Below are 115,343 nucleotides of genomic sequence, written 5' to 3'. Positions count from 1 at the left end.
GATCCGACGCTCCTTCCGCCAGGAGCGCGGCCGTACACCCCAGGGGACATGCAGTCTCAGGGCGCGTCGTCGTCTCCGCAGCCTTTTGAGCACCGAGGAAGGCGCTACCTCCCTGGGGCCTCGGCCCATTGGAAGGCAAACTACCCCGCGGGTATGGAAAGACTTGCCTGGGCGAACCGGATCCACGTTGCGTCAAACAGTATCCGCTATGTGCGTTACGCGGATGATTTCGGATATCAGCCCTACAACAACACATGGACCGACACCGCGACTGGTAATTTTACGGATGACAAGATCTATGTCGTTCAGACCGGCTCCAAAGTGATCGAACGATGCATGCTCCTCACGACAGACCCCGGCGATTTGGTCCTGGACCCTACATGTGGATCCGGTACCACCGCGTTCGTCGCTGAGCAGTGGGGGCGTCGTTGGATCACGATCGATACGTCGCGAGTGGCGCTCGCGCTCGCGCGGCAGCGAGTTGCCGCTGCTCGGTACCCGTTCTATTTGCTCGCGGATAGTGATGAGGGACGCAGGGCGGAGCAACTCACGCCGAAATATACAGCGGGTGACCTGCGACAGGGGTTCGTCTACGAGAAGATTCAACGGATCACCCTCGGGTCTATCGCAAACAACCCTGATATCCATGAAGGCATGGCTCGCGATGAGATCGAGGCGGCGGTCAAGAAACATGCTGACTTCGAGCTCCTTTACGACCGCCCGCTCGAGGACTCGCGCAAGGTGCGGGTCGCGGGACCGTTCACGGTTGAGTCGTTGTCACCGCATCGAAGTCTGTCCTTCGAGGATGCCGATGAACTTAGGCCGGGAGCGATGGACGCAGATTCGCCGCCGTTCGAGCAGTCAATCCTTGCAAACCTGCGGGTTGCGGGTATTCAGAACGGCCGCAAGGCCGAGCGTCTCGTGTTCTCCTCGCTTGAGGGCTTCCCCGGCGCCTACGTCCAGGCTCTCGGTGTTCAGGAGAATTCCGATGAGTCCATCGCGATCGCAATCGGCCCGCAGTATGGCACCGTTTCTGCTGGCTTCATCAAGCAAGCCGCACGTGAGGCCGTCGATGCGGGGGCGCCTGTTGTCGCCGTTCTTGGTTTTGCTTTCGATCCGCAGTTGGGTGTCGAGACGGACGAGGAGGGCTTCGCAGTTGTCGCCGGAGTGCGGGACCTGGGCCGCGTAAGAGTCCTCGTGGTGCGGATGAACGCCGACCTGCTAATGGGTGATGAACTCAGGAACACGGACAAAGCGAACCTCTTCACCGTGTTTGGGGAGCCCGATCTTGTCTTGCGTGCTTCCGGGCCTCAGTGGGAGGTAGAGGTGCGCGGCGTTGATGTCTACGACCCGACCTCAGGAGAAGTGCGCTCGAACTCAACAAGCGAGATCGCGCTCTGGATGATCGACACCGACTACGACGGCGAGAGTTTCTTCGTCCGCCACGCCTACTTCCTCGGCGACAATGATCCGTACAAGGCGCTGAAGACAGCGCTCAAGGCCGATATCGATCCCGATGCGTGGGCGACTCTATATCGCCCGGTGTCTGTGCCGTTCGACACGCCCTCGACTGGCAAGATCGCGATCAAAGTCATCAACGACTATGGCGACGAGGTCATGAAGGTCCTGGAGGTGTCGTGACCGTGGCAGAGGTCGAGGGCGGGGCGCCGTGGTTGAAGATCCTTGAAACGACGAGTTTCCAGGACGCACTCGCACCGACCGACACAGGCCTGACTGGTTTGGATAGCCGCCTCCGCTCGTTGGCAGGCTCGGAGGACGGCGACGATGAACGTTACCTCGCGAACCTCTTGGCGATGGTGGCGTCGTTCTGGCCGCGACCTGACGATTTTCAGACCCCGTATGGCCCGATGATCGTGCTTGCGGACGGTCAGAGAACGGCGATCCCGGGAGACCTCACGAAGCAGGACCTGCTCATCTTGGCTGCCGTGGTGGATGCGCTCCCAGAGCACGTGTTCCGCAGTCGAGTCCTCGACGTGCTCGCACTGCATGGAGACCGATCTCTACGTCCCCAGCGCCATGCGGCGCAGGTGCGGGCGCTCGTTGAGAACGGGCTGACGGCGGGTTCGATCATTCACGCCCATGACCAATGGGAGCGCGGCGTTGTTGTTGCGGTGCGATTCGGCTCAGCTACGCAGGTTGAACGGGATGCACTCGAGCAGATGCTTGTGGATGCGGCGCTCACGAGCCCCGATGGCCACCTCGTCGTCCTGGTCGCTCGGATGCTCCGGAAGCACAGTCTTGGAAGGCCTGCCGCGCACGACATAGCCGTTCGCCTGATGGCGGTCACCGACGCTCCCAATTCATTTGCCGCTCGCAACACCTTGGAAGAGGCAGCACAGTGGTTTAGCCGAGCTGGAGACGCTGTGGCGGCTGAAGATGCTACGTTCCGGGTCGTCGAGAGCCTGGTTTCGGACGCGGATGACGCAGCGCAGGTAGGCGGACGCGGCGGAATAGTCGCCGTTGCCCACCTTGAGGAAGCGCTATAGAAGCTGCGAACGATTCCGCGTTCCGCGCGGGATCGACTTGGAGCAGGTGAGCTTGCTGGCAACCTCGCGAGCCGAATCCGGGAGGCCGGAGCCTCTGCGATCAGTGAGATGCAGACTTTTCGGAGCGAGAGCGGCGACCTGTCAGAGCTGGTGCAAGGCCTTGTCGATCATCTATCCGGCCAGGAGGCACTTGAGGCACTCAGACGGTTCGCAGAGATTCAGTCGTTCGCTCGATACGAGGCCACCAGGGCCAGTGCAGAACACACTCTTGTGGAGCATCCTCTGACTGCGCTCTTCCCGGTTCGGCACTTCGACCGTGATGGCAGAACCGTGTTTCGGTCCGACGGCGATGACGATGACGAGGTGTTCGGCGAGAAGGGTCCAGTATGGCGCCACATGGTTCAGGACTATCAGTTTCGAATCGGCCTGCTTGGGGGATCACTGATTCCTCGCGCGTGGATGCAACTCACGAGTGAACACCACCTGAGACTTCAGGACTTCGAGGCAATCACGCACGGGAGTTCCCTCGTCCCGCCAGGTCAAGAAGCGCTGTATGCGCGTGGCCTTCTTCAGGGCTACGAGGGTGACTTCGCCTCTGCGGTCCATCTCCTTGCGCCGCGCGTTGAGGCGGTGGTGCGGTATCACCTCGCGAACTCGGGCGAACGGACGAGCGCAATCGACAGCGATGGCGTAGAGAACGAACTCGGTCTGTCAGCCCTCATGAAGAACGCCCGCACCGTCGACCTGTTTGGCCCCGACATCACCTTCGAGATCCGCGCACTCCTGTGCGGGCCGATCGGGCCGAACCTGCGTAATGATGTCGCCCACGGCTTGGTCGATGATTCGATTGTCCATAGCTCGGCGGGCGTCTATCTCTGGTGGTTCGCCCTCAAGCTCGCGTTCATCCCGTACTGGAACGCTCTCCACGATGCTGAAACGGCCGATGCGCGTGAAGCGGAGTCGCCGACGCTTGAAGATGAGCCGCAGGAATATGAGGACCCGCTTGATGACCAAGGATGAGCGAGCCACGAAGGACCCCGGGCAGGTGGCCGGCGTCGCTGGTCGACGGTAGCCTCCCGGTTATGCCCGCATATACACCGGCCCAACAAGCCGCCATCGATGAGCTCACCGTTCCGCTCCAGCTCATCGCCTGTGCAGGCTCAGGAAAGACGCAGGTGATCTCGCAGCGAATCTCGCGGATCCTTGGGCTCCCGGGTGCGCGGCCGGGGAACGTGATTGCGTTCACCTTCACGGAGAAGGCCGCGGCTGAGCTGAAAGAGCGTATCCACCGCATCGTTCACGACGAACACGGTGAGCTGGCGGGGATAGCAGAGATGTATGTCGGCACGATGCACGGGTTCGCTCTCAACCTGCTGCAGACCTACGTGCCTGAAGCGTTCAAGTACGGAGTCCTCACGGACATCACGCAGCGTCTGCTGATTGACCGCGAGTCGACGAAATCAGGGCTCACGACATGTCCCACGACCGCCCCGAGCCGACCTACGCTCTGGCGCTACGCAGACTCGAAACTGTACATGCAGGTGCTTTCAATCCTCCAGGAGGATGAGGTCGACTTCGACCTCGTGCCAGACGGGGTCGCCAGCAGCTTGTATTCGTATACAGACCTGCTGGCACGGCGGAAGTACTTCGACTACACGGCGATGATTGCTACCGCTGTCGCATTCCTCGAGTCAGATCCAGATGACCCCGACCTCTCCACCCCAGAGCGGGAGCTGCTTCGGCACATTCGTGAGGACATCAAGTACGTCGTCGTGGACGAGTACCAGGATGTGAACCCCCTCCAAGAGAAGCTCATCGCCGGGCTCATTCGGTGGGGCGCCAACCTCTGCGTCGTCGGCGATGATGACCAGACGATCTACCAGTGGCGTGGGTCCGAGGTCTCGAACATCCTCACCTTTGCCGACCGGCACGACGACGTGCGTACGATCGCTCTCGCCGACAACTTCCGTTCCTCGAAGGGCGTCGTTCGTCTGGGCCGTGCCGTCGCTGAGTGGCTCCCACCCAATGAGCGACTCCCGAAGGCGATGGAGTACGCATCGCACCAGACTTGGGAGCGCGGAGACATGCTCGCCCTCGAGTTCGCGAATCCCGAGGAAGAGGCCGCATGGATTGTCGATCGCGTCGAAGCCCTGCGGGGGATGCCGTTCACCGACACACCTGATGCGGCATCGCGAGGACTGTCCTGGTCGGACTGCGCCGTGCTCTATCGCACCGTCAAGGACGCCGAACCTCTGGTTGACGAGTTCCGACGCCGCGGAATCCCCTACATCATTAAGGGACTCGCGCGGCTGTTCGATGCGCCGGAGATCGAAGCACTCGTTGGAATGTTCCAGTTCATGGTCGGTGAGATCGATGAAGCCACGCTGGGGAGCCTGTTTGGACGGGCCGATATTCTTGGATCGCCCGAGCTGTTGGCGCGCGGTATCCGAATTCTCGAGGAAGGCTCTGACTTCAGTCGCGGCGACCGGTGGGGCACCTATAACGTGCAGCGTCTCTACCTGGACGTTCTCGAGGCAATGGATGTCCGCGAAGCGACGATCCCGGGCTCGCCCGCGCGAGCGGAGCTGGTGATGTATCAGCTCGGGAAGTTCTCACAGGTGATCTCGGACTTCGAGGCGATCAACTTTGCATCCGACCCGCAGCGCAAGTACGAGGGATTCGTCCGGTTCATCACAGACGATCGACAGGCGCCGGCGTACTACGAGGAGGCGGGCGAGGACGTGGGATTCGCCACCCCTGACGCGGTCACGATCACGACGGTCCATCGGGCAAAGGGAATGCAGTGGCCAGCCGTGTTCGTGCCCTGCCTGCGGAAGAACCGCTTCCCCATTCGCGCAAGCGGCGGCTTGAATGTCTTCCACGTCGTGCCGATCGAGGCCGTCCCGAACGGCCCTCGATACCGCGGTGGCTTGTCGGAAGAGACTCGGCTGTTCTATGTCGCAGTCACGCGCGCGCAGAAGTACCTCTACATGTCGTGGGCACCCATCGCGTCGAACCAGCAGGCGCGACGCCAGTCCGACTTCTTCCGCGATGCATCCGGCTCCGACTGGGTGCTCACGGCCGACCCGGGTTTGCCTGCGGTGGAACGGCTCACACCAGTGCCGAAGACGGAGACTCCGGCAATCGCCATCTCGTTCTCCGAGCTGAAGTACCTGCTGGAATGCCCGTACCAGTTCAAGTTGCGATTCATGTACGGGTTCAATCCGCCAATCCATGAGGCGCTGGGCTATGGCAAGGGGCTCCACGACGCACTCGCTGAGATGCACAAGCGCGCGCTTGCCGGAGACGTTCCCACCAAGGCAGAAGCCGAGGACCTCGTTGACCGCCACCTCCACACGCCGTACGCATACCCGGCGCTGCGCGAACAGTTGCGTCGGGCTGCCGTGAAGGCGCTGAACAACTACTTCGATGACCACGGGGAGGATCTCACGCGTACCGTTCACTCAGAGAAGCAGATCGAGGTGGTCGTCGCGCCGGGCGTCACGGTTGACGGGCGAGTGGACCTCATCAAGAGGCTCGAGACGGACGAAGTGTCAATCGTTGACTTCAAGTCCACAGAAGACGCGCAAAAGACAGCGACAACCCGCGATCAGCTAAGCGTGTATGCGCTCGGATACCAGGAGCTGACGGGGGAGTCCGCGGATCGGATCCAGGTGCTCAATCTTGACGAGAAGGGCGACCATCTAAATGAGGCGGTTGACGCTGAACTCCTTGATGCGATCCGCGCGAAGATCGAAGCAGTTGCCGTTAGCATCCGTGCCGACCACTTCGAGTGTGGCCACGATCACTCGAATGACACGGCGTACAACGACCTGGCCTGGCTCACGACGGGGGCGCCGGGGCCCACCGGCTAGGCGACTGCGCGCTCGCCGCCGCAGATCATCCTGACGGCAGGGTTGTCCGTCGGGCCCGAATGACCAGCCTTCCCACCCTCACCCGAGTACCGCCAGCGCATCCGCCGCTGCACTCCCCACCGCCGCCGTATGCGTGAGCAGCCGCTGGCCGTTGCTGTCGGGCAGGTGCAACACCTCGTAATGCAGGTCGAGGTCGCCCACCTGCGGGTGGTGCAACCGCTTCGTCCCGCTCGAACACAACCGCACGTCATGCTTTGCCCACAGGCGCGCGAACTCCCGACTATTCATCGACAACTCCCCCACGAGCTCGGCGAGCGCGCGATCGTCCGGATACTGCCCCGCCACAAACCGCAACGACGCCACCGCCGACGCCGCCTCGTCCGCCCAGTCACGGTGCAACTCACGCGTGTGCCGGTCGAGGAACAGCAGCCGCATCTGGTTCGGACGCGTCGCCGGATCATCCGGATCCGTGAACGCCAGATGCCCCGCCACCAGCGCATGCCCGAGCGGATTCCACGCCAACACGTCATTCCGCCGCCCCAGCAGCAACGCCGGCACCGACGGCATCGACGCCAGCAGCGCCAACGCCCCCGGCACCGCCACCTCCGCGCGCGACACCCGCTTCCGCCGCGCGGGAACCGGACGCGCCAGCTCGAACAGATGCCGTCGCTCGTCGTCGTCGAGGTCAAGCGCCCGCGCGAGCGCCTCGATGATCGCGTCACTCGCGTTCGACGACTGCCCCTGCTCGAGCCGCGTGTAGTAGTTCACCGATATCCCCGCGATCTGCGCCAACTCCTCGCGCCGCAGCCCCGGAACCCGCCGCTGCCCCCACGACGACACCCCCACCGCCTCGGGAGTCACGGCATCCCGCCGACTGCGCAGAAAGTCCCCCAACTCGCTCGACACCCGTCCCCGCTGCGGCATCCCCCCAGTCTGCTTCACCCCACCCACGCCGAGCCTGCCCCTGCGAGTGGTACCCCCACCCGAGTCCTGGCTCCCCCGAATCCCCCTTCGAAGAGTGGATGCCATGACCCCACTCACCACGTCCACCAGTGCCGCGCAGCCCGAGGCTCTTGGCATCCGTCAGCGCCTGGCGCTCTTCGTCCTGCTCACGGCGAGCTTCACGCTCGCGGTGGACTTCTCGATCCTCAACGTCGCCCTGCCACGGATCGGCGCGGAGGTCGGCTTCGGCCTCGCCGACCTGCAGTGGATCGCGACGTCGTTCGCGGTGTGCGCGGCCGGCTTCACGTTGTTCTTCGGACGCCTCGCCGACCTATTCGGTCGCCGACGCCAGTTCCTCGTCGGCATCGCGCTGCTCGGCGTCGCGTCGCTCGTCGGCGGGCTCGCCGGCGAACCGTGGGTGCTCATCGTGGCGCGCGTGGCGCAGGGCATCGCGACCGCGGCGGTCACTCCCGCGGCGCTGTCGCTGCTGACCACGTCGTTCCCCGAGGGGCGGCTGCGCGACTGCGCCCTCGGCCTCAACGGCGCCATCATGGCCGCCGGCTTCACGACCGGCGCGGTGCTCGGCGGACTGCTCACCGACCTCGTCAGCTGGCGGTGGGCGTTCTTCGTCAACGTCATCGTCGCGGTGGTCGTGCTGGCGATCGCCCCCGCGGTGCTGCGCGAAACCCGGGCCGACGAGCGGCCGCGCCTCGACCTCGTCGGCGCGATCACCGTCACGCTCGCCCTCGCGGCCGCGGTGTTCGGGCTCACGCAGGCGAGCGAGCACTCGTGGGCCGATGCCCGGAGTTGGGGCGCGCTGACGTTCGCCGCGGTCATGGTCGTCGCGTTCGTGCTCACCGAGCGGGTGGTGCGGGATCCGCTCGTGCCGCTGGCCGTGCTGCGCCGCCGGACGACCGCGTGGGGCAACCTCGCCGGCGTGATCGCCTTCGCGACCGAGACGTCGGTGGTGTTCCTGCTCACGTTGTACCTGCAGAACGTCCGGGGATTCAGCCCCCTGCAGGCCGGCCTCGTCTTCGCCGTGCTCGGCGCCGGCACCGTCATCGGCGGACTGGTCGCACCCCGCGCGATCGCCCGGATCGGCGCGACCCGCGCGATCGTCGCGGGACTCGTCGTGCAGGCCGCGGCGACCCTGTCCCTGGCCTTCCTCGACCAGTTTTCGGGCTGGCTCGTCGTCGTGCTCGTCGGAACGTTCATCGGCGGAGTCGCCAACCTCGTTGCGATCGTCGGCTTCATGGTCACCGCGACCACTGGCATCCGGGATCAAGAACAAGGCCTCGCGACCGGTATCGCGACGATGAGTCAGCAGATCGGCATCACCGTCGGCACACCGGTCATGTCGGCGATCGTCGCGGCGAGCGCGGCGGTGGCCGCGGGGGTGAGCGCGGCGCTCGTGGTGAATGCGGCGATCTGTGTGGGGGCGGCGGTGGCCGTCGGGTTGGCGCTGCGGATCCGTCAGTCGCCGCGGCGCTGAAGGTGCCGGCTCCCGCACCCGCGCGTACCGAGAGACGCGAGCTGCCCGCTGGCCATCCCGGGCGCTCGGCTCCGATTCAGACCGGCAGATTGAACGACCGGCAAAGAAGAGAGCCGGCTGCCCGTCCCGCGGTCACGACGAGAGGAATCACGACCCCGAGGATTCACTTCGGACCGTCAATGTCGTAGACCATCCCCGCTGCGTAGAAGCATGACTTCACACCCAGGTCGTGCACGTCGAACGGGTATTGGTTCTGGAGACTATCCGTGAGAAACACCGAGACTTGCTCAACCGTGACATCACTGGCGATCAGCGAATTGTCTTTCAAACACGTGTACGCGATCGTCGCCGCGTCCGCGTACAGGTTGGGGTTTCCTTGCTGCGTCTCGAACCCCGCCACCACATAGACCGACGTCTTTTCTCGACAGAATCGGTCCGACGCCATCAAAGCATCGACGTCTTCGACAACAGGTGGAGGCTGCAGGTTTACGACGCCCGTCGGGTATCGAGTCTGCTGGAGCTCGTATCCGGCTTCGGACATGCAATCCGTATACAGATCGAGCGCTTCTTGATACTGCGCCTGTGTAATGAAACCCGTCTCCGTAGCTTCTCGAAGAACGCGCGTATCATATTCGGTGGAATCCGGCGAAGTGAGCCATTGCGTGAACAGATCCTTCAGAGACGATGCAAGTTTCGCCGTCGAAGTCGCGCCTTGCGGATCTGTGTGTCCAGTCGTCGCCACACATGCTGTCGCAAGCACCGCGATGGCGAACAGCGGCGCGGAAAGTTTCACGGCCGCCACGGCGAAATGGCCTTCGCGTGAGGCCCGACCACGATCAACCATGATCGCCCCCCCCCAGATGATTTTGTAACTCATGCGCCGGATTCCGACTTCAGACGCACGCGGGCGAATGTATACGCCAAGCACGCGCAGCGGCCACTGGCTTCGCCTACCAGATCACCCCAGGAAGAGACCTTTCGCGGATCAGGTGCAGGGGGCGTCACACGTGGCGGATGCGACGATCTGTATGGGGGCGGCGGTGGACGTGGGGGTCGCGCTGCGTCAGCGGCGAGCGACGCTCAGCCCGCGAACGCCGGCGCGATGACCTCCTCCGCGAACTGCCGGAACGTCGTCGGGGTCGTGTTCTCGGGCGTACGGGGCACGACGAGGTCGAGACCGTTCTCTTTCGCGGCATCCATGTCGATCATCGCCTGGGCGACGGCATCCGAGAATCCGTAGCCGATCATGGTGTTCTTGGTCTCGTCGCGTGAGCCGCGCTCGTACCGGATCGGCGTGCCCAGCACCTCGCTCAGGGTCGCGGCCATCTCGGCGAGCGAGACGTCTGCGGCGCCGAGGAGGTCTACCGTGTCCTGCCCGACCCATCCGCGGTCGCGCAGCAGCCGTTCGGCGATGTCCGCGATGTCCCGCGTCGCGACCGCGGGAAGGGCGAGGTCTGCCGGGTGCGTGCCCGTCAGGACGCCCGCCCGCAGCGACGGCAGCTGGCGCAGCACGTTGTCCATGAACGACGGGTTCGCGAGCGCCCGCACGTGCACGCCGGTCGAACGGAACAGATCCTCCATCGCGAGCGAGGCCGACACGTGACCCGCGTATAGCCCCGAACCGCGCCCGAGCGCCGACACGATGACCACGCGCTCCACCCCGTGCCGATGCACGGCCTCCGCCCCCGGGATGCTCGCCGTCACATACGTGTCGAAGATGTCGGGCGCGGAGTGATCGGCCGGCATGAGCCAGAACAGCGCATCGGCACCGGGCAGAGCGGCATCCAGGACTCCCCGATCGCGATGCGAGCCGACCACCACCTCGACGCGTTCGCGCACGGCATCCGTCAGCTTCGACGGATCGCGGACGATGACCCGCACCGGCTCATCGTGCTCGAGCAGACGCGCGACGAGCTGGCGTCCGATGGTGCTGGTGGGGGCAGTCACGACGATCATGGTGGGGAGCTCCTTATGTTCGGCGAGTTCGTAAGTAAACTACACCGTACCGTTTACTTCGGGAAGGATCCCATGGCACGTCGCGGCGACGCCCTCCGCGCGCACATCCTCGATTCCGCGAAAGCCCTCTTTCTCGAGAACGGCTTCGAGCGGACGTCGATGGATGCCGTCGCCGCCCGCGCCGAGACCTCGAAGCGGTCGCTCTACGCCCACTTCCCCACCAAGGACGCCCTGTTCCTGGCCGTCATCGACCGGGTCGACGACCTCTTCCAGGGCCGCATGCGCACCCCCTCCGACTACGCCGACGAGCCCGTCGAGGCCGTCACCCTCTTCAGCGCGCGGTTCCTGCAGATGCTCGCGTGGGCGCCGATCCTCCAGACGTTCCGACTCGCGGTCACCGTCGCCGATCAATTCCCCGAGGCCGCGCGCCGCATCCACGCCGTCTTCTTCGAGAGCACCGCGTCGACGCTGAGCGCCTACATCACCGGCATCCTGGATCTCAGTGCGCCCGACGCGAAAGCGCACGCGACAGCGATCCTCGGAGCGTCCATCTCGCCGGCGTTCGAGGAGATGCTGCTCGGCGTCCGCCCGACGACGACCGAGATTCCGGATGCCGAGACCCTGGGCTCTGACGTCGGCCTCGCCGCGATCCGGCAGGTGGTCGAGGCGCGGCTCGCGTCCGTGGCGACGCGCTGACGCGTCAGCTCGTCAGGTGCCGGACGAAGAACCGCCCGGCATCCTCTCCCGCGAACGCCGGCACACCCGTGTGCCCGCCCATGTTGGCGACGAGCGTCTTCTCACGCGAGGCGAACGCGTCAAACAGGTCGAGGGCCGCCTGACGGTCGTTGCCCTCGTCGTCCCACTGCAGAAGGACATGGATCGGGATGCCGATCCCCCGCGCCTCCTCCATCGTCGAGCAGGGCACGTAACTCCCGGCGAAGAGCCCCGCGGCGGCGATGCGCGGATCGGTCGCGGCGAGCCGGACGCCGACGGCGATGACTCCGCCGGAGAAGCCGACCCCGCTGCCGATCTCGGGCAGCGTCTGGACGGCATCCAGCGTGGTCTGCCAGTCGGGGACAGCCTCGTCGACGAGCGGAAGGATGAGCCGGTCGATCACGTCGGCGCTCGGCTTCTCACCCGCGGCGAGCGCCGCGCGCAGGTCGGCGCGAGCCTCGTCCGCGCCGGGCAGCGGCGGGCGATCACCGGTGCCGGGGAGTTCGATCGTCACGCACGCGAAGCCCTCCGCCGCGGCGGCTTTCGCGCGGGCGACGAGCCGCGGATACATCCGGCGCGTGCCGAAGCCGCCGGGTTGGTTCAGGAGGAGCAGCGGCGCCGGGGATGACGGAGTGGCGGTCGGTGGCATCCACAGGATGCCGGTGAAGTCGGCGAGCGTGAATTCGCGCTCGAGGATGCCGTCGTCGAGCAGGGTGTGTGTGGTGAAAGCGCATGGTCTTGCCTTTCGGGAGCACGGGGTGGGGGTGCTCCCGGGCGACTTAGCGCCGGACCGTGACTCCGCGGAGGAGCACCCACGTCGATTGGTTCACGGGGACCACCTCCTTGAGTCTCAGCACGGCTGGATGAACTGTACTCCGCGGGTCTGGTCCGTGTCGGTGGCCGGGAGTACGGTCGGCGCCATGGAAACGGACGAGCTCTTCCTCCTCTCCGACGCCGCGCTGCGCGACGTCATCGACCGCATCGATCCCGCCGATTTCTCGGCCCCCGCGCCGCAGGAGTGGACGCAGTTGCCGTCGCCCACGCTCCGCGACATCATCGGGCGCCACGCGTACGACGAGGCGTGGATCCCGGACGTCATCGCCGGCCGCGCGTCCGCCAACGGCGACCCGTACGCCGACGCCGACCTCCTCGGCGACGACCCGATCGCGTCGTACGACGCTCTCAACGACGCGGCGACGGCCGCCGTGCGCGCGGGCGACTTCGCGGAGACGTTCCGATTCACGTACGGCGACTATCCCGCGACCGAAGGCTTCGCGCACATGGCGACCTACCGCGCGTTCCAGGCGTACTCGATCGCGAAGCACTTCGGCATCCCGTTCCACCTCTCCCCCGAGCTCATCGCCGGGCTCAACGAGCACGTCGTGCCGCACGCCGACGAGTGGCGCCAGTGGGGCGTGTTCCCGCCCGCGATCGAGCCGCCCACGGATGCCGACGACGAGACGCGGTTGTTGTGCGCGGTGGGGTTCTGGGTGGAGTGATTGTCGAGCGCCAGTCGCAGCTGGAACGACCTATCACCTCACGAGAACGCCACCCGAGGCACGCCCGTTCGCTAGGTTCGCCCAGATAGGACAGCCCTCCAGACCGTCGCGCGGCGCCGTCCGACAGTGATTCGACTGGCAGGAGCCGGCGCGCCCACGAGATACAAGAAGAGCGAGTCGAAGCCAGCGCAATCGCTGAATGTGGAGCAGAGTCATCCAGAAGGCATCGCTACGCAAACCGAATCTCTCCACGCCGCCGATCAGCCCGCATTCATGAAGGGTGTCAACCATGGACATCGTCGCGTACAACCCCGGCCATGACGGTGCGGTCGCCCATCTGCAAGACGGCAGGCTCGTTTCGTCGATCGAAGCTGAGAAGGACTCAAACTACCGTTACTCGCCGCTCTCGAGTTCCGACATGCTGGACGCATTATCTCGCCTGGAGCGCACACCCGACGTGCTCGCAGCGGGAGGATGGTGGCCTCGCGAGGCGCGCCCGGCTGGACGCACGAGGCACGTCGGATATCGCGGCCTCGAGAGAAGCGACATGATTATTGGCCGGGCCATTTTCATGGGGACGGACGTCGACTACTTTTCCTCATCCCACGAGCGATCACATCTACTCTGCGCCTACGGAATGTCTCCGATCCCTCAAGGTGAGCCATGCTATGCGCTCATTTGGGAGGGGGCCATAGGTGCATTTTACGCTATCGATAGCGGGGTGAACATCAAGCTTGTTTCCAATGTAATGAATCAGCCAGGAAACCGCTATGCATCCATCTACGGTCTTGCGGACCCCACCTTCCCAAAGGATGCGCCGTTCTCACGACTCTCGGATGCTGGCAAACTCATGGCGCTGGCCTCTTTCTCCCAGAGGTCCGATGCCACCGATGACGAAGAAGAACTCATGAGATTTCTTCTGGGATCCGACGACGTTCGGCTGGACCTATACTCTCAATTGGACTCTACACCCTACTTCAACGTCGGGGTCGAGGATGAAGAGTTCCGCAACTTTGCGGGCATCTATAGCGATCGCATATTCGACACCTTCGCGAACTTCGCCGAGGCAAACCTTCGCCACGGGCTGCCGCTCATCATCGCGGGTGGCTGCGGACTCAACTGCGACTGGAATGCCAAATGGCGAGCTACAGGACTGTTCTCCGATGTCTTCGTCCCTCCTGTCCCGAATGACTCCGGCTCAGCAATTGGTACGGCTATCGATGCCCAGTTCCACTTCACAAGGAACGCGAAGATTGACTGGGATGTTTACTCCGGCCTTCCGTTCGCGATGGATGGGGCTGTCGTGAACGGACGTTACGACGTCCAGGATGTCTCGGTGGCGGATGTGGCTGAACTTCTTAGTGGAGGACTCATTCTTGGCTGGGCGAATGGCCGATACGAAATCGGGCCAAGAGCACTCGGCAATCGATCGATTCTCGCCGCGCCGTTCAATGACGCGACAAGGATTCGTCTCAACGAGATCAAACAGCGGGAGCAATTCCGGCCGATTGCCCCCGTCTGCCTGGAGGACGATGCGGCACGCTGGTTCGGCATGGACCGTGAAAGTCCATTCATGCTCTACACATCACAGGCAACCACCGATGCGTTGCCTGCGGTGACGCACGTCAACGGATCGGCACGTCTGCAGACCGTCAGCCAGAGCTCAAACGCGGCCCTGTTCGACCTGCTCGTTGAGTTCAAGGCGCGCACGGGCTTCGGTGTCCTATGTAATACCTCACTAAACTTCAACGGCAAGGGCTGTATCAACAACCTCGTCGACATGGACACGTATGCGTGGGAACACGGTCTGGACGGATTCGTGGTGAACGACAAGGCCTTCCTGCGACGGGATTCACGTCCATACCTCGGTTTCCGCGAGCAGGTCCACAGATGAACTCTCCAACCGACGCTGATCAGAACGGGCCACAGCCGCAGCCGCCCCTTGGATTTGAGGAGGACGACCTCGTCCGTTCTGACTACATACGAGCAATTACAATCGATCAGATCTCGCGGAACGCCGCTCGGGGCGTTGTGGGCCCCGTCGCTGGGTCATCGACCATCCCTCGAACACTGGTCCGATATTGGCACGACCCCAGCGACATACCTCAGGACGTCGCCCACTGCCTTGCGACATGGCTGCCCCTGCACGACGAGGGTGTTGAGTTCAGGTTATTCGGCGACTCAGCGGCACGTGCCTACATCTCTGAGCACTTCGACGAGCGAGCCGTGGCTGCCTTCGACCGGTGCCACCACCCGGCGATGCGGAGTGACTTTTTCAGAATGTGCTTCATCCTTGCCGACGGCGGTCTCTACGTCGACGCGGACGACGTGCTCTTGGGGGACGGGTGGCGCCAGATCTTCGACGACCGCCGACTCCTCCTGCAGCCGCTCGCGTACGACCTGAATGTTCACTCGATGGTAGCGATGGAAGAATTGCTTAACGTCGACCTACCGACGAGCGACAAGATTTTCTACTTGAACAACAACCCCATTGCGGCGCCGCCAAATCACCGTGCAATAAAGCGTGCGCTCGATCGAGCGACCGACACTCTTCTTCGCAATAAATCTTACCTCGAGATCCAATCGACCACGGGACCGGGGAACCTCACAGCATCCCTTGCTGCGCACGCTCGAGTTCTTGCGATAGCCGGTGAACCAGCAGACTTCAATATTCTGCTCGAGTGGTACACAACCTCGGAGCCGTTTTGGGATCTCGAATATCGAAATGATGCCCGCAATTGGCGTAACATCGGCCCCAGCTAGACGAAAGGCTTCCCGGATCCATGAATCTAGCAAAGGCACTTCACCCTCTCTGGGCAGCCGCATTCGGAGCATGGCGGGCGACAGTCACCCTACTTCCGGGCGGACGCATCGACGCATTTGGGCGTGGCGGCCATCGGATAGAGGCAGTATTCGTGATCAATTTGGATCGACAATCGGAACGATGGCGGCGCGTCGTCCGTGAGCTCCGACGTTTCACGACGGCCGACGGCGATAACCTCACGTCCATTGTGCGCAGAGTTGCCGCAATCGACGCGCGCGACGGGCGCGCCGTCGCAGCAACGGCAGATGTTGACGCCCTGTACCACGTGGGTGATCAATTGTTTGTTCAACCTGACGAGCGATTGGCGCAGTCGTTCTCGGCAGACGAGCCGGTCCGCATGTCGCGACAGGAGGTCGCTGTCGCGAGATCCCATATCGAGGCCTGGAAGTCGATCGCGAGCGGCGCCGATTCACGTGTGCTGATCCTCGAGGATGACGCTTGGTTCAAGCCCGCGGCACGCGCCGCCATGAACGAGGCGTGGCGAGAGATTGATCAGCGCTCGGCCGCGGCTGGGAGGCCGGACATCCTGTTCGTTTCCTACGCCGACGCCGGAGGCACAGCGTTACGTGTCGATGAGGGCGGCGGGATCTTTCGGCCAGTTCGCGGGCTCTGGCATTTGTCCGGGTACGTGCTCACCCAAGCGGGTGCGAAAAAACTCCTGCGCTCGATGCCAGTGAAGGGTCCCGTTGATCTATGGATGAACTACCAGTTTGCAAACCTCCACGTGCTTGCGATGTCATCACCAGCGATCGCGCAGAGACTCGACGGAGGGTCCGACAACGCCTACTCAGTGATGCCCTACTTGGCTCGAGCAGGAGTCGTCGACGGAGGTCATGCGATCAAGCAGGCGGGCGTCCTCGGTGCCGAGCGAGTTCTGGCGTGGACTGGCCGTGGGGACCACGAGAGTCTCGCGATGGCCCTCTCGATGCTGGGGCTCAGGGTGCGTGTATTCGACTGGAACGAGCAGCCATTGTCGCCGGTGGCGCTCCAAGACGAACTAGGATTGTTCGACGCCCTCGTCGACCCTCCATTGCTGACTTCGACGATGACCGCCGCAATGGCCGCCGCCGAAACGCGATTCATTGTTGAGAGCTCCCACCTCGGGTCGGCCACGACCTTGCACACACGCGTAGCTCCGTCGCGGATTGCAGTCGTCGATCCAGACCGAGCTGAGACCAGTCTCTGGTCGACGCTGTGCGGGTTCCTGAAGCTCACCGCCCCCGCCGAGGCCTTTCCACTTGGAGCACCTCGCTCCGCTCGACTCTTTCGTCGGGTCGACGTCACGCCTCGCGTGACGGAGGATAAGGCACCGCGCGAGATGGTTCCTATGGATGATTCCCCGTGGGTATTGCCACCGTCCGCGCACTGGCGTCCGACGGAACCAACCGCTCGTCCCGTTCGCATAGAGGACGGGGCGCTGGTGATCTCCGCCTCCATGACCAGCCCATCCAAGTCGCTCCCTGGCGTTACGGAGACGTTTCCAGGAAATCTGGCATCGTTCTCGCCGGACCGTTTGTCGTACAGCGACGAGGGCGTTCGCATTGCTCTCGATGCCGGAACGGGGACCAGCCGACGGTTCACCTCGGGGGCCTTCACGTCGTCTCGGTCCTTTAGGCACGGCTGGTTCCGGGCGGAGATCCGCGCGGCGGCAGGACCGGGCCTGGTCACAGGCTTCTTCCTCCACCGTGCTTCACCTCGCCAGGAGATCGATATCGAGATCCTAGGAACAAATCCGACTCGCATGCTGACCAACGTCTACTTCAATCCCGGCGAAGAGGGGACGGCCATGGAATTCGGCTACCGCGGCGCGCCGCACTGGGTCGACCTTGGCTTCGATGCCACCCAGGACTTCCATCAATATGCCATTGGGTGGAGCGCTGACCGAATCGTGTGGCTGGTCGACGGGCGCCCCGTTCACGAACGAACGAGCTGGGATCCTACTCCTATCCCCCACCTCGCGATGCGGCTCCACGCGAACCTTTGGGCGCCTCGGTCTATGGAGCTCGCCGGGCGAATCAACACCCACGTGCTTCCAGCTCACGCCACCTTCCGGAATGTCGTAATTTCATGCGCGACGAGGGAAATACCTCCAACCACTAAGCCCCAAGCGGCGATCGAGCACTCCTCGGACACTGCCGATTGCGCTTGACATGGGCTCACGTGGCCGATGATAGGCCCCGACTGCGCGATACCTCTCACTCAGAAGCGGACGCTCGCTGTGAGTGAACTCGGACGCGTCGGTAGCTTCTGCGGCCGGTTCGCGACGACCGTCAACTAGCCGTGCAGACGACCGAGCTGCGCGCGCACATACGCGACATGAGCGGGCGCCAATGGATCCCACGACGTGCTGCCCCTGTGATCGGGGAACCCCTTTCGCAGAGCGCGACGAACCGCCCTGCCTCCGTCGTCAAGGCCCAGTTCGTCGGTCAGGCGAGCCACCGTGGTCAGATTGCTGACTCCAAGCCCCGCGGCGAGTTCAATGACGATGCCGACGGGTGTTGGTGCGCGGGTCGCTTTCACGGCTACGCGGTTCCAGATGCCGTGCACGAGCAGCAACTCGATCGCGGCGTTCTCCAACACCGATGTGGCCTTCCCGGTATCGCACTCGACCCAGCGCACCTCCACATCGAACCATCGGATCGCGTTCTGCGCCCAGACCGCGGTTCTCGCAGGTTGCCCCGTCCTCACGCGCGCGAGGTGTTCTTCGATGAAATCGGCATCGGCGAGCGCACGGTCAAGCGCAGCCTCGCCGAACCCACTCACCGCACCCTTGCCGCGCCGGTACATCGAGAGCCTCCCGCGGATACCCTGTCCCCGGCGCTCCCTTGCCATTCCGACATAGACGATGAGCCCATCTCGAAGACGCATTTGGTACACGCCAGGCATCAGGGGCGCGTCTAGCGCAGCATCGAAGAACGGCTGCCAGTCCGACCAGTCGGCCAGGTCGTTGACGATGGAATAGGCGGCATCCCGATCATCGGTCAGCATGGCGCTCACCAGGGCCACTGTCGAAGAACTCCCAGTTCCCCTCCGACACCACGCGAACGTCCTCGCCGTCGACCACGAGGGCCGTCTGGTCGTCCATCGCGTACGCCGGTCCGTCGATCTTCGCCGCCCACCGGCGGGCGCTCTCCGTCGTGTTCGACGACCAGCCCGGATAGTCCAGGTGCGGAAAGATCGAGAAGCTCACGACGCCGAGCGTCTCGTCGGTGCCGCCCGGCTGCCACTCGACGAACTCGGGTCCGATGCGCGGTGTCAGCACCATGCTCCCCGCGCTCACTCCGACCCACACCGTGTCGGACAGCGACGGGAGAAGCGCCGCCAACCCCGCCTCGCGCAACCAATGCGCGAGGTAGACCGCCTCGCCGCCATCCACGAGCAGGACGTCGGCTTCGCGCACCCACGGCTCCCAACGTTCCCGGTCGATGGTGGGCAACGCGGTGAGCTCGAGGACGCCGACCGACTTCCAGCCCAGGTCGGCGAAGCGCGCGTCGCCGCCCCACCGGCCCGCCACCGTGCGCCACACGCTCTCGGGCGTGCACATCGGGTGTCCCCACTGCGCGGACGGGATCACCAGCGCACGAGACTCCTCGACGGGCTTACCGAGCAGTCCAACGAGAGCGGCACGAATGCTGTCGTTCGTGATCCCGCCGGAGGTCAGGAGGAGCTTCACGATTCACCCGGTTCGGTCGACGAACCGACTACATCCCCGGCGCCATGTCGGCGAACCGGGAGTAGTGGCCCTGGAACGCGACCGTGATCGTGTCGGTCGGACCGTTACGGTGCTTCGCCACGATCAGGTCGGCCTCGCCGGCGCGGGGGCTGTCCTTCTCGTACGCGGCCTCGCGGTGCAGGAGCACCACCATGTCGGCATCCTGCTCGATCGATCCCGACTCACGCAGGTCGGAGAGTGCCGGCTTCTTGTCGGCGCGCTGCTCGGCACCACGGTTCAGCTGCGACAGCGCGATGACCGGAACCTGGAGCTCTTTCGCCATCAGCTTCAGCGCACGCGAGAACTCACTGACCTCCTGCTGACGCGACTCCACGCGCTTACCGCTCGTGAGCAGCTGCAGGTAGTCGATGACGACCATCTTCAGGCCCTCGCGCTGCTTCAGGCGACGGCACTTCGCCCGAATCTCGACCAGCGTCATGTTCGGGCTGTCGTCGATGTAGAGCGGAGCGTCGTTGATGCGACCGCGCGTGGCGGCGACCGTCGTCCAGTCGCGCGAATCGAGCGTGCCCTTACGCATGCTCTGCAGCGGGATCGCGCCCTCGGCGCTCAGCAGACGCATCGCGATCTCGCTGCGCCCCATCTCGAGCGAGAAGAAGATCGTCGGGGCGTTGCTACGGATCGCCGCGGCACGGGCGAAGTCGAGCGCGAGCGTCGACTTACCCATGGCGGGACGCGCGGCGAGCACGATCATCTGCCCCGGGTGCAGACCGTTCGTCAGCTGATCGAGGCCGGCGAAGCCGGTCGGGATGCCGGTCATCGACCCGTCGCGACCGCGAGCGGCCTCGATCTCGTCGACCGCGGCATCCACTGCCACCGTCAGGGGGATGTAGTCCTCGGCGCTGTCGTCGCCCGAGACGTTGTAGATCTCGGCCTGCGCGCTGTTGACGAGCTCGGTCGGGTCGCCCTCGCCCGCGTAGCCCATCTGCACGATGCGCGTGCCCGCCTCGACCAGGCGGCGCAGCAGCGCGCGCTCGGCGACGATCGACGCGTAGTACCCGGCGTTGGCCGCGGTCGGCACGATCGAGGTGAGCGTGTGCAGGTAGTCGGCGCCGCCGGCGCGCTGCAGCTCACCCGTCTTGATGAGCTCGTCGGTGACGGCGACGACGTCGGTCGGCTCGCCGTGCGAGTACAGCGTGAGGATCGCCTCGAAGATCAGCTCGTGCTTCGGGACGTAGAAGTCGGGCCCGCGCAGCGTCTCGATGACGTCGGCCACCGCGTCCTTCGAGAGCAGCATGCCGCCGAGGGCGCTCTGCTCGGCGAGCATGTCGTGGGGCGGGGTGCGCTCCGGCCGGGGCTTTGCTCCCCCGAGACGCTCGTCGGCGATGTCGGCAATCGACACAGGCACTCCTTCTCGCTATCGGACGCACTCCCCATCAGGACGATTCACGCACGCGAAGCGCAGTGAACCTTCGGGATGTCGACCTCGGGCAGCATCGAATCACGGACCCCCGACATGGACGCGGGGTACGACACGGGTGTGCCCGATGGGATGCACCCACGCTATGGACGACCCCTCCTCCACGCAAACAAGCCTGTGGATAACTCTGTGGAGAGTCTGCGAGAAACGCCGCGATTGCTGTGCACAACTCCTGTGGAGAACTCGGTGGATGATGTGGAATCTCCCGCGCAATACTGCCGCTGACCTGGCCTAAATCTCTCCACAGAAAACCTGTGGGAATCCTGGTTGAAGCAGCGGTTGAAGGTTGCTCGACTTGACAAAAGTGTGTGGACAACACGGGGGATAACTCAGCGAGACAGCTACTCAGAACCGCGCGCGGTGTCAAGTCATGTTCACGTGCGGCGTGTCGGTTGGTTACGCGGCATCCATCGCGTGATAACTGCGCGTTCGCTGAGACTCTGGCCTTCGCCGAGGCACGGGCGTAGAGTCCCCCGACATAGATCACCGTCGATCGACTTTGGGGAGTCAGACATGGATGCCGCGACCGGGCGAAGCGCATTCGGTGCGCTGCGTCTGCTCGGTCTGGCCTTCGTCGCGGCTCTTGCATGGGTCGTTCTGTCGCTCACCCTGTCGACCGCTTCCGCGTCCGCGAACGACGATTCGGGCTCCGGACTCCTCGGCGCCGTCTCGAACACCGTCAGCAGCACGACCGACACGGTGAACGGCGTCGTCGACACCGTGGCATCCGTGGTCCAGGCCGTCGAGCCCGCGGCGGCTCCGGTCGTGGCGGTCGTCCCGGCGCCCGTGAGCGAACCCGTGCAGACTGTCACCGACACCGTGAACACCGTGGTCGACACGGTCGATGACACCGCGGCGAGCGCCGTGGGCACCGTCACCGACACCGTCTCGGACATCGCCGACTCGGGCCTCGTCGGAGCGGTCGTGACCCCCGTCGTCGACACGGTGGTCTCGGTTCCGGTCGTCGGCGACGTCGTGTCGGGCATCGGCCTCGATGACGTCGTGACCGGCGTGGTCGACACCGTCGACGGGACGCTTCCCGTCGTCGTCGGCGAAACCCCCTCCACCGACCCGCTGCCGTCGGCCCTCCCCGGCGGCAGCGCTCAGCCCGTCGCCCCGGCTACGGGCGTCGATGCGGCAGCGCCCGTCGCGGTACCGCCTGAGGCGCCGGTTGCAGAACCCGCCGACGCCGTCCGCGCGACCGTCGCGTCCTTCGCCGGAGCCGCGGCCGCCGCCCCGAGCGCGACCTCCGGCGACAGCTCCGCCCACACCGCGGCACCTCCGGCCGACACGCCTCCCGCGTACGGCCTGGATGATGGCATCCCGGGTTCTGCTTCGGCATCCTTCGCGTCCGGCGGAAGCGGCCCCGCGGCCGCGCGCCTCGACGACCGTTCGGGATCGCCGACCTTCGTTCTTCTCTTCCGCAGCGCACTCGTCGACGACGATCTCCCCGGCGTTCCCACCTTCGCCACTGACGTCTCTCCTGACTGAGGCGGGCCGCGTCGTGCCACGGCACGACAGACGGTCCCGCGCGTTCCGCGCATCCTCATTCACAACCAGGAGAGAACTCTCATGCGCAAGATCTACTCGCGCGCCATCCTCGGCGCGCTGATCGGCGGCGGCTTGGCCGTCGTCGGAGCCGGCATGGCCCACGCCGCGGAGACGTCGGGCACCGACGGCCTCCTCTCGGGCGATCAGGCGATCGTCTCGGTCGACCTGCCCGTCACCATCGGCGGCAACGCCGTGTCCGTCATCGGCGACAGCCATTCCTCGGATGCCAGCACCTCGACGCCCGCGTCGGGTGGCTCCGGCGACGTGGCTTCGGACGGCGGCGACAGCCTCCTCGGCGGCAACCAGGGCGTCGTCTCGGTGGACGTGCCCGTGACCGTCGGCGGGAACGCCGTCTCGGTCATCGGGGACAGCTCGTCGACGGATGCCAGCACCTCGGGGCCCGCGTCGGGTGGCTCCGGCTCCGGCGCCGTGGTTTCGGACGGCGGCGACAGCGTCGGCGGCGGGAACCAGGCCGTGCTGCCCGTGTCGGTTCCGGTCACCGTCGGCGGCAACGCCGTGTCGGTGATCGGCGACAGCACCTCGACGGATGCCACCACCACCGGCGGCACCACCTCGGGCGGTTCCGGTGACGTGATCACCGACGGCACCGACAGCATCCTCGGCGGGAACCAGGCCGTGCTGCCCGTGTCGGTTCCGGTGACCATCGGCGGGAACGCCGTTTCGGTCATCGGGGACAGCCACACCGAGAACGCCGCCACCACCGGCGGCTCGGTCTCGGGTGGCTCGGGCGACGTCGAGACCGACGGCTCGGACAGCATCCTCGGCGGGAACCAGGCCGTCCTGCCGATCTCGCTGCCCGTCACCATCGGCGGCAACGCCGTCTCCGGCATCGGCGACAGCACTTCCGAGCACGCCATCACCACCGGCGGCTTGACCTCGGGTGGCTCGGGCGACGTCGCGACCGGCGGCACCGACAGCATCCTCGGGGGCAACCAGGCCGTGCTGCCCATCTCGCTGCCCGTCACCATCGGGGGCAACGCCGTCTCCGGCATCGGCGACAGCCACACCGAAGACGCCACCACCACCGGCGGCACCTCGGGCGGCCTGCTCGGTGGCATCACCACGGATGGCTCGGACAGCATCCTCGGCGGCAACCAGCTGATCATCCCGATCAGCCTCCCGATCACCATCGGTGGCAACGCGGTCTCGGTCATCGGCGACAGCACCACGGACGGCTCGGAGACGGGCACACCGGGCACTCCCGGAACCCCGGGAACCCCCGGCACCCCCGGCACCCCGGGAACCCCCGGCACCCCGGGAACCCCCGGAACCCCCGGCACCCCGGGAACCCCCGGCACCCCGGGAACGCCCGGAACCCCCGGCGTGACCGGCTCGGTCGCCTCGGTGTCGTCGGTTTCGGCGGTGTCGTCCATGGCCTCGGGTAGCGGTCAGCTGGCCGTGACCGGGGTCGAGAGCGGCATGCTCTGGATCCTGCTCAACGCCGCACTGGTGATGCTCGGCCTCGGAGGCGTCCTGCTCGCCCGCCGTCGCCGCGCGATCGCCTGACACCGACGTCGGGCGGGCTTCGGCACCTCCCGACTCCGGCACCGGATGCCACCCCATTGGGGGGCGTGGCATCCGGTGTCCGGTGTGTCCCGGGTCAACCCCACCTCCCCCGCGGGAGGTGAATCACGGAGCGGAGGATGCATGGCATCCCGCCCGTCCTCCCTCCGCCGAATCCCCTCCCGCGGCCCCGCCTAGGCCGGAACAGCCCCCGTGTGCGACTCGCGCTCCCGGCGACGGGAGGAGAATCACGGAACGGAGGATGCATGGCATCCCTCCCGTCCTCCCTCCGCCGAATCCCCTCCCCCGGTGCACCCCCGGCGCCCTGGCGCTTCGCGCAACGCGGACCCATGGCATCCGCCCTCGCGGCCGGGAACCTGGATGCCATCACCCCACCCCCGTGACGAAGGGAGGACCCGGGGCCGACGGAGGACCCCCGGCCCCGAAACCACCCTCCGCTCCTCCCGAACCCTCCGCCGCCCACACGAAACCACGGCTCAGCCGGTCGGGCGCCAGCACTCACGACGCAGCGGAGCCCCGTGGCGCCCATACCCCCGGTGACGAAGGGAGGACCCGGGACCAACGGAGGACCCCCGGCCCCGAAACCACCCTCCGCTCCTCCCGCACCCTCCGCCGCGCACACGCCAAGCGGCGGCTCAGTCCGCGAGGCGCCAGTCCTCGAAACTGAACCCGGGCGAGACGAGGCAGCTCACCACCGCCTCGGTGTCGTCGGCGAGGCGCGCGGACTGCCACACGCCCGCGGGCACCGTGGCCTGCAGCCGCTCCCCCGCCGCGAGGTCGGCGCCGAGCACCACCGACTCGGCGCCCGAAGGCGCTGAACCGGAGCCCCCGAACGACAGCTCGAGGCGGCCCGGACCGTGCCACAGCCACACCTCGTCGCTCGTCACGACGTGCCACGCGCTGTGCTCGCCGGGCGTCAGCAGGTAGTGGATGAGCGTCGCCGCGGGTCGTGCGCCCGCGGGGGTGTCGACCGCGTAGGTGCCGGTCCACATGCGGCGGAACCACCCGCCCTCGGGGTGGGCCTCCAGGTCGAGCAGGCGGGCGGTGGTGGGGCGGTCGTCAGTCACGGGACACTCCGGTCTCTCGGGCGAAGGCGGGGGATGCGAAGCGCACGTCGCCGTCGATGAACGTCGCGGCCGCGCGCCCGGCGCCGTCGACGACGAGGTGCTCGAGCATGTCATCCGCCGCGGCGACGTCGATGTCGAAGAACGCGAGGTCGGCCACGGCGCCGACGGCGAGGTAGCCCGTGCGCTGCGGGCCGGTGTCGAGGCCCATGGCGTGTGCTCCGCCGAGCGTCGCGGCGCGCAGCAGCAGCGCGGCCAGGTCGCGGTGCGCGTAACCCTGGCGCCGCGCGAGCCGGTGCAGCGCGGCCACATCTCCCAGCAGGTCGAGCGACGGCGACGACGACAGCGAGTCGGTCCCCACCGCGATCGCATTGCCCTCGACGAGGTACGCCGCGACGGGCGGCTCGTCGAGCCCGATCACGGCGTTCGACCGCGGGCACAGGGCCACCGTCGTCCCGCGCTGCCGCAGCACCGAACGGTCGCGGGCCGTCATGTAGACGCCGTGGGCGATGTGGCAGTCGGGTCCGAGGACGCCGAGCTCGTCGACGAACTCCGTCGCCCCCGTGCCGAAGCCCTCGTCGCGCAGCGCCTGGAAGCTCGCCGGACGCCGCTCGCGCCACGGCAGCGCCTCGCCGTGCTCACGCTCGAACGCGGCCTCGCCGAGGTGGATGTGCAGCCTGCTCCCCCGCTCGCGCACGATGTCGGGGATCTCCAGCAGCGGCTCGACGTCGAGCGAGTACGGCGCGTGCGGTGACAGGCCGGTTCCGGGCGGCGACGGCAGCGAGTCCAGCCGCGCCTCGACCTCGGCCCTTCCCCGCTCCGCCCAGGCCGCGTTGGTCCAGCTCATCACCTCCCAGTAGGTGATGCCGTGCAGCCCCGCGTCGTGCAGCGCGGAGGCCGCTTCGACGTCGGTGACGATGTCGGCCACGGCGGTCGTGCCGGCGGCGATCATCTGCGCGGCGCCGGTCCTGGCATCCGCCGCCCAATCCAAGCCCGACTCGTAGACCGGCTGGAAGGCCACGGCCCACTCCTCGAACCCCGCGTACGACCCCCGCCCGACCTCGGCCATGCCCGTGTACTGCAGGTGCGAGTGCGCATTGACGAGGCCGGGAGTCAGGATGCCAGGCCAATGCACCTCGTCGAACTCCACGCCGCGCTGGCGCAGTTCGTGCCGCACCCACTCGCGGTCACCGACGTGCCGGATGCGTCCGCCCGCGACGGCGATCGCCCCCTCGACGATGGGCGGGGCGGTGATCGGAAGGACGAGGGATGCCGAATACAGCACGACCCGCGGGCGCTCGGGTGCGCGATCGACGGTCATGCCGACCAGCCTAGGAGTCCCGGTGTGTCGGCCGCGTGTCGGGGGCCCGGGGACACCGCACGTGAGTACACAACGAAGGAGAATCGGGACGCCACATCGCCCCGGTCGCGGAATCTCGCGGTACGGCACGGAGGCCTCTGCGCGTTTCCTTCGCTGTGGATCGATCGTGACGGCGAAGCATCGCCACCCCAACGCAGAACGGCCCCGACCCGCCGAAGCGGGACCGGGGCCGTTCTCGAACGCGAACTACTTCGCGGCGACCACCTGGAGGGTGATCACGGCGGTGAGGTCGTCGCGGAGGCGAACGGTCGCCTCGTGCTCGCCCACCGACTTGATCGCCGAGGTGATCTGGATCTTGCGCTTGTCGAGCTCACCGAGACCGGCGGCCTTGACCGCGTCGGCGACGTCGCCCGTCTTGACGGAACCGAAGAGCCGACCCTCGGCACCGGCCTTGACGGCCAGCTTGACGGTGTTCGACTCGAGCGTGTTCTTCAGGGCCACGGCCTCTTCGTGGTCGTGGATCGCGCGGGACTCGCGAGCGGCGCGGATCGACGCGACCTGCTTCTCGCCACCGCGGCTCCAAGCCACGGCGAAGCCCTGCGGGATGAGGTAGTTGCGGGCGTACCCGCTCTTGACCTCGACAACGTCACCGGCGCTACCGAGCCCGGTGACCTCATTCGTGAGAATCAGCTTTGCCATCGGGTGCTCCTTAGCGGCCGGCGCCGGCGTAGGGCAGGAGAGCCATCTCGCGCGCGTTCTTGATGGCGCGGGCGATCAGGCGCTGCTCCTGCACGGAGACACCGGTGATACGACGGGCGCGGATCTTGCCGCGCTCCGAGATGAACTTGCGGAGGGTTGCGACGTCCTTGTAGTCGATGACGCCGACGCGGATCGCCTTCGCGGGGGCTGCGTTCTTCGCGCCCTTCCGCGGCTTGCGGCGGTCGCCAGTGGCCTTTCCAGCCATGCTTCCTTCTTTCGTGTGGATTCGGATGCCGGGGGCGCTTGCGGCGTCCGGACTCGGCATCCGGAATATCGGGGTTCGTCACGCCGTGGGGCGTAGCGAGATCAGAACGGGGTGTCGTCTCCGTAGGAACCGGGCGTGCTCCAGGCGTCGGCGCCGCCCTGGCTCGACCCGGGGGTCGACCACGGCTCGTCGGAGCCCTGCTGCACCTGCGGGCGCCCGCCGCCACCACCGCCGCCGCCCGAAGAGGCGGCGCGGGTGACCTGGGCGGTCGCGTAGCGGAGCGAGGGGCCGATCTCGTCGACCTCCAGCTCGATCGAGGTGCGGTTGTTGCCCTCGCGGTCCTGGTACGAGCGCTGCTTCAGGCGACCGGTCGCGATGACGCGGGACCCCTTCGTCAGCGATCCGGCGACGTGCTCGGCGAATTCGCGCCACACCGAGGCGCGCAGGAAGAGCGCCTCGCCGTCCTTCCACTCGTTCGCCTGACGGTCGAACGTGCGGGGGGTCGACGCGATGGTGAAGTTCGCCACCGGCAGCCCGTTCTGCGTGTAGCGCAGCTCGGGGTCGGCCGTGAGGTTCCCCACGACGGTGATGACGGTTTCGCCGGCCATCGTCGTTACTTCGCAGCCTTCTCGGCGGACTCGACCTTGCGGGGAGCGGCGGCCTTGCGGGCGGCCTTCTCCTCGGAGCGCTTCGCCTCGGCGGCGACCTGCGCGATGGCTTCCTCGGCACGGAGGACCTTGGTGCGCATGATCTGCTCGCTCAGCTTCAGCTGGCGGTCGAGCTCCTGCGTGGCCTCGCTCGTGGCGGTGAAGTCGACGACGGCGTAGATGCCCTCGTTCTTCTTCTTGATCTCGTAGGCCAGACGGCGGCGTCCCCAGACATCCACCTTCTCGATGGTTCCCCCATCGTTGGTGATGACCTTGAGGAACCCGTCGAGCTTCGGAGCGACCTGGCGCTCGTCGATCTCGGGGTCGAAGATGACCATGAGTTCGTACTGGTGCGTCACTAACCCACCTCCTTCGGACTAGAACGGCTGACGGGCATTTCCCGGCAGCAGGAGGGTGTGGTGCACGTCGTCTCGGGCTTACACGCGCATGGGCGTCGCCAGACAACCTTCATAGTCTAACGGATGCCACCCCGCAGCGGGAATCGAGCATCGTCACTGCGCTCGGTAGCGTGGGGACATGAGTGGTACGCCCCCGGACACCTCAGCCCTGACCGCCCCGGTCGATCGCGCCGCCGTCCGCGCGTTCACCGCGCAGCTGCGCCGCGAGGGGAAGCTGAACAGCGTCGTCGTCGCCACGATCGGGTTCGTGGTGGTGGGGGGCGTCCTGCTGGCGTCGGCGATCCTGCTGGCATCCATCGTGAGCTTCGCGCTCTTCGCCGACGACGGCAGGCCGAGCCCGGTCGGCATCGGCTTCCTGATCTTCTTCGCCGCGGTCATCGCCATGCTCGTGTTCGGATTGACGGCGATGTTCCGCGGCCGCGCGGAGCGCCGCTACCGACTCGCGCACTTCGCCGAGGCGAACGGACTGACGTGGTTCCCCGCCGTCCCGAACCCCGACCTGCCCGGCATGATCTTCGCCGAGGGCCATTCGCGCGAGGCCACCGACGTGATCCACGGCCCGCGCCCGCGCTGGGTCGAGGTCGGCAACTACACGTACAAGACCGGCTCGGGGAAGAGCGAACAGACGCACAAGTGGGCCTACGTCATGCTGCGGCTCGACACCCCGCTCCCCCATATCGTCCTGGATGCCGTGGGTAACAACGGCCTGTTCGGGGCGTCGAACCTGCCGGCGACGTTCTCGCGCGACCAGCGGCTGAGCCTCGAGGGCGACTTCGACCAGCACTTCGCGCTGTACTGCCCGACCGGATACGAGCGCGACGCGCTGTACCTCTTCACCCCCGACGTCATGGCGCGGTTCATCGACAATGCCGCGGCGCTGGACGTCGAGATCATCGACGACCGGCTCTTCCTCTACGCGCGGCGCGAGCTCTCGACCCTCGACCCGGCCGTGTGGCAGTGGATCTTCGGAACGGTGGATGCCATCGACGCCAAGCTCGACCAGTGGGCGCGGTGGCGCGACGAGCGGTTGGCTGCGGCGCCGACGCCCGTGGCATCCGGTGTTCCACTCCTCACTCCCCCGCCCGTCGGGGTCGCCCGCGAAGGACGCCGCCTGCGCCGCGGCTTCTCGTGGGTCGGCGGCGTGCTCGCGGTGCTGGCGATCGGCTGGTGGCTGTTCACCGTGCTCTCCGACACGTTCCTGCGCTGACCCCTCACGCGGGCTAGCGCGTGGAACGCCAGAGCTCACCGACGCTGCTCCTGCGCGACCGGGTCGGGCACCGGGAGGGATGCCAGCAGCCGCTTCGTGTAGTCGTCGGTGGGTTCCGTGAGCACCTGCACCGTCGTGCCCTGCTCGCGGATCACGCCCTGGCGGAGCACCACGATGCGGTCGGCCACCTCGTCGACGACCGCGAGGTCGTGGCTGATGAAGAGGCACGCGAAGCCGAACTCCTTCTGCAGCTGCGCGAACAGCTGCAGCACGCGGGCCTGCACCGACACGTCGAGCGCCGAGGTCGGCTCGTCCGCGATGAGCAGCTTCGGGTCGAGCGCGAGCGCCCGGGCCAGGGACGCGCGCTGACGCTGGCCGCCCGACAGCTCGTGCGGGTACCGGTCGCCGAACGCGGTCGGGAGCTGGACGGCATCCAGGAGTTCGTTCACGCGCGCACGCGCGGCGCGGGCCCCGGACGCGCGCCGGTGCACCAGGAGCGGCTCGGCGATGCACTCGGCGATCGTGAGGAGCGGGTTGAAGCTCGTCGCCGGGTCCTGGAAGACGAAGCCGATGTCGGGGCGGGTCTTCGCGAGCGTGCGGGACTTCGCGCCGCGCATCTCGGTGCCGAGCACCTTCAGCGACCCGCCGACGACGGAGGTGAGGCCCACCATCGCGCGGCCGATCGTCGTCTTGCCCGAGCCCGACTCGCCCACGAGACCGAGCACCTCGCCGGGGCCGATCCAGAAGTCGACGCCCTTCACGGCGATGACGCCGGTCGTGCCGAAGCGTCCCGGGTAGCCGATCTCGACCTTCTCGGCCACGACGAGGCTGCCCTCGGGCGGCGCGGTCGGGGCGGGAGTGTCGAGCGTCTGCTGCGCGCTCTTCCCGCGGCCGACGTGCGGCACGGCGGCGAGCAGCTCGCGCGTGTACTGCTGCTGGGGGGCGGCGAACAGCTCGCGCACGGGCGCCTGTTCGACGATGTCGCCGCGGTACATCACGATGACCCGGTCGGCGAGGTCGGCGACCACGCCCATGTTGTGGGTGATGAGCACGATCGTCGCGCCGAACTCGTCGCGGCACGTGCGCAGCAGGTCGAGGATCTCGGCCTGCACCGTGACGTCGAGCGCCGTGGTCGGCTCGTCGGCGATGATCAGGCCCGCGTTGAGCACGAGCGCCATCGCGATCACGACGCGCTGCTTCTGCCCGCCCGAGAACTGGTGCGGGTAGTCGTCGACGCGCTTCTCGGGATTCGGGATGCCGACCCGGCGCAGGATGTCGACGGCCTGGGTCTTCGCCTCGGCCCGCGACATCTTGCCGTGGGCGCGCAGGCCCTCGGCGATCTGCCATCCCACCGTGTAGACGGGGTTCAGCGCGGTCGACGGCTCCTGGAAGACCATCGCGGCATCGTGTCCGCGCATCGCGCGCAGCTGCGCGTGGGTCGCGTGGACGATGTCGGTCTCGTCGCCGTCGCGGCCGCGGACGATCACGGCGCCCGACAGCGTCGCCGTCTCGGGCAGCAGCCCCAACAGCGTGTTGGCCGTGACGGTCTTACCCGACCCGGACTCGCCGACGATCGCGAGCACCTCGCCGGCGTGCGCCTCGAGCGAGATGCCTTTGATGGCCGCGACGGGGTCGCCGTCGGTCGCGAAGGTGACCCGCAGGTCGTCGATGCGGGCGACGGGTGCAGTGGTGCCGGTCATGAGGGGCTCCCCTCGGAAGAAGTGGATGCCGGGGGCCCGGCGGGAGCGGCGGTCGCCGAGGTCGGAGCCGGGGCGGGGTCGACCGCGGTGACGGGCGCGGGAGCGCGTCCGGCGCGGCGGCGCGTGCGGAGCCGCGGGTCGCTGAGGTCGTTGAGGCTCTCGCCGACGAGCGTGATGCCGAGCACGGCGAGCACGATCGCGACGCCCGGCGGGATCGCCGTCCACCAGATGCCGCTGGTCACGTCGCTGACCGCGCGGTTGAGGTCGTAGCCCCACTCCGCCGCGGCCGTGGCCTCGATGCCGAAGCCGAGGAAGCCCAGGCCCGCGAGGGTCAGGAGCGCCTCCGAGGCGTTGAGCGTCACGACGACCGGCAGCGAGCGCGTGGAGTTGCGCAGTACGTGGCGGAGCAGGATGCGCGCGGTCGGCACGCCGATCACGCGGGCCGACTCGACGAACGGCTCCGCCTTGACGCGCACCACCTCGGCACGGATGACGCGGAAGTACTGCGGCACGAACACGACGGTGATCGAGATCGCGGTCGCGAGGATGCCGCCCCACAGCGTGGATTGGCCGCGCGTGATCGCGATGGACATCACGATCGCGAGGAGCAGCGACGGGAAGGCGTAGATCGCGTCGGCCAGCACCACGAGGATGCGGTCGATCCAGCCGCCGAAGTAGCCGCTGACCAGGCCCAGGAAGATGCCGAGGAAGATCGAGAACACGATCGCGCAGAGGATCACGAGGAGCGCGGTCTGCGCACCCCAGATCACGCGGGACAGCACGTCGTACCCGCCGACCGTGGTGCCGAGCAGGTTCATCGCGCTCGGCGCCTGCTGCGTGCCGAACTTCACCCCGTTCGCCTCCTGCTGCGCGAAGCCGTAGGGGGCGAGGACCGGCGCGAGCACGGCGACCAGCACGAAGACGATCGTGATGACGAGACCGATCACGAGCATCGTGCGCTGCAGCCCGACGCTGCGACGCAGGTGGGACACGATCGGCAGGCGGTCGCGCAGCGGGACCTTGCGCTCCGTCAGAGCGGCGGGGGTCGTGGCATCCGTCATGTCAGTACCTCACTCGCGGGTCGATGATCGCCGCGATGACGTCGACGAGGAAGTTCGTCACGGCGACGATCAGCGCGATCATCACGACGATGCCCTGCACCGCCACGAAGTCGCGCGCCTTCAGGTACTCGCTGAGCATGAAGCCCAGCCCCTTCCACTCGAACGTGGTCTCGGTGAGCACCGCGCCGCCGAGCAGCAGGGCGATCTGCAGGCCGATCACCGTGATGATCGGGATGAGCGCCGGGCGGTACGCGTGCTTGGTGACCAGGCGGAACTCCCCCACACCGCGCGACCGCGCCGACGTGACGTACTGCGCGCCGAGCGTGCCGATCACGTTGGTGCGCACGAGTCGCAGGAAGATGCCGGCGGTCAGGATGCCGAGCGCCAGACCCGGCAGGATCGCGTGGGTCAGCACGTCGCCGACCGCGGCTCCGTCGCCGAGGCGGATGGCATCCAGGAGGTATATGCCGCTGGGGTTATCGAGGCCTTGGAGCTTCAGCTCGGTGCGGGTGCTGGCGCGGCCGGCGACCGGCAGCACGCTCAGCCACACCGCGAAGACGAGCTTCAGCAGGAGGCCGACGAAGAAGATCGGGGTGGCGTAGCCGAGGATCGCGCCGATGCGCAGGACCGCGTCGGGCCAGCGGTCGCGGCGATAGGCGGCGAGCAGACCGAACGGGATGCCGACCAGCAGCGCCACGACGAGCGCGTAGATCGCGAGCTCGAGAGTGGCCGAGCCGTATTGGAGCAGGATGCCGAGGACCGGACGGTTGTCGGTCAGCGTAGTGCCGAAGTCGCCGCGCAGCACTCCCCAGATGTACTCGAAGTACTGCTCGTAGAGCGGGCGGTCGTAGCCGGCCTCGTGGATGCGCTCCGCGAGCTGGTCGGGTGGGAGGCGTCCTCCGAGCGCGGCGGTGATCGGGTCGCCCGTGACCCGCATGAGCAGGAACACCACGGTCACGAGGATGAAGACCGTGGGGATGATCAGCACGAGGCGGACGAGGATGTAGCGCCAGAGACCGCCGCCCTTGGGGGCGACGGGCGCGGCGATGACGGGGGCGTCGACGGCGGTGGCCATGGGAACCTAACGAGAGGAACGCAGCGGGTGCCCGGCCCCGCGAGGGACCGGGCACCCGGCGTCGATTACTTGTTCAGCGGGGCGTAGCGGAACTTGAAGGAACCGTCGAGGACGGCGCCCTTCACGCTCGAGCCGACGATCGCGACCTGCTTGCCCTGGAGCAGCGGGAGGGTCGAGAGGTCGGCCGCGACCGCGTCCTGGATCTTGCCGATCTCGTCCTCGCGCGTGGCCTTGTCGGTCTGCGTCGCCTGGTCGACGATCATCTTCTGGACGTCGGCGTTGTCGTAGTGGTTGCCGAGGAAGTTGTCCAGCGAGAAGAACGGGGTCAGGTAGTTGTCGGCATCCGAGTAGTCCGGGAACCAGCCGAGCTGGTAGGCGGGGTACACGTCGGCGACGCGGTCCTTGGTGTACTGCACCCACTCGGTCTGCGCGAGGTTGACGGTGAACAGGCCGTCCTTCTCGAGCTGCGCCTTGACCGCGGCGTACTCGTCACCCGACGAGGGGCCGTAGTGGTCGCCGTTGTACTGCAGGTTCAGCGTGACGGGCGTCGTGATGCCGGCCGCGGCGAGCGTGGCCTTGGCCTTCGCGGCATCCGGAGCGCCGTTCCCGTCGCCGTACAGACCCTTGAGTGCCTCGTTGGCGCCCGCGAGACCCTGCGGAACGTAGGAGTAGAGCGGCGAGTAGGTGTCCTTGTAGACGTCGGTCGCGATCGCCTGGCGGTCGATGAGGTCGGCCGCGGCCTGACGGACGGCGAGCGACTTGGCCGCGTCGGCCTCGGGGGTCTTCGCGCCGAAGGGCATGGTGTCGAAGTTGAAGACGATGTAGCGGATCTCGCCGCCGGGGCCGTCGACGACCTTGACCGCGTCGTTCTTCGACAGGTCGTCGATGTCGGTCGCGCTCAGGCTGCGGTACGCGACGTCGATCGCGCCCGACTGCACGTCCAGCTTCAGGTTCGAGGCGTCGGCGTAGTACTTGGCCGAGATGCCGCCGTTCTCCGGCTTCGGCAGCGAGCCCTGGTAGTCGGCGTAGGGCTTGTACGAGATGAGCTCGTTCAGCTTGTACGAGTCGATCGTGTACTGACCGGCGAAGGCCTTGCCCTGGACGATGGTGTCGTCCGGCGTGACGGCGTCGGCGGAGAAGACCTCTTCATCGACGATCGGCGCGGCCGGGCTCGACAGGATCTGCGGCCAGACCTGGTCGTTGCCGTTCTTCAGCGTGAAGACGACGGTGGTGTCGTCGGGCGTCGAGACGCTGTCGAGGTTGCCGAGCAGCGACGACGGGCCGTTGGGGTCGGCGATCTTGACCTGGCGGTCGAACGAGAACTTCACGTCGGACGACGTGAGGTCGTGGCCGTTCGCGAACTTCAGTCCCGACTTGAGCTTGACCGTGTACTCGGTCGGCGAGGTGAACTCGGCCGACTCGGCGATGTCGGGGGTGACCTCCGACGTGCCGTACTGGCTGTTAAGGAGGAACGGGTAGACCTGGGTCATCACGGCGAACGAACCGTTGTCGTACGAGCCGGCCGGGTCGATCGAGCTGATCTTGTCCGTCGTGCCGATGACGAGCGGGTCGGTCGAGCCGCTGTCCGAGCCGTTGTCTCCCCCACCGGCGGAGCAGCCCGCCAGGACGAGAGCCGAGACGCCGACGGCGCCGAGAGCGAGGCCGAGACGGCCTCGACCACTGTTGTGCAGTGTCATGGAGTTACCTCTGCTGTGAAGTGTCGATCGCGACAAGTGCCGCAGTCCTTCGGACATCTTTGTCGTCGGCAGGCCACACACCAACTATTGGCCTGTCTTTTTACGATAACGAAACCTCGAACATTCTCCGGTTCCCCGGATGCCGCGTCGGAGATGTTCCGGGCGAAAGCGCTCCCGGGACGCTCAACGCAACGGGTGGGTCAGCGCCGGCGCGATCGGGCTCCACGCCTCCGCGTGGCTTCAGGGCATCGGTCGGGCGAGCGCCGGCGCGATCGTGCTCAGCGCCTCCGCGGCGGCCTCGCGGGCCGACGGGGACTCGCCGATCGCCCAGGATTCCACGGCCACGGTCAAGGCCGCGATCGTCGCGGCGGCCAACCCGCGCACGGCGAGCGCGCCCAGATCGGGCCGCTCGCGTTGGAACAGCTCGACGAGGTCGTCCTGCGCCTGGCGGCCCGCTGCGAGCCAGGACGCGCGCAGCGCCGGCGTCTGCACGATGATGCGGGTCAGTCGCCGGCGCATCTCGGGCTCCACGGCGATCGACTCCACGAACCCGTCGACCACGGCCGCGAGCAGTGGCCCCGGCAAGTGCGCGGCGAGGTGACGGATGAACGTGGCGGGACCGTCGGCCAGCTCCCCCACCAGCGTGCCGTCCTTGCTCGCGCAGTGCCGGTAGAACGTGCGCATCGAGATTCCCGCGCGGTCGGCGATCTGCTCCACGGTCGTCTGCTCGTAACCCTGAGCCTCGAAGAGGTCGGCGGCGGCGGCTTCGATGAGGGCCATCGTCTCGACGCGGCGCCGCGCGCGCAGCGTCGAGACGGGGGGAACACGGCTCTCGGGCATGGGCCAAGTATGCCGTTCTCTCTGGTGGCACATATACGCAAAGTGGCAGACTGTGCCACGAGCGGATCGCTCAGTTTCGAAGGAGAACAACATGTCCGAAATCTCGTTCGTCGGCAGAGTGGCCATCGTCACCGGTGCCGGCGGAGGACTGGGGAAGGCCCACGCGCTCGAACTCGCTCGACGAGGCGCCAAGGTGGTCATCAACGACCTCGGCGGAGACATCACCGGCGCGAACGGCGGCACCGCGATGGCCGACGACGTGGTCGCCGAGATCCGGGCCGCCGGCGGCGAGGCAGTCGCCAACTACGACTCGGTCGCCACGCCCGAGGGGGGACGAGGGATCGTCGAGACCGCGCTCGACGCCTTCGGCGGGGTGGACATCCTCGTCAACAACGCGGGGAACATCCGCAACGCACCCTTCACGGATCTCACGCCGGAGTCCGTGGAGTCGCTGCTCGCCGTCCACGTCAAGGGCGCCTTCAACGTCACGCAGCCGGCGTTCGAGGTCATGCGGGACAACGGCTACGGACGCATCGTGTTCACGTCGTCGGCGGCCGGCCTCTTCGGCTCGATCCAGCAGGCGAACTACGCCGCCGCGAAGGGAGCCGTCTTCGGCCTGGCGAACGTCGTCGCGCTCGAGGGCAAGCCCCACGGCATCCTGGTCAACACCATCCTCCCCGCCGCGAACAGCCGCATGGCGGCCGACATGAACCCCGAACAGTTCGTCGGGATGCCGACGACCCCCGCGCACGGCGAGCCCGAGATGATCACGGCGATGGTCGCCTACCTCGCCAGCGAGCAGAACACCGCGACGCGCGAGCTGTACTCGATCGCGCGGGGCCGATACGCCCGCGTGTTCATGGGCGTCGCACCGGGGTGGCACGTCCCGCACGACGAACCGGTCGCCACCGCCGACGACGTCGCCGCCCACATCGACCGTATTCGCGACCTCGAGGGCTACGCGGTCCCCGAGTCCATGGTCGCCGAGTTCGCGCTCGTCCCGTGACCACGGCATCCGCGGGCACGACGCCCCGCACGTACGTCGTCACCGGTGCCGGATCCGGGATCGGCGCGGCCACCACCGCTCTCCTGCGGTCCCGCGGGCACCGCGTCGTGGGAGTCGACCTGCGCGGCAGCGACGTCGACGCCGACCTCTCGACCGGGGCGGGCCGCGGATCGTTGGCCGACGCGGTCCGCGCCGCGACCGGCGACACCATCGACGGCGTCATCGCCGTCGCGGGTGTGGCTCTTCCCACGTCTCTCACGGCACGCGTCAACTACTTCGGCGCGATCGCGACCCTCGAGGAGCTCCTACCGCTGCTGCGAAAGTCTCCCGCACCGCGCGCCGCGGTGGTCGCCTCCTTCTCCGCCCTCCAGCAGAACGACGCCGAACTGGTGTCGCTGCTCCGCTCGGGCGACGAGGATGCCGCGATCGCGCGCGCCGATCGGCTCGCTTCCGAAGGCCTGGGCGATCTCATCTACCCGTCGACGAAGCGCGCGATCGCCGAGTGGGTGCGCGAACGGGCGGTGACGCCCGAGTGGGCGGCATCCGGAATCCCGCTCAACGCGGTCGGACCGGGCATCATCCTCACGCCAATGACCGAACCCCTGCTGGCCACCCCTGAGGGACGCGACGCGCTCATGCAGGTCGTGCCGATGCCCCTGGCCGGACCGGCTCGCCCCGAGGCGATCGCCGAGGTGCTGGCCTGGCTCACGGACGCACCGAACGCGCATATGACGGGCCAGGTGGTGTTCGTCGACGGCGGTGCCGATGCGGTGATCCGCGGGCCGCGCGTGTTCGATTGACCGTGCGGGTGGGCGTCCGCGCGGGCGCCCACCCTCCACGTCAGTGCGCCGACCAGCCGCCGTCCATCACGTAGCTCGTGCCGGTGACCATCGCGGCATCCGGTCCGGCCAACCACAGCGCGAGTGACGCGACCTCGGACGGCTCGACGAGCCGCTTGATCGCGGCATCCTTCAGCAAGACCGTCTCGAGCACCTCGGACTCCGGGATGCCATGTGCCCGCGCCTGGTCCGCGAGCTGCTTCTCGACGAGCGGCGACCGCACGTATCCGGGGTCGATGCACACGCTCGTGACGCCGTGGCGTGCGCCCTCGAGGGCCGTGGTCTTGGAGAGTCCCTCCAGGCCGTGCTTGGCGGTGACGTACGCGGACTTGTATTCCGATGCGCGTATACCGTGCACGCTCGACACGTTCAGCACCCGGCCGAAGCCGCGCTCGTACATCCCGGGGAGGGCCGCGCGAATGAGGAGGAACGGGGCCTCGAGCATGAGCCGCAGCATGAACGAGAAGCGCTCGGGGGCGAAGTCCTCGATCGGGCTCACGTGCTGGATGCCGGCGTTGTTGACGAGGATGTCGACGTCGAGGCTCAGATCGGCCAGGGCCGCGGTGTCCGACAGGTCGACGGCCCACGCGCGGCCGCCGATCTCGGCGGCGAGGGCTTCAGCACCCTCGGCGTTGAGATCGGCGACCGTGACGGTGGCGCCGGCCTCGGCGAACGCGCGCGCGATCGCCGCTCCGATGCCGCTGGCACCGCCGGTGACGAGGGCGCGACGCCCGCTGAGGTCGATGCTCATGTGTCCTACTTTCCCCGCGCGGCGAGCTGGGCGTCCGCGGCGTCGATGTCGCGCAGCGAGATGCCCCGCGTCTCTTTCAGTGACAGTACGGCGATGGCGGTCAGCACGCAGGCCGCCACGATGTACAGAGCGATCGGCAGCCACGACCCGGTGTCCTTGAGCCACTGCGTCGCGAGGATCGGCGCGAGCGAACCGGCGAGGATCGCGGTGACCTGGGCGCCGAGCGAGACGCCCGAGTAGCGCATGCGGGTCGGGAACAGCTCGGCCATGACCGCCGGCTGCGGCGCGTACATGCCGGCGTGGAACACGAGTCCGAGCGCCACGGCGGCCACGATGACGACGGGGTTCAGCGTGTCGAACATCGGGAAGGCGAAGAACGCCCAGGCCGCGCTGAGGATCGCGCCGGTGAGGTACACGGGCTTGCGGCCGATGCGGTCGGCGAGGCGCCCGATCGGGGGGATCACGGCGAAATGGATGACGTGCGCGATCAGCAGCGCGAGGAGCAGTTGGCTCGTGTCGTACGAGTGCACGACCTTCAGGTAGACGATCGAGAAGCTCACGACGATGTAGTAGACGATGTTCTCCGCGAAGCGCACGCCCATCGCCTGGATGACGCCCTTCGGGTACCGGCGCAGCACCTCGACGACACCGAACGACGTCGCCTTCTCCTGCTCGACCTGCTTCTTCGCCTCGAGGAAGATCGGCGCCTCCTCGACGTGCGTGCGGATGTAGAAGCCGACCAGCACGATCACGGCCGAGAGCCAGAACGCGACGCGCCAGCCCCAGTCGAGGAACGCGGCGGGGGAGAGGGCGAACGACATAATCAGCAGGACCGTCGTCGCCAGCAGGTTGCCGACCGGAACCGCGGCCTGCGGCCAGCTCGCCCAGAACGCGCGCGAGCGGTTCGGGCTCTGCTCGGCGACCAGCAGGACGGCACCGCCCCACTCACCGCCGACCGCGAAGCCCTGGATGAAGCGCAGCGCGACGAGCATCGCGGGCGCCCAGTACCCGACGGTCGCGAAGCCGGGGAGGCATCCCATCAGGAAGGTGGCGGCGCCGACGATGATGATCGTCGCCTGCAGCGTCGGCTTGCGGCCGAACCGGTCGCCGATCTGCCCGAAGACGATGCCGCCGAGCGGGCGGGCGACGAAGCCGACCGCGTACGTGACGAAGGCGGCGATGATGCCGTCGAGCGGTGAGCCCGACGACGGGAAGAAGTACGTGCCGAAGACGAGGCTCGCGGCGGTGGCGTAGAGGAAGAACTCGTACCACTCGACGACCGTGCCGGCCATGGAGGCGGCGACGACGCGACGGATCTTGCTGGTCGAGATTTCGGGGGAGGCGCTGCGTTGCGCGGCGGCGGGGGATTCCATGCTGCTCCTTCGGTGTCGACGGTGACATCCGGGGATGAGTCTGCGCGGCGTCGGGTTTTGCGGCAATGCCCAGTGCTGCCGACCCGGTGTGCAGAATTGCACACATGGATGCCACGAACGTCCGCGCCGACGACCTCTTGATGCTGCTCGCGGTCGCCCGCACGGGTCGCTACACCGCCGCCGCGCAGGTCCGCGGCGTCGACCACACCACCGTCGCCCGGCGCATCGCGGCGCTCGAGGACGCGCTCGGCGGCCGGGTCGTCGCCGCCTCGGGCCGCGGGTGGGAGCTGACGGCGCTCGGAAAGCACGCGGTCGAGACAGCCGGACGCATCGAGGCCGCGATGTCGCGGCTGTCGGGCGGGGGAGAGGAGCCGGATCCCGTCTCGGGCGTCGTGCGGATGTCGGCGACCGACGGATTCAGCGCCTACGTCGCGGCTCCCGCGATCGCGGCCCTGCGTCAGCGGCATCCCGAGCTGACCGTCGAGATCGTAGCCACGCAGCGGAGGGCCGCGCTGCACCGGCCGGGCTTGGACCTCGAGGTCGTGGTGGGGGAGCCGCAGTCGTCGCGCGGGACCGCGACGCGTCTCGGCACCTACACGCTCGGCATGTACGCCTCCCGGGCGTATCTCGAACGCGAGGGGACGCCCCGCGACCTGGCCGAGCTCGAGCAGCACCGGCTCGTGTACTTCGTCGACTCGATGCTGCAGGTGGAGGCGCTCGACCTTCCGCGGCGGCTCGTGCCGCGCATGCGCGACGGCGTGACGTCGACCAACGTGTTCGTGCACGTGGAGGCGACACGCGTAGGTGCCGGAATCGGAATGCTTCCGTGCTTCGCCGCCGACCGGCATCCGGATCTGGTCCGACTCCTGCCGTCCGTTGTGGCGGAGAGGCTCTCGTACTGGATGATCGTGCGCGCGGATTCGCTGCGGATCCCCGCCGTCGCGGCCCTGGCCGACGCGCTCCGCGCCCAGACCGCCGCCGCGCAGTCCATGCTCGACGGGGCATAGACGGCTTCCCGCAGCTTCGCGCCGCGGTCAGGTGGCGGGTTCAGCGCGCGGCACCCCGTTCAGTGTCCAAGACACGCGGACCGGGCCTGGCGGCATCCGCGTGTCCTGGACACTCAATCGGGTTCTGGGCGGCGGGGATCCAGGCCGGTCTGACGGGCGCCGCATCGGTCGATGCGTCCAAGACACGCCGCATGGCGCGGTGCAGATGCGGCGTGTCCTGGACACTCGGCTTCCGAACGGCGGGTCAGCGCGCGGCGGCCGGCCCTCCCCGGCCGTTCAGTGTCCAAGACACGCGGACCGGGCCTGGCGGCATCCGCGTGTCTTGGACACTCGATCGGGTTCGTCGACGTGAACCTCAGCGCCGGGCGACGCCGATCGGATCGCCGGTGCGGGCGAGGTCCGCCTCGAGGTCGCGCACGATCGGGATCACCGTCTCGCCGAACCGCTCGAGTTCCTCCTGGAAGTGCAGGAACCCGAGGAGGAAGAGGTCGACACCGCGCTTCTTGTACTCGATGATGCGCTCCGCGATCTGCTCGGCATCACCGAACAGCTGCGTACGGAACCCGTCGTTGTACTGCACCAGGTCGTCGAACGTCGAGTCGGCCCACATGCCCTTCTTGTCGGCGGTGGAGTTCCCCGCCTCCTGCACGCTCTTGCGGAAGCCTTCGACGGCACCGCCGTCGGCATGCGCGATGATCTCGCGGAGCTGCTCCTCGGCCTCCGCGCGGCTGTCGCGCTGGATGACGAAGCCGTTCAGGCCGAAGCGCGTGCGGCGACCGTGTTCGGCCGCGATCCGGCTCACGTCGTCGTACTGCTCGGTGAAGCCGTCGAAGTCCTTGCCGTTCGAGAAGTACCAGTCGGCGTAAGCGCCGCCGTTGAACCGCGCCGCCGTGGAGTTGCCGCCCTGGAAGATGTCGGGGTGGGCGCGACCCGGCACGTCATAGGGGAACGGGCGCAGCGTGAAATCGGTGATGTCGTAGTACTTGCCGTGGAACGAGAACTTCTCCTGGGTCCAGAGTCCCCGCAGGACCTGGATGAACTCGGCCGCGCGCTCGTAGCGCTCGTCGTGCTCGAGCCATTCGAGGCCGAGGTCGGTGTACTCGTCCTTGAACCAGCCGCTGACGACGTTCACGGCGGCGCGGCCGTGCGAGAACTGGTCGGCGGTGTTGATGAACTTCGCCAGGACGGCCGGATGCCAGATCCCGGGGTGGATGGCCGAGATCACGTTCAACTTCTCGGTGGCCAGGAGCAGCGCGAGGCTGATCGACGTCGACTCGTGCTGCTGCGCGGCGCCGTAGCTCGAGGCGTACCGCACCTGGCTCAGCGCGTACTCGAAGCCGACGCGTTCGGCCGTGCGGGCGAGTTCGACGTTGTAGTCGAGGCCCCAGTCGGTGCGCTGCTCGATCGAGCTGATCACCAGGCCCCCGCTGACATTGGGGACCCAGTAGGCGAACTTCAGGAGCTCGTGCGTGGGGGCGATGTCGGTCATGGGGGTCTCCTCGGGGATCGGAACCCGGCTACGGTTGCACCCCCTCCGACGGGGGTCAACGGCGTGTGACGGCCCGTGTCCCCGCGTGACGACACACGCCGTCGGGCCGGGTGAGGATGGATGCCATGACCTCCCCCCAGCGCGTGCGTTTCGGCTACTGGACCCCGATCTTCGGCGGATGGCTCCGCAACGTCGATGACGAGCAGACGCCGGTGTCGTTCGCGCACATCGCGGAGATCGCGCGAGCGGCCGAGGAGGGTGGCTTCGACCTCACGCTCATCCCCGAGCTGAACCTCAACGACATCAAGGGCGTCGAGGCGCCGTCGCTCGATGCGTGGGCGGTGACCGCGGGGCTCGCCGCTTTGACCTCGAAGCTCGAACTGCTCGCGGCCGTGCGGCCGGGGTTCCACAACCCGTTCCACACGGCGAAGCAGGCGGCCACGATCGACGAGATCAGCGAAGGGCGGTTCACCCTCAACGTGGTGTCGGCGTGGTGGGCCGAGGAGGCGAAGCAGTACGACGGCCTGTTCAGCGCGCACGACGACCGCTACGCGCGCACGATCGAGTGGGTCGAGGTGCTCCGCGGACTGTGGACGGAGACGCCCTTCGCCTACGCGGGGGAGTACTACCGCACCGAGGGCACGTTCCTCGAGCCGAAGCCGCGCGTGATCCCGCGCCTGTACGCGGGCGGCGAGAGCGAGGCCGGACGCACCGCAATCACGCGCTTCGCCGACGCGTACCTCACGCACGGCGGCACCCTCGGCGAGCTCGAGGTGAAGGTCGCCGACATGCGACGCCGCCGCGCGGAAGCCGGCGCCGCGCCGTTCGAGGCGTTCGGCATGGCCGCGTACGGGATCGTGCGCGACACCGAGGAAGAGGCCCAGGCCGAGGTGGACCGCATCACCGACGTGCGCGGGGGAGCGGCCTACGGCTCGTACCAGGAGTTCGTGAGCAAGTCGAAGCTCGACACCCAGGTCGACCTCAAGGAGTACTCGGTCTCGAACCGGGGCCTGCGCCCGAACCTCGTCGGCACACCCGACCAGGTCGCCGAGCGCATCGTCGCCTTCGCGAACGTCGGCGTCTCGACGCTGCTGCTGCAGTTCTCGCCGCACCTGCCCGAGCTGCAGCGTTTCGCCGCCGAGGTCATCCCGCGCGTGCGCCGGCTCGAGGCGCTGCGCGACGCCTGAGCCGGGTGACTCCCGGGGGTTCGGCTGCCATCGGTGCCGCATCTGCAGGTTCAGTGTCCAAGACACGCGGACCGGATGCCACGGCATCCGCGTGTCCTGGACACTCAACGCCGGAGCGACGAAGCGCCGAAGCGCCGCGTCGCCACTCCGCCCGCCGCGCGGCCCCGCGCCCGCGCCGGTCGCGCGAAGCCCGCCCGCGCCCGCCGCGCGGCCCCGCGCCCTACGCCGCCGCGCGGAGCGCCTGCTCGAGGTCGGCGATGAGGTCGCCGGCATCCTCGAGTCCGATCGACAGGCGGATGAGCCCGTCGTGGATGCCGAGGCGGTCGCGGATTTCCTGCGTGAACCCGAGGTGCGTCGTGGTGGCGGGGTGCAGCGCCATCGAGCGCGTGTCGCCGATGTTGGTCATGCGGCTGAACAGGCGCAGCGCGTCGAAGAAGCGCTCGGCGCCCTCGCGGCCACCGCGCACGGTGAACGAGAACACCGAGCCGGTGAGTCCGCCGTAGTCGCGCACGGCGAGCGCGTGCTGCGGGTGCGACGGGAGCCCCGCGAAGTCGACGCTCTCGACGAGCTCGTGGCCGTCGAGCCACTCCGCGATCTCGCGAGCGGATGCCAGGTGCTGACGCATCCGCACCGACAGCGTCTCCATGCCTTGCTGCAGCAGGAAGCCGTTCAGCGGCGACAGCGCGGGTCCGGTGTCGTTGGCGATGCCGAACCGCAGGTACAGCTCGAAGGCCCGGGGGCCGAAGGCCTCGACGAACGACGGGTATCCCGCGGCGGGGGTCTCGGTGATACCCGGATACGGTCGCGATGACCCGGCCCAGTCGAACGTGCCACCGTCGACGACGGCACCGGCGAGGTTGGCGCCGTGACCCGACAGGAACTTCGTCGCGGAGTGCACGACGATGTGCGCACCCTGCTCGAGGGGACGCAGCAGGTACGGCGTCGCGATCGTGTTGTCGACGACGACCGGCAGGCCGTGGCGCGCGGCGATCCGTGCGACGTGCGAGATGTCGACGACGTCGTTCTTCGGGTTCGGGAGCGTCTCGGTGAAGATCGCCTTCGTCTCGGGGCGGATCAGGGCGTCCCACTCGGCGTCGTCCTCGGGGTCCCAGACGTACTCCACGGTGACGCCGAGGCGCGCGAACGTGCGGCCGAACAGCACCCGCGTGCCGCTGTAGATGCTCGCGGTCGACACGATGTGCTCGCCCGCGCCCGCGAGGCCGAGCAGCGTCGTGGTGATCGCGGCCTGCCCCGACCCGACGACGAGCGCACCCGTTCCCCCCTCGAGCGACGCGAGGCGCGCCTCGGCGACCTGGTTCGTTGGGTTGAGGTTGCGCGAGTACAGGTGCCCCAGGTCGGTGCCGGCGAAGCGATCGGTCGCCTCCTGGAACGACGCGAACCGATACGCCGCCGAGAGGTGCACGGGCGTCACACGCGAGCCGTGCGTGAGGTCTTCGACCTCGCCGGCGTGCACCTGTCGGGTCGCGAACCCGAAGCCGTCCCAGTCGCGATGGGGTTCAGCCACGCACACCCACCGCCTCGTGCGGCAGCAGGGCACCGAGCCAGCGCGCGATCTCGCGCGGACCGGAACGGGGAGCGGATGCCTCGACGTCGGGGTTGTAGTTCGTGTTGGTGTTCACGTCGTAGGTGACGACGCGGCCGTCACGGGTCTCGATGAACTCGATGCCGGCGACGCCGATGCCCTCGGCCGCGAGAAACGCGAGGTACCGGTCGATGAGCGCAGGATCGACGTCGTCGCGGAGACGGAACAGGGGCTCGGGCTCCACGCCGTCGGCACCGGGGATCGCGCACGCCTCGGCCGGGCACAGCTCGAAGCTGCCCGCGCTCGTGTCGACCCGGACGGCGTAGACGAACTCGCCCCCGACGAACTCGGCGCGCGTGATGAACGGCGATCGGGCGACCAGCAGCTCCTGCAGCAGGCTGATGCCGTCGGGTGAGGGCTCGAAGTCGGGGCTGTCGACCCACGCCGCGAACTCGGCGTGCGACTCCCACCGGCGTACGCCCAGGCCCTTGCCGCCCTGGTTGTGCTTGCTGATGAAGGGCGCCTCGAACTCCTCGGCCTTCGCCGCGAGCTGCGCGGTGCCGAACACGGCCGTCGTGCGCGGAACCTCGATGCCCGCGTGCCGGAGCGCGGCGTGCTGCGCCACCTTGCTGACCTCGAGCTCGAGGATGTCGGCGCCGTTCACGACCGTTCGGCCCCACGACGCGAGCCAGCGCAGCACGGCACGGCCGTACTCCTTGCTCGCCGCGTGGTCACGCGTGTGCGCGGACGCACTCAGCCGCGACCAGAACACGCCCTCCGGCGGCTCGACGGAGAGATCGATGGACCCGTCGGTCAGCAGCCACTCCTCGAGCGGCACCCCCTCCGCCTCGAAGGCCGCCTGGAACGGCGGAAGCCACTGGGGGTTCTCATGGATCACGTACACACTGCCCGACATGCCCGTCAGGCTAACCCGGGCCTCCGACACCGGCACAGGCCCTCGTCACGCGCGGTCACGACGGCCCCTCGATCCAAAGGCGCGGCCTGGCGCCCTGGCATCCACGTGTGTATCGTCGCAAGGCTGTGCCGTCGGAAGGGATGCCATGACCACCGAGTACCTCGATGCGAACCGCGCCAACTGGAACGAGCGCGCCACCCTGCACGCCGCCCGCGACGGGTCGGGCTACGGCGTGCTGCGCTACGTGGAGGACCGCGCCGTGCTGAGCGACGTCGTGCGCTTCGACCAGCCGCTGCTCGGCGACCTCACCGGCAAGCGGGCCGTGCACCTGCAGTGCCACATCGGCACCGACACGCTGTCGCTCGCGCGCCTCGGCGCCCGGGTGACGGGTCTGGACTTCTCGGAGAACGCCGTCGCGGAAGCCCGGCGTCTCGTGGCCGAGACCGGAGATGCCGTCGATTTCGTCCAATCGGACGTCGCGCACGCCCTCGACGTCCTCCCGACAGGCGCGTTCGACCTCGTCTACACGGGCATCGGGGCGCTGTGCTGGCTGCCGTCGATCACGGAATGGGCCGGTGTGGTCGCGGATCTGCTGGCTCCCGGCGGCACGTTGCACATCCGCGAGGGGCATCCGATCCTGTGGTCGATGAACGAGACGCTCCCGGGACTCACGCTGGCGTTCCCGTACTTCGAGCAGCCCGCGCCGCTCGAATGGGATGACGACAGCACCTACGTCGAGGTGTCGGCGCCCCTCCAGTCCACCCGGACGTACGAGTGGAACCGCGGCCTCGGCGAGATCGTCACGGCGCTGCTCGATCGCGGGCTGCGGCTCGACGCGCTCATCGAGCACGACAGCGCGGCGTGGGAGGCGCTTCCCGGGCGCATGACCCAGCGTCCGGACGGCGAGTGGGCGCTGACCGAACAGCCGTCGGTCATGCCGCTGAGCTACACGATCCGCGCGTCGAAGCCGGCCTGACGTCGCCGATGATCGGGCGAATCGTCCTGCCCCTCGTTGTGGCGACCGTGCTCGCCCTCTCGGGCTGCTCACCAAAGGAGGCCGCCATGAGTCCGGAAGACGCACGCGATCAGACGCTGACGATCCTGAATGGCACGATCGAGGCCGCGGGAGGAGGAGATTGGACTCTGGAACGAGAAGGTTTCGCCGCCCCGCAGGAATGCCGGGTCGACAATCAGGACGGCGTTTCGTTCGCACACGGCGCTTTCACGACGAATCTTGGGGCCGACCCCGCTGCAGACGTTCACCGTGTCGCGGACTACTGGACCTCGCTGGGTATCGAATCGCGCATCGAATCGAACCCCGTCCCCGCGGTCTTCGGCAGCGGAGGACCGGTCAAGGCCATCTCTTTCGCAACGGCACCCACCTACGCGATCAGCTTGGGCGGCGTCTGCGTGCCCGGCAATCCGTACGACTACTACGACCAGTCCCCGGCAGCCACCCCGGCGGGCTGAGTATCCGAACCGCATAGTCTGTGTCACTCGCGGCGGCGACCTCGCCGGGTCGATCACACGGCCGGTTCGGGGGCGTCGCGAGGCCAGTGGGGGAGGCGAAAGGTCACCGTGATTCGTGAATCGGTCGTCACATTCGCAATGGTCGGCGCACTGGTCTTGACGAGCTGTTCAGCCCCGAACGAAGCCGCAATGACACCGGAACAAGCTCGCGAGCAGACGCTCGAGATCCTTCAAGCGACAATCGCAGCCTCGGGTGCGTCGGATTGGGTTCTCGACCGAGACGACGTGCCCCTGCCGCAGCAGTGCGAGATCGATGGCGAGGAAGGAGTCGCCTTCAACCACGGCGGATACGCGGTAACCAAGGGATCCGATCCCGCCGCGGACGCTCAACGTGTCGCGGACTACTGGGCCTCCGTGGGCATCGACGCTCGAGTAGTCAGCGACCCGGTTCCTCGCGTTTTCGGTGAGGGCGGGTCCGTCGACGCGATCTCGTTCAGCACGTCTCCCGGCTAACACGATCAGTGTTGGCGGCACGTGCGTGCCTGGCAACGCGTTCGACTACTACGACGACACCCCCACGCCAGCACGGAGTTCCTGATGCCCCGCCTCGATCACTGCCCGAAGAATCGCCCGACCGCCCCGAAGCGAGTGAAGGCCACCCGACCCGCGCTCGCACTCCTCGCGACGGCCGCGCTCGCCCTCGCCGGCTGCGCACCGACCCCACTGCCGACCTACGAAACGGTGCGCGGAGAGTCGCAGTCTGCGTTGCAGCGCGTCGTCGACGAACTCCCGGCCGGCCTCAAGGTTGACAAGAATCCCTCCGACAAGCCGTTCGGATGCTCGGGAGACGGGGTCTTCTACACGGGTCAGTGGACCATCGAGACGCCGGAGGGCTTCGACGGTCAGGCGTTCGTCGACAGACTCCCCGAAGCCCTCGGTGAGGACTTCCTCGTCGAGGAGACACGCCTCGAGCTGAGCTACCCGGCGGTCAGCTTCATCGCCACCGGCTACGCCAACAGCACTGTCGACGTCTCGTTGCTCACACGCGACGAGGGAGTCGTCGTCGACCTCCTCTCGACCTCCCGGTGCGCGCAGCCGCCCGCCTCGCCCAGCCCGTAACACCCATGACGAACGTCACCCCCACAAGGTGACCCCCGCCCCAGGTACGGGGCACGGCGCCGCGCCAGCATGAGGACATGACCTCCTCCACCACCGGCCCCGCCGCGATCGACGCGCGGGGCGTCGTCAAGAGCTTCGGCTCCGTCCACGCCGTCCGCGGCGTCGATCTGCGGGTGCAGCCCGGCGAGATCGTGGCGTTCCTCGGCCCGAACGGCGCCGGCAAGACCACGACGATCGACATGATCCTCGGCCTCACCAGCCCCGACTCGGGCTCCATCAGCGTCTTCGGGCACACCCCGCGCGGCGCGGTGTCGCGCGGCCTCGTCTCCGCCGTCCTGCAGACGGGGGGTCTGCTGAAAGACCTCACGGTGCGCGAGACGGTCGAGCTCACGGCAAGCCTGTTCGCCGAGAAGCGTCCCGTGGACGAGGCGCTCGAGCGGGCTGGCATCCGGGATCTGGCGAACCGCCGCGTCGGGCTCTGCTCGGGCGGCGAGCAGCAGCGGCTGCGCTTCGCGATGGCGCTCGTGAGCGACCCGGCGCTGCTGATCCTCGACGAGCCGACCACCGGCATGGACGTCGAGGCCCGCCGCTCGTTCTGGAACGCGATCCGGACGGATGCCGCCCGCGGCCGCACCGTGATGTTCGCGACGCACTACCTCGACGAGGCCGACGAGTACGCCGACCGCATCGTGCTGATGCGCAGCGGCCAGATCGTCGCCGACGGCACCACGGCCGAGATCAAGAACCTCGTTTCGGGTCGGGTGGTGCAGGCGACCATTCCGGATGCCGACATCACGGCGCTCGCATCCCTCCCGGGCGTCGATTCGGTCGAGGCCGCCGGCGAGCGCGTGACGTTGCACACGCGCGACTCCGACGCCCTCGCGCGCCACCTCCTGGCGGAAACCCCCGCGCGGGATCTCGAGATCACCGCGCAGAACCTCGAGAGCGTGTTCGTCGCGCTCACCATCGACTCCCCGGCATCCGCCGACGTCTCGAACGGAGCATCCCGATGACCGCCATCAGCCTCGACCGTCCCGCCCCCGTTCTGGGCGGCTTCACGCTCACGTATCTGCGGATCGAGCTGGTCCGCAAGCTCCGCAACCCGCGGGCGCTGTTCTTCACCGTGGCGTTCCCCGTGCTGATGTTCTTCATCATCGGCTACCAGATGCTCGACGAGCCGCTGACCCAGGTGCCGGTGGCCGATGGGGGAGTGTCGGTGGCCGCGTACATCATGGTGTCGATGGCGATGTACGGAGCGATGATGTCGGCGACCCAGACGGGTGCCGCGGTCGCGGTCGAGCGCGCGCAGGGGTGGACGCGGCAGCTGCGCCTCACACCCCTCAACCCGCTCGTCAACGTGATCGTGAAGCTCCTGGCGGGCATGCTGTTCGGACTCATCGCGGTGATCGCGACGTATGTCGTGGCATCCATTGTCGGGGTTCAGCTGTCGGCGGTGCAGTGGATCGTCACGGGCCTGGCCGCGTGGCTGCTGGCCGGAGCGGTGTTCACGACCCTCGGACTCATGGTCGGGTACATGGTGCCGGGCGAGAACGTCGCGCAGATCACGAGCCTGGCGGTGGTGCTGCTGTCGTTCCTCGGCGGGCTGTTCTACCCGCTGTCGTCGATGCCCGACTTCCTGCAGACGGTCGGCAAGCTGACGCCCGTGTACGGCATCGCCGAGCTGGCGCGTGCGCCGTTGACGGGGGATGCCTTCGACCTCGGCGCCCTCATCAACGCGATCGTGTGGCTCACGGTGTTCGTCGCCGGCACGGTGTACTTCTTCCGGCGGGACACGCGGCGTTCGTGAGCCGCTCTATCGTGAACGGCATGGACGAGACGACCAGCCCGGGGCGCTTCGGTGCCCCGGGCCGGCGTTCGTTCGCGCGGGGCTGGTTCATCGGCGGGGGCATCTCGCTGATCTGGACTTTCCCGACGCTGCTGTCGGTGTGGGAAGTGCCCGATCTCGCGGCGAATCTCATCGGGACGCTCATCGTCGCGGTGTTCGCCGCCGTTTTCCTCCTGAGCGTCCCGTTCGCGCGCCGCACGACCTCCGGGTGGCGCCGGCTGATCCCGGCCGCCGTGATGTTCGCCCTGAGCCTGAGCCTGGCGCCATGGATCGGCGGGGACGTGCGGTGGATGTGGACGTTCGTCGGTGTCGCCGTCGCGGTGTCGAGCGTCGCGCGGCGCCCGACGTGGATCCTCGTGCTGCTGCTGAGCGCTTCGTCGTTCATCGTCGGAGTGTGGAGCGGCGCCGACACCTTCACGAACGTCCTGAGCTCGGCGATCATCCTGTCGATCTCGATCATGATGCTGAGCTTCGTGCAGAACATCACGACCCTCGAACGCCTGCGGGCCACGCAGGAGCAGGTCGCCGAACTCGCCGCCGAGCGCGAGCGCAGCCGCGTCGCGCGCGACGTTCACGACATCCTCGGCCACTCGCTGACCGTGATCACGGTGAAGGCCGAGCTCGCCGGAAGACTCATGGATGCCGGCTCCCCGGCCGCCCGCGACGAGGTGGCGCAGATCGAGCAGCTGTCGCGCGGTGCGCTGGCCGACGTCCGCGCGACCGTGCACGGGTACAGAGGAGTGAGTATCAGCGGCGAGCTCGCCGCGGCCCGCGCGGCGCTGGAGAGCGCCGGCGTCCAGCCCGAGCTGCCCGGGTCGACGGATCAGGTGCCGTCGGACCGGCGCGAGCTCGCGGGGTGGGTGGTGCGCGAAGCGGTGACGAACGTGGTGCGGCACGCCGAGGCATCCGTGTGCCGGGTGTCGCTGGATGCGCGCTCGGTGGAGGTCGCCGACGACGGGCGCGGGCCGTCGGGCGCATCGTCCGGCTCGGGGTTGTCGGGACTGCGCGAGCGCGTCGAGACCGCCGGCGGCCGCATGTCCGTGGGCCGCAGCGACCTCGGCGGATTCCGTGTGAAGGTGACGTGGTGATCGCGGGGCGCGGCGACCTGGGCCCGTTCCGGGTGAGGGGGGCGTGGTGATCCGACTTCTCATTGCCGACGATCAGGCGCTCGTGCGCGGGGCCCTCGCCGCGCTGCTCGGTCTGGAGCCCGACATCGAGGTCGTCGCCCAGGTCGGCCGCGGCGACGAGGTGGTCGAGGCCGCCCGCGCGTCCGAGGCGACCGTGGCGCTGCTCGACATCGAGATGCCCGGCATCGACGGCATCGCCGCCGCGTCTCTTCTGCGCACGCAGGTTCCCGGATGCCGCGCCCTCATCGTCACGACCTTCGGCCGGCCCGGTTACCTCGCGCGTGCCATGCAGGCCGGGGCGTCGGGCTTCGTCGTGAAGGACACCCCCGCCGCGGAGTTGGCGGATGCGGTGCGGCGGGTGTCTCAGGGGCTGCGGGTCGTCGACCCTGTTCTGGCGGCGGAGTCGCTGGCGCAGGGGGATTCTCCCTTGACCGAGCGTGAGACGGACGTGCTCGCCGCGGCCCGCGCCGGCGGATCGATCGCCGACATCGCGCGCATGGTCCACCTGTCGGAAGGGACGGTGAAGAATCACCTGTCCAGCGCGATGGGCAAGACCGGCGGACGGAACCGGGCGGATGCCGTGCGGGTGGCGGTTGAGCGGGGGTGGCTGTGAGCGCGTCCTTGAGTAGCGGCGATCCGCCATCCACTGTGACCGGAGACACACGACCGCCGTTGTCGTCGTCCTTTCGGGGGACAGACGATCGAACGCCGTCGCCGTAGGTTGGTGGGATGCGGTATTCGATCGACGTCGCGGGAGTCGCCAGAGTAGGGACGGAATTCTCCACGTCGATGGGAGGTGTGCAAGTCGGGGCTCGGGCAGCGCTCACGGCCGTGGACAGTGCAGTCGACGCTTTCCACCCGTCCGGCTCTCGCGTAGCCGACGCGCTGCGAGACGTCTTCGCCCACCGACGCACGGCTGAAGCGGACTTCAGTGCGTGTGCTGCGGACATCGTCGCGACTGTTCAAGCTGCCACAGTCGCGTACATCGCCGCCGACGATCAAATGGCGGCCGAAACTTCCACTCAATCCGACGTGAGCGCGTCTGCGGTGATACGGCGTGGCTTCGGCGCGGGAGTGCCATGAGCACCCTCATCACCCACGACGCCTTGCCACCGATGCCAGCTGACCCCACGGCCCTGGTCGCAGCGGCGGACGCGCTGTCCCCCGCCGGACAGGCAGTCGGCGACGGCATGCGTAGCGCGGAGGTGGCCTGGCGGAGCCTCCCCAATGTTTACGACGCCCCGGAGACGTCCACAGCCGTCGCAGCAATCGCACCTGTCATCGCCAGCGCCGAAGATCTCGAACAGGCGGCAGTCGCGGCCGCGGCGGCCCTCAGAACCCTAGCCGAGGAACTCCACACGCTCGGGTGGACTCACAAGCGGCTTGAGGGCGACATCGAGGCTCATCGGTCGCAAGTACTCGCGTATCGCGACCAACACGGTGCCGGACTTGAGGATTCGACCGACCCCCTCCGCGGCTGGGGGCCGTACGGGTTGTCTCGAAACTTACAGCTCGAACAGGAATGCGCTGCGCTGCAGACCCAGATCGAGGCAGCGATAGATGAGTGCGTTCGAAGCCTGGCTCGTATCGCCATTCCTCCTGGCGACATCGCGTTCACATCTGCCGTGAGCCCATCGTCAGACACCGACTGGCACGCGAGCGGCGAGGAGTTTCGCACCACCCTCGCATCGGCAATCCTGAGCCGGTTGACCGCCGTTGACGCGAGGGGGATCGAACAACTTCTCCGCGAACACCCGGAGTGGTCCATACTTCTCCGCGACACGCCTCCTGATCCTCGGGTGATAGCCGTGTGGTGGGCCCAGCTCGGCCCTGATAGCAGTGCTGCCCTCATGACGGCAGCCCCGGCCCTTGTTGGAGCGCTCGGCGGCGTTCCAGCCGCTGTTCGCGTCGTCGCGAATCGGACGGTCGCCGAGGAGCGCAGAGAGGAACTCGGAAGACTCATCGATAGCCGCGGATACACCCTGCAGCCCGGAACCTACGAGCGCGTACGTATCCAAGTTCCGGAAGCGTGGCAGTCCGAGTACGACTACCTGAGCCGTGTCATTAGTGGGGATGTCCAGCTCTATCTTTACGACCGGGGGCGCGCCCAGATTATAGAGATGATTGGGAACCCGGAACGCGCTGACGTGATTATGACATTCATGCCGGGAACGAACACCACCATGGAGTCGTTCTACACGTCGACGCCTCGGCAAGGTATAACCGCCCTGACGAACTGGCAAGTGGACAACGCTCAATTCGGGACCGATGTAGCGGGATTTGTAGTCAAGCAGGGAGACTTTCCGCAGCTAAGTGCAGATATCTTCGCTACCGGACCACAGAACAACGACATGATGGAAAAACTCGGCCGATCGTATGCGCAGTTCTCCTTCGAGTTGGACGCGCTCACTCCTCACACTCCGATTGTGAGCATCGAACATTCCGCCGGGTCCGATGCGGGAGGTGCGGCAGAGATGGCTGGGGCACATTTTGCCGCCCGCGTTGCACTGGCCGGAATCGGAATGACATACGACTGGCGAAGTCAGCCCGGGACCGAATACTACGCCATGCAGGCACCAAACGACATCAACAAGAACTTCGACGGAATTCAGGCGTGGAACTGGGGCTACGCGATCAAGGCCACCGAGCAGAACGGCTTCACAGAGTTGGATTCCGGCATAGACGGCACCTCACCCGCGGTATGGGGTGTGGGCGCAGTCAGCCCTCCGATCGCGCTAGCGATGGAAGCGTCAAGTCAGCTCGACCACCACAACCGAATCATCAGTGGTGACGTGACTGAGAACGGAACGGTGCTCTATGAGATTCGTCGGATCCTCGAAAGCGAGGCAGGGACGCATGGGTGAAAGGATCGGGCGATCGATTGTGCTGACGGTCGCTCTGACGCTGACGATGACGGGGTGCACGGTGCCAGAACTGCCGACCTACGAGACAGTGACCGAAGAGGCGAACGCCGCGATGCAACGGGTTGTCGACGAGATGCCGCCTGGCAGCCGTGTGGGGCTGCGACCTGAGACCGACCCGTACGGTTGTGACGGCGATAGCGTCCTCTACACGGGGCATTGGGGCGTTTACCCGGGGGGCGGTTTCGACGGTCAAGCCTTTGTCGACCAATTGCCGACTGCACTTGGCGACGGGTTCGTCGTGAGGGACAGCGCCGTGAAGCTCAACAAGCCCTCCGTCGGATTCACCGCGACCGCCTACGGCAACGCCAGCCTGGATGTATCAGTCGTCGATGTCGATGGAACCACCCTCGTTGACATTCTTGCGATATCGAGATGCGCCCAGCCCCCGTCTAGCCCGACTCCCTGACCACACAGGTCTTCCGAAAAAGTGGGGTGGTCCGACAGGAACAGGTCCTCGCACGTCAGACGCGAGACCATGCTCGGCTGACCCGAAAAATCCACTCCTACCGATGAGGAATCATTGGCGCAGGGCCAGCCACATGCTCGTTGTCATCGGCGACCCGCCACGTCGCCCCGGCAACATCAAAAGTGTTCATGTCGTTCGATCCAGCTGGGGTAAGACGGACGCTCACCATTTCGCCGGGCTCCGGCACAGGGATCCCGAGCTGGAATGCGGCGGACCGGTGAAACGCGTAGTCTCCCCCGAGAATGACGTAACCCTCAGCGCGGAGCGCGCTGCGCGCACCGCCGTTCTCACGGACTCGCTTCATGAAGTCGTCCTGCTGGGCTACCGTAGCCACCGCGTTGCGGCCGATGCGTTGACGCGTGACCCGTCGGAAAAGCTCGTTCACGCGAGCTTGGCCCGACAGCCCTGGCGCGAAGATGGCCTCGATGTCAGAGGGATCGGCCTGAAGTAGGACGTTAGAAGGCAGCGCCCCGGGGCGATGCAGCCACCGAATGGCGTCTCGTCCGGAGGCGTTCAACCCGACCTTCGCGTCGCGGTTGGCCCCAGGCCGCAGGTGCGTCGGGGATGCCCGAACGATCCCCACGGCGAACTCACTGGCCGCGTCGTTCACGTAGCCCAAGAAGAGCAGGTGACCGATTGCTTCGGGCGGGATCATCCAGCCACCGACGCGCTGTGAGAACTTACAGTCGACGTCGTGCTGGCGGATTCGATAATCGAGGTGTACACCTTCATCGATTACGTCGTCGAACTCGCGACGAAGGTTGATTTCAAAGAGTGTGCCGAAGTGGGTCCGCTCGGTCTTATGCAGTTGTGCCCATGAATATCTGCCTGTCCTCTGCCCATCGTAGAGTTGATCAAGCGTGCGCCGCATCATTCGAGCGGTCCGAGTTCCCGCAGGGTCGGCCTCCTGAAATGCTCGGAAAACCTCAACGAGCGCCTGGTCCGCTTCAACTGCTACCGGGTCGAATGCCTCGCCGTCGAAAAGGGAATCCACTGTCAGCTCACGCGATTGCGGTGCTGCGATACGAAATTATGACGCATGTGCTCTTGCTGGCCCGTGAAGCCCTTGAAGGCGCCAAGGCGATAGCGCGTTTCACCGGTTGCGTCCGTCGTGACCTCCAACTCAAAGTCGTGGGCCAAGGCAGTGATCTTTCTCTCAACGGTCGCAAGGCTTCCTTCGTTGTGGGCGCGGACCAAGTCAGCCATTGACAGCGCATGGGATGAACCTGACAGCGCACGATAAACCGGGTCATGCAGGTCTACGGATTGGCCAATATCCTGCCGTGGAGAGCCTTCCCGATCCAGCGCAGCTCTAATCTGTGAACCCACTGCCTCAGCAACAGGGGGCGGGAATGCGTTCCCGATCTGGCGGTACTGAGAGGTCTTTCGTCCGTTGAAGATCCAGTTGTCTTCGATCCTCCAGCCTTGCAATCGAGCGGCCATCTCGATCGTTAGACGCGGGTGCCAATCGACCGGGGACGGCGCCTCCGGTCCTGGGGCAGCATCAGCGATACCTCGACCGTCCACGTGCAGCTTCGCCCAAGCCTGCTTGGCCCTTGTCGGACCCAAATCTGCGCCACCGTGCTTCTTGCTGCCACCCACAAGAGTCGGACCGATGCCGTTTGCCAATTGGCGCCACTGCAACGCTCCCTCCCATCCGCGGGCAGCCATGAGGTCGAAGAGCGCATCCCCCACGGTGTTGTTGTCGTGGAGAATTGGATCCGGAAAACGAAAGTATGCGTGGTCATCGGGACGCATTGCGACCAAAACAAAACGGGGGCGAAGCTGTGGAACACCAAAGTCTGATGCGTGCAGCAGTTTCCATTCGCCGACGTACCCGTACTCATCGAGCTTGTCAATGACATGCTGCCGATAGGCAGCGAACCGAGGCGAAGAAAGGCCACGAACATTTTCGAGCATCACGGCACGGGGTTGAATGACAGACACCTGCTCGATAGCCCACGCGAATAGGTCTCGCTCGTCTGAGGTGCCTAGTTGCTTGCCCGCGATCGAGAAGGGTGGGCACGGAACACCCCCCGCGAAGAGAGTGGCCCCGACATGATCGCGTGGGTCCCAGACCTGGAGATCGGCGACGTCTCCAACGGCAACGGGCGCAGCAAGATTCGAGGCCAGCGTCGAAGCGGCCGTCGGATCGATCTCGACGGCCATGGAATGCGTGAAGCCTGCCCTATGTAGGCCGAGCGACTGGCCACCAGCGCCGGCGCATACCTCGACCACGGTGTAGTTGGCAGGGTTCGTCTCGCTCACCTCTCGATAGTACGAGCGGGCTCCGACACTGGGCCCTTCGACACCGCGGTCTGAGGCACCCGGACACCACATCGAGACTTGAAGTCGCTCGCAGCTGGACGCCGGAGCGGCTCTCCAACCTCCACCTCCCCCCTCCGTGGGGTGTACTGCACTCACAATCCGCGAGTGACGTGTGGCAGCGGTACCCACGGCAAGCCGTCCGCCGATCCCCCGCGACCGGCATCGTCTGGGGTGCCCATCGGCAGGAGGCTCCCCTGTCAAGGGTTGGGCGCGGTGCGGGCTCTTAGCGAGACGTCGACTTTGCACGGTACGGTCGCAAGCATTGCAAGAGGCGCCGTCAGTACCAACACTGTGACCCACGCTCCGAGCCAAGACCCCCGCACCGTCATCGCATGCGAGCCGCACCGTTCTACGTACCCGTGGAACGTCGCAACGAGGGGTAGTTCGACCGTTACCGCCTGACTGAACGACCACGCCGCTAGGCCCATCGCCACGATCGAGACAAGGCAAAGCGCGATCACGAACGAGCTAACGATAAGGAAGAGCCGATCGAGCTTGCGGGTCATCATCATCGGACGCGCTGAACGAAGTGTCGGTTGAGGACATCCATGTCGTGCTCCAACTGCCCGTAAGAGTGATGAACGGGCCGCACGATATCGGGAAGCGCATGCAACATGCCATATCGGTTTGGAAGTTCACCCGCCCCGCGTGGAATTCGGATCGCACGCTGCACCGGCGGCCCCGGAGCCACCCAAGCGGCCCACCCCTGACTCGCGCTCTCCAGCCTTTGTCGGCAGGATCTCGCTTGATGTCTTCAACTAATGACGTGGTCGGGCCGATCAGTGAGGTCGGCGCCTTTCAGCGTCGGCGCGTGCGTCTCACCGGGTTGGCGATTGCCGCCATGGCACTCGTCAGCTTGGCCCTCGTGCTGTGGTCAGCGGCCATGGTGGGGATTTCGACAATATTCGGCGCCGCAACCCCGGTTCGTTTGCCGATCGTTGCGTTCATCGCGGCAATCGTTCTCAGCCCCGTGCTCTGGTCGGCAATCTTTCGCTCACACCGATACGGACTGACGATCACCGAGGACGAACTCGTCATTGAATCCTGGTGGCGGAGACGAACGTTCCGTCGTGCCGAGCTGTCGGCGGCGGAGCCGCTCCCCGCGGTCATGCGCATGCGAGACGGCTACTTTTCCGCACGCGGCAGCAACTCCGCACTGTTCGCAGTATGGCTGTGGCCCGGCAGCCCCGAACAGGATGAGATCCAGCTCGGAGTAACGACCGGCACATGGGAGGCGACTTCCATTGCGGCGAAGAGAATCAATGCGTGGCTCGGAGCCGAGGTCGAATTCGATGAGGAGCGGGCGTACCGGCTACTCGACGAGGACTAGCGGCACGCGAGGCACTATCGACCCACCTACACCCCCACCCCGAACGCCACCGCCTCCTCCTCGGTGAGCATCCGCGACCGGATCAGGAACCGCATTCCGGTGGGTCCCTCGACCGAGAACCCGGCGCCGCGACCCGGCACGACGTCGATCGTCAAGTGCGTGAACTTCCAGTACTCGAACTGCGACTCCGACATGTAAACCTCGATCGGATCGTCGAGACCGACGTCGATGTTGCCGAGGTGCACGTCGCTGGGGCCGGTGAGGAACATCCCCACCGGGTAGCACATGGGGGAGCTGCCGTCGCAGCAGCCGCCCGACTGGTGGAACATCAGCGGGCCGTGCTTCGCTGTCAGGTCGCGCAGCAGCGCGGCCGCAGCCTCCGTCACGTCCACGCGGGAGAGTTCTGGCATCCGTTCTTCTCCATTCCTCGAGAGCGCGTCCCACTATGTGCAGGAAATCGACGCTCGATCTGCACCAGGTGGGACACGCCACCGACGCCGCCCACAGGCCTGTCCCACAAAGTGCAGCTTCAGCCGGTGCGACTCGCACGAAGTGGGACACGCCACCACCGAAACCACACGCGCGTCCCACAAAGTGCAGATTCAGCCCGCCGAACCCGCACAAAGTGGGACACGCACAGCCTCAACACCGAACAAAAGGGTGTGGCCCCCGGGGAGAGCATCCCGGGGGTCACCGAGCGTCGGCGACCCGCCGCCCCGACGCTCCGTCCACGACGGCGCCGAGACGCTGCCGGCCGCAGCGCCCCGGCCCCACGCCGTCGGCTCAGAAGAAGCCCATCGCCCCTTCGGCGTACGACACGAGCAGGTTCTTCGTCTGCTGGTAGTGGTCGAGCATCTTGAGGTGGTTCTCGCGGCCGATGCCCGACTGCTTGTACCCGCCGAACGCGGCGTGCGCCGGGTACTGGTGGTACGTGTTGGTCCAGACGCGTCCGGCCTCGATGGCGCGACCGGCGCGGTAGGCGGTGTCGCCGTTGCGGCTCCACACGCCTGCGCCGAGGCCGTAGAGGGTGTCGTTCGCGATCGAGATCGCGTCGTCGAACGAATCGAACGACGTGACCGAGAGCACGGGGCCGAAGATCTCCTCCTGGAAGATCCGCATGTCGTTCGTGCCCTCGAACACCGTCGGCTGCACGTAGTAGCCGCCCGACAGCTCGCCGCCGAGGTCGACGCGCTCGCCACCGGTGAGCAGCTTCGCGCCGCCGGCCTTCCCGATCTCGATGTACGACAGGATCTTCTCGAGCTGGTCGTTCGAGGCCTGCGCGCCGATCATCGTCTCGGGGTCGAGCGGGTTGCCCTGCTTCACCTTGCCCACGCGGGCGAGGCCGTCGCCGAGGAACTGGTCGTAGATCGACCGCTGGATCAGCGCCCGCGAGGGGCACGTGCACACTTCACCCTGGTTCAGCGCGAAGAGCGTGAAGCCCTCGAGCGCCTTGTCGTAGTACGCGTCGTCGGTCGCGCGGGCCACGTCCTCGAAGAAGAGGTTCGGGCTCTTGCCCCCGAGCTCCAGCGTCACCGGGATGAGGTTCTGCGACGCGTACTGCATGATCAGGCGCCCCGTGGTGGTCTCACCCGTGAAGGCGACCTTGCGGATCCGCTTGTGCTGCGCCAGCGGCGCCCCCGCCTCGATGCCGAAGCCGTTGACGATGTTCACGACACCGGCCGGCAGGAGGTCGCCGATGATGTCGAACAGGAAGAGCAGGGATGCCGGGGTCTGCTCGGCCGGCTTGATCACGACGCAGTTTCCCGCGGCGAGCGCGGGGGCGAGCTTCCACGCGGCCATGAGGATCGGGAAGTTCCACGGGATGATCTGCCCGACGACACCGAGCGGTTCGTTGAAGTGATACGCGACGGTGTTCTCGTCGAGCTGGCTGAGCGACCCCTCCTGCGCCCGCAGCACGCCGGCGAAGTAGCGGAAGTGGTCGACCGTCAGGGGAATGTCCGCGGCGAGCGTCTCGCGCACCGGCTTGCCGTTCTCCCACGTCTCGGCGACGGCGATCTGCTCGAGGTTCTGCTCGATGCGGTCGGCGATCTTGTTCAGGATGACGCTGCGCTCGGCGGGCGTGGTCTTCTTCCAGGACGCGAACGCCTTCCAGGCGGCATCCACTGCTCGATCGATGTCGGCGGCGTCGCCGCGGGCGACCTCGCAGAACGGCTTGCCGGTGACGGGGGTGATGTCTTCGAAGTACTCGCCGCTGTGCGGCTCGACCCACTCCCCGCCGATGTAGTGCCCATACCGCTCGCGATACTGGGCGACGGCCCCGCGCGAACCGGGGGCGGCGTAGACGCTGGAAACGCCTTCTTCGACGATGGTCATGCGTGTCTCCTTCGACGGTCATGAGACGCCGCGACGGCTTCGGGCGGCGATGCGCCGAACGTACGCCGGGGCACGTTGCATCGGGTTGCAACGTCCGCGGAGGTGCGCGAAGCGAAGCTCGCAGAATCCCCCGTACTTCGCAGAATCCGGCGCAAATCCTGCGAGATCCGCACGATTCTGCGAGCTTCGGCCAGCTCACGGCGCCTGCACGGCGCGGCTAGGCAGAGCCGATGGATGCCAGCACCCCGATGCCCCAGCGAGCGGCGAAGTTCGCAGAATCCCCCGTACTTCGCAGATTCCGGCGTGAATCCTGCGAGATTCGCACGATTCTGCGAACTTCAGCCAGCGGGCCTCACCACGCGGGAGCAGAACACCGGATGCCGCTACCCCGGGGCCGTGGCATCCCCTCACGCCCTACGCGTCGGCGTCGACGAGCACCGACCGCAGCGGCGGGACGTTGACCTCGTGCAGGTCGACGTCGTCGAGGCGCTCGATGCTCACCACGCGGGGGGCGATCGCGCGGTCGTCGGCCACGATCCAACTGCCGACGAGGAGGAAACGGTCGTTGCCCGCGGTGATCGGCCCGGTCACGGCGAACGTCGCGGCGGTCGGCGTGACGAACGTCACGCGGACGGGCGTGCCGTGGGGGAGGGTCGAGGGATCGACGACGTCGGCGGACAGCGCCGGCTCGGGGGCCGGGATGCCGAGGTCGATGCGCTGGATCTCGGCGCTGGGCGCGAGGATCACGTCACCGACGAGCGGCTGCCCGCCCACACCGATGCGGACGGTGCCCTCGATCGCGTACAGGCCGTAGCGCGGCGACCGCACCAGGACGCGGGCGATGTCACCCGCCTTCACCTCGGCTACGGCCTCACGAATACGCCCCACATCGCGTCGGGCGCGAGCTGCCGAGAAGATGTCGAGCGTCGATTCGTCCATGGATTCAGCGTAACCAGGGCCTCCGACATCAGTCCCGTTCGAGGCGCTCGATCCGCGAGACGAGCCCGGCGCGCTTCGGCGACCGGGCGGGCAGCATCGCGAGGCACAGCCGCAGCACCTCAGCATCATCGCGCCCGTCGGACGTGTCGGCGTACGCGAGCAGCACGTCGAGCCCCGCTTCTTCGATGAGCGCTTCGCGCAGCGTCGAGCGCACCGACTCCCGCACCTCGGCCACCCCGGGCGCCACCGAATCCGGCAGCACGGGCCCGCGGTATGCGGCGAGCGCGACGCGGTGCGCCCCGCGATCGAGCAGCGACACCACCTGCTGGGCGTCGGTTTCGAGGCCGTCGGGCAGCCGGTACGGGCGGGATGCCGGGACCAGGGCCGGGGCGAGAGGCTCGAGCACCTTCCGCAGCCGCACCATCTCGGGGCGCAGCGTTTCGGTCGCCGGGTGGCCGTACACGGCCTCGCTCAAGGCCTCTGCCGACATGCCCTCGCGGTGAACGGCGAGCAGCAGCAGGATCTCGGCGTGCCGCGCGCCGAGCTCGACCACCGTCTCGCCGGACTCGCCGGTCACCTCCAGCAGCGCGCGATCCCGCCCGAGGATCCGCAGCAGCGCGCGCGTCCCGGGGGAGCGGCGCGGTCGACGCGGCGGGGGATCCTGCTGCGCCCGGAGCCGCCCGACGAGGATCTCGCTCTCGATCGCGCGGGCCGTGGCATCCACCAGCAATTGGGCCTGCGGGGTCACGGCCTCGGGTCCGCCCGTGACGTCGATCATGCCGAGCAGCCGCCGCGTCTCGGGATCGTGCACGGGCGCCGCGGTGCACGACCAGGGCTGCACGAAGCGGTTGAAGTGCTCGGCGCCGCGGATCTGCACCGACCGGTCGAGAGTCAGCGCCGTTCCGGGGGCGGAGGTGCCGACGACCTCCTCGGACCAGTTCGCGCCCGCGACGAAACCCATGTCGCCGGTTCGGGTGCGAAGGTGCCGATCGCCCTCGACCCACAGCAGGCGCCCCGCCGCATCGCCCACGGCGACGACGACGCCGGAATCCTCCGCCGACCCCGGCAGCAGCAGCGCCCGGACCATGTCCATCACCCCGGCGAGCGGGTGCGCGCGGCGATACGCCTCGAGCTCCTCCGACACGAGGTCGACCGTCGGCAGCCCTTCGGGACCGACGAGGGATGCCAGCGACCTCCGCCACGAATCCCGCACCAGCGGCCGCACGTCGCCGAGCCGGCGATCCTCGTTGCCGGCGAGCAGCTCGTCGTGGGCGCGCGCAATGATCAGCCCCGAGGTTTCGGGGGACACGGTCGGACGCGACCACGGAGAAGGCACCGGACTCCCATCGACGGTGACGGAGGTGCGTCCAGTGTAGGTGCGCGCACGCGCGGGTGGGAGGGTTCCCAGCGGGATGCCAGGACCCCGCGTACACAACGAAGGAGAATGCCGGACGCAGGTGCGGAGAACCGGCATCCCTCCGGCCGCGGGGCCCGAATCTCCTTCGTTGTGTCCAGAGCGCAAGCCGCGCCGCAATGCGGGGCGACCGCACGGCGTGTCGGTCGCGGCATCCGGAACTCTATTCACACGCATTAATGAGAGCGATTCCCAACGGCGGAAAACGCCGTCGAGCCCCTCGACACCCGCCGGCGACGGGCGCACGGTGGAGGCATCCCCCGTCGCTCCGAAGAAAGGAATGCCATGAAGGCAGTGCAGTACCGCGAGATCGGCAAGGGCCCCGAGGTCGTCGAGATCGAGGAGCCCCACCCCGGCCCGGGGCAGATCCGACTCAAGGTCATGGCCGCGGGCCTCTGCCACTCGGACTGGTTCGTGATGGACCTTCCGGAGGAGCAGTACACGTACGGACTCCCCCTGACGCTCGGCCACGAGGGCGCTGGCATCGTCGACGAGCTCGGCGAAGGCGTCGAGGGCGTCAACATCGGCGAGGCCTACGCCATCTACGGACCGTGGGGCTGCGGCCGCTGCCACGCGTGCGCGCAGGGCGCCGAGAACTACTGCCCCTACGCCGCCGAGCTCGGCATCACCCCGCCCGGACTCGGTGCCCCCGGCGCGATGGCCGAGTACGTCATCGTCGACGACCCCCGCCACCTCGTGCCGCTCGGCGACCTCGACCCCGTCGAAACCGTATCGCTGACCGACGCGGGCCTCACGCCGTACCACGCGATCGTGTCGGCGAAGCAGAAGCTGTACCCCGGCGCCACCGCCGTGGTGATCGGCGTCGGCGGACTCGGGCACGTGGGCGTGCAGATCCTTCGCGCGATCACGCAGGCCACCGTCATCGCGGTCGACCTCGGCGAGGACAAGCTCGCCCTCGCCCGCGAGGTCGGCGCGCACCACACGGTGACCTCCGACGAGCACGCCGCCGAGCGCATCCGCGAGCTGACGAACGGCCTCGGCGCCACCGCCGTGTTCGACTTCGTCGGCGTGCAGCCCACGATCGACCTGGCCCGTCAGGTCGCCGGGATCGACAGCTTCATCCACATCGTCGGCATCGGGGGCGGCATCCTGCCCACCGGCTTCTTCTCGACCCCCATGGGTGCGGCCGTCCGCGCGCCCTACTGGGGCACGCGCAGCGAACTCATCGAGGTGCTCGACCTCGCCCGCAGCGGCGCCGTCGGCGTCCACGTCGAGCGCTACGGCTTCGACACGGCCGTCGAGGCCTACCAGCGTCTGCACCACGGCGAGGTACGGGGGCGCGCGGTCGTCGTTCCGTAAATGCGGCATCGCGGGGGTGGCATCCGGATCCTGGATGCCACCCCCTCGGCGTTCGTGCGGTCAACCGAGAGCCGCGGATACACGGAATCTGCACTGCGCACTACCGCGCATCGCGTGGTACTGTCCCTCACAGATGAGCGAGAGGGGGCGCGCGTGGATACGACGCAGCTACTGAAAGGGGTGTTGGATGCCGCGGTGCTCGCGGTCGTCCAGCACGACGACGGGTACGGCTACGACATCGTGCGGCGTCTGCGCGATGCGGGGCTCGGAGAGGTGGGGGACGCCTCGGTCTACGGCACCCTCCGTCGGCTCTACTCCGCGGGGGCGCTGTCGAGCTACGTGGTGCCGTCGGACGGCGGACCGCACCGCAAGTACTACGCGATCAACCCGCAGGGACGCGAGCTCCTCGACGCGCAGCGCGCGAGCTGGGCCCACTTCTCGTCGGCCATGACGAGTCTTCTCGACGACACGAACACCCCGAAGAAGCTGCGCACGATCGGAGACGCCCGATGATCACGACCTCCGTCCACGACGACATCCACGCGTTCGCCACCGCCGTGCGTGCGCACCTCGACGACCTCCCCGCCGACGACGTCGATGACCTGCTCGACGGCCTCGAGGCCGATCTGTCCGACCAGGCCGCCGAAGCCGGCGACGATTTCACGCTCCCGGATGCCACGACCTACGCCGCCGAGCTGCGCTCCGCCGCGGGACTCCCGGAGCGCACCGACACCGGCGCGACGAAGCGAGCACCGCTCTCCGAGCGCCTCGCGCGGATGCGGGAGGCGACCAGCGCCCAGATCCGGCGCAACCCCGCGGCCGCGTGGACCCTCGACCTGCTGGCATCCTTCGCTCCGATCTGGTGGATCCTGCGCGCGGTGGTGCTGTACCTCTTCATCGCGCCGTTCTTCTGGTCGGGATACGGCTGGCGGTCCGGGTCGTTCGCCTACCTGATCGGCGCGACGCAGCTCCCGGGGCTCGTGCTGATGGCGGCGTTGCTGCTCGTGAGCGTGCAATGGGGGCGCGGCCACTGGGCGCCGAACCGCATCCTGCGGGGCATCCGTACGGCAGTAACGGTCGTGACCCTGGTCCTCACTCCCTTCACGCTGATCGCTCTCACTTCGAGCCTGCAGTCGATGCTCTGGGACTCCTCTGTCGGCGCCTCGGCGGCGGCGAACTTCACCCCCGGTCTCTCGGTCGACGGCCAGCGAGTGCGGAACATCTTCGCGTTCGACGCCGAGGGCAACGCGATCCCCACGGTCCAGCTCTTCGATCAGGACGGCAACCCGCTCACGACCGTCGGACGCGACCATGGTTCGGATCCGTTCGACGCCTACTTCTACGGCGGGGGAGGGCCGGTGCCGGTGGCGTTCACCGCACCCGGTGCGGCCGACGCGTGGAACATCTATCCGCTGCGCGAGATCCCGTCGGAGATGCTGACATGGAACGCCACGGACGACCTCGCGAACGCGAAGCCGACGAACTTCCCCTTCCTGCGGGTGCAGCCCGTGCCGACGGAGGTCGCCCCGGCTCCGACGCCGACCGCCGGTACGGACGCCGCGCCCGCGACGCCCGAGCCGACCCCGACCACGCCGACGCCATGAGCGAAGAGCCGCGGATCGTGAGCATCGACCTCACCCACCTCGTCCTCGCGGCGCTCGCGCAGGAGCGCGACGAGGAGGACTGAGCGGAAAGCCCCGACCGGGCGGCGTTCGTGACGTGTTTGGGGGACGAACGCCGCCCTGCCGTTGCCGGGATTCCCGGTGCACTAGCGTGGCGATCGTGGACAGCCTGGACCGATCCATCGTCGAACTCCTCACCCGTGACGCCCGGATGCCGTTCTCCGAGATCTCGCGCGTCATCGGGCGATCCACGTCGCTCGTGAAGCGCCGCGTGGAGTCGATGCTCGCGTCGGGCGAGATCCCCGGATTCACGATCGCCGACCACGACGGTTCCACCTTCGAGGGCACCGAGGCCGTGGTCGAGATCTTCTGCCGCGGCAACGTGAGCACCACGGAGTTGCGCACGCTCCTCCGGGGCCTGAACGGGATCGTCACCGCAGTGACGGTGGCCGGAGCCGCGGACGCGGTGGTCATCCTGCGCGCCGCCAACAACGAGGAGCTCGGCGCCGTCGTCGAGACGCTGCGATCCTCGAGCCGGGTGGAGCGCACCCGGACTTCGATCGTGCTCGACCGCCTCACCGGGGGGCGCTGAGGAACGCGAGAGCGGCCCCGACCGTGGTCGGGGCCGCCCTGTCGATGCGACTCAGTCGGCCCGGCGGCGACGGGAGATCGCGTAGACCACACCCCCGGCGCCGAGCAAGAACCCCGCAGCGGCGACTACCGGCCACGCGGACGGTACACCCGTCGTCGCCAGCGTGGACCCGCTCGGAGCGGTGGATGCCACTGGGGCCGGCGTCGGGGTGGGCGTCGAGGTCGGCGTGGCCGTCGGGGTCGGCGTCGGGGTCGGGGTCGGGGTCGGGGTCGGGGTCGGGGTCGGGGTCGGGGTCGGAGTCGGAGTCGGGGTCGGAGTCGGCGTCGGAGTCGGCGTCGGAGTCGGCGTCGGAGTCGGCGTCGGCGTCGGCGTCGGCGTCGGCGTCGGGGTGGGAGTGGGCGTCGGAGCCGCCGCGATCTTCACGCTGACGGATGCCGACGTGAAGGGCGCCCCGAAGAAGTCGGTCCCCGAACCGGTGAGGGTCACCTCTCCCGGCTTCGACCAGTCCGCACCCGAGGTGTCCCACGTGACGTCCGCCGCGGGTCCGAAGATATCGACGGGCGGCTCGTCACCCGAGGAGTACACCGGAACAACGGTCTTCGGCAGAACGGGCACGGTGCCCGCCGTGGTCTCCACGGCCTTCGACGGCTCGATCCGAACGATGTCCCGCGGGAGGAGCGGCACGGTGTCCCCGACGATCCACTGGTCGAGCGTGCGGCTGAGGTCGCGGCCCGAGGTCTCGCTCGCGAGCCGGATGAAGTCGGCCGTGACCACCGACGACGTCCGATACTTCGTGGCCCAGGCCTTCACCACGGCGTCGAACCCGTCCGGCCCGAGGGCGTTCATCAGAGCGCTGTAGACGTACGACCCGCGGGTGTAGCTCTGCCATCCGTACAGATCCGCGGGGTCCGTCCATCCCACCGAGGGCGTCTCCCACTTCTCGGCCTTCTCGTTCTTGATGCCGTCCTGGGCGACCGTGCGGGGATCGTCGCCCTCCTTCAGCACGTCGAAGGCGTAGTAATGCTCGAAGAACGTCGCGGCACCCTCGCTGAGCCAGATCTCGGACCACGTCTTCGGGCTCACCGAATTGCCGAACCACATGTGCGAGAACTCGTGCAGCAGAGTGCTCTCGTTGATCCAGCCGTCGAAGAACGGTCGGTCCTGCGTCTCGAGGGCATACCCGACGTCGGCGTGATCCCAGATGATTCCGGTGCTCTCGCCCGGGTAGGGCCCGAGCTTCGTCTCGAGCCAGTCGAGCATGAGCTTGATACGGCCGCGCAGGTAGTCGATGTACTGCCGGTCGTCGCTCGATGCGCTCTTCGCCACGAACGACCGCTCCGTCAGGGTGCGGCCGCTGGCGAGAGTGATGTCCGACTGGAGGACGTCGAACTGCCCGACCGAGAGGACCAGCATCGAGGTCGACAGCGGCGTCTCGATGTCCCACGACCACCGGGTGCGGTCACCGTCGACGGGGGTCTGGCCGACGAGGTTGCCACTGCTGGCGACGGAGACGTCCTGGCCGTCGGTCTGCGTCGGAGCGGTCACGTCGATGTCGTACGTCGCCTTGTCGCCGACGGTGTTGTTGCTGGGGAGCCACGTCATGGTGCCGACCGGTTGACCCAGCGCGGCCACGCCCGTGGCGGTCGGCATCCATCCCTCGGACGACCCGTCCGGATCCTCGTGTCGGACCGGGGCACCGTGGTAGCTCACCACGACCGTGAACTCCCCATCGACCGTCTCGGGAGCAGCCACGACGAGCTTGTGCAGGGTCGTGGCGTCGTCGTCTTCGCGGGTGAAGGTGGCATCCTTCCCGTCGACGGTGACCGCGTCGACGGTGAGCCCCTCGAGGTCGAGGCGGATCGTGTCGAGCGGCTTGGCCGCGACGGCCGTGATGGTCGTCACCGCGGAGATGTCGGCGTTCGTCCGGTAGTCCATCTGGACGTCGTAGTGCTGGACGTCGAAGTCCGCGGTACCGACATTCGGGAAGATGTCGGCCGCCGGCGGCGGAAGCTCGACATCCGCGGTCGCCGAACTCGGGAGGGTGACACCCGCGGCGACCAGAGCCGCCGCTGCTGCGGCCGCCCCCAGTCCCCGGGAGGCGGATCGAGTGAAGTGCATCATGGTCCTGTTCTTTTCGGGGTCAGTCGTGGGACGAGGTCGCCGATTCGTGCCGGCGGCGGATTCGGACGGCCACCAGAGCCGCCGTTCCCAGCGCGAGGAGCAGCACCGCGACACCGATCACGTTCCCGCTGTCGGGGGTGCCGGTCGCGCTGAGGCGAGCGGACGTCGATCCCGCCGGAGCGGCAGCGGCCGAGGTGGAGGCCGTCGGAGCCGGGGTCGCCGTCGGGCCATCCGTCGGGCTGGGCGTCGGAGTCGGTGCGGTCCCGCCACCGCCACCACCACCCGGCACCTCATAGGCGTGGATCTTCACGGTCTCCGACACCGTCTCACCCGACAGGAAGCCCGCTCGCTCCGCGGTGACGCGGGCCGTGAGCGACGTTCCGACGTCAGCCGCCGCGAGCGCGTAGGTCGTGCCGGTGCCGGGCTGAGCCACACCGTCGCGCAGCCAGACCACGCGAAGTTCCGCATCGGCCGGATCGACAGCCGCCGCGAGGCGCACCTCGCCGACCTCGACGATAAGCCGCGGTTCCCACGTGAAGGTCGCACGACGGCTGACGATCAGCTCGTACGTGCGGGTCGTCTTCCCGTCGGCGGCGGCGACCTCGATCGCCACCCGTCCCGTGGCCGGATCGACGGCGCCCACCGAGACGGTCGCCGCGCTGTCGGATGCCACGGCCGAGACGGTCGGCCACCGAGAACCATCCACGGTCGCCTCGTAGTGCGTGGTCGCGGGGTCGAAGCCCGTGAGCGGCACCCCGTTCACGTTCAGGCGTCCGAGCGAGGCGGACGATGCACGACTGGCCGTCCGAGAGAAGGCCTCCACCTCCGAGATCGTCAGGTAGGAATCCTCCTTCGCCGTCAACTCGACGTCGATCGACGAGGTCCAGGCCGGACGCCCGTCGACCCTCAGATCGACCGTGGCCTGCGGCAGGTCGCCGTCCGTGTCCACGGGTACAGGCGCCGTCGTCACGCGCTCGCCCGACCGGTCATCGGTGTACGAAACGCGCACCTCGGCGGGCAGCGAGTGGTCGCCCCCGTCGCGGAAGCCCGTCAGCACGACCGTGTCGAGCAGCTGGGAGGACGACCACGTGTAGGTCAACGTATCGGTCGGGTTCGAGCCGCCCCACCGCCAGTCCGACCACGCCTTGTCGCGCAGGTCGCCGTTCACCGTCCGGTCGATCGAGTAACCGGGCTCGGTGTACGAAGCCGTCCGGGTCTCGCTGTTCGGCGCGACGTTGACCGCGTTCCCCTCCGTCACGAACACCGTGAGGACGGCCGGGAGGCCCGGATTCCCGGCGATCGCCGAGTCGGCGGTTCCGTCGATGCGGACCGAGCCGGCGGCATCCAGGTCCGCCTGCGTCACTGTCGCCGTGTCCCACGTCACTCCGGTGTCGAACCGCGCCTCGCCGTCGCCAATCTGTGCCGGCACGGTGGCGGGCAGCAGATCCGCGAGCGATGACACCGGCTGGCCCGTCGGCACGGTCACCGAGACCGGATCGGTGCGGCTGAAGTCGCCGATCTCGACGGTGAGCACCGCGTCCGAGAACGTGTTGCCGTAGTCATCCACGCCCGTCCCGATCACCCGGTAGCTGCCGGCTTCGGCCCAGTCCACGCCGGAGGCGTCCCACGTCACCGGGACGGGCGTGCGCGCTCCGTCGGAGTAGACCGGGACGACCGTCGTCGGAAGCTCGACCGGGACACCGGGGATGGTCCGTACCGCCTGCGGCTCGATCGACGCCAGCGCCGTGTCGACGATGGAGAAGTCCGCCTGGTTGACGGCGAAGAAGTAGTTGTCGACCGCCTCGATCTTGATGCGGGCATTCGCGGTCGAGACGTTCGGGAACGTCACGGTCTCGGATCCGTCGTTCGCGGTGCGCTCCGCGAGCACGTGGTCGAAGGTCTTCCCGCCGTCGGTCGACAGCGTGATCCGCACCTCGGGAGCGAGCTCCGGGGCGTCGGTGCCGTTGACCGCCCAGGTGATCTCGGTGCCGCGTCCACCGATCACCGACTGCCCGGCATCCGCCTGGCTCGTGACCTCGAACGGACCGGCATCCCGGTCGATGCCGAGGTGAACGGCGGCCATGGCCACGCCGCCCCCGTCGACGCGCTGGTCCCGCGCGGTGACCCGGAAGTCGAATCCGCCGTCGCCGTTGCCCTCGTACGCCGCGGTCGGCAAGAACTCGGAGTAGCAGTCGCGGGCGATCTTGGAGTCGGCCATATCGCAGAGGCCGGTGTGCGCGTTCGTCTCACCGCGGAGGATCTGCTCCATGTCGGGGAACACCCGCGTCGGCACGGGGCCGGCCGCGTTCTGCGCGCCGGAGTAGTAGGAGTGGGCCTGTTCGTACGTCAGGTCCGCCGCCTTCGAGAAGACGCGGAACAGCGGTCCGTCGACCTTGTTCGGGTCGCGGAGGGCACGCCCGAAGTCCCCGAGGTTCGCCTGCTCCCACACGTAGGTGAGCGGGTCGCCGTCGGCGTCGCTCCCCGAAGCGGTCAGCGCGAAGGGGGTCCGGATGGGGATCGTTCGACTCTCGGGCGCGGTCACCACCGGAACGGTGTTGGTGGATGCCACGTGTTCACCGGCCCACCCCGTCCAGTAGTGCATCTGGTCGATGGTGAAGGCCGAGAAGTACGGGTCGGAGTTCGACTGCAGGTCGTTCTCACCGCACAGCCCCGCGTAGCCCATGATCGTCGACGACGAGCCCGGCTCCATGGCCGAGTCGCCCTGCGAGTTGTAGCAGGCGTTCATGGTGTGCGTGCCCCCGAACTGGTGCCCGATCTCGTGCGCCAGGTAGTCGGTCGCGAAGATGTCGCCGACCGGAGCCGAGAGGCCGGTGCAGCCGCCTCCCTTCCAGTAGTCCTTGCCCACGACGTTCCAATAGGCCATGCCCCCGTCGCCCGATCCGAGGGAGATGTGACCGACGTCGTACGCGCCGTCGCCGAGGATGCGCTGCAGGACACCGGCGTTCGCCGACAGCAGCCCGTCACTGCACTCGCGCATCGCGTCACGCCAGTAGCAGGCATCGTTCCCGCAGGCGCCGCCCGGATCGTACGCGGCCGCGTCGGTGTCGAAGTTCAGCTGCTCGGTGCCGTCGACGAGCTTCAGCTGCACACCCACGTCGTCGTTGTAGATCTGCGCGACGCGGTTGACCATCACGACCTTGGCGGCCAGCACGTTCTCGGTTCCGTAGAACTGTGCGAACGCGGGGTCGCTCGCGAGCGCGAGACGGATGACCTGCCGCGTCGCCTTCGGAGCATCGCCGGGAGCCTCCTCGGGCACCGGCGCCTCCTCCCGCGGTTCGAGGAACTGCGCCTCCCCCTTGCCCTCGCGGGCGGCATCGCGTCCGTACGAGATGTGCTGCGGCTTGGCGCTGCCCGCGTCCGAGGGGATGGGGTCGATGTACCACGGCACCGAGCGGTTGTCGCCGCTGCGCACCGACGCGGAGACGCCGAGCGGAGTGATGCTCAGGCGGATCGACGTCGTGGGGTCGGAGGTCGCGTGACCGGCGTAGGTCTTCAGCTCCGGATGCCGTGCCGCGAGTTCGTCCTCCATGACACTGACCGGCTGCACGTCGAAGTCCACGAATGCACCGGTGGGGTCGGGGAGCTTCACGTGTTGCGTCCCGGGCACGACCGATCGCGCCATGGTTCGGAGCCCGGTCGACCCGCCGAGCACGGAATCCACGTCCACGTCGAAGGCGGCGACCGGCGCGTCGGCCTTCAAGCCGAGTTCGGTCTGCGTCCCCGTCGTTTCGACGGGAGTCCAGACCGGCTCATCGGCACGCGCCGATGCCGGTGTCGCGGACAGGAGCGCGGCTGCCAGGGCCGCGACGAGCGCGGCTGCGGCTGCCGCGACGAATCGCCGATGTGGGCGAGGGGCGGAAGGGGTCACGAGGGCTCCAATGCGAACGGACAGCGGGACGCCGAATGGCCCTCCGGACGCTAGAACGCGCTCGTTTCGGTCGCGTTTCGTTGGCTGAATCGTCCGCGCTGACGACAGATATTTGCAAGATGGCGCCATCCGTGCACCATATGCATCACGTTAGCGCTCACAATTTGCCACGTACAGGGCAATTTGTGAGATCGCTCCCACGTTTGCAGAAACGGTTTTCGGAATTCCGCTACGCCGTCGGCGAGGTATCAGCCCCGCGCGGCCCACCACTCGCGCAGGCGCTTCTCGGCCTCGTCTTCGCCGAGCACACCCTCGTCGAGGCGCAGATCGAGCAGGAAGCGGTACGCCTCGCCGACCTCGCGGCCAGGCTTCAACCCCAGGACCTCCTGGATGCGGTTGCCGTCGAGCTCGGGGCGGATGGAGTCGATCTCCTCCTGCTCGCGCAGCGCGACGATCCGGGCCTCGATGTCGTCGTAGGCGGATGCCAGTCGCTGGGCCTTCCGCTTGTTGCGCGTGGTCACGTCCGCCCGCGTGAGGATGTGCAGGCGTTCGAGTTCATCGCCCGCGTCGCGGACGTAGCGGCGGACCGCGGCATCCGTCCACGCCCCCTCGGCGTAGCCGAAGAAACGCAGGTGCAGCTCGACGAGGCGCGACACCACGGTCGTCGTCGCCGCGTCGAAGCGCAGGGCCTGGAGGCGCTTGCGCGCCATGCGGGCACCCTTGACGTCGTGATGGTGGAACGTCACGCCGCCCCCGGGCTCGAGGCGTCGCGTCGCGGGCTTGCCGATGTCGTGCAGCAGCGCGGCCAGGCGCAGCGGCACGTCGGGAGCGTCACCGGGATGCCGCCGGTGCTCGAGCTCGATCGCCTGGCGCAGGACCGTGAGCGAGTGCTCGTAGACGTCCTTGTGGTGGTGATGCTCGTCGACCTCCAGCCGCAGCGCGGGGATCTCGGGCAGGAACTCCTCCATGAGGCCCGTCTCGACCAGGACCCGGATGCCACGCACCGGGTCATCGGTCTGGAGCAGCCGCACGAGCTCGGCCTGCACGCGCTCGGGACTCACGATCTCGAGCGTGCCGCGGAGTTCGGCGATGGCATCCAGGGTCTCGGGGTCGACCGTGAACTCGAGCTGCGACGCGAACCGGGCCGCACGGAGCATGCGCAGCGGGTCGTCGCCGAAGCTGACCGCGGGGTCGATGGGGGTGCGAAGGCGCTGCGCCAGGAGGTCCTCGACGCCACCGGTCGGGTCGACGAGCGTGCGCGCGGGGACCCGCAGCGCCATCGCGTTCACCGTGAAGTCGCGGCGCGTGAGGTCGGCCTCGAGCGTGTCGCCGAACTCGACGGTGGGCTTGCGGGTCACGCCGTCGTAGCTGTCGGCGCGGTACGTGGTGATCTCGACCTGCTCGCCCTGCACCTTCGCGCCGATCGTGCCGAAGGCGCGGCCGACGTCCCACTGCACCGACGACACGGGCTTCACCAGCGCGAGGATCTCGTCGGGGCGCGCGTCGGTCGTGAAGTCGAAATCGTGGGTCGTGCGACCCAGCAGAGCGTCGCGCACCGGACCGCCGACGATCGCGAGATCGCGGCCCGCGTCGGCGAAGACGCGCGCGAGCGTCGCGACCACGGGATGCTCGGCGAGCTCGCCGAGGCGCGCGACACCGTCGGCCATGTTCAGCATGCTTCGAGCCTAACCGGGGCCACCGACGCGCCGGGGGTCGGGGTGCCGCGTCTCGGTGCCGCCCCGCTTCAGTGTCCAAGACATGCGGACGGCCCGCGCCCGGATCCGCGTGTCGTGGACACTCAACCCGCCGCCCCGCCCCTCACGCGTCCGCGAACGCGAGGAACCCCGTCACGATGAGCTCGCGCACGCGCGGGAGGACGTCGGCGCGGAGCTCTTCGGCATCCACGTCCAGAAGCTGGGCGATCGCGTCGATCAGCGCGCCGACGGGGAGGTCGCCGTCCGAGGCGCCCACGAGCGCGGCGACCGCGGAGTCGACCTCGATCGTGCGCGCGAAGCCGCCGCCCTGCCGCAGCTCGATCACCGACGGCGACTCCTCGCCGGGCCGGTGGTGCCGGGCCTCGGTCACGTCGGGCGCGACCCGCAGGACCGCGGATGCCAGCCCCTCGTCGTCCAGGAGGGCGGCGCGATCGTGGTTCTCGAGGCATGCCGCGAGGTGCGGGCCGAAGCCCGACTCGCCCCCGCCCGCCACGCGTTCGTACCGCGCGAGCGTCGGCGCCCCCGCGAGCGGACGCCGGAGCAGCACGTACCCGAATCCGACGCCGGTCACCCCGCGCTGCGCGAAGTCGTCGAGCCACGCGTCGATGAGCCGGGAATACGCGGGGGTGCCAGGTACGGTCCCGCCGTCGCGCACCCACAGCTCGGCGTACGCGAGCGGGTCGAGGACCTCACGCTCGACGACCCAGGCGTCCAGCGACGGATCCACCCACGCGCGCACGCGGTCGAGTCCCGATTCGCCCTCGCGGTACTCCCAGTTGCCGAGAGACTGCGCGACGCCGCCCGGCTCGAGGTGCGCCCCGACACCGGCGATCACGGAGGCCACCAGCGCGTCGCCCTCGAGCCCGCCGTCGCGGTATTCGTACGCCGGAACCCCCGCGACGCGCGGCGTGATCACGAACGGGGGATTGGATGCCACACGGTCGAACGTCTCTCCGGCCACCGGCTCGAACAGCGACCCGAGCCGCGTCTCGATCCCGTCGACGCCGTTCAGCAGCGCGTTGAGCCGCGTGAAGCGCAGCGCGCGTTCCGAGATGTCGGTCGCCACGACGCGCGAGACGAGCCGCCGGAGCCGGAGGGCCTGGATGCCGCACCCCGTGCCGAGATCGAGCGCCGTCCCGCCGCGCCAGGTGAGCTGCAGCTTCGCGAGGGTCTGCGAGGCGCCGCCGACGCCGAGCACGTGATCCTCGGGGAGGGGACCGCCGAGCGCGGCCTCGTCGAGGTCGCTCGCGATCCACCACTCGACCTCGCCGTCGGCGTCGGCGAACGGCTGCGGCCGGAGGAGCACCGCCGGCGCGACCCGGTCGCCCGCGACCGTCACGAGGCCCAGCCGCTCGGCCCCGTCGAGCCCGAGTCGCGGCAGGGCCGCCGCCGCGTCCTCGCGCGCCACCGCGGCACCGAGGACCCACAGCCGCCCGAGCACCGCGAGCGGGTCGCGACGGTCGCCGAGCGCACGCTCCGCCGGACGCCGCAGCCCGCGCGGTACGGCATCGTCGGCCTGGACGCCCCAGGCATCGCGCAGGGCCGCACCCGAGAACCCCGCGGAACGGAGGTCGTCGGCGAGCGCGCGGCACAGGATCGGGTCGGGTTCGGGGAGCACCTGTCCATTCAATCGTTCGCGCGAGGCTATCGGGGGGCTCCGAGGTGTGCGGGCCTAGACTCCTAGCGGTGCGAGGCCGCCTGGCCCGACCGATGCTCGTATGACCGTGACCTCACTGCCCTCGGGCTCACCCGTGCCGCGGCGCCCCCTCACGCGCCGGTTGCTGGCGACCCTCGCCGCGGTCGCTCTCGCGATCGGACTCGCCGCGCCGGCCGCCGCGGTCGCGGAAACGCCGAGCCCGAGCCCCTCCGCCGGCGCGGCGCCGCCGACGCTCGCCGCGGCCCCGGCTGCCAATGGCATCCTGCGTCCGGGCGAGACGTTCGCGGTGCTCGCGACCCTCACGAACCCCGGAACGTCGTCGATTCCCTCCGCCTCGGCGACCCTGTCGATCGGTTCGACGCCCCTCGCCGACGACGCCAGCCTCACGAGATGGCTGAGTGGCGACGCGTCCGGCGTGACGCTCCAGCAGATCGCGACCGGGACCCTGGATGCCACGGCCCCCTCGGCACAGACGTCGGTGTCGTTCACGGTGCCGGGCACCGATCCCGGCCTCGCCGGCCGCGCCCCCGGGGTGTACCCGGTGCTGGCGCAGACCGCCGGGGGAGTCTCACTCAAGGCCCCGACGGTCGTCGTGATTCCCGCCGATGGTGCCCTCACCCCCCTCGCGGTCGTCGTCCCCATCACCGCGGCCCCGCGCACGAAGGGCCTGCTGACGGCGAGCGAACTGGCCGAACTGACGGCGGTCGACGGACCGCTGTCCGCCCAGTTGGATGCCGTCGACGGTTCCGCCGCGACGCTCGCGGTCGACCCGGCCATCCCCGCCGCGATCCGCGCCTTGGGCTCCTCGGCGCCCCCGACGGCGGTCGCGTGGCTGCAGCGTCTGCTCGCGCTGCCGAACGACCGGTTCGCGCTGCAGTTCGGCGACGCCGACCTGGCGGCGCAGATCCGGTCCGGCCTGACCACCCCGCTGGCCCCGACGTCGCTGCAGACCTACCTGTCGGCCGCGGACTTCACCAAGCCCGGGCCGGCCGCCCTGAGCACCCCGAGCCCCAGCCCGACCGCCGCCCCCGGCCAGCCGACCTACCCCGACCTGGCGACCCTGCTCGACATCGGACCCGCCGACCAGAACGTCTTCTGGCCCGCCACCGGCTCGGTGGACGGTGCGGTCGTGGCGAGCCTGGGCGCGCTCGGAACGGCGGAAGCCCCCGCCCGCGTGCTCGTGGCATCCAGCAATCTCTCCGCTCGCCCCTCGACCGCGAGCTTCGCCGTCGACGGGGTCTCGACGCCCGTCTACGACGCCGAGGTCTCGAGCGCCCTCACCGCCGCGGCAGGAGAGAACGACACGGCCCGTCGGGGCGCATCCCTCGCCGCCGCCTCGGGGCACCTCGCTCTCGCCCGGACCGGGTCCTCCGACCGTCCCGTCCTCGCCGTGCTCGACCGCGGCACGGATCGCTCGCGCGTCAGCCTTCGCGCGGTCCTGGGCGCCGTGGCATCCGCTCCCGGATACATCTCCTCGACGCTGGCCGCGGTCGCCAACACCCCCGCCGCCGCGGTCACGCTCGGCGATCCGACCGCGGATGCGTCGCGCGCCGCCGACGTGTCGGCCCTCACGTCGGACGAAGGCGAGATCGACCGCTTCGCGACGATCCTCGCCCAGCCCGAACTGCTGACAGGACGCGAGCGCGCCGAAGTGCTGCAGGTGCTCAACGTCGCCTGGACCGGGGATGCCGCCCGCACGGCCGTCGCCGACCATCGCGCCGCGACGCAGAAGACGCTCGACTCCGTCGGCATCCTGTCATCCGACTTCCGTCTCGTGAGCTCGAGCGCGCCGCTACGCCCGTGGGTGCGGAACGACCTGCCCTGGCCGATCAGCGTGGTCCTGCGCGCACAGACGAACGACGTGCGGCTCCGCGTGCAGGCGAACACCTCAGTGGAGGCCCAGGCGTCGGCCAACACGCGTCTCGAGGTGCCGGTCCAGGCGCGTGTCGCGAACGGCGAGGTCGTCGTCGCGATGCAGCTCTTCAGCCCCACGGGCGAGCCGATCGGTGCCCGCCAGAGCGTGCAGGTCGAGGTGCGCGCCGAGTGGGAGAGCATCGGGCTCATCGCGATCATCGTGCTCGTCGTGGTGTTCCTGGGCGTCGGAGTGCTGCGGACGATCGCGCGACGCCGGCGCACCCGCGCGGCGGCCTCTCCACTGGAAGTGTCCGAACCCCCGACACCCGACCCGCACGACGATCAGGAGAACCCCGCGTGAGCAGTATCGGCCGGGCCAGCGTGCTCATCGGCGCGGGGACCATCGTCTCCCGCGTGAGCGGTCTCGTCCGCACGATCGTGCTGGTCGCGGCGATCGGATCCATCAGCGAGGCGGGGGACGCGTTCGCCGTCGCCAACCAGCTGCCGAACAACATCTACGCGATCATCTCCACCGGTCTCCTCACCGCGGTCGTGGTCCCGCAGATCGTCAAGGCCGCCGCGCACGCCGACGGCGGCCAGGCGTTCATCTCGAAGCTCTTCACGCTCGGCGCCGTCGGGCTCCTCGGTGCGACGGCGCTCGCGATCATCTGCGCACCCCTGCTGGTCCAGGTCTACGCGAGCAAGTTCACCCCTGATCAGCTCGCCCTTTCGACGGCATTCGCGTACTGGTGCCTGCCGCAGATCTTCTTCTACGGCCTCTACGCGCTCCTCGGCGAGATCCTCAACGCCCGCCGTGTCTTCGGTCCGTACACGTGGGCGCCGATCGTCAACAACGTCGTGTCGATCCTCGGATTCGGCGCGTTCATCCTGATCTTCGGGGGTCCTCAGACCGAAGTGGATGCCTGGACCCCGGGCATGATCGCGATCCTCGCCGGCACCGCGACCCTGGGCATCGTCGTCCAGACCGTCGTCCTGCTCTTCTTCTGGCGCCGCGCGGGCCTGGCCCTGCGCCCCGACTTCCAGTGGAAGGGCGTGGGCCTGCGCCACATCGGCCGTCTCGCCGGCTGGACGTTCCTCATGGTCGTCGCCGGGCAGCTCGCCGGCATCGTGCAGTCGAATGTGCTCTCGGGCGCGTCGGGGGAGGACCCGGCGATCTTCGCGTCACAGAACGCCTGGCTGCTGTTCATGCTGCCGTACTCGATCATCGTGCTGTCGATCGGAACGCCCTACTTCACGCAGCTCAGCGAGCACGCGGCCGCAGGACGACACGACGAGGTCAAGGGCGACATCTCGCGCAGCATCCGTACCCTCGGGTTCTTCATCGTCGCGTCCACCGCCGCCCTGGCCGTGGCCTCGGTGCCCGCGACCCGGATCTTCACGAACGGCCCGGCGGAAGCCGTCGCCGCCGCCCCCGTGCTGCTCTGCTTCCTCCTGTGCCTGGTGCCCCTCGCCGTGCTGTTCGTCGTGCAGCGGACGTTCTACGCCTACAACGACACCCGGACGCCGTTCTTCTTCACGCTCCTGCAGTGCGTCCTGGTCGCCGGGGGAGCGATCGTCGCGGGTGCGGTCCTCCCGCGGGAGGACCTCGCCGCCGGCGTCGCCCTGACGCAGTCGATCGCGAGCATCGTGCAGGTCCTCGTCGCCACCGTGCTGCTGCACCGGCGCCTGTCCGGGATCGGCACGACCGCGTGGCTCCTCGCGCTCGGGAAGTTCGCCCTCGCCGCGCTGCCGGCCGCCGCCGCGGGGTTCGGCGTCCTACTGCTCCTGGGCGGCTTCGACGGGTGGACCACGACCAGCGCCGTGGCCGGCGCCGCGGGAGCCGCGATCGTGGGACTCGTCGTGCTCGCGGTGTACATCGGCATCCTGGCGGTCTTCCGAGCCCCCGAACTCGCGCCGGCGCTCGCTCTCGGCCGGCGCTTCCTGCCCCGGCGCTAGCCCCCGACCCGCGGAATATTGCGGGGCTACCATGGGTTTCATACGACGGAATCAACGAAGGGAACGCGCTACCGTGCGTCACGTCATCATCATCGGGTCGGGCCCGGCCGGTTACACGGCCGCGATCTACGCCGCCCGAGCCAACCTCGAACCCCTCGTCGTCGCGAGCTCCGTCGAAGCCGGTGGCGATCTCATGACCACCACCGATGTCGAGAACTTCCCGGGCTTCCCCGATGGCATCCTCGGACCCGACCTCATGGCCAAGATGCAGGCCCAGGCAGAGCGCTTCGGCGCCGAGGTCCTCTACGACGATGTCGTCTCGCTCGACCTCGACGGTCCCGTCAAGAAGGTCACGCTCGGCAGCGGCAAGGTCCACGAGGCCGCCTCGATCATCTACGCGACCGGCTCGGCCTACCGCAAGCTCGGCCTCGAGGGCGAAGAGCGGCTCTCCGGACGCGGCGTCTCGTGGTGCGCCACGTGTGACGGTTTCTTCTTCCGCGAGCGGACCATCGCCGTCGTCGGCGGCGGCGACTCGGCCATGGAGGAAGCCAACTTCCTGACGAAGTTCGCCTCGAAGGTCTACATCGTCCACCGCAAGGACACCCTCCGCGCGTCGAAGATCATGCAGGAGCGCGCCTTCGCGAACCCCAAGATCGAGTTCGTGTGGAACAGCGAGGTCGCCGAGATCCTCGGTGAGGACGCCGTCAACGGCATCCGCCTCCGCTCCACGGTCGACGGCAGCGAGCGCGACCTCCCCATCGACGGTCTGTTCGTCGCGATCGGCAACGACCCGCGCACGCACCTCGTGCACGACAAGCTGCAGCTCACCGCCGAGGGCACGATCTGGGTCGACGGTCGCTCGTCGCGCACGTCGGTCGAGGGTGTCTTCGCCGCCGGTGACGTCATCGACCCGACGTACCGCCAGGCGGTCACGGCAGCCGGCAGCGGCACCGTGGCCGCGCTCGACGTGGAGCACTTCCTCGCCGCGCGCGGGGAGGCGGGCGAGCCCGCCGTCGCCGAGAGCCCCATCGACGGGCTCCCCGACCCCGCTGTCGTCTGAGGAATAAACCCGCGCTCACCGGGGTTTCCACCGGTAACGCTTCCATCTAAGGAGAAATGCACATGACCGCCAAGGTGACGACCAGCGCGACCTTCGAGCAGGACGTCCTGCAGGCCGAGGGCCCCGTTCTCGTGGACTTCTGGGCCGAGTGGTGCGGACCGTGTCGTATGGTCAGCCCCGTTCTCGACGAGATCCAGTCCGAGAACGCCGACAAGATCACCATCGTGAAGCTCAACGTCGATGAGAACCCCGACCTCGCGATGAAGTACCAGATCACCTCCATCCCCGCGATGAAGGTGTTCGAGGGTGGCGAGGTCAAGACGACCATCATCGGCGCCAAGCCCAAGTTCGCTCTCGAGAAGGACCTCCAGGCCTACCTCGGCTGAGCCCGCTCGCAGCGAAAGCCCCCGACATCCTCGTGATGTCGGGGGCTTCTTCGTCGATGGATGCCACTGACCAACGCGCACGAAGCGCGTGTCAGGAGGGGCTCAGGAGACGTCGAGACGCGCCGAGGCGTCCCAACGCCGGTGCGGCTCGTCCTCGCCCAGGATGCGCCACACAGCGCGCGTGAGCGGGGGATAGTCGAGCGCGATCTGCCGCAGCACGCGGTAGTTGCGTGAGCGGTTCGGACGCAGGCCGCCGTTCTCCGCGATGTTCTCGGCCCGAAGGGTCAGAACGACGAGCTCATCGACGCTGGGGAGGTCTTCCATGAACTCCCACGGATCTTCGCCGCCGCGCAGTCGCTCGTGGATGAGGACCGCGAGTTCGTCCGAGGCCTCGGCGCGCAGCAGCTCGAGGCTGGCGCGGCGGCGAGGGCTCTGGTCTTTCGCGGTCACCCTTCCAGCCTACGTCGGCGTCCCGACAGGGGAGCCGCGAAGCCGGTCATCTCAGCGTATGCCGAGGAAGGAATGCCCCGGGGGCTCAGCCGGTATAACCCTCTTCACCCAGGACGGAGAGGATGCGATTCAGATCCTGAATCGTGGCGAAATCAATGCTGATCTGGCCTTTTCTAGCCGTCAGAGAGACGCGGACCTTGGTGTCGAACTTGTCGCCGAGACGATCGGCGATGCTGTCGAGGCCCGACCGGCGGCTCCCGGCCTTCGGCTTCTGTCGGACGGGTGCCACTCCGGGCATCTTCGCCGCCGCCTCGGCCGCGCGCACGGACAGGTCTTCGTTGACGATCTTGTCGGCGAGCTTCTGCATCTCGCGAGGGTCCTCGAGCGACAGGATCGCGCGCGCGTGGCCCGCGCTCAGGACGCCGGCCGCCACGCGCTGCTGCACCGGCACGGGGAGCTTCAGCAGACGGATCGTGTTGCTGATCTGCGGCCGCGACCGGCCGATCCGGGTCGCGAGCTCTTCCTGCGTGATGCCGAAGTCGTCGAGGAGCTGCTGGTAGGCCGACGCCTCTTCCAGGGGGTTGAGCTGCGAGCGGTGCAGGTTCTCGAGGAGGGCGTCGCGAAGGAGGTACTCGTCCTCCGTCTCGCGGACCACAGCCGGGATCGAGGTCAGCCCCGCCTCGCGCGATGCGCGCGTGCGACGCTCACCCATGATGAGCTCGTACGTCCCGTCACCCTTGTCGCGGACGACGACCGGCTGCAGGACACCGAACTCACGGACCGAGTGGATCAGCTCGGCGAGGTCCTCGGGGTCGAAGTGCGTGCGCGGTTGGCGCGGGTTCGGGACGATGGACTGCGGGTCGATGTGCACGAGACGTGCGCCGGGGACGCTGACGAGCTCGGCTTCGGCCGCGTCGTCCTTCGCCTCCGCCGCGGGCGCCGGCTCCGGTGCTGCGCTCGCGCCGGGGAAGAAGACGTCGACGGGGCGCGCCTCCGACGATTCCGCCGTGGGGATGAGGGCACCGATGCCGCGGCCCAGTCCGGTTCTCTTGGCCATCAGTCTTCCTTCGTGGTGGTGTCGCGTGCGACGATCTCGACCGCTGCCTCGCGATAGGCGATCGCGCCCGCTGATTGGCCATCGTAAGCGATGACCGTCTGACCGAAACTCGGCGCCTCCGAGACACGCACCGAGCGGGGGATCACGGTGTTGAGGACCTCGTCGGAGAAGTGCTCGCGGACCTCGTCGGCAACCTGCTGCGCGAGACGGGTCCGACCGTCGTACATCGTGAGCAGGATCGTCGAGACGTGCAGGCCGGGATTCAGGTGCTTCTGGATCATCTGGACGCTGCCGAGGAGCTGGCTCAGACCTTCGAGCGCGTAGTACTCGCACTGGATCGGGATGAGGACTTCATCCGCCGCGGTGAAGGCGTTGATCGTGAGGAGGCCCAGCGACGGCGGGCAGTCGATGATGACGAAGTCGAGGTGGTTGTCGGCGTTCGCGAGGTAGTCGCGGAGTGCCCCGCGGAGTCGGTGCTCTCGCGCAACCTGTGACACGAGTTCGATCTCGGCACCGGCGAGGTGGATGGTGCTCGGCGCACAGAGCAGATTCGGGGATTCCGGGCTCGTCTGGATGATGTCAGCAAGGGGGAACTCGTCGATCAGGACGTCGTAGATGCTCGCCGTGTCCGCGTTGTGCGGGACGCCTAGAGCGGTGGACGCGTTGCCCTGCGGGTCGAGATCGATGACCAGCACCTTGGCGCCGAGCGTGGCGAGAGCGGCAGAGATGTTCACTGCCGTCGTCGTCTTGCCGACGCCACCCTTCTGGTTCGACACCGTGAACACGCGGGTGCGTCCCGACAACTTCACCTCGACAGCCTCCAGCGCTCGGCGTCGAGCCGAAAGATCCGCGAGCTCACGTGCAATGGGGGAGTCCTCGAAGGAGGTCGAGCCGGACGACTCGCCGGATTGTTTCACGTGAAACGCGCTCCTTCATCTCCGGGGACAACGTTCTCAGTCTACGTGGGGCGGCGGTGCCCGCGTAGGGACGGTGCGCATTCGGTGGGGTGGTTTTGCGCTCTGTTGCGTCGGGGCGTGCCGGCTGCAGTCCTGGTGTTCCCGCGGTTGGGGCTCGCGCCTGCTCGTGCATGAGCGGCGTGGGAGTGCGTGTGCATCCGCGCTTTGCCCGCACTCGGGGAGGTCGACAGGGGAAGACGCCGAGAAGTTCTTCACCCTTCAATGCAGCCCCACCGCGGGTGTTGGACCCTGTGCCCGCACAGGCGGCGGCGGGATGTTTCACGTGAAACGGTCCGCGCGTAAGGTAGCGCTGCCACTGTGCGGGTGCGCGTGGCCCGCGATGCCGCCGGCGTAGGTGCAAGGATGGGCGCCGTGTTGTGAGGGAGGACGCGCCGGCGTTCCCGTGCTGCGTGAGGGGCCACACTTGCATCGACGGTACGGGGCCCGCGTGGACCACCGCCGTCGATGGCGTGCACCACCACGCAGCTCCGCGCGCCCCCATCGCGGTGAATGTTTCACGTGAAACAGCTCGCGCGGGAGAGAGAGCCCGCCCTCCCTGCGCGGGTGGCCGCAATCGGGCCGAAGGTGGGCGAGGGCGCTAGGCGTGGCTCGGGGGGGGTGAATCTCCCGCTGTTCAGTTCACGCACCCCGACCACGCCACACTCCGCAACGGGTGTTTCTAGTGGCACAGCCCGCGCGTCAGGTAGCTCTGGCACCGGTGCGGGATGCGAGCGAGTTTCGAGGACACCGATGTGCACGACCGCACGTGAACTGCGGTGTGGGACGGACGCTCGAATCCAGCGAGCGTGTCCGCGGGTGACTGCCATCCGGGGATGAACACGCGATGGGTCCGTCGCCGGACGATGGGTTCTCCGCTGTCCAGCCCCACGCGCCCCGACCACGCCACGCCCGGTGGCGGATGCTTCGCGTGAAGCGGCCAGCGCGTGATGGATAGTTGACGCCGATGCGATGTTCGCGTGAGTGAGTTCGGAGGGCGCCGGTGCGCGTGCAGCGGCGCACGTTGCCGGTTCACCGTCGGTGTCGTTGGGCGCCAACTGCCGCTGTTTACCGCCGCCCGCGATCCCCTTTGGATGGCACTCCGGCCAGATGTCCTGCATTCCGCTCCTCACACCATGCGGCTGACGGATGGTCGACCGACTCTGTAAGCCATCCGTCCGGAGTCATCTTCGTGAGCCTGGGTCGACCGCACCGGCATGCATCGGGCCGGGCGCGCCGGGCGCAGGTGAATGAACCCTTCGGCCGGAGACGCGCACGGTAGTCGACCCGGCGCCAAGCCGCCGGAGCATCACGAGGAGCCACCCCGCGCGGGCAAGCTCGATACCTCCGACGCGCGCAACTGGTCAGCTGTTTCACGTGAAACGGTTGGCGGATCGGCGGACTCACGTGTACGTCACCTGCTCCGAATCGGGCGGGGATTCAGAACATCGAAGCGTGTGCGCCGCGCTCCACAAACCGCAGTGCTCTTGCCGGTCGGGCCCGATCGCTCCAGCGCACGGCGAGCGACACCCGCACGCTAACGCATATGGCTGTCTTTCCCTCCAAGTCAGCAAGCACGCGAAGCTGGCGACAGCCTCGCGTCGACAGGCGTCGGCGTCGGAGTTGCGAATCGCACTGTTCCCCCCCACAACCTCACGCGCGACACGTGCGGCACTCCGGCCGGCGGGGCGCCACCCCGGCGCGATCTCGCGTCGTCCTTCAATGCGAGGCCCGTGCGAGGCTGCGCACGGGTCTGCGCGCCAGATCCGTTGGCGCCCCGCCCCCGGTATAGAAAGCACTCCATGGGACAGGTGTCCGGGTGGAGACGCACGCGAGTATTGCCGCAGTGAGGACCGTCCCAAGGACTGAGAGGTGCGAGCCGGCCAGGGCCGCACACCGAAGCCGACGCATGCCCGTCGACGTTTCACGTGAAACATCCCACCCCTCAGCACCGCGGAATTGCGTTACCGGTCGGCATCCCGGGGGAGGACCCGATCGACTGGCGACCAACCCGGACGCGAGCGATTTCAGCGGCTCGACGGGCTCCCATACGAGTTGTCGCCCCCAAAACGCTTCAGCTCCGGCCCCGCGGGCTCGCTCATCGCGAGCATCCCCGACCCCCACTTGATGGTGTGCACAACTCCGCGTCGCGTGAGGACGCCGCGTGCAGTGCCACCCCCCATTCCGTATGCCAGGGGGGGACTCGGGCTGCCTCCACCTCCGCAAGTGGACCTGTCGCGGAGCGTTCACCGGCTTCTGTGATCTGGCGGAGACGCCACAGTCAGTGGTCACCGTTGCAGTCGGCAGATCCGTCGGGACCCTGCACCGCCCGGACGTGGTGGGCCTGTCGACCCACGACGAGAGCGCAGCTACCAAACCGGTTCGCACGATCCCGCACTCGGCGGGTGTCCCACCCCGACCGTCATGCTCAGACGTGTCCGCCTGGATGTCGTCCGTTCGAAGGTTCGCGTCGCCATCGGAACCCCGCGACGCGGTTCCCTGGGTACGGAGACCGCGCCCGCGGTCAATGTTGCGCACCGTGTTTCACGTGAAACATCTCCGGCGTTCAGGAGTATGCGGGTTCGATGTCAACCGCGGACTCGGCTGTGGCTGTCAATCCTCGTACACGCAGGGCACACTCGCACGATGACCGGCGTCAGGTGCAGTCGGCGGCACAGGGCCGAGCACCGGAGGGTCGTCCGACCCACGCCCCCGTGCGCCTCCACGTTTGAGTACGCGCAATCCCGGCTCACATGCTGCGGACGTAGATCAACACGGCGTCACCAGTGCGCGCGACGTCCGACTTCCAGATTCGAATAGGGCTGTGCGCATGTTCACTGGCCTACACCCACGGCCACACACCCGGTGCGGCGGCTGGACGCCCACCCGGGGCCGGGCCGGACCCTGCGGACCGTACCCAAGCGACACCCAAGCTGCACAGCATCTCGTATGCGCCAGCGCGCCACCACGAGGCAAAACACCCACCTACGGCGCACTTTGCTGGTCTGCCTTTCGATCCCCGTGGACGACTCCACGGACCAACTGCAGGCTCCCGCTCAACCGAGCACCGCGAGCCCCTCACCGCGGCACGGAAGGCGTCGGCGTCGCGACCTACAGTGAACGGGTCACGTAGACAGAGACGGGGGAGTGGGGCACGGGCTCCAGCTCCCTCCTTCCGCTCCAACGGAATGCGGGCCAGCTCGCGTGCGCCCGGCCGCCGGAAGGTGGCTGCATACGGAAAGCCTACGCACCACTCCATGAGCTGGATCATCGGCAGCTGCCAGGGGTATTCGTAGACCTTCGGCCTGGCAACGCAGGCACCGAACCGCGCTCTCGCCGTCGTCCTCGCCTAGCGACGCACCGGCGGACATCTGCCCGGGCCATCATGTTTCACGTGAAACATGGCCCCCCAGCAATGCGGGGCGACTCGCGAGACTGTCGACCACCGTGGACGGCCGCGAGATCACCATGCAGCGGTGCGATCAGGGCATTCTCGAGGCTGCATTCAGCTCATACAGGCCTCGGCCTCCGATCGCGAATCGAACCGTTGTGCGCCACTACCCCATCTGAGAGCACCAGAGCCCACGCGTGCGATCCGCCATGTGCCCCCGAAGCGTATGAAACCCCAGCGCGTATTCCGTCACGCCGTGCAGCGGGGCAGCATCACCACACGCACTCGATGTTTCACGTGAAACGGTGATGCCTCAACGCCCCTACGCGCTGCCCGGGCCCGTGTCACGCGCCGAGCTCCGTAAGCCTGCCGGGTTCGGAGTCACCCGCGGCGAGGAGTGAGTTCCGCGGCCTCGCACGGCGCGCGAGTCGAGACACCCCAAGAGCTCCGAAGGGCGCTGTGCCGCGACGCGGAACCGATCATCATCTTGTCGCGGTCGACGACGAGCACGCGTAACTCTCGCCAGAGATCGCCGCTCTGCACACCAGACTTGATACGTGACGGGGCGCGTGTTCGGTCGGCCCGATCGCGCGCACCCTCGCGCGCCCACAGTCCACCATTCACCGGGCGACTTGAACAGGCCGCAGCATCGGCTTCCCTGAAGCGACTGCGGTTCGCTTGCAGTGAAGCCTGCGGTCACCCACGCCCACTGGGGGCCACATTCGCGAGGAGCGATCCGACGAGCGCCCCGACAACCCACTGCGGATGATTGACCGCGACGGGCCTGGCTGCCATGGTCGAGCACCCCCGCGGGCAGCAGCAGGACGACCCCGGAACCGAGGAGGCCCCCGTCGTCGAGCCCTTCCGTATCGCAGCCCGCGCCCAAGAGCTCACGCCCCACCTCAGAATTCGCGGCATGGAGGACACGACGCACCGAGACGGCTCGGCCATGTCGCGCACCAGGTGCCCCCGTGAAGCGGGGGAGCGCGGACGACGACGGCCGCACCACTGACGGGCAGGCCCGAAACACCGAACCGCGACCCGTACCCGGCACACATCCGACGGACACCGGCATCGACGACACGGCACAAGCCAGATCTTCATCGGCATGTCGGACCCCCACGGCAGACTCTCCCTTATGGCCCTCCAGCCCGGCGACCCGCTCCCGCCCGCACCCCACGTCGCTCCCGACATCGACGATGATTTCTCGCGCGGAGTCCTCAGCGACGTCTGGGTCCCGCACTACCTGCCGCACTGGACGACTCCCGGACGCTCAGGAGCCCGATGGGGATTCACGCCGACCGGACTCGAGTTGCGCATCGACGAAGACCAGCTCGACTGGCGCCCCGAGGACGCACCCCTCCGCGTCTCCAACCTGCAGACCGCGACGTTCTCCGGCCCCGTCGGCTCAGCGGTCGGCACCCATCGCCACCGTCCCGACGGGCTCGTCGTGCGAACGCCGACACCGACTCACCTCCGCTACGCGCCGCGAGCCGGCCGCGTCGACGTCACGCTCCGCGCGAGCGCGGACCCTGACTGCATGACCGCCATCTGGCTCGTGGGCACGGAGCACGACGATGCGCGCGACTCGGGGGAGATCTGCGTCGCGGAGATCGACGCCGACGCACTCGGAGCGCGCACGAGCATCAGGTGCGGGATCAAAGCCCATCACGACGATCGTCTGACGACCGACATGATGACGACGACGATTCCGTACGACGCGGGGGAGTTCCTCACGTGGACGGTCGTGTGGGGTGGGGGAGTGACGACAGTCGGATGCGAGGGAATCATCATCGCCGAGTTCGACCAGTCGCCGAACTACGCGCAGATGCTGCTCATCGACATCTTCGAGATGTCGCGGGGCACCGGAAACTACCCCAAGTCGACGACGCTGCGGAGAGTGAAGGCTTGGTCCACAGATTCCCAATGAATGGGAGTGCGCTACCGAGAGACCGTCGCCGTCAGCACCCGCGTCGGCTCATCGACGACACCCTCGCCGACGACGTGGATCTCGATGTCGGTGACACCGAACCGGCGGATCTGCTTCTCCGCGGCATCCACTTCCGCCGTGACGTTCGCACCCTTCAGATACGCCAGCCGACCGCCCACGCGCGCGAGCGGGGCCGTCCATGGGATGAGGGTGCGCAACGCGCTCACCGCACGTGCGGTCACGACGTCGAAGACGCGTCCCTTCGCCCACTCCTCGGCGCGCAGACGCTCGACGACGACGTCGTTATCGAGACCGAGTGCGTCGACCTGCTCCGTCAGCCAGACGGTGCGGCGCTCCATCGGCTCGATGAGCGTGAACTCCACGTCGGGGCGGGCGATCGCCAGCACGATGCCCGGGAGGCCCGCGCCCGAGCCCACGTCCGCGACCCGACCGGTGAAGAAGGGGGCGGCCACCGCGCTGTTCAGGATGTGCCGCGACCAGAGCCGAGGCACCTCCAGCGGGCCGATCAGACCGCGCTGCTCACCGTGCTCGGCCAGCGCTTGCGTGAACCGACGAGCCAGGTCGATCCGGTCGCCGAACACCGCGGCCGCGGCATCCGGTTCCGCTTCCAGTTCGTTCGTCACGTCGAACGGGTCAGCCGCGACGCAGCACGGTGTGCCGGTCGGCGCCCTCACCGAACGACTCGGACGCGTAGCCGCGGTCGGCCGCGATGTCGTGCACGAGCTTCCGCTCGTAGCTCGACATAGCCGGGAGAGACGCCTGCGAGGCACCCTCCTCGAGACGCTGGATCGCGCGATCCACCAGGTGCTCGAGCTGACGCTGACGTGCGTCGCGCGAGCCTCCGATGTCGAGGATCAGCCGCGAAAACCGCCCGGTCGCGTTCTGCACGGCGAGGCGGGTGAGCTCCTGCAGCGCTTGGACGGTGTCGGGGTGAGAGAGCGTGGAGAGCGCCGAGGCGTCCTCCGCCTCCACCGAGACGTACGCGCGGCCGGCGCGCACATCGAGAGCGAGATCACCGTCGATGTCGGCGATGTCGAGCAGCCCCTCCAGGAAGTCGGCGGCGACGTCGCCTTCCTGCTCGAGCTGCTCTTCCGTGGCGGCGGTGGGTTCGGTCGCGATCTGCTCGGACGTCGTCATCATGGGCTCCGGGTGCTCAGGAGGGGGTGTCGGTGCCGGGCTTGGCGGTCGTCCGCGGTGCCGTTCCGGGCGCCTTGGTCGACTGCTGCTGCTTCTTGGCGCGCTGCTTGCTCACGGGCTGCTGACGCTTCGGCTGGGCCGCGCGCGCACGCTCGGCCTCCTCGAAGAGACGCTGCTGTTCGGCCTCGTACTTCTCGATCGGGACGACCTTGCCGTTCGCATCGATTGCCTTGCCCTTGCGAGCCAGACGCTCTTCGCGAGCCTTGGCGGCGTCGGATCCGGGGGTCGGCATCTCGCGGATGACGATGAACTGCTGCACCATCGTCCAGATGTTGCTGACGAACCAGTAGATGACGACACCGAGCGGGAAGAAGATACCCGAGAAGATGAAGGCCAGCGGGAGGATGAAGAGCATGATCCGCTGCATCTGGTACGCCTGACCGGTCTTGGCCTCGGGCGACAGGTTCTTCGAGATGATCTGCAGCTGGGTGAAGAACTGCGACGCGATCATCAGGACGACGAGGGTCAGCAGGATCGCGACGGTGAACTGCCCGTCGGGCTGGCCCCACGCGGTGACGAGGTTGACGTGCATGGATGCCACGTCGAACAAGCGGGCGTCGTAGAACTCGCGAGTGAGTTCAGGCGTGAGCAGACCCACACCACCCAGACCGCTCGTGGCATGCTTCGCGACATCGTTCAGCACGCTGAACAAGGCGAAGAAGATCGGCATCTGCACCAACAGTGGCAGGCAGCTGGAGACCGGAGTCGTCCCGTGCTTCTTGTACAGGGCCATCGTCTCGCGGCTCATCGCCTCGCGGGAGAGCTGGTCGCGCTTGCCCTTGTACTTCTCCTGCACCTTGCGGAGCTCGGGAGCGATCTCCATCATCTTGCGCTGGCTCTTGATCTGCCGCACGAAGAGCGGGATGAGCGCGGCACGCACGACGAGCACGAGCCCGACGATCGACAGCACCCAGGTGAGACCGGCCGCGGGGGCCATGCCCAGCGACGTGAAGAGGGCATGCCAACCGACCAGCACGAGCTCGACGGCCCATTTCAAGGGCCAGAGGACGATTCCAATGAGATCCGGCACGGATCAGTCCTTTCGGGAGGGCACGACGAAGCCGTGCGGAGTGAGTTCGTGGCGGAAGGCGCGGTGCGGACGGACATCGTCGATGCCTCCCTGAGCCCAGGGGTGGCAGCGGGCGAGGCGGGCCGCGGTCAGAGCGGCTCCCTTGACGAGTCCGTGCTGCTGCACGGCGCCCACCGAATAGGCGGAGCAGGACGGGTAGTACTTGCACACATCGCCGTAGACGTGCGAGATCGTCGCCCGGTACGCGTGCAGAAGGGCGAGGCCGGCGTTACGGGGGAGGAGGGGAATGGATGCCGCGACCGTCGACCATTCCAGGTGTCCGACACCGGTGGATGAGGTGGGGAGCGTCGAGGTGCTCACGCGGCGGCCTTGCGTTCCAGGCACCGAACGACGTCGGCGCGGAGATCGGCATAGTCGGCCGTGGCGGCCGACGGAAGTGCTCGGATGACGACCGAGGCGCCCCCGCGAACGAACGGGAGCGCCTCGGCGCACACCGCCTTCAAACGGCGGCGAACGGTGTTGCGAATGACGGCCGAGCCGACCTGACGGCTCACGATGAAGCCGAAGCGCGCCGGACTTTCGTCCGGAGCGCCGCCGACATAGGTCACGGTGTGCGTTCCGGCACAGCGAGCCCCCCGACGGACGGTGGCTTTGTAGTCCGATCCGCGGGTGAGTCGGTTCGGCTTCGCGAGCACTGGGTGGGTCAGGCCGAGAGCTCGGTGCGGCCCTTGGCGCGACGCGCCGACAGGATCGCGCGACCGGCGCGGGTGCGCATGCGGGCGCGGAAGCCGTGCTTCTTGGCGCGGCGGCGGTTGTTGGGCTGGAAGGTGCGCTTGCTCATGGGGTCACTCCGGAGGTGATGTCACCCGATGCTCTTCTGCCGGGGGACGTGGTCGGGACTGCCGTGTAGGCATAAGTCAACCGACTAAGGCTACGTCGCGCGCGACGTTAACTCAAACCGGGAGGCCGACCGCTCATTATCCCCAAGCGTCATCCACACCCGTGGCAAAGACACGCGAGAGCGTTCTACAGTTGATTTTGCTCCGTGCGGACCGCGAACTAGCGTGTCCCCGGAAGTTATCCACAGGTTCGGCGCGATGCACGTCGACAGTCGCGCGCCGAGTTCCCGGAGGGGATATGTCTTTGCACCAGGTACCGGATGTCCCTGTCTGGTCCGCCGTGCTCGACCACCTTCTCACCGACGACCGCGTCACGCCGCAGCTCCACGGCTTCCTGAACCTGGCCGTTCCGCAGGGCGTGATGGGCGGCACCCTCTACCTCGACGTGCCCAACGACCTCACCGCCGCGCAGATGAACAAGCGCATGCGCGCGCCCATCCTCGAGGCCCTCACCCAGGTGCAGGGCGTCGACCCCGAGGTCAGCAACTTCCGCGTCGTCGTGAACCCCGATCTCATCGAGTCGCACCGGCCCTCCGCCGCGGCCGACGACCGTCCGGCATCCGCGTCGACGACCTCGATCGCCCCGTCGCCGCTGCCGGAGCAGGCTCCCGACCCGATCGTCCCGGCATCCCGGAACGACACGCGACTGAACCCGAAGTACACCTTCGACAACTTCGTCATCGGTCAGTCCAACCGCTTCGCGCACGCGGCCGCCGTCGCGGTCGCCGAAGCGCCGGCGAAGGCCTACAACCCGCTCTTCATCTACGGCGACTCGGGGCTCGGCAAGACGCACCTGCTCCACGCCATCGGCGACTACGCCGCGAGCATGTACGCCGGCATCCGCGTGCGGTACGTCTCGAGCGAAGAGTTCACGAACGACTTCATCAACTCGATCGCGAACAACCGCGGCTCCGCCTTCCAGGCGCGGTACCGCGACGTCGACATCCTCCTGATCGACGACATCCAGTTCCTGCAGGGTCGCGCCGAGACGCAAGAGGCGTTCTTCCACACCTTCAACACGCTCCACGACCACGACAAGCAGGTCGTGATCACGAGCGACCTGCCGCCCAAGCAGCTCACCGGGTTCGAAGACCGCATGCGCAGCCGGTTCGAGTGGGGTCTCATCACGGACGTGCAGGCGCCCGACCTCGAGACGCGTATCGCGATCCTCCGCAAGAAGGCGCAGAGCGAGCGGCTCCTCATCCCCGACGACGTCCTCGAGTACATCGCCACCGTGGTCTCGTCGAACATCCGCGAACTCGAGGGGGCGCTCATCCGCGTCTCGGCGTTCGCGAGCCTCAACCGCTCGACGCTCGACATGTCGCTCGCGCAGACGGTGCTCCGCGACATCATCGACCAGGACGACGCGAACGTCGTCTCGCCGACGGACATCATCACGGCGACCGCGCAGTACTTCAAGCTGTCCGTCGACGACCTGTACGGATCGAGCCGTTCTCAGGCCGTAGCGACCGCGCGCCAGATCGCGATGTACCTGTGCCGCGAGCGCACGAGCCTGTCGCTGCCGAAGATCGGTCAGCTGTTCGGCAACCGCGATCACACCACCGTGATGTACGCCTACAAGAAGATCAGCGACCTCATGAAGGAGCGGCGCTCCATCTACAACCAGGTGTCGGAGATCACGACGCAGCTCGGGCGCATGCGCTGAGCGCCCGCCTGAACCGAGGGGTTCGTCCGCATCCGCGGGCGAACCCCTTTGTCGTTTTCGCCCCGGAACGGAGCTGAGACGGCCTCCCACGGGGATGTTTCAGTCGGTTCTACACAGTGTGGAAAACCTGTGGATAACTCGAAATCTCTGCGGAAGACCTGTGAACGACACGCGGACGCCTGTGGAGGACGGCTCGAACCGGCGTCGACCCGATCGTGTTAACTGCGCAGGCTCTCCGCAGGGCGTCCACAGGTCACAGCCGTGTAGTTCCCCGCTGTTAACACGCATCGCGCGAGTTATCCACACTCTCCACAGCTGTTAACAAGATGAAGAATCCATTGATGAGTTAACAGAGATCCGATGACCTCGTGGTGCGAAAGCGGGTCGACGTGTGCCGACGCGGTCGGGCACTAGCATGGGTAAGCCATACCGCCGTCAAGGGAGCGCCCGTGAAGTTTCACGTCAATCGCGATGTCTTCAGCGAAGCCGTTTCGTTCGTGGTCAAGCTCCTGCCACAGCGGAACCCGCAGCCGATCCTCGCGGGTGTGCTGATCGAAGCGAACGAGCAGGGTCTGACCCTCGCGGCCTTCGACTACGAGGCATCCGCGCGCACGACCATCGAGGCCACGGTCGACGAGCCGGGCACGATCCTCGTCCACGGCCGTCTGCTCTCCGACATCGCCAGCCGGCTCCCGAACGCCCCTATCCAGATCGCGGTCGACGACGACGGCGGCATCCTGCTCACGTGCGGCTCGGCGCGGTTCACGCTGGCATCCATGCCCGTCCAGGAGTACCCGGCGATCCCCGAGGTCACCGGCGAATCCGGCCTGGTCCCGGCCGACGACTTCGCGACGGCGATCGCGCAGGTGGCCTTCGCCGCGTCGCGCGACGATGTCACGCCCGTCCTCACCGGAGTGCAGCTCGAGGTCACGGGAACGCAGCTCAGCCTCGTCGCCACAGACCGCTACCGCGTCGCGCTGCGCGAGATCCCCTGGGACGGCGGGTCCGCGGCATCCGATGAGCCCACCACCGCCCTCGTGCCGGCGCGCACCCTGCAGGAGGTCGGTAAGACCTTCGCGCACGGCGGCGACATCTCCATCGCGTTCTCCGGCTCGGGCGACCGCGAGATCATCGCGTTCTCGTCGGGCAACAAGACCGTGACGTCGCTGCTCATCAAGGGCAACTTCCCGCCCGTACGCCGGCTCTTCCCCGCGCAGACCGAGCACCACAGCGTCGTCAACACCGCCGAGCTCGCCGAGGCCGTGCGCCGTGTCGCGCTCGTGCTCGACCGTTCCGCGCCGCTGCGGTTCACGTTCGGCCCCGACGGGGTGTCGATGGATGCCTCGGGCACCGAGCAGGCACGCGCGACGGAGTCCGTCGACGCGACGCTCGTCGGCGACGAGGTCACCCTCGGACTCAACCCGCAGTACCTGCTCGAGTCGCTCGGCGCCGTGCGCAGCGAGTTCGCGCGGATCACGTTCACCTCGAGCGACAACGCGAACAAGCTCAGCCCCGTGCTGATCACCCCGCAGACCTCGGTCGACAAGGGCGGCGAAGGCTCGTTCAAGTACCTGCTGCAGCCGAACCTCCTGTTGCGCTGAGTCGTCCCCGCCCCGGCGGATGTCGGGGCCGACGGGTAGTCTGACCCGGTGATCGTGGAGCAACTCGGACTAACGGATTTCCGCAATTACGCGGCCGCCGACGTCTCGCTCTCCGCGGGGGCCAACCTCTTCGTCGGCCGCAACGGCCAGGGCAAGACCAATCTCGTCGAAGCCGTGGCCTACCTCGCCACCCTCGGCTCGCATCGCGTCTCGAGCGACGCCCCGATGGTGCGCGACGGGGCGGATGCCGCGATCGTGCGCGCGCGTCTCGGGCACGGCGAACGCAGTGTGCTGCTCGAGCTGCAGCTCAACCGCCAGGGGTCGAACAAGGCCCGGGTCAACGGCGTGAACGTCCGCACGGCCGAGCTTCCCCGCTACGCGCAGGTCGTGCTGTTCGCGCCGGAGGACCTGCAGATCGTGCGCGGCGACCCCTCGGCCCGCCGGCGTTTCGCCGACCAGCTCATCGTGCAGCGCGCCCCTCGACTTGCCGGCGTCCTCGCCGACTACGACCGCGTCCTCCGCCAGCGCACCGCCCTCCTCAAGTCGGCACGTGCACGCGGCGTCCGCGGCGACGCCCTCGGCACGCTCGATGTCTGGGACGACAAGCTCGTCTCCCTCGGCACCGAGGTGATCGAGGCGCGGCTGGCGTTGGCATCCGATCTGTCCACTCCCGTGGCCGAGGCCTACACGGCGATCGCGGGCGCCGACCACGATCCGCGTCTGCGCTGGGCGTTGTCGGTCGTCGGCGGCGACCCGGAGGAAGGCGACGCGGCGGCCGACACCGGCACGACCGGTTCGCTCGCCGATCAGTTCCGCGCGGCGCTGGCGGCCCGTCGACCCCAGGAGCTCGAGCGCGGACTGACGCTCGTGGGTCCCCATCGCGACGACCTCGTCCTCGAGGTCCGCGGGCTGCCGGTGAAGGGATACGCGTCGCACGGCGAATCGTGGTCGGTCGCGCTCGCTCTGCGCCTGGCATCCGCCGAACTCCTCCGCGCCGAGTCGCGCCTGGGCGACCCGGTGCTGATCCTCGACGACGTGTTCGCCGAGCTCGACGCGGGTCGTCGCACACGTCTCGCCGAGCTGGCTGCCGGGTACGAGCAGGTCATCGTGACCTCGGCGGTGGAGGAAGACGTGCCCGACGGTCTGCGCGCGCACGTCGTCCGGGTCGAGGCCGGTCGGATCAAGGATGCCGATGACTGACGAGCCCGAACTTCCCGAGACCCTGGCGACGTATCTGCGTCTGCGCGGTCTCGAGCCGTCGCCGTACCGCAAGAAGAAGCGCCGTCGGCGGGCCGACGACGGCGAGAACGCCCCGTTCACGCCCGGGCGCGACCCGCGCGGACTCGGCGACGTGCTCTCGACGCTGACGAAATCCGCCGGGTGGGAGCCGCAGCTCGCGCGCGAGGACCTGGTCCGCACGTGGCACGACGTGGCCGGCGCCGACACCGCCGCGCACACGCGTCCGGTGGCCCTGGATGCCGGGATGCTGACGGTCCAGGCCGACTCGACGGCGTGGGCGAAGCAGCTGCAGCTGATGCGCGCGCACATCCTCTCGGAGATCATCCGACGGTTCCCCGAGGCGGGGGTCGAAGCGATCCGCTTCATCGGGCCGGACGTCCCCTCCTGGAAATGGGGGACGAGAGCCGTTCCAGGCCGCGGCCCGCGCGATACCTACGGCTGAGCCATGGTCGGGGTTGGTTCGTCATGATTTCTCCCCTCCTAGGGGCGTACACACCGATTTAGGAGGCCCCGCGCGATAGGATGGAGGTTCCGACGAATCGATCTGGAGCTCGCGAAGTCATGACGTCCGAAAACCCCGACAGCGTTTCCGAGGAACCCGTAGCCGAGTCGGCCCCCCACCCCGCGAAGGTTCCCAACGAGTACGGGGCAGACGCCATCCAGGTGCTCGAGGGTCTCGAGGCCGTCCGCAAGCGTCCCGGCATGTACATCGGCTCCACCGGTGAGCGGGGCCTCCACCACCTGGTGCAGGAGATCGTCGACAACTCGGTCGACGAGGCCCTCGCCGGCTACTGCGACACCATCGACGTCACGATCCTCTCGGACGGCGCCGTCCGCGTGATCGACAACGGCCGTGGCATCCCGGTCGACATGCACCGCACCGAGGGCAAGTCGACCGTCGAGGTCGTCCTGACCGTCCTCCACGCCGGTGGAAAGTTCGGCGGCGGCGGCTACGCGGTGTCCGGTGGTCTGCACGGCGTCGGTTCGTCGGTCGTGAACGCGCTGTCCACGCGCCTCGAGGTCGAGGTGAAGCGTCAGGGCCACGTGTGGCGCCAGTCGTTCCGCGACGGCGGCGTGCCCCAGGCCCCCCTCGCGCAGGGCGAAGAGAGCGAAGAGACCGGGACGTCGATCACGTTCTGGCCGGATGCCACGATCTTCGACACCGTCGACTTCGACTACGACACGCTGCGCACCCGCTTCCAGCAGATGGCGTTCCTCAACAAGGGGCTGCGCATCAGCCTGCGCGACGAGCGTCCGCAGTCGATCGTGACCGAGGGCGAGCCCGGTGAGGAGACGACCGCCGCGCGGCACGACTCGTTCCTCTACGAGCGCGGACTGGTCGACTACGTCGAGCACCTGAACCGCGTCCGCAAGGCCGACGTGGTCAACGACGAGATCATCGAGGTGGAGTCCGAGGACACCGACCGCAACATCGCACTCGAACTCGCGATGCAGTGGACCACGGCCTACACCGAGAACGTCTTCACCTTCGCGAACACGATCAACACGCACGAGGGCGGCACGCACGAAGAGGGCTTCCGTGCCGCGCTCACGACGCTCGTGAACCGCTACGCGCGCGCGAACAACCTCCTCAAGGAGAAGGACGACAACCTCACGGGTGAGGACATCCGCGAGGGGCTCACCGCCGTCATCTCGGTCAAGCTGTCCGAGCCGCAGTTCGAGGGCCAGACGAAGACCAAGCTCGGCAACACCGAGGCGCGCGCGTTCGTGCAGAAGGTGGTCGGCGACAAGCTCGGCGACTGGTTCGACCGCAACCCGACGCAGGCGAAGAACATCATCCGGAAGGCCATCGACGCCGCCACCGCGCGTCTGGCCGCCCGCAAGGCGCGCGAGACCGCGCGTCGCAAGAGCGTCTTCGAGTCCGCCGCGATGCCCGACAAGCTCAAGGACTGCACCTCGAAGGATCCGTCGATCAGCGAGATCTTCCTCGTCGAGGGTGACTCCGCCGGCGGCTCGGCGGTCCAGGGTCGCGACCCGCACACGCAGGCGATCCTCGCCCTCCGCGGCAAGATCCTGAACGTCGAGCGCGCGCGCCTCGACCGCGCGCTCGGCAACAAGGAAGTCCAGGCGATGATCCAGGCCTTCGGCACGGGCATCGGCGAAGACTTCGACATGGCCAAGGCCCGGTACCACAAGATCGTCCTGATGGCGGATGCCGACGTCGACGGTCAGCACATCACGACGCTGCTGCTCACGCTCCTCTTCCGCTACATGCGCGGGCTCATCGAGGCGGGATACGTCTACCTCGCCCAGCCGCCGCTGTACCGCCTGAAGTGGTCGAACCACCCGCACGAGTACGCGTACAGCGACCGGGAGCGCGACGCGCTCCTCGTCGAGGGCCAGGCCGCCGGCCGCCGCATCCCCAAGGACAACGGCATCCAGCGCTACAAGGGTCTGGGCGAGATGAACGACCACGAGCTGTGGGAAACGACCATGGACCCCGAGACCCGCACGCTCCGCCAGGTCACGATCGACGACGCCGCCTCGGCGGACGAGATCTTCTCGGTGCTCATGGGCGAGGACGTCGAATCGCGGCGCAGCTTCATCCAGCGCAACGCCAAAGACGTCCGCTTCCTCGACATCTGATCCCGGTCGACTCGATACGAAACTGAGAATCCATGGCTGACGACACCACTCCCGAGCCCGCCGGCGCGCGCGAAGAAGCCGCCCACAACCACGGCAAGATCGACCAGGTCGACCTCCAGCTCGAGATGCAGCGGAGCTACCTCGACTACGCGATGAGCGTCATCGTCGGGCGCGCCCTGCCCGACGTGCGCGACGGACTCAAGCCCGTCCACCGCCGCGTGATCTACGGCATGTACGACGGCGGCTTCCGCCCCGACAAGTCGTTCTCGAAGTGCGCCCGCGTCGTCGGCGAGGTCATGGGCCACTACCACCCCCACGGTGACGCCCCGATCTACGACGCCCTCGTGCGTCTCGTGCAGCCGTGGTCGCTGCGCTACCCGCTCGCGCTCGGCCAGGGCAACTTCGGTTCGCCCGGCAACCAGGGTGCGGCAGCTCCCCGGTACACCGAGACGAAGATGGCTCCCCTCGCGCTCGAGATGGTGCGCGACATCGAGGAAGAGACCGTCGACTTCGAGGACAACTACGACGGTCAGACCCAGGAGCCGACGGTCCTCCCGGCGCGCTTCCCGAACCTGCTCGTCAACGGCTCGGTCGGCATCGCCGTCGGTATGGCGACGAACATCCCGCCGCACAACCTCCGCGAGGTCTCCGCGGGTGCCCTGTGGGCGCTGGAGAACCCGGATGCCAGCCGCGAAGAGCTGCTCGAAGCGCTCATCGAGCGCATCCCCGGGCCCGACTTCCCCACGGCGGCGCAGATCCTCGGCACCCGCGGCATCAAGGACGCGTACCGCACGGGCCGCGGCTCGATCACGATGCGCGCCGTGGTCAACATCGAGGAGATCCAGGGCCGCACGTGCCTCGTGATCACCGAGCTGCCGTACCAGGTGAACCCGGACAACGTCGCGGTGAAGATCGGCGACCTCGCCCGCGAGGGCAAGATCACCGGCATCGCGGACATCCGCGACGAGACATCGGGCCGCACCGGTCAGCGCCTCGTCATCGTGCTCAAGCGCGACGCGGTCGCCAAGGTCGTGCTGAACAACCTGTACAAGCACACGCAGCTGCAGGAGAACTTCGGCGCCAACATGCTGGCGATCGTCGACGGCGTGCCCCGCACGCTGCCCCTCGACGGCTTCATCACCCTGTGGATCGAGCACCAGATCGAGGTCATCGTCCGGCGCACGCGCTACCGCCTCCGCAAGGCGGAGGAGCGCATGCACATCCTGCGCGGCTACCTCAAGGCGCTCGACGCGCTGGACGAGGTCATTGCGCTCATCCGCCGGTCGCCCACGGCCCAGGATGCCAACGAGGGCCTGCAGAAGCTCCTCGACATCGACGACATCCAGGCGCAGGCCATCCTCGACATGCAGCTGCGCCGCCTTGCTGCGCTCGAGCGACAGAAGATCGTCGACGAGGCGCAGGAACTCGAAGCGCGCATCGCCGACTACAACGACATCCTCGCGACGCCCGCCCGCCAGCGGACGATCATCCGCGACGAGCTCACCGCGATCGTCGACCGTTTCGGCGACGACCGCCGCACCGAGATCCTGCACGGTTTCGACGGTGACGTCTCGGTGGAAGACCTCATCGCCGAGGAGGAGATGGTCGTCACCGTCACACGCGACGGCTACATCAAGCGCACGCGCAGCGACAACTATCGCTCGCAGCACCGCGGCGGCAAGGGCGTGAAGGGCGCGCAGCTGCGCGCCGATGACGTCGTGGAGCACTTCTTCGTCACCACGACCCACCACTGGCTGCTGTTCTTCACGAACAAGGGCCGGGTGTACCGCTCGAAGGCGTACGAGGTTCCGGAGGCCGGTCGGGATGCCAAGGGCCAGCACGTCGCGAACCTCCTCGCGCTGCAGCCCGACGAGGAGATCGCGCAGATCCTCGACATCCGCGACTACAACGTCGCGACGTACCTCGTGCTCGCGACGCGCAACGGTCTCGTGAAGAAGACGCGCCTCGACGAGTACGACACCAACCGGCAGGGCGGCGTGATCGCCATCAAGCTCCGCGGGCAGGCGTCGGACGACGGTGAGGATGCCGAGCAGGGTGCGGCCGACGAGCTCGTCAGCGCGCTCCTGGTCGACGAGGGCGACGACATCCTCCTCATCAGCCGCCTCGGCATGTCGCTGCGGTTCTCCGCCACCGACAGCGCGTTGCGCCCGATGGGCCGCTCGACGTCGGGCGTGAAGGGCATGGACTTCCGTGCGGGCGACAGCCTGCTCTCGGCATCCGTCGCCAAGGACGACGAGTTCGTCTTCATCGTCACCGAGGGCGGCTACGCCAAGCGCACGTCGGTCACCGAATACCGCATGCAGAACCGCGGCGGACTGGGCATCAAGGTGGCCCGTCTGACCGAGGATCGCGGGGTTCTCGCGGGCGGTCTGATGGTGTCCGAGGGCGACGAGGTCCTTGTGGTTCTTGCCAGCGGCAAGGTGGTACGCTCCTCCGTGGCCGAGGTGCCTGCCAAGGGTCGCGACACGATGGGAGTCGTGTTCGCCCGTGCCGGAGGCGATGATCGCATCATCGCGATCGCCCGGAACAGCGAACGAAACCTGGCCGAGACGACGGAGACGACACCCGATCCGACCGCGCCCGACGCGGTCGAGACCGCCTCCTCTTCCGAGACCCCCGAGGAAAGTACTGACGCATGAGCACGGTAGCCGACAAACTCGCCAAGAAGTCGACCCACAAGACCTCGGCCAAGCAGGTGCGTCTGCGCCTGGTCTACATCGACTTCTGGTCGGCCGTGAAGCTGTCGTTCCTGGCTGCCGTCGCGATCGCCATCGTCACGGTGGTCTCGTACTTCCTGGTGTACCTCGTCGTGAGCGCGACCGGCCTCATCGGCAAGGCCGACGAGTTCTTCGCGAGCTTCACGGACGGTAGCGCCACGCTGTCGCAGTACGTGGGCCTGCCACAGGTGATGGCCTTCGCGGCCATCGTCGCGATCCTGAACCTCATCGTCGTGACCGTGATGGGTGCCGTCGTCGCCGGCATCTACAACCTCGCGGTCAAGGTCACGGGCGGCCTGCTCGTCGGCTTCACCTCGAACTGACGCCGATTCGGAAAAACCTCGAGATTCGGGTAAAGTCTTCGAGGTTGACCACGATGCGTCAGCAAGACGGGGCTATAGCTCAGGCGGTTAGAGCGCTTCACTGATAATGAAGAGGTCCCAGGTTCAAGTCCTGGTAGCCCCACCCGTTCCCCTCTCGGGGCCTTAGCTCAGCTGGTAGAGCGCCTGCTTTGCAAGCAGGATGTCAGGAGTTCGAATCTCCTAGGCTCCACAACATCTCCGTCGAGTCGGCTTCGGCCGGCTCTTCGTCTTTCCGGCATCCATCGCGCGGTCCCGCGGCTAGGGTGATCGCAATGGACATGCGAGTCGCCGCGTACGCCGTCATCACGGACGCCGACGATCGCGTGCTGCTGGCCCACTGGGTCGAGGGTCGCCGTGCCGCGTGGACGCTCCCCGGCGGCGGTCTCGAGGAGGGCGAGGACCCCCAGCGCGCGGTGCGTCGCGAGGTCCGCGAGGAGACCGGGTTCCGTGTCGCGGTCGACGAGCTGCTCGGCATCCATTCCCGGGTCATCCCGACCGAAGCTCGGCTCTCCGACGACGCGCAGGGTCCCCTGCACGCGCTGCGCATCGTCTACCGCGCCCACATCGTGGGGGGCCGGCTGCGCTATGAGGTGGACGGCTCGACGGACCTGGCGGCGTGGTTCACGCTGACGGCCGCGCGGCGGCTGCGCCGCGTGCAGCTGGTCGACATCGCCTTCCGGATGGCGAAGCTCTAGCCCTCAGCCGCGCGGTGCGGTGATGTCGGCGACGGTGGCGCCGTAGGCGCGGATCAGGTCGTCGGCCTCGACGAACAGGCTGTAGCCGTGGGCGCCGGCGCCCATCGCGATGTGCCGACCGACGATGCTCTCGTCGGCGTAGACGGGCCAGTCGTGCGTGCTGCCGATCGGGACGATCGTGCCCCGCTCGTACCCCGTCGCGGCGAGGGCGACCTCGGGTTCGGGCAGGCGCAGCTTGTTCACGCCGACCAGGGCCCGCAGCTTGGGCCACGAGATGACCTTGTCGCCCGGGACGAGGGCGAACAGGAACGTGTCGTCGGATCGCTTCACGACGAGCGTCTTGACGATGTCGTCGGGCAGGATGCCGAGGAGTTCGGCCGCTTCGTCGAGCGAGTTCGCGGCGGGACGCTCGCGCACATCGACAGAGAGGCCGCGCTGGAGCGCGGCCTCTCGGACTCTCTGGGTGGGGTCGCTCACGCGTCCGGGGCCCGCAGCGGGTCGTCGGCCACCCACAGCTCGTCATCGGCGCGCAGCGTCTGCCAGGCGGCGTAAGCGACACCGACCGCGGCGGCGACGCCGAGGAGGATGGCGATGACGCCGCCGGCCCCGATGCCGTCGTTCTGCGTCGGAAGTTTGGCGGAGAGGCGCTTGGTGGCCTTCTTGCCGTACTTCTCGGCGCGCTTGGCGTACTTGTGGGTGTCGAGCTCGAAACCGCGGCCCTTGGCCAGCCGGTCACGGGTGTCGCCCGCGGCATCCCACACCGACAGCGCCCCGCCGACGACGGCACCGGCCGCCGGGACGAGCTTGTGGCTGACGAAGCGGTTGGCGTAGGTGACGCCCTTGTCGACGTACGGCGCGGCGTACTTGTCGTAACCGTCCTGGACGGTGGGAACGAGGTCTTCGCGGCTGAAGCGACCGAGCTGGCGACCGGCTTCGCGGGCCACCTTTCCGCTCTCGCCCAGCAGAACCTGCTGGGACTCCCACACCTTGGCGGCGTGCTTCTGGAGCTTGCGCAGTTCCTTCTTGCTCTTGCGGCTGAGGCCCACGGCTTCATCCTCCCTGTCGATGGGATGTACGCGATTCATCTTGCCAGAACGGGGGTCCCGGTCCGGGAACCCTTGCAGATAACTCTGAGAGAATGTACCCATGGCTTCCCACACCGCCGTCGCGACCCTTCACACCAACCACGGCGACATCGTCGTCAACCTGTTCGGCGACCACGCTCCCCGGACCGTCCGCAACTTCGTCGGCCTCGCCGACGGGACGCAGGAATGGACCCACCCGGCCACCGGCGCCAAGGGCGAGGGCCCGCTGTACTCGAACGTCGTCTTCCACCGCATCATCCCCGGCTTCATGATCCAGGGCGGCGACCCGCTCGGTCAGGGCGTCGGCGGCCCCGGTTACACCTTCAACGACGAGATCCACCCCGAGCTCGACTTCTCGGCCCCCTACAAGCTGGCCATGGCCAACGCCGGCCTGCGCCGCAACGCGATCACCGGCCAGCCCGAGGGCACGAACGGCTCCCAGTTCTTCATCACGACCGACCCCACTCCGTGGCTGCAGGGCAAGCACACCATCTTCGGTGAGGTCGCCGACGACGAGTCGAAGAAGGTCGTCGACGCGATCAGCAAGGTCCGGACCGCCGCGGGCGACCGTCCGATCGAGCCCGTGGTGCTCGAGTCGGTCGACGTCGTCACCGTCTGACCCTCGGCGGCGGCGGGTGTCCACGACCGAGGAGTTCCGTCGCAACAGCGACAACTTCTGCTACCGGCATCCGGACCGGCAGAGCTTCGTGCTCTGTCAGCGGTGCCTGCGGACCGTCTGTCCGGAATGTCGCACGCCTGCCGCCGTCGGCGTCATCTGCCCCGAGTGCATGGCCCAGCAGCGGGCTGCGGAGACGCCGGCGCAGAAGAAGGCCCAGCGCCGCTGGGGTCGTCGTTCGGCCCCGCTCGCCGTGGTCTCGAGCGGTCGTCCCATTGCGACGCTCACGATCATCGCCATCACCGGCATCTTCTACGTGATCGGGCTCATCCCCGTTGTCGGAACCATGGTCGGGAACGCTCTGGCGTTCTACCCGCCGTTCCTCGTCCCGCAACTGGGACCGATCGAGCCCTGGCGGCTCTTCACCGCGGCTCTCGTCCATTCGGGCTTCTTCCACATCGGTCTGAACATGCTGGCCCTGTGGTTCATCGGTCGCAATCTCGAACCGCTCCTCGGCAAGTGGCGGTTCGTCGTGCTGTACCTGCTCGGAACCCTCGGTGGTTCGGTGGCCGTGGCACTCCTGGCGCCGACCACGATCGTGGTGGGGGCGTCGGGCGCGATCTTCGCGCTGTTCGGTGCGCTGCTGGTCATCGGCCGCCACATCGGTGCGGACATCCGCACGATCGCGGTGCTGATCGCCATCAACTTCGCGTGGCCGTTCGTGGTCGCGATCTTCACGTCGCTGCGGACGGGCGACTACTTCGCCGCGCTCAACGACGTCGGCGTCTCGTGGCAGGCGCACCTGGGCGGACTCGTCGTCGGTGCGGTCGTCGGCTTGATCTACGCCCGCACGCGAGCGATCCGTCAGCGGCCGTTGCAGATCGGGCTACTGATCGCCGTGGGCGTGGCTCTCTTCGCGCTGCTCGCCGTGCCGGCGATCGTGTACTACTGAGAGTTATCCACAGGCTCATCCACAGGTGGGGATGAATTACACGCGTGTAAGTCGGGTGAACTCAGCGCCACCGCGTCGTCATCAAGAACCCCACGAAGGCGATTCCGAATCCGATCACGAGGTTCCACGCACCGATGCCGGGCACGGGGAACTGCGAGTTGCTCAGGTAGAAGACGAGCACCCACACCAAGCCGACGAGCATGAGACCGATCATGATCGGCAGGAACCACACCGGGTTCGGCGCGGATCCGTTGTCGTTGCGCTCAGCGATCGGGTCTTCGCCGTTGCCAGTACGTGCCATGCGGGCCAGTCTAACGGGCAGTCCCTCTCGCCCCACAGAACTAGACTGCCCCGGTGCCCACGGTTGACGAGCCTTCCACGCGCCGCGCGTCACGGCGGCGCCGTCCGCCCCGCCGACGCGTCACGGTCCTCGGTGTCCTCGGCGATCTGCTCCTCACCGCGGGCGTCGTCGTCCTGCTGTTCGTCGGGTGGCAGCTGTGGATCGGTGACGCGATCATCGGTGCCAAGTTCAAGAGCGAAGCGGGAGCCCTGACCCAGGAATGGGCGGCGGCGCCCGTGACGCCGCAGGCGACCCCGACGCCGGGTGCGACGACTCCCGCCGACCCGCCTGCCCTTGTGCAGCCTGGGAACGGCGAGGTCTTCGGCGTGCTTCGCATCCCCCGTCTCGGACCCGACTACCAGTTCAAGCTGGCCGGCGGCGTGAGCGCGTCGGTCACCCTCGACCCCATCGGTGTCGGGCACTACCCCGACACCGCGATGCCCGGGCAGCAGGGCAACTTCGCGATCGCCGGTCACCGGGGCAGCCACGGTGCTCCGTTCGCGGATCTCCCCTCCCTGAGGGTCGGGGACGCGGTCGTCGTCGAGACCCCGGACGGTTGGTACACGTACCGCTTCCGCAATCTGGAGTACGTCCGCCCCGACGGAGTGGGCGTGCTGCTGCCCGTTCCCCAGCAGCCCGAGGTCCAGGCCACCGACAAGCTGATCACCATGACCACGTGCAGTCCCCGATACGGCTCCGCCGAGCGCGCCATCGCGTACGGGGTCTTCGAGTCGTTCACCCCTCGCGCGGACGGCCCGCCCGCGTCGCTGACCACTGGAGCCGCCTGATGTACGGAGCCCTCTGGCGCGTGCTGCCCGGACCCTGGTGGGTCCGTCTCTTCATCGTCCTCGTCCTGGTCGCCGCCGTGCTGTACGGCCTGTTCTTCTACGTGTTCCCGTGGGTCAGCGACATCCTTTATCCACAGGACGTCACGGTTCAGTGAGCTTCCGGGTCGTCGTGGTCGACAACCGCGACAGCTTCGTCCACACGCTCGCCGGATACGTGTCCGATCTGGGCGCCGCCGTCGACCTGCGCCCGGCCGGCGGTCTGGCGGTCGACACCGCCCTCGCCTGCGCCGACGCGGTGCTCGTCTCGCCCGGCCCCGGCCACCCGGTCGACGCCGGCTCGTCGATCGACGTCGTGCACGCGGCGCGGGAGCGTGGCATCCCGCTGCTCGGGGTGTGTCTCGGGCACCAAGCGCTCGCGGTCGCCTTCGGTGCGCGCGTCGTCCGTGCTCCGGAGCTGCTGCACGGCATCACGAGCCGGATCCACCACGACGGCGCCGGCGTGTTCGCGGGTCTGCCGCAGGGGTTCGAGGCGACGCGGTACCACTCGCTCGCCGTCGATGAGGCGACGCTCCCCGACGAGCTCGCGGTGACCGCGCGGACGGAGTCGGGGGTGATCATGGGTCTCGCCCACCGTGACGCGCCGCTCGTCGGTGTGCAGTTCCACCCCGAGAGCATCCTCACCGAGGGCGGCCACGCCCTGCTGGGAACGTGGCTCGAGGATGCCGGACTCCGCGGCGCGGCGGAGGCGGGGCGCCGCCTCCACCCGCGCCGGAGTCAGGATCCGGTGCAGTAGGTCAGCGTGATCTCGCTGTGGATCGGGACCTCGCCCGGTGCCAGCGACTGATTGGTGACGAGCGGCGGAGTCGTGGCGCGGCATCCGGGGTCTTCCTGGGTGCGCACCGTGAGCTGCTTGTCGGTGGATTCCAGCTCGCGCTTCGCCACATCGACCGGGTAGCTCTTGGTGTAGTCGTTGATGACCACGGTCCCGCTCGCCACGACGAGGTTGACGGTCGTGCCCTTGGCGACTTCGACTCCGGATGCCACGCTCGCCGACATCACGACGCCCTTCGCGAGAGCCGGATCGGTCTTCCGTTGGACGAGACCGACCGTGAGGCCGGCCGCCTGCAGGGCGGAACGGGCCTCCGACTCGTTGATGCCCTCGAGGGTGGGGACCTTCGCCGTGTCGGCCCCGGTCGAGACGTAGAGGACCACCTCTTGCCCGGAGGCCACCGACGTGTCGGCTTCGGGTGTCGTCCGCACCACGTTGCCGGAGGCGACGGTGGCGTCGGCGACGTCCACGCGTTTGGCGGTCAGGTCCTGTTTCTGCAACTCGGCGACGGCGTCGTCGTACGGCATGTCGACGACGTTGGGGATCGTCCGGCCGGCGGACGGGACGTCGTTCGACGGCTGGATCTGCACGACCCACAGCAGGACCGAGACCAACAGCACGGCGAGCACCGCGACGCCGGCCCAGATCCACGCGACGGGCGGACCGGGCTGCGTGCGGCGCATCGTCGTGTCCGTGCTGAGCTGACGGAGGGAGCGCGCCGTTTCCGCCGCCTGACGGGGATTCGGTCCGTAGAGCTCGTTCGACAGCGCCGACATCTGCCGCTTCGTGGGCTCCTTGCCCTCGACCGTGGCATCCAGGTCTTCCCGGAAGGCGGCGGCGTCCTGCGGTCGCTGGAAGGGATCCTTGGCGAGAGCGCGCAGCACCACCGCGTCGAGCGCGCGCGGCACGGTGTCGTTGATCTCGCTCGGCGGAAGGGGCGCCTCGCTGACGTGCTGGTACGCGACGGCGACGGGGGTATCGCCGCGGAACGGCGGCCGGCCCGTGAGCAGCTCGTAGAGCACCACACCCGCGGAGTACAGGTCGGCGCGCGCGTCGACCGACTCGCCCTTCGCCTGCTCGGGAGAGAAGTAGGCGGCGGTTCCGACGATCGCCGTGGTCTCCGCGACCGTGGACGACGAGTCGGACACCGCGCGGGCGATGCCGAAGTCCATGACCTTCACGCGACCGGAGTCGGTGATCATGACGTTTCCGGGCTTGATGTCGCGGTGGACGACTCCGGCGCGGTGCGAGTACTCGAGGGCCTCCAGGATGCCGTCGACGTACCGCAGCGCCTCGTCGATCGGCACGGGACCGGCGTCGATGATGCTCTTCAGCAGGCGTCCGTGGACGAGCTCCATCACGATGTACGGCACCGGGTGCTCCTGGCCGTCGGCACCCACCTCGACGTCCTCGCCCGCGTCGAATACGCGCACGATCGTGGGGTGGGCCATGCGCGACGCGGCCTGCGCTTCGAGGCGGAACCGCGTGCGGAACGCGGCGTCGCCGGCGAGGTCGGCCTTCAGGATCTTGATCGCGACCGTGCGCCCCAGGGTTTGGTCGTAGCCGCGATAGACGCTGGCCATACCGCCACGACCGATGAGGTCGTCGACGCGGTAGCGTCCGGAGAGGACGCGCGTCTCAGTGGTCACGGGGTACTCCTGGGGTGGGGGGGATCAGGGGGCGCGATTCAGCGCGTGGCGCTGGGGCTCGGCGACGGAGTGTTGGCGCCGGTGATCGACGCGGATGCTTCGTTCGACGGGCCGGCGGTGCGGTCCGTGCCGGAGCAGCTGACCGTGTACGTGACCCGGAGGGTCTGACCGGCCGAGTTGCTGACCTGCAGTTCCGCGTTGCGAGCGTCGGGGGCGAACGATGCGGTCGACTGACCGTTCTCCGAGAACGTGCCGTTCGTCGCCGTGAAGTTGTACGACGACACGTTGCCGGTACCGGACGGGCACGAGTACTGCTGCCACGAGACCTGGATGGTGCTGCCGGCGGTGACCGAGGATCCCGGGAGAGTCGGCGTGCTCGGCTTGTCCAGCGGAGTCTCCTCACCGAACACGCGGAGCGTGATGATCGTCCCGGCGGGGACGCTGCCGGTCGGGCTCACGGTGTCGACCTTCCCGACCTGGTCGGGGCTGGTCGCCGCGTTGCCGGTCTCGCAGTTGGCGCCGAGCTTGTTGTTGCTGAGGATCGTGCTGGCCTCGTCGCAGGTCTTGCCGGGCAGATCGAGCGCGTTGACGTTCACGAGCTGCTGCGAAGTCTGGGACGGGGATGCCGACGCGCTCGCGCTGCGCGACGGAGCGGCCGAACTCGGGGCGTTGCTCGAGGGGTTGGCATCCGGAGTCTTCTGGTTGCTGAGGACCGCGAACAGCGTGCCGCCCAGCACGAGCAGGAGGAGCAGGATCAACGCCACGAGTGGCCATGTCCACGGGCTGCGCTTCTTCTGCGGCCGCGTGTCTTGCTCGACGTGCTCCTCGGTGAGGAGCGACGGCGCGGGCGTCGGGAGCAGACGCGTCGCGGCCGAGGTCTGGCCGGCGGTCAGCAGCTGCGTGGCCTCGTCGGCCACGGCCACACCGGCGGCGATCGCGGGCACGGCACCGGCGGCCGCGGCGAGGTCTCCGCGGCGGAGGGCCGTCGCCGCACGCGAGACGGCCGCGGCCGAAGCCGGACGGTCGTCGGGCTTCTTCGCGATCATGGCCATCACGAGGTTCTGCACCGGCACGGCCACCGTCGGCGGCAGCGGAGCGGGCTGCTCGTTGATCTGCGCCATCGCGATCGCGACCTGCGACTCCCCCGTGAAGGGGCGCTTCCCCGCCAGGCACTCGTACGCGACGATGCCGAGCGAGTAGATGTCGGTCGCGGGCGACGCCGGGTGACCGGACGCCTGCTCGGGCGACAGATACTGCACGGTGCCCATGACCTGACCGGTCGCGGTCAGCGGCACCTGGTCGGCGATGCGGGCGATGCCGAAGTCGGTGATCTTCACGCGGCCGTCGGGCGTGATGAGCAGGTTGCCGGGCTTGATGTCGCGGTGGACGAGTCCGGCGGCGTGCGCGGCCTGCAGGGCTGCGGCGGTCTGGGCCACGATGTCGAGGGTCTTGTCGGTCGACAGCGAGCCCTCGCGCTCGAGGATCGTCGAGAGGGCCTCACCGGGCACGAGTTCCATCACGAGGAAGGCGCTGCCGTCCTCCTCGCCGTAGTCGAACACGCTCGCGATGCCCTCGTGGTTGACGAGTGCGGCGTGACGGGCCTCGGCGCGGAAGCGCTCGAGGAACCCGGGGTCGCCCATGTACTCGTCCTTGAGGATCTTGATCGCGACGGTACGCCCGATGACGTGGTCGGTCGCTTCCCAGACCTCGCCCATGCCGCCGATCGCGATCCGCGAATCCAGCTCGTAGCGTCCTCCGAAGGTCACTCCTTGCGTCGGTCTCATTTGCCCAGCACCGCCTCCATGACCTTCTTCGCTATCGGGGCGGCGATCTCGTTGCCGCTCCCGCTCTGCCCCTGGCCCCCGCCGTTCTCCACCACAACAGCGACAGCGACCTTCGGGTCGTCCGCCGGGGCGAAGCCGGTGAACCAGAGAGTGTAGGGACGAGCGTCGTTCTCTGCGGTGCCGGTCTTACCCGCCACCTGGACCCCCGTCTATTCTTGCATTCGACGCCGCGCCGTCCTGGACGTTCGCCGTCATCATCGTGACCATCTGCGCCGCGATGTTCGGCTCCAGTGCGCGGCCGTACTCGCTGTTCGTCCCCTCGGTCCGGACCGACAGATCCGTGCCGATCACCCGGTCGATCATGCGCGGGTTCATCACGACGCCGCCGTTCGCAATGCCGGCCGACACCATCGCCATCTGCAGCGGGGTCGCGCGCACCTGGCCCTGTCCGAAGCCGCTCAGCGCGGTCTGCGGCGCGTCGAGGTTCGCGGGGTAGCTCGAGGGGGTCGAGGCGAACGACGTCGAGTCGGGGACCAGCGAGAAGGACGAGTTGAAGCCGTACTTCTCGGCCTCGGCGCGGATCGCGTCGTCGCCGAGCTCGACGGCGAGTTCCGCCATAGGGATGTTGCAGCTCAGCCGCAGGGCCGTGGCGATCGTCACGGTGTCGCCGCCGCCGCACGTTCCGCCGCCGGCGTTGCTCACGACGCTCGAGGACTGCGGCAGCGTGTAGGACGCGACGTTGGGGAACGACGAATCGGGCGTGTACTTCCCGGATGCCAGGGCCGCCGAGGCCACGACCAACTTGAAGGTCGATCCGGGCGGGTTCAGGTCGCCCTCGATCGCGCGGTTGACCAGCGGCTGCGAGGGATCGGCCGCGAGCTGGTCGTACGCCGCGTTCACGGCATCCGGATCGTGCGAAGCGAGCGTGTTGGTGTCGAAGCTCGGCTTGGACACCATGGCGAGGATGCGTCCCGTCGAGGGCTCGATCGCCACGACGGCGCCCTGCTGGTTGCCGAGGGCGTCCCACGCCGCGCGCTGCACGTTGGCGTCCACCGACACCTCGACGTTCGCTCCGCGGGGAACCTGGCCCGTCAGGGCGCGGTCGATGCGCGAGAAGAATTCGTTCTCGTCGGAGCCGCTGAGCACGGCGTTCTCCGCGGACTCGATGCGGGTCTTCGCGTCGAGGACGGGGTTCATGTACCCGGTGACGGGAGCCCACATGTCGGCATCCACGTACTGGCGCTGCCAGCTGTAGACGTCGTCGGAGGGGACGGACGAGGCGATCGCGGTGCCGCTCGCGATGATCGACCCGCGCTGGATCTCGTACGAGTCGTACAGGGCGCGCCGGTTGCCGGGGGTGTTCGCGAGGTTCGCCGCCTGGCCGACCTGGATGATGCTGGTCGACACGAACAGCGCGAGGAACATCGCCAGCATGACGATGCTGAGGCGTCGGAGCTCTTTGGTCACGGTGCCTCCTCCCGGATACGGCTGCGGGTCTCGATCGTGGGCGTGGTCATCAGCCGATCACCACCCGGGGACGGCTGCGCACGGCATCCGAGATGCGCAGGAGGAACGCGACGATGATCCAGTTCGCCACGAGGGACGACCCACCGGCCGCGAGGAACGGCGTCGTGAGACCCGTCAGCGGGATCACGCGGGTCACGCCGCCGACCATGATGAACACCTGCAGCGCGATCGTGAACGAGAAGCCCGTCGCGAGGAGCTTGCCGAAGTCGTCCTGACCGGCGAGACCGACGCGGATGCCGCGGCTCGCGAACACCATGTACAGCGCGAGGATCGCGAACAGGCCGACCAGGCCCAGCTCCTCGCCGAGGCTCGGGACGATGTAGTCGCTCTGCGAGAGGGGCGTGATGTACGGACGGCCCTGGCCGAGTCCGGTGCCGAACAGACCGCCGTGCGCGAGGCCGAAGATGCCCTGCGTCAGCTGGTAGCTGCCGCCGTCGGCGTTGACGACGTCGGTGTTGAACGCGTCGAGCCAGTTCGTGAAGCGTCCGTTGACGTACGGCAGGACACGGGATGCCAGGAACGCTCCGGTCGCGGCCAGGACCACACCGATCAGGACCCAGCTCGTCTTGCCGGTCGCGACGTAGAGCATGGCGACGAACATGCCGAAGATGAGCAGACCCGTGCCGAGGTCGCGCTGCAGAACGATGATGCCGAGGGAGACGAGCCAGATGATCAGGAGCGGGCCGAGTTCGCGGGCGCGCGGCCACGTCATGAACAGGAAGCGCGTTCCCGTCGACGTCAGGCTCTCGCGGGTGCGGACGAGGTAGCCGGCGAAGAAGATCGCGAGAGCGATCTTGGCGAGCTCACCGGGCTGGAACGACACGAAACCCAGCGAGACCCACACGTCGGCGTTCTGCTCGGTCCCCAGGCCCGGGACGAACGGCAGGAGGAGCAGCAGGATGCCGACGAGGCCCGAGAGGTACGTGTACCGGAACAGCACGCGGTAGTTGCGGACGAAGATCACCACGAGCAGTGCCGCGACCAGCGCGATCGCCGCCCAGGCGATCTGGCGGATGGCCGTGGCATCCCATCCGTTCAGTCCGACCGCGAGGTCGATGCGGTAGATCTCCGCGATGCCGATGCCCGTGAGGACCGTGGCGATGGGGAGGACGAACGGATCCGCGTCGCGGGCGCGCAGACGCAGGACGACGTGCAGGATCAGCGCGAGCACGGCCGGGATGGCGGCGAGCATGAGGTAGCCCGACTCCACGGTGCCGTTCACGCCGAGCTGCACGAGCACGATGGCCGAGCCGTACACCGCGATCGCGAACAGCAGCAGACCGAGTTCGCGGTTGCGCTGCTTCGCGGGCGTGCGGATCTTCTTGAGCGCGCGCATGACCGCGGTGTCGGTGGACACCTCGCCCGGTCGCGTCAGTTTCTGGTCGGTCATCCGGTGGCCTCCGCTTTCGGACGCAGTCGGGCCACGATCTGTTCGGCATCCGCCAGGGAGCGCGCCGAGACCGTCGTCTCGACGGCCTGGCGGTCGAAGTCGGACAGACCGGCGAGGACGATGCCCGTGTCCTCGTAGACGGACGACAGCGAGATCGGTCCGATCGACTGCTGGACCCCGCGGTAGATCACCACCGTGTCGTCGTCCGCGCCGACGTAGTAGCGCGTCTGGGTCCAGTTGTACCCGGCGAACAGGGCGACCCCGATCGCCGCGAGCACGAGCAGGAGGGCGGCGAGCCACCCCAGCCGGCGGCGGCGGGCGCGGCGCCGATCTTCCTCGATGAGTTCCTCGAGGAACTCCGCCGCGGGCTCGAAGTGCGTCGGCTCGTTCGCCGCCTGCCGCGCGGAGTGCAGCCACGGCGACCGCGCGGCGCGGACCGGGGGCACCACGACGCCGGTCGGGTTCGAGGCGGAGCCCACGATCGTGGGCGTGCCGATGAACACGGGGTGCTGGCCGCCCACGTCGACGATCACGACCGTGACGTTGTCGGGTGCGCCGCCGTCGAGCGCCTGCTTCAGGAGCGCGTCCGCGGTGCGGGCGGGCGGCATCCCGAGTGCGAGGGCCTTCGTGGTGTGCGCGTCGTCGACGACCCCGGAGAGCCCGTCGGAGCACAGCAGCCAGCGGTCGCCGTCCTGGGTCGGCATGATGAACGTGTCGACCTCGGGGTCGGGGTCCATGTCGCCCAGAACGCGCATGAGCACCGAACGGCGCGGGTGATAGCGGGCCTCTTCGGGGGTGATTCGGCCCGAGTCCACCAGACGCTGCACGAAGGTGTGGTCGGTGGTGATCTGGGTGAGCGTGTCGTCGCGGTAGAGGTACACGCGGGAGTCGCCGATGTGGCCGATCACGGCGTAGTC

100 protein-coding genes, 2 tRNA genes and 1 pseudogene (2 of these 103 running past the window's edge) are annotated in these 115,343 nt (G+C 68.0%); 53 read left to right on the top strand and 50 right to left on the bottom strand.

The annotated features are described in order from the left end of the window. From RKD05_RS06395 to RKD05_RS06380, 4 genes are all read left to right on the top strand, one after another. Positions 1 to 1,641, top strand: partial view of a site-specific DNA-methyltransferase gene (locus RKD05_RS06395; protein ID WP_424708799.1) — the 3' portion only. It extends 981 nt beyond the left edge of the window; 1,641 of the gene's 2,622 nt are visible here — the last part of the coding sequence; its start codon lies beyond the left edge, outside the window; its stop codon occupies positions 1,639 to 1,641. Continuing rightward, the gene (locus tag RKD05_RS06390) at positions 1,638 to 2,507 is read left to right on the top strand and encodes a DUF7380 domain-containing protein (protein ID WP_424708797.1); all 870 of its coding nucleotides are present in this window, start codon (positions 1,638 to 1,640) and stop codon (positions 2,505 to 2,507) included. The genes RKD05_RS06395 and RKD05_RS06390 overlap by 4 nt, the downstream gene beginning before the upstream one ends. Positions 2,508 to 2,615: 108 nt before the next feature. Next, positions 2,616 to 3,527 carry a DUF4209 domain-containing protein gene (locus RKD05_RS06385; protein WP_424708795.1) on the top strand — a complete coding sequence of 304 codons (912 nt, stop codon included), beginning with the start codon at positions 2,616 to 2,618 and terminating at the stop codon, positions 3,525 to 3,527. Then, entirely contained in the window at positions 3,524 to 6,382 is a 2,859-nt protein-coding gene (locus RKD05_RS06380; protein ID WP_424708793.1) for an ATP-dependent helicase, read from the top strand. Before RKD05_RS06385 ends, RKD05_RS06380 begins: the two co-directional genes overlap by 4 nt. A gap of 78 nt (positions 6,383 to 6,460) precedes the next feature. Here the strand turns inward: RKD05_RS06380 and RKD05_RS06375 are convergent, their stop codons facing one another. Further along, complete coding sequence (locus RKD05_RS06375) at positions 6,461 to 7,306, bottom strand: helix-turn-helix transcriptional regulator (RefSeq protein ID WP_424708791.1); 846 nt, start codon at positions 7,304 to 7,306, stop codon at positions 6,461 to 6,463. A gap of 103 nt (positions 7,307 to 7,409) precedes the next feature. Between RKD05_RS06375 and RKD05_RS06370 the strand changes: the two genes are divergently transcribed. Beyond that, a complete protein-coding gene (locus tag RKD05_RS06370) occupies positions 7,410 to 8,816 on the top strand; it encodes an MFS transporter (protein WP_424708790.1) in 1,407 nt (468 codons plus the stop codon). Between the two features lie 163 nt (positions 8,817 to 8,979). On the opposite strand, the gene RKD05_RS06365 is transcribed toward RKD05_RS06370, so the two are convergent. Both RKD05_RS06365 and RKD05_RS06360 read right to left on the bottom strand, forming a co-directional pair. Then, the gene (locus RKD05_RS06365) at positions 8,980 to 9,693 is read right to left on the bottom strand and encodes a hypothetical protein (RefSeq protein ID WP_424708788.1); all 714 of its coding nucleotides are present in this window, start codon (positions 9,691 to 9,693) and stop codon (positions 8,980 to 8,982) included. A gap of 203 nt (positions 9,694 to 9,896) precedes the next feature. Continuing rightward, a complete protein-coding gene (locus RKD05_RS06360; RefSeq protein ID WP_424708787.1) occupies positions 9,897 to 10,772 on the bottom strand; it encodes an NAD(P)H-binding protein in 876 nt (291 codons plus the stop codon). Positions 10,773 to 10,844: 72 nt separating this feature from the next. On the opposite strand from RKD05_RS06360, the gene RKD05_RS06355 reads away from it, so the two are divergent. Continuing rightward, complete coding sequence (locus RKD05_RS06355; protein WP_424708785.1) at positions 10,845 to 11,468, top strand: TetR/AcrR family transcriptional regulator; 624 nt, start codon at positions 10,845 to 10,847, stop codon at positions 11,466 to 11,468. A gap of 4 nt (positions 11,469 to 11,472) precedes the next feature. Here RKD05_RS06355 and RKD05_RS06350 read toward each other — a convergent pair whose 3' ends face one another. Continuing rightward, the gene (locus RKD05_RS06350; protein ID WP_424708783.1) at positions 11,473 to 12,135 is read right to left on the bottom strand and encodes an alpha/beta hydrolase; all 663 of its coding nucleotides are present in this window, start codon (positions 12,133 to 12,135) and stop codon (positions 11,473 to 11,475) included. A 271-nt stretch (positions 12,136 to 12,406) separates the two neighbouring features. On the opposite strand from RKD05_RS06350, the gene RKD05_RS06345 reads away from it, so the two are divergent. The 4 genes from RKD05_RS06345 to RKD05_RS06330 all read left to right on the top strand — a co-directional run bounded on the left by RKD05_RS06345 (position 12,407) and on the right by RKD05_RS06330 (position 17,958). Then, positions 12,407 to 12,985: a hypothetical protein gene (locus tag RKD05_RS06345; RefSeq protein ID WP_424708781.1), complete on the top strand. Its 579-nt coding sequence runs from the start codon at positions 12,407 to 12,409 to the stop codon at positions 12,983 to 12,985. Positions 12,986 to 13,274: 289 nt separating this feature from the next. Further along, positions 13,275 to 14,879 (top strand): carbamoyltransferase C-terminal domain-containing protein, encoded by a 1,605-nt coding sequence (locus RKD05_RS06340; RefSeq protein WP_424708779.1) that lies wholly within the window; start codon positions 13,275 to 13,277, stop codon positions 14,877 to 14,879. Then, complete coding sequence (locus RKD05_RS06335; protein WP_424708777.1) at positions 14,876 to 15,748, top strand: glycosyltransferase family 32 protein; 873 nt, start codon at positions 14,876 to 14,878, stop codon at positions 15,746 to 15,748. The genes RKD05_RS06340 and RKD05_RS06335 overlap by 4 nt, the downstream gene beginning before the upstream one ends. A 152-nt stretch (positions 15,749 to 15,900) precedes the next feature. Next, positions 15,901 to 17,958 (top strand): family 16 glycosylhydrolase, encoded by a 2,058-nt coding sequence (locus tag RKD05_RS06330; protein ID WP_424708776.1) that lies wholly within the window; start codon positions 15,901 to 15,903, stop codon positions 17,956 to 17,958. Between the two features lie 125 nt (positions 17,959 to 18,083). Here the strand turns inward: RKD05_RS06330 and RKD05_RS06325 are convergent, their stop codons facing one another. From RKD05_RS06325 to dnaB, 3 genes are read right to left on the bottom strand one after another with little or no spacing between them, the layout of a single operon-like run. Continuing rightward, complete coding sequence (locus RKD05_RS06325) at positions 18,084 to 18,806, bottom strand: hypothetical protein (RefSeq protein WP_424708774.1); 723 nt, start codon at positions 18,804 to 18,806, stop codon at positions 18,084 to 18,086. Then, complete coding sequence (locus RKD05_RS06320; RefSeq protein WP_424708773.1) at positions 18,784 to 19,482, bottom strand: Type 1 glutamine amidotransferase-like domain-containing protein; 699 nt, start codon at positions 19,480 to 19,482, stop codon at positions 18,784 to 18,786. The genes RKD05_RS06325 and RKD05_RS06320 overlap by 23 nt, the downstream gene beginning before the upstream one ends. 28 nt (positions 19,483 to 19,510) lie before the next feature. Beyond that, the gene (gene dnaB / locus RKD05_RS06315) at positions 19,511 to 20,881 is read right to left on the bottom strand and encodes a replicative DNA helicase (protein WP_063258248.1); all 1,371 of its coding nucleotides are present in this window, start codon (positions 20,879 to 20,881) and stop codon (positions 19,511 to 19,513) included. A gap of 591 nt (positions 20,882 to 21,472) precedes the next feature. Here dnaB and RKD05_RS06310 point away from each other — a divergent pair. From RKD05_RS06310 to RKD05_RS06300, 3 genes are all read left to right on the top strand, one after another. Beyond that, a complete protein-coding gene (locus tag RKD05_RS06310) occupies positions 21,473 to 22,450 on the top strand; it encodes a hypothetical protein (RefSeq protein ID WP_424708771.1) in 978 nt (325 codons plus the stop codon). An 81-nt stretch (positions 22,451 to 22,531) separates the two neighbouring features. After that, positions 22,532 to 24,037 carry a chaplin family protein gene (locus tag RKD05_RS06305; RefSeq protein ID WP_424708769.1) on the top strand — a complete coding sequence of 502 codons (1,506 nt, stop codon included), beginning with the start codon at positions 22,532 to 22,534 and terminating at the stop codon, positions 24,035 to 24,037. 263 nt (positions 24,038 to 24,300) lie between these two features. Next, positions 24,301 to 24,438: a hypothetical protein gene (locus RKD05_RS06300; RefSeq protein ID WP_424708767.1), complete on the top strand. Its 138-nt coding sequence runs from the start codon at positions 24,301 to 24,303 to the stop codon at positions 24,436 to 24,438. 252 nt (positions 24,439 to 24,690) lie between these two features. On the opposite strand, the gene RKD05_RS06295 is transcribed toward RKD05_RS06300, so the two are convergent. From RKD05_RS06295 to rpsF, 6 genes are all read right to left on the bottom strand, one after another. Then, entirely contained in the window at positions 24,691 to 25,122 is a 432-nt protein-coding gene (locus RKD05_RS06295; RefSeq protein ID WP_424708766.1) for a cupin domain-containing protein, read from the bottom strand. Further along, positions 25,115 to 26,440: an amidohydrolase family protein gene (locus RKD05_RS06290; RefSeq protein ID WP_424708765.1), complete on the bottom strand. Its 1,326-nt coding sequence runs from the start codon at positions 26,438 to 26,440 to the stop codon at positions 25,115 to 25,117. The genes RKD05_RS06295 and RKD05_RS06290 overlap by 8 nt, the downstream gene beginning before the upstream one ends. Before the next feature lie 246 nt (positions 26,441 to 26,686). Beyond that, a complete protein-coding gene (gene rplI, locus RKD05_RS06285) occupies positions 26,687 to 27,139 on the bottom strand; it encodes a 50S ribosomal protein L9 (RefSeq protein ID WP_424708764.1) in 453 nt (150 codons plus the stop codon). 10 nt (positions 27,140 to 27,149) lie between these two features. Continuing rightward, positions 27,150 to 27,404: a 30S ribosomal protein S18 gene (rpsR, locus tag RKD05_RS06280; RefSeq protein ID WP_013584646.1), complete on the bottom strand. Its 255-nt coding sequence runs from the start codon at positions 27,402 to 27,404 to the stop codon at positions 27,150 to 27,152. A gap of 101 nt (positions 27,405 to 27,505) precedes the next feature. Then, positions 27,506 to 28,012, bottom strand: a complete 507-nt coding sequence (locus RKD05_RS06275; RefSeq protein ID WP_424708762.1) for a single-stranded DNA-binding protein — start codon at positions 28,010 to 28,012, stop codon at positions 27,506 to 27,508. Between the two features lie 5 nt (positions 28,013 to 28,017). Next, entirely contained in the window at positions 28,018 to 28,410 is a 393-nt protein-coding gene (rpsF, locus tag RKD05_RS06270) for a 30S ribosomal protein S6 (RefSeq protein ID WP_022879872.1), read from the bottom strand. 178 nt (positions 28,411 to 28,588) lie between these two features. Here rpsF and RKD05_RS06265 point away from each other — a divergent pair, with 178 nt between their 5' ends. Further along, positions 28,589 to 29,677: a hypothetical protein gene (locus tag RKD05_RS06265; RefSeq protein ID WP_424708761.1), complete on the top strand. Its 1,089-nt coding sequence runs from the start codon at positions 28,589 to 28,591 to the stop codon at positions 29,675 to 29,677. Between the two features lie 35 nt (positions 29,678 to 29,712). Here RKD05_RS06265 and RKD05_RS06260 read toward each other — a convergent pair whose 3' ends face one another. The 5 genes from RKD05_RS06260 to RKD05_RS06240 all read right to left on the bottom strand — a co-directional run bounded on the left by RKD05_RS06260 (position 29,713) and on the right by RKD05_RS06240 (position 36,050). Beyond that, complete coding sequence (locus tag RKD05_RS06260; RefSeq protein WP_424708759.1) at positions 29,713 to 31,377, bottom strand: dipeptide ABC transporter ATP-binding protein; 1,665 nt, start codon at positions 31,375 to 31,377, stop codon at positions 29,713 to 29,715. Next, positions 31,374 to 32,438 (bottom strand): ABC transporter permease, encoded by a 1,065-nt coding sequence (locus RKD05_RS06255; RefSeq protein ID WP_424708757.1) that lies wholly within the window; start codon positions 32,436 to 32,438, stop codon positions 31,374 to 31,376. The genes RKD05_RS06260 and RKD05_RS06255 overlap by 4 nt, the downstream gene beginning before the upstream one ends. 1 nt (position 32,439) lies before the next feature. Then, positions 32,440 to 33,513, bottom strand: a complete 1,074-nt coding sequence (locus tag RKD05_RS06250; RefSeq protein WP_063258255.1) for an ABC transporter permease — start codon at positions 33,511 to 33,513, stop codon at positions 32,440 to 32,442. A 65-nt stretch (positions 33,514 to 33,578) separates the two neighbouring features. Further along, positions 33,579 to 35,210: an ABC transporter substrate-binding protein gene (locus RKD05_RS06245; RefSeq protein ID WP_424708755.1), complete on the bottom strand. Its 1,632-nt coding sequence runs from the start codon at positions 35,208 to 35,210 to the stop codon at positions 33,579 to 33,581. Between the two features lie 240 nt (positions 35,211 to 35,450). After that, a complete protein-coding gene (locus tag RKD05_RS06240) occupies positions 35,451 to 36,050 on the bottom strand; it encodes a TetR/AcrR family transcriptional regulator (protein ID WP_424708754.1) in 600 nt (199 codons plus the stop codon). A 91-nt stretch (positions 36,051 to 36,141) separates the two neighbouring features. Here RKD05_RS06240 and RKD05_RS06235 point away from each other — a divergent pair, with 91 nt between their 5' ends. Both RKD05_RS06235 and RKD05_RS06230 read left to right on the top strand, forming a co-directional pair. Further along, complete coding sequence (locus tag RKD05_RS06235; RefSeq protein WP_424708752.1) at positions 36,142 to 37,056, top strand: SDR family NAD(P)-dependent oxidoreductase; 915 nt, start codon at positions 36,142 to 36,144, stop codon at positions 37,054 to 37,056. After that, positions 37,053 to 37,856 carry an SDR family oxidoreductase gene (locus RKD05_RS06230; protein ID WP_424708751.1) on the top strand — a complete coding sequence of 268 codons (804 nt, stop codon included), beginning with the start codon at positions 37,053 to 37,055 and terminating at the stop codon, positions 37,854 to 37,856. The genes RKD05_RS06235 and RKD05_RS06230 overlap by 4 nt, the downstream gene beginning before the upstream one ends. A gap of 40 nt (positions 37,857 to 37,896) precedes the next feature. Here the strand turns inward: RKD05_RS06230 and RKD05_RS06225 are convergent, their stop codons facing one another. Together RKD05_RS06225 and RKD05_RS06220 are read right to left on the bottom strand one after the other, a co-directional pair. Further along, a complete protein-coding gene (locus tag RKD05_RS06225) occupies positions 37,897 to 38,646 on the bottom strand; it encodes a 3-hydroxybutyrate dehydrogenase (protein WP_022879863.1) in 750 nt (249 codons plus the stop codon). Positions 38,647 to 38,651: 5 nt separating this feature from the next. Beyond that, positions 38,652 to 40,019, bottom strand: a complete 1,368-nt coding sequence (locus RKD05_RS06220; RefSeq protein ID WP_424708750.1) for an MFS transporter — start codon at positions 40,017 to 40,019, stop codon at positions 38,652 to 38,654. A gap of 104 nt (positions 40,020 to 40,123) precedes the next feature. Between RKD05_RS06220 and RKD05_RS06215 the strand changes: the two genes are divergently transcribed. After that, the gene (locus RKD05_RS06215; RefSeq protein WP_424708749.1) at positions 40,124 to 41,026 is read left to right on the top strand and encodes a LysR family transcriptional regulator; all 903 of its coding nucleotides are present in this window, start codon (positions 40,124 to 40,126) and stop codon (positions 41,024 to 41,026) included. Between the two features lie 355 nt (positions 41,027 to 41,381). Here the strand turns inward: RKD05_RS06215 and sfnG are convergent, their stop codons facing one another. Continuing rightward, complete coding sequence (gene sfnG / locus RKD05_RS06210; RefSeq protein WP_424708747.1) at positions 41,382 to 42,515, bottom strand: dimethylsulfone monooxygenase SfnG; 1,134 nt, start codon at positions 42,513 to 42,515, stop codon at positions 41,382 to 41,384. 125 nt (positions 42,516 to 42,640) lie between these two features. On the opposite strand from sfnG, the gene RKD05_RS06205 reads away from it, so the two are divergent. Continuing rightward, the gene (locus RKD05_RS06205; RefSeq protein ID WP_424708745.1) at positions 42,641 to 43,702 is read left to right on the top strand and encodes an LLM class flavin-dependent oxidoreductase; all 1,062 of its coding nucleotides are present in this window, start codon (positions 42,641 to 42,643) and stop codon (positions 43,700 to 43,702) included. Between the two features lie 220 nt (positions 43,703 to 43,922). Here RKD05_RS06205 and RKD05_RS06200 read toward each other — a convergent pair whose 3' ends face one another. Then, entirely contained in the window at positions 43,923 to 45,227 is a 1,305-nt protein-coding gene (locus tag RKD05_RS06200; protein ID WP_424708743.1) for an O-acetylhomoserine aminocarboxypropyltransferase/cysteine synthase family protein, read from the bottom strand. Further along, a complete protein-coding gene (locus tag RKD05_RS06195) occupies positions 45,220 to 46,161 on the bottom strand; it encodes an ATP-grasp domain-containing protein (protein ID WP_424708741.1) in 942 nt (313 codons plus the stop codon). The genes RKD05_RS06200 and RKD05_RS06195 overlap by 8 nt, the downstream gene beginning before the upstream one ends. Before the next feature lie 145 nt (positions 46,162 to 46,306). Here RKD05_RS06195 and RKD05_RS06190 point away from each other — a divergent pair, with 145 nt between their 5' ends. The 10 genes from RKD05_RS06190 to RKD05_RS06145 all read left to right on the top strand — a co-directional run bounded on the left by RKD05_RS06190 (position 46,307) and on the right by RKD05_RS06145 (position 55,053). Then, a complete protein-coding gene (locus tag RKD05_RS06190) occupies positions 46,307 to 47,137 on the top strand; it encodes a class I SAM-dependent methyltransferase (RefSeq protein ID WP_424708740.1) in 831 nt (276 codons plus the stop codon). Positions 47,138 to 47,223: 86 nt separating this feature from the next. Next, positions 47,224 to 47,631 carry a hypothetical protein gene (locus tag RKD05_RS06185; RefSeq protein ID WP_424708738.1) on the top strand — a complete coding sequence of 136 codons (408 nt, stop codon included), beginning with the start codon at positions 47,224 to 47,226 and terminating at the stop codon, positions 47,629 to 47,631. A 189-nt stretch (positions 47,632 to 47,820) separates the two neighbouring features. After that, complete coding sequence (locus RKD05_RS06180; RefSeq protein WP_424708737.1) at positions 47,821 to 48,144, top strand: hypothetical protein; 324 nt, start codon at positions 47,821 to 47,823, stop codon at positions 48,142 to 48,144. 84 nt (positions 48,145 to 48,228) lie between these two features. Continuing rightward, positions 48,229 to 48,750: a hypothetical protein gene (locus tag RKD05_RS06175; RefSeq protein WP_424708735.1), complete on the top strand. Its 522-nt coding sequence runs from the start codon at positions 48,229 to 48,231 to the stop codon at positions 48,748 to 48,750. A gap of 77 nt (positions 48,751 to 48,827) precedes the next feature. Then, a complete protein-coding gene (locus RKD05_RS06170; RefSeq protein ID WP_424708733.1) occupies positions 48,828 to 49,763 on the top strand; it encodes an ABC transporter ATP-binding protein in 936 nt (311 codons plus the stop codon). Beyond that, positions 49,760 to 50,557: an ABC transporter permease gene (locus RKD05_RS06165; protein WP_424708731.1), complete on the top strand. Its 798-nt coding sequence runs from the start codon at positions 49,760 to 49,762 to the stop codon at positions 50,555 to 50,557. The genes RKD05_RS06170 and RKD05_RS06165 overlap by 4 nt, the downstream gene beginning before the upstream one ends. Positions 50,558 to 50,577: 20 nt before the next feature. Further along, on the top strand, positions 50,578 to 51,684 hold the full coding sequence (locus RKD05_RS06160) for a sensor histidine kinase (RefSeq protein WP_424708729.1): 1,107 nt from the start codon (positions 50,578 to 50,580) through the stop codon (positions 51,682 to 51,684). Positions 51,685 to 51,730: 46 nt separating this feature from the next. Then, the gene (locus RKD05_RS06155; RefSeq protein WP_424708727.1) at positions 51,731 to 52,336 is read left to right on the top strand and encodes a response regulator; all 606 of its coding nucleotides are present in this window, start codon (positions 51,731 to 51,733) and stop codon (positions 52,334 to 52,336) included. A 466-nt stretch (positions 52,337 to 52,802) separates the two neighbouring features. Next, positions 52,803 to 54,587, top strand: coding sequence for an alpha/beta hydrolase (locus RKD05_RS06150; protein ID WP_424708726.1), 1,785 nt, complete (start codon positions 52,803 to 52,805; stop codon positions 54,585 to 54,587). Beyond that, on the top strand, positions 54,580 to 55,053 hold the full coding sequence (locus RKD05_RS06145) for a hypothetical protein (RefSeq protein ID WP_424708725.1): 474 nt from the start codon (positions 54,580 to 54,582) through the stop codon (positions 55,051 to 55,053). Before RKD05_RS06150 ends, RKD05_RS06145 begins: the two co-directional genes overlap by 8 nt. 97 nt (positions 55,054 to 55,150) lie before the next feature. Here the strand turns inward: RKD05_RS06145 and RKD05_RS06140 are convergent, their stop codons facing one another. Both RKD05_RS06140 and RKD05_RS06135 read right to left on the bottom strand, forming a co-directional pair. After that, positions 55,151 to 56,107 carry a NaeI family type II restriction endonuclease gene (locus RKD05_RS06140; protein WP_424708724.1) on the bottom strand — a complete coding sequence of 319 codons (957 nt, stop codon included), beginning with the start codon at positions 56,105 to 56,107 and terminating at the stop codon, positions 55,151 to 55,153. Positions 56,108 to 56,109: 2 nt separating this feature from the next. Continuing rightward, positions 56,110 to 57,381, bottom strand: coding sequence for a DNA cytosine methyltransferase (locus RKD05_RS06135; RefSeq protein WP_424708722.1), 1,272 nt, complete (start codon positions 57,379 to 57,381; stop codon positions 56,110 to 56,112). Positions 57,382 to 58,207: 826 nt separating this feature from the next. On the opposite strand from RKD05_RS06135, the gene RKD05_RS06130 reads away from it, so the two are divergent. Beyond that, positions 58,208 to 58,771 (top strand): hypothetical protein, encoded by a 564-nt coding sequence (locus RKD05_RS06130; RefSeq protein ID WP_424708720.1) that lies wholly within the window; start codon positions 58,208 to 58,210, stop codon positions 58,769 to 58,771. Positions 58,772 to 58,797: 26 nt separating this feature from the next. Here the strand turns inward: RKD05_RS06130 and RKD05_RS06125 are convergent, their stop codons facing one another. From RKD05_RS06125 to RKD05_RS06110, 4 genes are all read right to left on the bottom strand, one after another. After that, on the bottom strand, positions 58,798 to 59,181 hold the full coding sequence (locus tag RKD05_RS06125; protein ID WP_424708718.1) for a DUF779 domain-containing protein: 384 nt from the start codon (positions 59,179 to 59,181) through the stop codon (positions 58,798 to 58,800). A 373-nt stretch (positions 59,182 to 59,554) separates the two neighbouring features. Next, on the bottom strand, positions 59,555 to 61,105 hold the full coding sequence (gene exaC, locus RKD05_RS06120; RefSeq protein WP_424708717.1) for an acetaldehyde dehydrogenase ExaC: 1,551 nt from the start codon (positions 61,103 to 61,105) through the stop codon (positions 59,555 to 59,557). 414 nt (positions 61,106 to 61,519) lie between these two features. Further along, positions 61,520 to 62,044 carry a hypothetical protein gene (locus RKD05_RS06115; protein WP_022879846.1) on the bottom strand — a complete coding sequence of 175 codons (525 nt, stop codon included), beginning with the start codon at positions 62,042 to 62,044 and terminating at the stop codon, positions 61,520 to 61,522. A gap of 28 nt (positions 62,045 to 62,072) precedes the next feature. After that, positions 62,073 to 63,380: a GAF domain-containing protein gene (locus tag RKD05_RS06110; RefSeq protein ID WP_424708716.1), complete on the bottom strand. Its 1,308-nt coding sequence runs from the start codon at positions 63,378 to 63,380 to the stop codon at positions 62,073 to 62,075. 363 nt (positions 63,381 to 63,743) lie between these two features. On the opposite strand from RKD05_RS06110, the gene RKD05_RS06105 reads away from it, so the two are divergent. From RKD05_RS06105 to RKD05_RS06090, 4 genes are all read left to right on the top strand, one after another. Continuing rightward, positions 63,744 to 64,778 carry an NAD(P)-dependent alcohol dehydrogenase gene (locus tag RKD05_RS06105; RefSeq protein ID WP_424708714.1) on the top strand — a complete coding sequence of 345 codons (1,035 nt, stop codon included), beginning with the start codon at positions 63,744 to 63,746 and terminating at the stop codon, positions 64,776 to 64,778. Positions 64,779 to 64,931: 153 nt separating this feature from the next. Continuing rightward, positions 64,932 to 65,291, top strand: a complete 360-nt coding sequence (locus RKD05_RS06100; protein WP_063258294.1) for a PadR family transcriptional regulator — start codon at positions 64,932 to 64,934, stop codon at positions 65,289 to 65,291. Beyond that, positions 65,288 to 66,382: a hypothetical protein gene (locus tag RKD05_RS06095; RefSeq protein ID WP_424708713.1), complete on the top strand. Its 1,095-nt coding sequence runs from the start codon at positions 65,288 to 65,290 to the stop codon at positions 66,380 to 66,382. The genes RKD05_RS06100 and RKD05_RS06095 overlap by 4 nt, the downstream gene beginning before the upstream one ends. A gap of 178 nt (positions 66,383 to 66,560) precedes the next feature. Further along, a complete protein-coding gene (locus RKD05_RS06090) occupies positions 66,561 to 66,992 on the top strand; it encodes an Lrp/AsnC family transcriptional regulator (protein WP_424708712.1) in 432 nt (143 codons plus the stop codon). A gap of 51 nt (positions 66,993 to 67,043) precedes the next feature. Here the strand turns inward: RKD05_RS06090 and RKD05_RS06085 are convergent, their stop codons facing one another. From RKD05_RS06085 to RKD05_RS06070, 4 genes are all read right to left on the bottom strand, one after another. Beyond that, a complete protein-coding gene (locus RKD05_RS06085) occupies positions 67,044 to 69,113 on the bottom strand; it encodes a M1 family metallopeptidase (RefSeq protein ID WP_424708710.1) in 2,070 nt (689 codons plus the stop codon). 19 nt (positions 69,114 to 69,132) lie between these two features. Continuing rightward, on the bottom strand, positions 69,133 to 73,002 hold the full coding sequence (locus RKD05_RS06080; RefSeq protein WP_424708708.1) for a reprolysin-like metallopeptidase: 3,870 nt from the start codon (positions 73,000 to 73,002) through the stop codon (positions 69,133 to 69,135). A gap of 248 nt (positions 73,003 to 73,250) precedes the next feature. Continuing rightward, positions 73,251 to 74,678: a CCA tRNA nucleotidyltransferase gene (locus tag RKD05_RS06075; RefSeq protein WP_424708706.1), complete on the bottom strand. Its 1,428-nt coding sequence runs from the start codon at positions 74,676 to 74,678 to the stop codon at positions 73,251 to 73,253. Between the two features lie 142 nt (positions 74,679 to 74,820). Beyond that, positions 74,821 to 76,335: a DUF7059 domain-containing protein gene (locus RKD05_RS06070; RefSeq protein ID WP_424708704.1), complete on the bottom strand. Its 1,515-nt coding sequence runs from the start codon at positions 76,333 to 76,335 to the stop codon at positions 74,821 to 74,823. A 100-nt stretch (positions 76,336 to 76,435) separates the two neighbouring features. Between RKD05_RS06070 and RKD05_RS06065 the strand changes: the two genes are divergently transcribed. The 4 genes from RKD05_RS06065 to trxA all read left to right on the top strand — a co-directional run bounded on the left by RKD05_RS06065 (position 76,436) and on the right by trxA (position 81,630). Then, positions 76,436 to 78,589, top strand: a complete 2,154-nt coding sequence (locus tag RKD05_RS06065) for a DUF6049 family protein (protein WP_424708703.1) — start codon at positions 76,436 to 76,438, stop codon at positions 78,587 to 78,589. Beyond that, positions 78,586 to 80,184 carry a murein biosynthesis integral membrane protein MurJ gene (gene murJ, locus RKD05_RS06060; protein ID WP_424708702.1) on the top strand — a complete coding sequence of 533 codons (1,599 nt, stop codon included), beginning with the start codon at positions 78,586 to 78,588 and terminating at the stop codon, positions 80,182 to 80,184. The genes RKD05_RS06065 and murJ overlap by 4 nt, the downstream gene beginning before the upstream one ends. A 73-nt stretch (positions 80,185 to 80,257) precedes the next feature. Further along, a complete protein-coding gene (gene trxB, locus RKD05_RS06055) occupies positions 80,258 to 81,244 on the top strand; it encodes a thioredoxin-disulfide reductase (RefSeq protein WP_424708701.1) in 987 nt (328 codons plus the stop codon). Between the two features lie 62 nt (positions 81,245 to 81,306). Beyond that, positions 81,307 to 81,630: a thioredoxin gene (gene trxA, locus RKD05_RS06050; RefSeq protein ID WP_026095978.1), complete on the top strand. Its 324-nt coding sequence runs from the start codon at positions 81,307 to 81,309 to the stop codon at positions 81,628 to 81,630. A gap of 102 nt (positions 81,631 to 81,732) precedes the next feature. Here the strand turns inward: trxA and RKD05_RS06045 are convergent, their stop codons facing one another. The 3 genes from RKD05_RS06045 to RKD05_RS06035 form a co-directional block, all read right to left on the bottom strand. Continuing rightward, on the bottom strand, positions 81,733 to 82,080 hold the full coding sequence (locus RKD05_RS06045) for a hypothetical protein (RefSeq protein ID WP_022879835.1): 348 nt from the start codon (positions 82,078 to 82,080) through the stop codon (positions 81,733 to 81,735). A gap of 85 nt (positions 82,081 to 82,165) precedes the next feature. Then, complete coding sequence (locus RKD05_RS06040; RefSeq protein WP_424708700.1) at positions 82,166 to 83,137, bottom strand: ParB/RepB/Spo0J family partition protein; 972 nt, start codon at positions 83,135 to 83,137, stop codon at positions 82,166 to 82,168. Beyond that, positions 83,137 to 84,054, bottom strand: a complete 918-nt coding sequence (locus RKD05_RS06035; RefSeq protein WP_424708699.1) for a ParA family protein — start codon at positions 84,052 to 84,054, stop codon at positions 83,137 to 83,139. Before RKD05_RS06035 ends, RKD05_RS06040 begins: the two co-directional genes overlap by 1 nt. 4,565 nt (positions 84,055 to 88,619) lie before the next feature. Here RKD05_RS06035 and RKD05_RS06030 point away from each other — a divergent pair. Beyond that, positions 88,620 to 89,411, top strand: a complete 792-nt coding sequence (locus RKD05_RS06030; protein ID WP_424708697.1) for a hypothetical protein — start codon at positions 88,620 to 88,622, stop codon at positions 89,409 to 89,411. Positions 89,412 to 89,422: 11 nt separating this feature from the next. Here the strand turns inward: RKD05_RS06030 and rsmG are convergent, their stop codons facing one another. The 6 genes from rsmG to rpmH are packed head-to-tail and all read right to left on the bottom strand — an operon-like array spanning position 89,423 to position 92,500. After that, positions 89,423 to 90,055 (bottom strand): 16S rRNA (guanine(527)-N(7))-methyltransferase RsmG, encoded by a 633-nt coding sequence (gene rsmG / locus RKD05_RS06025; RefSeq protein ID WP_424708695.1) that lies wholly within the window; start codon positions 90,053 to 90,055, stop codon positions 89,423 to 89,425. A gap of 10 nt (positions 90,056 to 90,065) precedes the next feature. Further along, positions 90,066 to 90,572 (bottom strand): protein jag, encoded by a 507-nt coding sequence (locus RKD05_RS06020; RefSeq protein WP_424708694.1) that lies wholly within the window; start codon positions 90,570 to 90,572, stop codon positions 90,066 to 90,068. 13 nt (positions 90,573 to 90,585) lie between these two features. Then, complete coding sequence (gene yidC, locus RKD05_RS06015) at positions 90,586 to 91,659, bottom strand: membrane protein insertase YidC (RefSeq protein WP_424708692.1); 1,074 nt, start codon at positions 91,657 to 91,659, stop codon at positions 90,586 to 90,588. Positions 91,660 to 91,662: 3 nt separating this feature from the next. After that, a complete protein-coding gene (gene yidD, locus RKD05_RS06010; RefSeq protein ID WP_424708691.1) occupies positions 91,663 to 92,019 on the bottom strand; it encodes a membrane protein insertion efficiency factor YidD in 357 nt (118 codons plus the stop codon). Continuing rightward, complete coding sequence (gene rnpA / locus RKD05_RS06005) at positions 92,016 to 92,354, bottom strand: ribonuclease P protein component (RefSeq protein WP_424708690.1); 339 nt, start codon at positions 92,352 to 92,354, stop codon at positions 92,016 to 92,018. The genes yidD and rnpA overlap by 4 nt, the downstream gene beginning before the upstream one ends. Positions 92,355 to 92,362: 8 nt before the next feature. Further along, complete coding sequence (rpmH, locus tag RKD05_RS06000; protein WP_022879826.1) at positions 92,363 to 92,500, bottom strand: 50S ribosomal protein L34; 138 nt, start codon at positions 92,498 to 92,500, stop codon at positions 92,363 to 92,365. A 296-nt stretch (positions 92,501 to 92,796) separates the two neighbouring features. On the opposite strand from rpmH, the gene dnaA reads away from it, so the two are divergent. The 10 genes from dnaA (at position 92,797) to RKD05_RS05950 (ending at position 103,466) form a co-directional block, all read left to right on the top strand. Continuing rightward, on the top strand, positions 92,797 to 94,224 hold the full coding sequence (gene dnaA, locus RKD05_RS05995) for a chromosomal replication initiator protein DnaA (RefSeq protein ID WP_424708688.1): 1,428 nt from the start codon (positions 92,797 to 92,799) through the stop codon (positions 94,222 to 94,224). 449 nt (positions 94,225 to 94,673) lie between these two features. Beyond that, positions 94,674 to 95,825 carry a DNA polymerase III subunit beta gene (gene dnaN, locus RKD05_RS05990; RefSeq protein WP_022879652.1) on the top strand — a complete coding sequence of 384 codons (1,152 nt, stop codon included), beginning with the start codon at positions 94,674 to 94,676 and terminating at the stop codon, positions 95,823 to 95,825. Between the two features lie 48 nt (positions 95,826 to 95,873). Then, entirely contained in the window at positions 95,874 to 97,025 is a 1,152-nt protein-coding gene (gene recF / locus RKD05_RS05985; protein WP_424708686.1) for a DNA replication/repair protein RecF, read from the top strand. After that, the gene (locus tag RKD05_RS05980; protein WP_051038820.1) at positions 97,012 to 97,506 is read left to right on the top strand and encodes a DciA family protein; all 495 of its coding nucleotides are present in this window, start codon (positions 97,012 to 97,014) and stop codon (positions 97,504 to 97,506) included. Before recF ends, RKD05_RS05980 begins: the two co-directional genes overlap by 14 nt. Before the next feature lie 119 nt (positions 97,507 to 97,625). Further along, entirely contained in the window at positions 97,626 to 99,671 is a 2,046-nt protein-coding gene (gyrB, locus tag RKD05_RS05975; RefSeq protein ID WP_424708684.1) for a DNA topoisomerase (ATP-hydrolyzing) subunit B, read from the top strand. Positions 99,672 to 99,703: 32 nt separating this feature from the next. After that, the gene (gene gyrA, locus RKD05_RS05970; RefSeq protein ID WP_424708682.1) at positions 99,704 to 102,331 is read left to right on the top strand and encodes a DNA gyrase subunit A; all 2,628 of its coding nucleotides are present in this window, start codon (positions 99,704 to 99,706) and stop codon (positions 102,329 to 102,331) included. Beyond that, on the top strand, positions 102,328 to 102,732 hold the full coding sequence (locus tag RKD05_RS05965) for a DUF3566 domain-containing protein (RefSeq protein WP_034315356.1): 405 nt from the start codon (positions 102,328 to 102,330) through the stop codon (positions 102,730 to 102,732). Before gyrA ends, RKD05_RS05965 begins: the two co-directional genes overlap by 4 nt. 68 nt (positions 102,733 to 102,800) lie before the next feature. After that, a tRNA-Ile gene (locus tag RKD05_RS05960) sits at positions 102,801 to 102,874 on the top strand. A gap of 14 nt (positions 102,875 to 102,888) precedes the next feature. Continuing rightward, positions 102,889 to 102,961 (top strand) — tRNA-Ala (locus RKD05_RS05955). An 82-nt stretch (positions 102,962 to 103,043) separates the two neighbouring features. After that, positions 103,044 to 103,466, top strand: coding sequence for an NUDIX hydrolase (locus tag RKD05_RS05950; protein WP_424708681.1), 423 nt, complete (start codon positions 103,044 to 103,046; stop codon positions 103,464 to 103,466). A gap of 3 nt (positions 103,467 to 103,469) precedes the next feature. On the opposite strand, the gene RKD05_RS05945 is transcribed toward RKD05_RS05950, so the two are convergent. Then, a complete protein-coding gene (locus tag RKD05_RS05945; protein ID WP_424708679.1) occupies positions 103,470 to 103,943 on the bottom strand; it encodes an aminoacyl-tRNA deacylase in 474 nt (157 codons plus the stop codon). Next, the gene (locus tag RKD05_RS05940; RefSeq protein WP_424708678.1) at positions 103,940 to 104,512 is read right to left on the bottom strand and encodes a DNA helicase; all 573 of its coding nucleotides are present in this window, start codon (positions 104,510 to 104,512) and stop codon (positions 103,940 to 103,942) included. Before RKD05_RS05940 ends, RKD05_RS05945 begins: the two co-directional genes overlap by 4 nt. Positions 104,513 to 104,612: 100 nt before the next feature. Between RKD05_RS05940 and RKD05_RS05935 the strand changes: the two genes are divergently transcribed. Together RKD05_RS05935 and RKD05_RS05930 are read left to right on the top strand one after the other, a co-directional pair. Further along, positions 104,613 to 105,170 carry a peptidylprolyl isomerase gene (locus RKD05_RS05935; protein WP_063258601.1) on the top strand — a complete coding sequence of 186 codons (558 nt, stop codon included), beginning with the start codon at positions 104,613 to 104,615 and terminating at the stop codon, positions 105,168 to 105,170. 16 nt (positions 105,171 to 105,186) lie between these two features. After that, entirely contained in the window at positions 105,187 to 106,119 is a 933-nt protein-coding gene (locus tag RKD05_RS05930; protein WP_424708676.1) for a rhomboid family intramembrane serine protease, read from the top strand. Between the two features lie 61 nt (positions 106,120 to 106,180). On the opposite strand, the gene RKD05_RS05925 is transcribed toward RKD05_RS05930, so the two are convergent. After that, positions 106,181 to 106,420 carry a cell division protein CrgA gene (locus tag RKD05_RS05925; RefSeq protein WP_063258600.1) on the bottom strand — a complete coding sequence of 80 codons (240 nt, stop codon included), beginning with the start codon at positions 106,418 to 106,420 and terminating at the stop codon, positions 106,181 to 106,183. Between the two features lie 53 nt (positions 106,421 to 106,473). Between RKD05_RS05925 and RKD05_RS05920 the strand changes: the two genes are divergently transcribed. From RKD05_RS05920 to RKD05_RS05910, 3 genes are read left to right on the top strand one after another with little or no spacing between them, the layout of a single operon-like run. Continuing rightward, on the top strand, positions 106,474 to 107,247 hold the full coding sequence (locus tag RKD05_RS05920) for a class E sortase (RefSeq protein ID WP_424708674.1): 774 nt from the start codon (positions 106,474 to 106,476) through the stop codon (positions 107,245 to 107,247). Next, positions 107,247 to 107,402, top strand: coding sequence for a hypothetical protein (locus tag RKD05_RS05915; protein WP_166671648.1), 156 nt, complete (start codon positions 107,247 to 107,249; stop codon positions 107,400 to 107,402). Before RKD05_RS05920 ends, RKD05_RS05915 begins: the two co-directional genes overlap by 1 nt. Next, positions 107,399 to 108,040 carry an anthranilate synthase component II gene (locus RKD05_RS05910; protein ID WP_424708672.1) on the top strand — a complete coding sequence of 214 codons (642 nt, stop codon included), beginning with the start codon at positions 107,399 to 107,401 and terminating at the stop codon, positions 108,038 to 108,040. The genes RKD05_RS05915 and RKD05_RS05910 overlap by 4 nt, the downstream gene beginning before the upstream one ends. On the opposite strand, the gene pknB is transcribed toward RKD05_RS05910, so the two are convergent. The 5 genes and pseudogenes from pknB to RKD05_RS05885 form a co-directional block, all read right to left on the bottom strand. After that, entirely contained in the window at positions 108,022 to 109,725 is a 1,704-nt protein-coding gene (pknB, locus tag RKD05_RS05905) for a Stk1 family PASTA domain-containing Ser/Thr kinase (protein WP_424708671.1), read from the bottom strand. The genes RKD05_RS05910 and pknB overlap by 19 nt on opposite strands. A gap of 38 nt (positions 109,726 to 109,763) precedes the next feature. Continuing rightward, positions 109,764 to 111,509 (bottom strand): serine/threonine-protein kinase, encoded by a 1,746-nt coding sequence (locus RKD05_RS05900; protein ID WP_424708670.1) that lies wholly within the window; start codon positions 111,507 to 111,509, stop codon positions 109,764 to 109,766. Next, a pseudogene (locus tag RKD05_RS05895) lies at positions 111,506 to 112,976 on the bottom strand (peptidoglycan D,D-transpeptidase FtsI family protein). Before RKD05_RS05895 ends, RKD05_RS05900 begins: the two are co-directional and overlap by 4 nt. Before the next feature lie 49 nt (positions 112,977 to 113,025). Further along, complete coding sequence (locus RKD05_RS05890; RefSeq protein ID WP_424708669.1) at positions 113,026 to 114,426, bottom strand: FtsW/RodA/SpoVE family cell cycle protein; 1,401 nt, start codon at positions 114,424 to 114,426, stop codon at positions 113,026 to 113,028. After that, a protein-coding gene (locus RKD05_RS05885; RefSeq protein ID WP_424708668.1) for a PP2C family protein-serine/threonine phosphatase crosses the window boundary here: on the bottom strand, positions 114,423 to 115,343 show its 3' portion. 318 nt of this gene lie beyond the right edge of the window; 921 of the gene's 1,239 nt are visible here — the last part of the coding sequence; its start codon lies off the right edge, out of view; its stop codon occupies positions 114,423 to 114,425. Before RKD05_RS05885 ends, RKD05_RS05890 begins: the two co-directional genes overlap by 4 nt.

It is taken from the genome of Microbacterium sp. SLBN-111 (assembly GCF_049739645.1).
GTDB lineage: Bacteria > Actinomycetota > Actinomycetes > Actinomycetales > Microbacteriaceae > Microbacterium.
Note: the sequence above shows the minus strand (reverse complement) of the source record. Positions and strands in the feature narration are given on the sequence as shown.

Excerpts from the sequence above, each read along its gene's own strand:
- RKD05_RS06385 (WP_424708795.1), top strand. The coding sequence starts at position 2,616 with ATGCAGACTTTTCGGAGCGAGAGCGGCGACCTGTCAGAGCTGGTGCAA.
- RKD05_RS06380 (WP_424708793.1), top strand. The coding sequence starts at position 3,524 with ATGAGCGAGCCACGAAGGACCCCGGGCAGGTGGCCGGCGTCGCTGGTC.
- RKD05_RS06375 (WP_424708791.1), bottom strand. The coding sequence starts at position 7,306 with ATGCCGCAGCGGGGACGGGTGTCGAGCGAGTTGGGGGACTTTCTGCGC.
- RKD05_RS06370 (WP_424708790.1), top strand. The coding sequence starts at position 7,410 with ATGACCCCACTCACCACGTCCACCAGTGCCGCGCAGCCCGAGGCTCTT.
- RKD05_RS06365 (WP_424708788.1), bottom strand. The coding sequence starts at position 9,693 with ATGAGTTACAAAATCATCTGGGGGGGGGCGATCATGGTTGATCGTGGT.
- RKD05_RS06360 (WP_424708787.1), bottom strand. The coding sequence starts at position 10,772 with ATGATCGTCGTGACTGCCCCCACCAGCACCATCGGACGCCAGCTCGTC.
- RKD05_RS06355 (WP_424708785.1), top strand. The coding sequence starts at position 10,845 with ATGGCACGTCGCGGCGACGCCCTCCGCGCGCACATCCTCGATTCCGCG.
- RKD05_RS06350 (WP_424708783.1), bottom strand. The coding sequence starts at position 12,135 with ATGCCACCGACCGCCACTCCGTCATCCCCGGCGCCGCTGCTCCTCCTG.
- RKD05_RS06345 (WP_424708781.1), top strand. The coding sequence starts at position 12,407 with ATGGAAACGGACGAGCTCTTCCTCCTCTCCGACGCCGCGCTGCGCGAC.
- RKD05_RS06340 (WP_424708779.1), top strand. The coding sequence starts at position 13,275 with ATGGACATCGTCGCGTACAACCCCGGCCATGACGGTGCGGTCGCCCAT.
- RKD05_RS06335 (WP_424708777.1), top strand. The coding sequence starts at position 14,876 with ATGAACTCTCCAACCGACGCTGATCAGAACGGGCCACAGCCGCAGCCG.
- RKD05_RS06310 (WP_424708771.1), top strand. The coding sequence starts at position 21,473 with ATGGATGCCGCGACCGGGCGAAGCGCATTCGGTGCGCTGCGTCTGCTC.
- RKD05_RS06305 (WP_424708769.1), top strand. The coding sequence starts at position 22,532 with ATGCGCAAGATCTACTCGCGCGCCATCCTCGGCGCGCTGATCGGCGGC.
- RKD05_RS06300 (WP_424708767.1), top strand. The coding sequence starts at position 24,301 with ATGGCATCCCTCCCGTCCTCCCTCCGCCGAATCCCCTCCCCCGGTGCA.
- RKD05_RS06290 (WP_424708765.1), bottom strand. The coding sequence starts at position 26,440 with ATGACCGTCGATCGCGCACCCGAGCGCCCGCGGGTCGTGCTGTATTCG.
- rplI (WP_424708764.1), bottom strand. The coding sequence starts at position 27,139 with ATGGCAAAGCTGATTCTCACGAATGAGGTCACCGGGCTCGGTAGCGCC.
- rpsR (WP_013584646.1), bottom strand. The coding sequence starts at position 27,404 with ATGGCTGGAAAGGCCACTGGCGACCGCCGCAAGCCGCGGAAGGGCGCG.
- RKD05_RS06275 (WP_424708762.1), bottom strand. The coding sequence starts at position 28,012 with ATGGCCGGCGAAACCGTCATCACCGTCGTGGGGAACCTCACGGCCGAC.
- RKD05_RS06265 (WP_424708761.1), top strand. The coding sequence starts at position 28,589 with ATGAGTGGTACGCCCCCGGACACCTCAGCCCTGACCGCCCCGGTCGAT.
- RKD05_RS06260 (WP_424708759.1), bottom strand. The coding sequence starts at position 31,377 with ATGACCGGCACCACTGCACCCGTCGCCCGCATCGACGACCTGCGGGTC.
- RKD05_RS06255 (WP_424708757.1), bottom strand. The coding sequence starts at position 32,438 with ATGACGGATGCCACGACCCCCGCCGCTCTGACGGAGCGCAAGGTCCCG.
- RKD05_RS06250 (WP_063258255.1), bottom strand. The coding sequence starts at position 33,513 with ATGGCCACCGCCGTCGACGCCCCCGTCATCGCCGCGCCCGTCGCCCCC.
- RKD05_RS06245 (WP_424708755.1), bottom strand. The coding sequence starts at position 35,210 with ATGACACTGCACAACAGTGGTCGAGGCCGTCTCGGCCTCGCTCTCGGC.
- RKD05_RS06240 (WP_424708754.1), bottom strand. The coding sequence starts at position 36,050 with ATGCCCGAGAGCCGTGTTCCCCCCGTCTCGACGCTGCGCGCGCGGCGC.
- RKD05_RS06235 (WP_424708752.1), top strand. The coding sequence starts at position 36,142 with ATGTCCGAAATCTCGTTCGTCGGCAGAGTGGCCATCGTCACCGGTGCC.
- RKD05_RS06225 (WP_022879863.1), bottom strand. The coding sequence starts at position 38,646 with ATGAGCATCGACCTCAGCGGGCGTCGCGCCCTCGTCACCGGCGGTGCC.
- RKD05_RS06220 (WP_424708750.1), bottom strand. The coding sequence starts at position 40,019 with ATGGAATCCCCCGCCGCCGCGCAACGCAGCGCCTCCCCCGAAATCTCG.
- RKD05_RS06215 (WP_424708749.1), top strand. The coding sequence starts at position 40,124 with ATGGATGCCACGAACGTCCGCGCCGACGACCTCTTGATGCTGCTCGCG.
- sfnG (WP_424708747.1), bottom strand. The coding sequence starts at position 42,515 with ATGACCGACATCGCCCCCACGCACGAGCTCCTGAAGTTCGCCTACTGG.
- RKD05_RS06205 (WP_424708745.1), top strand. The coding sequence starts at position 42,641 with ATGACCTCCCCCCAGCGCGTGCGTTTCGGCTACTGGACCCCGATCTTC.
- RKD05_RS06195 (WP_424708741.1), bottom strand. The coding sequence starts at position 46,161 with ATGTCGGGCAGTGTGTACGTGATCCATGAGAACCCCCAGTGGCTTCCG.
- RKD05_RS06190 (WP_424708740.1), top strand. The coding sequence starts at position 46,307 with ATGACCACCGAGTACCTCGATGCGAACCGCGCCAACTGGAACGAGCGC.
- RKD05_RS06185 (WP_424708738.1), top strand. The coding sequence starts at position 47,224 with ATGAGTCCGGAAGACGCACGCGATCAGACGCTGACGATCCTGAATGGC.
- RKD05_RS06180 (WP_424708737.1), top strand. The coding sequence starts at position 47,821 with ATGACACCGGAACAAGCTCGCGAGCAGACGCTCGAGATCCTTCAAGCG.
- RKD05_RS06175 (WP_424708735.1), top strand. The coding sequence starts at position 48,229 with ATGCCCCGCCTCGATCACTGCCCGAAGAATCGCCCGACCGCCCCGAAG.
- RKD05_RS06170 (WP_424708733.1), top strand. The coding sequence starts at position 48,828 with ATGACCTCCTCCACCACCGGCCCCGCCGCGATCGACGCGCGGGGCGTC.
- RKD05_RS06165 (WP_424708731.1), top strand. The coding sequence starts at position 49,760 with ATGACCGCCATCAGCCTCGACCGTCCCGCCCCCGTTCTGGGCGGCTTC.
- RKD05_RS06160 (WP_424708729.1), top strand. The coding sequence starts at position 50,578 with ATGGACGAGACGACCAGCCCGGGGCGCTTCGGTGCCCCGGGCCGGCGT.
- RKD05_RS06150 (WP_424708726.1), top strand. The coding sequence starts at position 52,803 with ATGAGCACCCTCATCACCCACGACGCCTTGCCACCGATGCCAGCTGAC.
- RKD05_RS06145 (WP_424708725.1), top strand. The coding sequence starts at position 54,580 with ATGGGTGAAAGGATCGGGCGATCGATTGTGCTGACGGTCGCTCTGACG.
- RKD05_RS06125 (WP_424708718.1), bottom strand. The coding sequence starts at position 59,181 with ATGCCAGAACTCTCCCGCGTGGACGTGACGGAGGCTGCGGCCGCGCTG.
- exaC (WP_424708717.1), bottom strand. The coding sequence starts at position 61,105 with ATGACCATCGTCGAAGAAGGCGTTTCCAGCGTCTACGCCGCCCCCGGT.
- RKD05_RS06115 (WP_022879846.1), bottom strand. The coding sequence starts at position 62,044 with ATGGACGAATCGACGCTCGACATCTTCTCGGCAGCTCGCGCCCGACGC.
- RKD05_RS06105 (WP_424708714.1), top strand. The coding sequence starts at position 63,744 with ATGAAGGCAGTGCAGTACCGCGAGATCGGCAAGGGCCCCGAGGTCGTC.
- RKD05_RS06095 (WP_424708713.1), top strand. The coding sequence starts at position 65,288 with ATGATCACGACCTCCGTCCACGACGACATCCACGCGTTCGCCACCGCC.
- RKD05_RS06085 (WP_424708710.1), bottom strand. The coding sequence starts at position 69,113 with ATGATGCACTTCACTCGATCCGCCTCCCGGGGACTGGGGGCGGCCGCA.
- RKD05_RS06075 (WP_424708706.1), bottom strand. The coding sequence starts at position 74,678 with ATGCTGAACATGGCCGACGGTGTCGCGCGCCTCGGCGAGCTCGCCGAG.
- RKD05_RS06065 (WP_424708703.1), top strand. The coding sequence starts at position 76,436 with ATGACCGTGACCTCACTGCCCTCGGGCTCACCCGTGCCGCGGCGCCCC.
- trxA (WP_026095978.1), top strand. The coding sequence starts at position 81,307 with ATGACCGCCAAGGTGACGACCAGCGCGACCTTCGAGCAGGACGTCCTG.
- RKD05_RS06040 (WP_424708700.1), bottom strand. The coding sequence starts at position 83,137 with ATGGCCAAGAGAACCGGACTGGGCCGCGGCATCGGTGCCCTCATCCCC.
- RKD05_RS06030 (WP_424708697.1), top strand. The coding sequence starts at position 88,620 with ATGGCCCTCCAGCCCGGCGACCCGCTCCCGCCCGCACCCCACGTCGCT.
- RKD05_RS06020 (WP_424708694.1), bottom strand. The coding sequence starts at position 90,572 with ATGATGACGACGTCCGAGCAGATCGCGACCGAACCCACCGCCGCCACG.
- rpmH (WP_022879826.1), bottom strand. The coding sequence starts at position 92,500 with ATGAGCAAGCGCACCTTCCAGCCCAACAACCGCCGCCGCGCCAAGAAG.
- dnaA (WP_424708688.1), top strand. The coding sequence starts at position 92,797 with ATGTCTTTGCACCAGGTACCGGATGTCCCTGTCTGGTCCGCCGTGCTC.
- RKD05_RS05980 (WP_051038820.1), top strand. The coding sequence starts at position 97,012 with ATGCCGATGACTGACGAGCCCGAACTTCCCGAGACCCTGGCGACGTAT.
- gyrB (WP_424708684.1), top strand. The coding sequence starts at position 97,626 with ATGACGTCCGAAAACCCCGACAGCGTTTCCGAGGAACCCGTAGCCGAG.
- gyrA (WP_424708682.1), top strand. The coding sequence starts at position 99,704 with ATGGCTGACGACACCACTCCCGAGCCCGCCGGCGCGCGCGAAGAAGCC.
- RKD05_RS05965 (WP_034315356.1), top strand. The coding sequence starts at position 102,328 with ATGAGCACGGTAGCCGACAAACTCGCCAAGAAGTCGACCCACAAGACC.
- RKD05_RS05950 (WP_424708681.1), top strand. The coding sequence starts at position 103,044 with ATGGACATGCGAGTCGCCGCGTACGCCGTCATCACGGACGCCGACGAT.
- RKD05_RS05935 (WP_063258601.1), top strand. The coding sequence starts at position 104,613 with ATGGCTTCCCACACCGCCGTCGCGACCCTTCACACCAACCACGGCGAC.
- RKD05_RS05925 (WP_063258600.1), bottom strand. The coding sequence starts at position 106,420 with ATGGCACGTACTGGCAACGGCGAAGACCCGATCGCTGAGCGCAACGAC.
- RKD05_RS05915 (WP_166671648.1), top strand. The coding sequence starts at position 107,247 with ATGTACGGAGCCCTCTGGCGCGTGCTGCCCGGACCCTGGTGGGTCCGT.
- RKD05_RS05900 (WP_424708670.1), bottom strand. The coding sequence starts at position 111,509 with ATGAGACCGACGCAAGGAGTGACCTTCGGAGGACGCTACGAGCTGGAT.
- RKD05_RS05890 (WP_424708669.1), bottom strand. The coding sequence starts at position 114,426 with ATGACCGACCAGAAACTGACGCGACCGGGCGAGGTGTCCACCGACACC.